This is a genomic window from Streptomyces sp. NPDC002935, assembly GCF_040611295.1.
GTDB lineage: Bacteria > Actinomycetota > Actinomycetes > Streptomycetales > Streptomycetaceae > Streptomyces.
Genome location: NZ_JBEXNW010000034.1, coordinates 1 through 102596 on the forward strand (window position 1 = coordinate 1; position 102596 = coordinate 102596).

Consider the following 102596-nt stretch of genomic DNA (forward strand, 5'->3'; position numbering starts at 1 on the left):
TCGGACGGCAACCCCTCCGGATAGGCCCCAGCGGCGATCCGCTCGCGTAACAGTGCGACGCCGATTCGTCGCAGGCGTGGACGGGCGTCATGTGACGCGGGCTCATAAAGTGCACCCGCCCATCTCTGCGCACGCATTGGACCCATCATCCCTTGCCTTCGCGGGGCACTCGGAGCAGGGCGGCAGGGAAGCAGCCGACGGAGCGCCGACGCGTCAGCCCCCTTTGAGCCCTGGCGTGCCCGTCCGGTTATGTCAGCGACTTGTTTTTCTGGCCGCTGGAGCGGGACCTCTCGACTGATGAGGTAGTCGATCAGGCTCTGTCGTATCAACCGATTGCTTTGTGAAGTCGGGTCTCAGCTCCGAAGCCAGATGAGCAGTCCCGAACGGTTGCCACGCGGTACGACAAACGCGGTTACGTCTTCCTCGGCACCGCCACCGCGGCGTCGCTTGCAATATGGCTCCGTTCCTGACGAACACGAGGCAGGCCAGAAGCCGATCGACGGTCTGTGAGTGCTGCCTTACGGTTCCGGGATGAGCAACTCTGCTGCGGCTGCTGTCCTCACAACCGCCCACCTGCCTGATGCGATACGTGCGGTGCGTACTTTGCTGGGCATCGCAGACACCGGTCAGGCAGAGGTCGACTTCGAAGCCGTGATCAGGTCGCCGGAAGTCCTGACGCAAGTACAGCATGTACTGCCCGACCTCAAATGGTCGGCGGCGGCCGGCAAGGAGCACGGTTCGTCGGAGGCCGGTGACAACCCGGCGGGCTGTTTGCCGATCCAAATTTTCGACTGGTGTCGTCCGCTGGACCGCGCCGAGCCCTTCATCGCCGCTCTGGGGTCCGATCCCGCGGCTGTTCGGTGGGATCTGGACGCATGGCCTGCGGTTCCCGAACCGGGACTGGAAGCGATCTCGCAGAAGTACGCGTACCTCACGCTCACTGTGAATTCCCGGGACCTCTACCCGGAACGGCGACCAGACCGCCCGCGTCCATTGGCTCGCCGATCAAGTGGGCGGCCGGTTCACAGGCAGGGTGGAGTTGGCACCTCTGTAACCCTCAGCAGACAAAACAGGACCGCCGTCTCCATCTGCCTCTGCCACTTGAACGGCCGGACAAGTCCTATGCCCCGTCGCCCTCCTCTCTCGGGGCCGTCGGCCTGGTGTCTCTTGCTTCGGTGGGTCCTGCTTGTGCCCGGAACTGTGGCTTCCATCATGGCGAATGTGATCTTGTCCTGGTGAGATCGTCGGATGCTCGGTTTCCTCCTCCGTCTCCTGCCGTTCTGGGTCCGCGAGCCCCTGCTCATCGCGGTCGGGTCTGTTTTCGGCGTACGCATCATGTATCTCGCCGTCCGTGATCACGATCGGGTCGCGGCCGGTCTCGGCGTGGTGTTCCTCGTGTTCACCGCAATACGCGTCCACGTGGTGATCCGGGCCCTGCGCGCACGCCGGAACCCGAGTCCTGCAGCCTCCGCGGACGGGGCGACAGTCGGTGCTGCCGCCCAGCCCCAGCCCCAGGCCGGAACCGGGCCGCGTCCCCGCCCGGGCACTCCGGAGAAGGAGCACAACGCGTGGAGCCAGGCCGTCGCTGCCGTGGCCGTGTTCGGGGCGCTCGCGGCCGCGCTGTGGCTGGCCCCACGCTTCATGCCGTCCGAAGTCAACGCCCCGCAGCCCGCATCGTGTTCGGGCGGGGCACACGAGGAGCTTCCGAAGGCCTACAAGGGAACGCCCCGGCCTGTGACCGGTGAAGAGCTGTGCAAGGCGCTCAACCGGCCCGACCTGGCCAAGCTCCTTGGAACGCCTGGAGAGACCGCGACCACTGTTTCCAGCTCCAACAACACCGCTCCTCTGACTGCTGGGAAGGTCGCCCAACCGGAGGCCGAGGTCACGTTCGACACGTACACCGTGAATGTCTCGGCCACTTACAACCATCTGTCGACCGACCAGAACGTGAAGCTGATGAAGTTCGGGGATGAGACGGACATCAAGACGCTCAAGGTTCTCGGTCGGCCCGCGGTCCTCTCCTCGGATCACACCATGAAGATCGAGATCAATCTCGGGAGTGGCGGATCCGGCGGACCGGTCGAACAAGGTCCCCTGGCCAGGACGCTGTCCGTGGCCCTGGATCGTAATGACCGAGGCGGCTCCTGCGACATCACCGTGTGGAGCACGTCCGGAGCTCTCCCGAACGACAGCGTTCTCCTCGACATCGCCGAGAGGGTTCTTCCGAGGATTCCCGAACGACCTGTCCGATGAGACGCCGAAAACATCTCGGCGAAAAGATCGGTCCCGGCACGAGACTGATGCCGCCGCTGGCGACGCCATCAGCCTTGTGACAGGCGGCTCTATGGATCACCGATCATCGCTCATCGAGTGCCGCCGCCTTCGATGTGCCCCGCTCCGCGGTCAGAACGTACAGCCGGGGACCGAGCCGACAGGCCGGCAGTTGTTGGGGGTGTTGTCGACGATCCGGCTGTTGACGAGGTTCAGGACGCTGGGGGACGGCGCCTGCCAGATGCCGCCGCCGTTGAGCGCGCTGTTGTGCTGCACCACTGTTTTCGTCAGCGTGCTGGTGCCGTAGTTGGCGATACCGCCGCCCATCTGGCCCGCGCGATTGTCGGCGATGGTCGTCGAGGAGATGTCCATCGGGGCGCGGTCGTTGTAGATTCCGCCGCCCTGCTCGAAGGCGCGATTGCCGCCGATGTACGACTTCTTGATGGTCAGAGAGACCCCGGCGGTGAAGATGCCACCCCCGAATTGCGTAGCCTGGCTCCGCTCCACTTTGGTGTTGTCGAGCAGGGTGGTGCTGCGCGGTCCGTTGTAGATGGCGCCTCCCTGCTGTGCCGCGCTGTCCCGCAGGGCGCTGTCATGGACTTCGAGGGTGCTGCCCTGGTTGACGTAAATGGCGCCCCCCAGGTTCGCCGTACTGTTGGTCACCGTGCTGTGCCGGAGGATGAGCGTCGCTCCGTCGGTGGGCAGGTAGGTGCCGGCGTAGTCGAGGTAGCCGCCACCGGTCGCTGTGACACCGTCGACGGTCAGGCGCCCATTGGGACCGTCGATCTCCGCGATGCGGAAGCCATCGGCCGCGTCGGGGTCCCGTCGGATGGTGGTGTTGTGACCCAGCAGAGTGACGGTGCCCGTGATCTGCGGCAGAGCGTTGGCGCCGAGCCCGCCGGTCGACGCCGGAGTCGTGACGTTGTAGACGCATTTGGGCGCGAGCCGGATGGTGTGCGGTCCGGTGTTGTTGTTCGCGGCGACGATCGCATTGTTGAGCGCGGTCACATCACAGGTGATGGATACCTCGGGTTCCGCGCTTGCCACGCTTCCCGTGCCGAGCACAGCCACAATCGGCACAGCCAAGGCCACGGCGCTGAGTTGACGTCTGAGCATCTCTTCTCCAGATCGCATTGAGTAATCTTTTGATCACTTTCAGCGACCATGACCAGTTTTCCGCAGGCCCGCAACCTGTCATTCGCGGCAAAAGGCACGACCGGCAGCCGGGTATCGACGCGACAGCCATGGCTGCCAACGCGTCCCCGCGGGCATGCGTGGTCGGCACGCCGGCGGGCGCAGCAACGGCGGTGGCGCAGGCCGAAGGCGGAGGGGAGGCCGGTGAGTACGGAAATGGTGACGGCAGGATCGTGCCCTCAGTCGCTCGCACTCGCGAAGCAGGTCCTCGATACGCCGGTTGGCTACGTCCTGCCGTCCGTCGAGACACTTCGCGCAGCGGGTCAGCAGGACCTCGACGCTGTCGCCGGCACGCTCGGCCAGTTCGGTGGGATCGACACCCGCGCCGAGCCACGTGGACAGCGCCGAGTGCCGCAGGTCGTACGGGCGGCTGCGAGCGGCGGCGTCGCGACGGCCGGTGGAAAGGCCAGGAGCGAGGAGCCGGACCGGCTGACCAGCGGCCCCAATGTGTTGGCTGGTGCCAGGCGTTGGCTGGTGTCAGGCGTTGGCGGCCAAGGCGCCTCGTGGTTCTCTCTCCTCGCGGTCGACCTGCGCCGTTCCTCCCAGTTGGATTCGCGGCCCCTGGCTGCCGGGGTGAGCCTTCGCGGTGATCGTGGCGGGGCTGCCGAGTGCGTCGCCCATGTCGATGGTGAGTTCTGCGGTGCCGCTTCCGGCCAGGTGCGCGGCGAGGCAGGCACTGCTGTTGGCGTTGGCGATGTCCTCCGGGACGCCGATCGACGGTGCGAACATGCGGGCCGCCAGCGAGCCGGAGGGCGACGGCGGGGAGTAGACGTACGCACCCAGCAGGCCGAAGCGGTCGCAGGCGTCGCGGAGTCGGTCGAGGTCCGGGGTCAGTGCGGCGAGGGACTCGCGGTGGGGAACGGGCACCAGAAGCCGCTCCCTCCCCATCGCGGCCACACGCATGTCCGACCCGGACTCGCCCGGCTCCATGCCCAGGGCGGACAGGGCGAGGGCGCGTTCGGCCCCGGTCGGCTCGCGCAGCTCTACGGGGCCGGGATCGAAGGCTGCGGCGAGGTGGGCCCCATGTGGTTCGGACCAGCCGTCGAAGACGCGCCTCGCCGTCCGGAGGGTGGCTCGGTAGGGCCCCGGGGCGCCGTTCCGTGACGCGAGGTACGCGAGCGCGGCGACCGTCCCGTGGCCGCAGGCCGGCAACTCCCCCTCGACGGTGAAGAAGCGCAGGTCCACCACCGGCGGTTCGTGGGTCCCGCCGGGGCGCACACGGACGTAGACGGCGTGTGAGGTGCCCGCCTCCACCGGCACCCGGCGCCGTTCCGCATCGCTCAGGTTCAGCGGCGCCTCCTCCAGCACCACCGCGGTGGGGCTGCCGCACGCGCCGTCGCGCAGGCAGGCACGGACGAGCGTCACGGGCGGCGCGCTCATCGGCCGCGTCCTTGCGAGTCAACCCACTCGCAACGGTTCGACGGCCCGGGCATCGAGTCGCATGGCCCAGGCACCAGCGCCTCGCATCGCTCCGACCGACCGGGCAGCGTCCCGCGTGCCCTGGGCGGCCTCCCGCAACCCTGCGACCGCCCAGGCAGCGTCCCGCGTTGCCCGGCCCCCCAACTTCCGTCCGCCTCGGTCACCTTGGTCCCTCCCGTGTGGTCCCGCGTGGCGTGAGTTGCCCGTTTTTCGCGGTCTGCTCCGCCGTTCCCCCACCCCCCCGCTGTGGTGTCTTCCCCGACCGAGACGGGGTGCCGAAGGTGCTCCCTCCCTGGGGCGGCGGGAGGCGCGGGCTCCGCGCTGTGTTCATGCCGTGTCGGCACGTTACCGCGCGCCAGTCTCACCTCGGGCGCGCTGGCGCTCGCGTGCGGGCCGGAGGCTGTGGGCATAGGTCATCGGCCGTCCGGCGGCCCGGCATCGGCCGTCCGGGGCGCGGACACGCGAACCCTCGCTCACCCGGGTTACCCAGCCCGCGAACCCTCGCTCGCCCGGTTACCCAGCCCTCGAACCCCCGTCACGCGGAGGCCCGTTTGCGGGGTGTCGTCTTCTTCGCGGGCGTCTTTTCGGCGGCAGTCTTCTTGGCCGTCGTCCGGGAGCCCGCCGTGCTGCTGCCGGACGACTTCTCGGCGGTCTTGCCAGCCGTCTTGCCAGCCGTCTTGCTGGCCGTCTTGGCGGTCGACTTCCTCGCTGTCGACTTCTTCGCCGCGGTTTTTTTGGCCGCCGCCTTCTTCGCCGTGGACGTCGACTTCTTCCCGCCGACCTCCTTGGGCGCCGTACGGGCCGACCCCCGGGCGGCGGTCTTGCGGGCCGGCAGCGGGGTGACCTCGGCGTCCTCGCCGGTCGTCCCGGTGGCCTCCTCGGTCTCCTCGCCTCTAGACTCCTTGGCCGCACGCACGCTCTTCTCCAGGGCGGCCATCAGGTCCAGCACCTTGCCACCGGTCTTCTCCCCGGAGGCCGCGGCGGGAGCCTCGTGGCCCTCGGCCTTGGCGGTGACGAGTTCCTCGACGGCCTCGCGGTAGTCGTCGTGCAGGTCGTCGAGGTCGACCTCGCCGAGGGTGTCCATCAGGGCGTCGGCCAGGTCGAGTTCCTTGTCGCGAACCGTGATGGCGGCGTCCGGGGCGACCTCGTCGGTGGCGCGGATCTCGTCCGGCCAGAGCAGGCCGTGCATGGCGATGACGTCGCCGACGACGCGCAGCATGCCGAGCCGCTCCCGCCCGCGCAGCGCGAACTTCGCGACGGCCACCTTCTGGCTGCGCTTGAGGGCCTCGCGCAGCAGGACGTACGGCTTGGCGGCCGGGACGCCGTTCGCGGACAGGTAGTACGCCGTGTCCATCTGGAGCGGGTCGATCCGGTCCGCCGGGACGAAGGCCACGATCTCGATGGTCCGGGCGGTCGTGATGGGCAGCGAGGCGAGATCCTCGTCCGTGATCGGGATCAGTGTGCCGTCCGCGTCCTCGTAGGCCTTGCCGATCTCCGCGGTGGAGACCTCGCTGTCCTCCAGCTCACAGACCTTGCGGTAGCGGATGCGGCCGCCGTCGTCGAGGTGGATCTGGCGGAAGGAGATCGAGTGGCTCTCCGTGGCGTTCACGACCTTGATGGGGATGCTGACCAGGCCGAAGGAGATGGCGCCGTTCCAGATGGATCGCACGTGCAGCACCCTTCCGATCACTTTGAGCAGTTTTTGTGCCTTTTACGTGGGATTCTCATCGTATGACGCCGATCACGGAGGTGGAGGGCAGAAGGCTCGCGCTCACCAATCTGGAGAAGGTCCTCCATCCGGCCACCGGTTTCACCAAGGGTGAGCTGCTGCACTACTACGCCACGGTGGCGGACGTGCTGCTCCCGCATCTGCGGGACCGGCCGGTCTCCTTCCTCCGCTACCCGGACGGGCCGGACGGGCAGGTCTTCTTCACCAAGAACGTGCCGCCCGGTACGCCCGCCTGGGTCAGGACCGCCGAGGTTCCGCGCACCGAGGGGCCCGCTCGCATGGTCCTCGTCCAGGACCTGGCCTCGCTCATGTGGGCGGCGAACCTCGTGACCGAGTTCCACACGCCGCAGTGGACGATCGGCACGCCCGGGATCGCCGACCGGATCGTCTTCGACCTCGATCCGGGACCGCCGGCGACGGTCGTGGAGTGCTGCGAGGTGGCGGTCTGGCTGCGCGAGCGGCTGGCCGGGGACGGGATCGACGCGTACGCGAAGTCGTCCGGGTCGAAGGGGCTGCATCTGCTGGCCGCCGTCGCGCCGACGCCGTCCGCCGAGGTCAGCGCGTACGCGAAGGAACTGGCCGTGGAGGCGGAGAAGGCACTGCCCCGGCTGGTCGTGCACCGGATGACGCGGAGTCTGCGCCCCGGGAAGGTGTTCGTCGACTGGAGCCAGAACGCCGGGCGGAAGACGACGGCCACCCCCTACACGCTCCGGGCGCGGGCGGAGCCGACGGTGTCGGCGCCCGTGACGTGGGACGAGGTCGAGGCGTGCGGGGCGCCGGACCGGCTGGCCTTCCGGGCGCCGGACATCGCGCCCCGCGTGCGGGAGTTCGGCGATCTGCTGGCCCCGCTGTTCGACCCGGACCACGCGAGCCCGCTGCCCTGAACGCCCCGGCGGAGGCCGCACGGGGGTACGCGCGGCCGCGCGGCCCGGCACCGGAGTGCGCCGGGGTTCCCCAAGCACGACCAGCAGGAGCACGACCGAGACGAACACGACCGGCGCAAGCACGACCAGCACGAGCTCGACCGAGACAAACACGACCGGCACAAGCACCACCGTGCGGCGCTCATCCTCCCCGTGGTGCGCTCACACCCGTAGCCATGTGTGCCGGTCGCGGGCGATGGCGTGCAGGGCCTCGACGTCCGCGGGCTTGAGCACGCCGCCGAGCCGGGCGAGGCCCGCGAGGTCGGTGTCCCGCAGGACGCGGACCTCACGCGGTGACGTCGGCACGTCGAGGCCGCCGGGGCCGACCACGGCGAGAACGGCGTGGACCTCGGCCGTCAGGGCATGGGACGCGCGATCGGCGTCGGCGCGGACCCGGCGGAGCAGCGGACGCGGTTCGCGGCGCCCGACGGCGACCATCGGGTCGGTGACCAGGACGCGCTGCTTGCGGGCGTACAAACTGTGTACGCAGAAGAGGCCGGCGGGACCGATCGCCAGATGGTGAACACGGTCGCCGCCCGGGAGCGGCACCGAGTGCAGGGTGTGCCAGCCGCCTCCCTCCAGTCGGTCGAGGGCCGTGCCGACGGCCTGCTCGGCGGCGAGTGCGCGGCGGCGCGGGTCGGGGCGCAGCCGGTGCGCCGGGCCCGGGTCGCGGTCGAGGGCGATCACCAGGGCTTCTCCGGGCCGGTTCGGCGCGAGGTCGTCGTCCGGGTGGAGCGCCAGCCGGGCCAGCTCGGCCGGGGTCGGGACGGGTGGCGGCCCGACCGTCACCGGGCCGGTCAGGAACGGGCCCAGCGCGTCGAGCACGTCCTCGCGCCGGTCCTCGCTGAGCAGGTTGACCCGGGCGGTCTCACGGTCGTACCAGGCGACGTTCCTCCCGTCGGTCAGGCACACGTACAGGCGCTCCTGTCCGTGGCGCCAGGCCGGTATGACGCGCAGTCGGTTCATGCACCATCACCCCACGACCATGGGAACAGGCAGGGTGCTCCAGGGGCAAGAACCCGGTTACCTTTGGCAGGAGTTGGGGGAGTTGGGTGGGAGGCGCCCTTGCGGACTCGCAGAAAGTATCCGGATGTTCCGGCTCCGGACAGCCCGTGGAGTGAGATCGTGCCCGGCCTGTGGATGGGCGGCCATGAGTTCGCGGGGCGTTCCGGGCAGCCCGAATCCGCCGTCGTACACGATGAGTTCGACCTGGTCCTGACGCTGCTGCGGCTGCCGGGGCACGGGCCCGACCCGGGGGTCGAGCACTATGTGTGGCCGATACCGGACGGGCCTTTGGACGGTACGCAGCTCACGGGCGTCATGCGGCTCGCGCGGGCCGCAGACGAGGCGCTGGAGGACGGGCGCCGGGTGCTCGTCCGCTGCTATCACGGATACAACCGTTCGGGGCTGGTCGTCGCGCACGCACTCGCCCTCGCGGGGCACACCGCCGACGACGCGATACGGCTGATCAGGGCCCGGCGCTCGCCCTGGGCGCTGCACAACGAGCTCTTCGTGGAATACCTGAGGGCCGGGCTCGCCACGGCACGCCTCCTCGAAGAACTCGCCGAGTAGGAGCCCGCGCGTGACCGGGCGTCGAACCAGCGGACAGCGTGGCGAGCCTGACACAGCGACGACCCGTGCGAACAAAAAGGACTTCTATATGAATAAGGTGTACGGGGTGGTCGGCCGCCCCGCACCGTGCCCGATCGTCCGGGGCGGGCCCGTCGTGGACGGTCACCGCGCCGACGGCATCATTTCCTTCGCCGATCTCGTGCGGTAGCGGCGCGGCAGCGCCTGCGGACGGGGCGGCCCGGACCCAGGAGCGCAGTGATCTACACCAGCCTCGCGCGCGGGCCCGGCAAGCCCCGGCGTGCCGTCCTCGTCGCCGCCGGCGCCGCCTTCGGCGCCGTACTGGCGGCGGGCCTGGCGGGCTGCGGTGATTCCGGCGATCTGCACGGGGCGGGCGCGACCCCCACCGCCGTCGGCCCGACCAGACTGTGGCCGCAGCTGCCGCCCGCCTCGACGCCCGCGATCGACTACGGCGAGGCGGACACCGAGACCGTCCGAGGCATCACGGCGCCCGGCGACGACATCCACGACGTAGACCCGGTCGCCGTGGTGCGCGCCGAGATCGCCGCCCATCCGGACGAGTACAGCGGGCCGCACGCGATGTACGCGGAGACGGTCCGGCAGCTCCAGGACTGCGGGAAGCGGGGCGCGCGGGCCGGGAAGTGCCCGATCCTCCAGGCGTACTACCGCGACCTCACCGGCGACGGGAAGGACGACATGGTGCTCGGCATCCGCTTCCCCGCCCACCAGTTGGCGGTACGCGTGTACGCGTTCCTGCACCACCGGCTGGTGCAGGTCATGGGCACCTCGGACAGTGTGGTCAGTGTGGAGCTGGCGGGCCGAGACGTGATCATCCGCTCGCCCTCGACCCTGCCGGGATACGAGTTCCGTACGGTCTGGTCCTGGGACCCGCACCAGAACGCGATGCTGGCGGCCCGCGACGAGATCCTGCGGGTCGGACCGCCGACGCCGCCGGGCTCACCCACGCCGACACCGTCGGTCTCCCCGTCCCGCACCTCACCCCCGTCCCGCACCTCATCCTCATCCTCATCCCTGTCCCTGCCCCTGCCCCAGCCCCCGTCCCTCACGCTCTCCCGCTCCCCCACGCTCTCCCCGTCCGCGAGCGGCTCATGAGGCAGCCCCTGCACCTGCCGCACTGGACCGCCACCCTGACCTGGAAGGCGGCCGCGTTCATCGCGGTCATGTGCTGCGGTCTCGCCGCCCTCCTGGGTGTCCTCGTCCATGTCTCGGTGACCGACCAGACCGTCGGCGAGGCACGCGGGCGCGCGCTCGACCGGCTCACCGACGTCACGGCGGCCTACGAGGCGGGAGACCGGCTGCCGCCGGGCGCGGGCGTGGACCCTCCCGGGCTGCCCGCGCGGCTGCGGGAGCTGGCGATGGACGGGAAGCGCGGCTCGATGGTCGGCGAGCACGACACGCACCCCACGATGTGGGCGGCCGGGCCCGCCGCCGACGGACGCGCGCTGGCCGTCCGGTACGACTACGCCCAGGGCGCGCACACCATCGACGCCCTGGACCGGGCGATCGTGTGGTCGTCGGCGCTGGCGATCGGCGTGACGCTGCTGGTCGGGGTGTTCGCGGTGACCCGGGTGACCCGTCGGCTGCACACGACGGCGCGGGTGGCACGGCGGATCAGCGCGGGCGACCTGGACGCGCGCGTCAACGACCCGCGCGCCCAGGATCCGACGCGTCCGCAGGACGAGGTGGCCGCGGTCGCCGGCGCCCTCGACACGATGGCGTCGTCGTTGCAGGGCAAGCTGCTGAGCGAGCAGCGGTTCACCGCCGACGTGGCGCACGAGCTGCGCACTCCGCTGACCGGGCTGCACGCGGCCGCCGAACTGCTCCCGCCGGGGCGGCCGACGGAGCTGGTGCGCGACCGGGTGGCCGCGTTGCGCACCCTCACCGAGGACCTGCTGGAGATCTCCCGTCTGGACGCCCGCAGCGAACGTCTGGAGCTGGACTCGGAGCCGTTGGTGCCGCTGGCCGAGCGGGTGGTGCGTGCGTCGGGGACCGACACCGTGGTCCGGGTGGTACGGGGCGCGCGGGTCGAGACCGACCGGCGCCGGCTGGAGCGTGTGCTCGGGAATCTGGTGGCGAACGCCCACAACCACGGCAGGGGGCCGGTGGTACTGACGCTGGACGGCCCTGTGGTCACCGTCCGGGACCACGGGGACGGCTACCCGGACTACCTCGTGGAGCACGGGCCGCAGCGTTTCCGCACCGAGGGCGGTTCGAAGGGGCACGGGCTGGGCCTGACCATCGCACTCGGCCAGGCGGAGGTCCTGGGGGCGCGCCTGGCGTTCGCCAATGCCCCCGACGGCGGAGCGGTGGCGACGCTGACGCTCCCTCAGGGTGGACGGGAGGAGCCGGGAATCTCCGATGGCGGAGTGTGAACTGCGCTCCCCGGCTCGCGATCCTAATGTGGCGGTAAGTCAGCTTCGCCCCCTTTCTGGAGGAGCCCCCCATGCCCCTGCGATCCAGGTACACCCGAATCGGTATAGCGCTCGCCGCCGGCAGCCTCGTCGCCCTCGCCGCGGCCACCCCCGCCCTCGCCGACGGCGAGGGGGGCTCCGGAAACGGTGACACCCACGAGTGGAGCGACGGCGGCGGAGGCGGCGGCGGCCAGACGTGGACCGACGGCGGCACCGGCGGCGACGGCAGCGCGCAGGGCACCGGTGGCGGCGGTGACGGCGGTGACGGTCAGACATGGACCAACGGCGGCGGCGGTACCAGCCAGACGTGGACCAACGGCGGCGGCGATGGCGGCCAGACGTGGACCAACGGCGGTGACGGCAACAGCCAGAACAACGGCCAGAACAACGGCGGTGGCAACGGCCAGACATGGACCAACGGCGGCGGCGACGGCCGCGACCCCGCGAACAGCAACGGCAACGGCAACGGCAACGGCAACGGCCAAAACAACAGCCAGAGCAACAGCCAGAACAACCCCCGCCTCTACAAGGGCAGGATCACCGCCCCCGACGGGCTGGCCCTGCGCAGTGCCCCGACCCGCGGCAGCCAGCTGATCCGGGTCGCCCGCCGTGGCGAGATCGTCTCCATCTTCTGCAAGACCCCGGGGCAGAACGTCCAGGGCAACCCCCTCTGGTACCTCCTCACGGACGGCACCTGGGCCTGGGGCGCCGCTCGCTACATCGACAACATCGGCCCCGCCCCCCGCTGGTGCTGACACCCCCGAAGACGAACCGGAACGGCCAGTTCGTCATCAGATAACGGGACATCGGGTCGCCCGCTTGCTACGTTCCGGACATGATCCAGCCCGGAATGTCCGGAACGGCCGTGGCGGCGGACCCGGCCCGTCCCGCTGAACGCCTGCCCAGGCGCCGTGGCATCGAGCTCACCCTCATCGTCGTCGCCGTCCTGCTCTGCGTGTACGGCTACTGCGCTGTCGGTCTCGCCAAGAACGGCACCGTCCCGCCCGGCGCCGCCGGCTACGGCGCCGGGCTCGGCGTGCTCGCGCTCCTCGCCCACATCGCCGTACGCCTCCGGGCCCCGTACGCCGATCCGCTGCTGCTCCCCATCGCCGTCCTCCTCAACGGCCTCGGCCTGGTGCTGATCTACCGGCTCGATCTGGAGACGCCGACCGACCAGGCGGCGCCCATCCAGCTCATCTGGTCGACACTCGGCGTCGCGTTCTTCATCGTGGCCGTGCTCTTCCTGCGCGACCACCGCGTCCTCCAGCGCTACACCTACGTCTCGGTGGTCAGCGCGCTCGCCCTGCTCGTCCTGCCGATCTTCTTCCCGGCGGTGAACGGCGCCCGCATCTGGATCCGGATCGCCGGATTCTCCATCCAGCCGGGCGAGTTCGCAAAGGTACTGCTAGCGGTCTTCTTCGCCGGCTACCTCGCGGCCAACCGCAACGCGCTCGCCTACAGCGGCCGCCAGATCTGGCGGTTCCGGCGGCTCCAGCTGCCCACCGGCCGCGTACTCGGACCGATCGTGGCGATCTGGCTGCTCAGTGTGCTGGTCCTGGTCCTGGAGCGGGACCTCGGGACCTCACTGCTGTTCTTCGGCCTGTTCGTGATCCTGTTGTACGTCGCCACGGGCCGCACCGGATGGATCGCGGTCGGGCTACTGCTGGCCTCTGTCGGCGCGATCGCCGTCGGCCGGCTGGAGCCGCATGTGCACAGCCGGGTGCAGGACTGGCTGGACCCCTTCGCGTCGATCGCCGCGGGCCGGGGCCCCAACCAACTCGCCCAGTCCCTCTTCGCGTTCGCCGCCGGCGGGATGCTCGGCACCGGTCTCGGGCGCGGCCACTCGGTCCTCATCGGCTTCGCCGCCAAGTCCGACTTCATCCTGGCGACCGCGGGCGAGGAGCTCGGGCTGATCGGCCTGTCCGCGATCTTCCTCCTCTACGGCCTCCTCGTGGAGCGCGGCTACCGCGCGGGTCTGGCGCTGCGCGACCCGTTCGGCCGGCTCCTCGCGATCGGCCTCGCCTCGATCGTGGCTCTCCAGGTCTTCGTCATCGCGGGCGGCGTGACGGGCCTGATCCCGCTGACCGGCATGGCCATGCCGTTCCTCGCGCAGGGCGGCTCCTCGGTCGTCACCAACTGGATCATCGTGGCCCTGCTGATCCGGATCAGCGACTGCGCCCGCGGTCAGTACGACGGGACACCGGCGCCATGACCAAGTACATCCGCCGGGCCATCGGACTGTGCGCCCTGCTGCTGGTGGCCCTCCTGGTCAACGCCGCCCGCGTCCAGGTCGTCCAGGCCCCGTCGTACGACCACAATCCCGCCAACCGCCGTCAGGCGATCGCACGTTACGGCCAGCCCCGCGGCGACATCGTGGTCGACGGCCGCACGGTCACCGGCTCCAAGGACACCGGCGAGCAGCTCCGCTACGAACGGACGTACAGGGACGGCCCGTTGTACGCGCCCGTCACCGGCTTCGCCTCGCAGGTGTACGGGACGACGCTGCTGGAGAGCACCGAGGACGGCATCCTCTCCGGCGCCGACCCGATGCTCGACCCGTTCCCCCTGCTGAACGACGTCACGCCGGCCCGGAACCCCGGCGGCAGGGTCGTCACGACACTCGACGCGGCGGCTCAGCGCGCGGCCTTCGAGGGGCTAGGCCCCCGCCGGGGAGCGGTCGCCGCGATCGAGCCGTCCACCGGTCGGATCCTGGCGCTGGTCTCCACGCCGTCGTACGACCCCGCGGTGCTGTCCGGGACGGGGCCGGACGTGTCCGAGGCATGGGAGCGGCTGAACGGGGAGGCCGACAAGCCGATGCTCAACCGGGCGATCCGGCAGACGTATCCACCGGGGTCGACGTTCAAGGTGGTGACCGCCGCGGCGGCGCTGGACGCGGGGGTGGTGGACGATGTGGACGCGCCGAGCACGTCGCCGAACCCCTACCGGCTCCCCGGCACCACGACGCGGCTCACGAACGAGATCGAGGGCTGCGAGGACGCCTCCCTGCGGTACGCCTTCAAGTGGTCCTGCAACACGGTCTTCGCGAAACTGGGCGTGGACGTGGGCCTCGACGCCATGACGAGGACGGCGGCGGACTTCGGCTTCAACGACCGCAAGCTGCGCATCCCCTTCTCGGTGGCGCCCAGCAACTTCGATCTGCGGCTCGACAAGGCGCAGTTGGCGCTCTCCTCCATCGGCCAGTTCGACACCCGCGCGACTCCGCTGCAGATGGCGATGATCTCGGCGGCCGTCGCGGGTGACGGTTCGGTGAGGACGCCGTACCTGGTGGAGAGGACGACCACACGGCGTGGTGGGACGCTGGCCACGACCGGCCCGCGCACCCTCCACCAGGCGATGAGCCCGTCGACGGCCCAGCGCATGCGCGAGCTGATGACGGACGTGGTGGAGGACGGCACGGGGACCGTGGCCGCCATCCCCGGGGCCACCGTCGGCGGAAAGACCGGCACCGCCCAGCACGGCATCGGCAACTCCGGTACTCCGTACGCCTGGTTCATCTCCTGGGCCCGGGCCGACGACTCCATGGAACCCGCGGTGGCCGTCGCGGTCGTCGTCGAGGACGCGGCGGCGGACCGGGGGGACATCACCGGGGGCGGGTTCGCGGGGCCGATCGCACGAGCCGTGATGGAGGCGGTGCTGGGGTCGTGAGGGGTGGCGCCGAGGGGGTGGGGCAGCGGGTCGGTGAAGGGGGTGGGTGACGGGGGTGGGTGAGGGGCGGTCTCTCACTGCGTGAGACGGGGGGTGTGACCATCGCCCCGGCCGACCTAGCGTTCGGTCATGACTCTGTCGACAGCCTCGTACGAGCTCGCCCAGGTCAACATCGGCCGCCTCAAAGCACCTTTGGACTCACCCCAGTTGAAGGACTTCGTCGAAGCCCTCGACCCCGTGAACGCCGTCGCGGACGCGGCAGACGGATTCGTCTGGCGTCTGCAGAGCGACTCCGGCAACGCCACGGACGTTCCCGTACTCGGCGACGACTGGCTGATCGTCAACATGTCCACCTGGCGCGACACGAACGCGCTGACGGCATTCATGTACCAGGGCCAGCACCGTGAACTGATGGCGCGGCGCCGTGACTTCTTCGAGCGGCTGGAGGAGGCGGTGACCGCGCTGTGGTGGGTTCCGGCCGGCCATCGCCCGACGGTCGCGGAGGCCGAGTCCCGGCTGCTGCACCTGCGTGAACACGGGCCCACCCAGCACGCGTTCACCTTGCGGACGTCCTTCCCACCGGTCTCGGCGTAGGGGTCCTGGGCGTTCCGGGCCGCGGAGGATCCTAGGCGCTCCCGGGCACCGCTTCCCTGCGGCGCAGCCAGTCGGCGGCGACCGCGTCGACGCCGGTGCGGGCGGCCACGATTCCGCCGGTGATCGCGCAGGTCGTGTCGACGTCGCCGAAGCCCTCGGCGGTGCTCCAGAGGGCCGCGGTCAGGTCGTCGGGGTGACGGGCGGCGCACCAGACGGCGAAGGGGACGGTGTCGTCGGCCCGGATGCGCTGACCGCTGCCCAGGAGGTCCGAGGCCTTCCACGGAGCGGTCGAGAAGGGGAGGTCGGCCGCCTTTTCGAGGCCGTCCCGGACGGCGCTGCGCGGGGTCGCCGACGCGATGGCGGCGAGGTCCTGCCCGCCCCGCGCGGACAGCGCGGCGGCCGTCGCCACCGCGACGGCGCCCGCGATGCCCTCCGGGTGGGCGTGCGTCACCTCGGCCGACAGCGCGGCCTGCTCGGCGACGGCCGGCAGGCTCGCGTGGAACCACGCCCCGAGCGGGGCGACCCGCATCGCCGCGCCGTTGCCGAGGCTGCCTTCGCCGTCGAACAGTCCGCGCGCCAACTCCGGCCAGCGGTGCGGTTCCTGGACCAGCCGGGGGAGGAGTTCGTGCATGCCGTAGCCGTATCCGCGGGCCGGGTCCGCGTCGTAGCCGAGCCCGAAGGTCTGGGCCAGCTCGGCCTGCCGGATCTCGCCGTGCTCGTCGAGGACCCGGATGATGCCGAGCGCCATCGCCGTGTCGTCGGTCCAGTGCCAGGCGGGCTCCTGCGGGGTGCGCCGGGCGCGGATCTCCTCGTAGGCCTGGAGCCGGTCCCTGAAGAGCGGGAACCAGCGCTCCCCGAAGGCGTCGCCGAGGGCCAGGCCTTCGAGGCTGCGTCGGGCGGCCGTGCGGTTCGGGGTGATCGACGGGGTCATGGGGTGATGATGCCGGGCGGGTGCGGTACGGGCGAGGCGTTTTCGGACGCGTTTCCGCGCGCGGCCGGGGTGCCTTCGGACCCTGCCGTCATGGAGCCAAGGCCCACGGCGGCCGGGGCGCGTTCGGACGCCGCCGTCATGGAGCCCAGGGCCCACAGACCCTCGCGCCTACGGGGCCGTACCCTCCTCGATCATCTCCTCGACCTCCGCCACGCGTTCCCGTTCCTCCGTCGCGAACCGTTCCGCGTCCAGTTGTTCGGCGATCTCCTCGTCCTGGGCCATCAGGAGGTCCAGGTTGGAGTTGCCCATGTCGAAGACGCCCATGTCGACGTAGGCCTGCTGGAGGCGTTTGCCCCACAGGCCGATGTCCTTGACGCAGGGGACGATGCGGCTGAAGAGCAACTGGCGGAAGAGGTGCAGGAATTCGGACTGCTCGCTGTACTGCTCGGCCTCCGCCTTCGGGATGCCGAAGTTCTCCAGGACCTCGACGCCGCGCAGCCGGTCCCGCATCAAGTAGCAGCCCTCGATGACGAATTCCTCGCGTTCGCGCAGTTCGGCGTCGGAGAGCTGCTTGTAGTAGTCGCGCAGGGCCATGCGGCCGAAGGCGACATGGCGTGCCTCGTCCTGCATCACATAGGCCAGGATCTGTTTCGGCAGCGGCTTGTCGGTGGTGTCCCTGATCATCCCGAAGGCGGCCAGGGCCAGGCCTTCGATCAGGACCTGCATGCCCAGGTAGGGCATGTCCCAGCGGGAGTCGCGGAGGGTGTCGCCGAGGAGGGACTGGAGGTTGTCGTTGATCGGGTAGAGCATGCCGATCTTCTCGTGCAGGAAGCGGGCGTAGACCTCCGCGTGCCGGGCCTCGTCCATGGTCTGGGTGGCCGAGTAGAACTTGGCGTCCAGGTCGGGGACGGATTCGACGATCCGCGCCGCGCAGATCATGGCTCCCTGTTCGCCGTGCAGGAACTGGCTGAACTGCCAGGAGGCGTAGTGCTTGCGCAGTTCGCCCTTGTCCCGGTCGGTCATCTTCGTCCAGTACGGGGTGCCGTACAGGGTCATCGCCTCGTCAGGGGTGCCGAGCGGATCGAGGGGGTCGACCTCCAGGCCCCAGTCGATGCGTTTCTGGCCGTCCCACTGCTTGTCCTTGCCCTTCTGGTAGAGGGCGAGCAGCCGGTCACGACCGTCGTCGTACTCCCAGTTGAAGCGGGCCGCCCCCGAGGCCGGTATCTGCCAGAGGGGATCTCCCGAGTCCGCGGCGTACAGCTCATGCGTCGGCATACCTCGCAGGCTCACACGCGGTAGACGCGTCGTCAACAAGTCCGGCACAGGGGATTGACGAGCTTGCTGACAAGCAGTCTCATAATTGGTGACCGCCGGTAACCCCTGAAGTGATCCCGTACGACGAGGTGGGAACAGCCATGACGACGGTGCCCGAAGCCGAGGTGCTCCGTGACGCGCTCGGTCTGCTCAAGGACCGGGAGCAGGTGGCCGAGCGCCTCCTCGACTCGTCCGCCAAGCACTCCTTCGACCCCGACAGGGAACTCGACTGGGACGCGCCCTTCGAGGAGGGCAAGTGGTTCTGGCCGCCCGAGCTGGTCTCGCTGTACGGCACCCCGCTGTGGCGGCGGATGAGCGAGGAGCAGCGGATCGCCCTGTCCCAGCACGAGGCCGCCGCGCTGGCGTCGCTGGGCATCTGGTTCGAGATCATCCTGATGCAGCTGCTGGTGCGGCACATCTACGACAAGGCGGCGACGAGCGCCCATGTGCGGTACGCGCTGACCGAGATCGAGGACGAGTGCCGGCACTCGAAGATGTTCGCCCGGCTGATCACCCGCGGGGGCACCCCGTACTACCCGGTGAGCCGGGCGCATCTCAACCTGGGCCGGCTCTTCAAGACCATCTCGACCACGCCGGGTTCCTTCACGGCCACGCTGCTCGGTGAGGAGATCCTCGACTGGATGCAGCGGCTCACGTTCCCGGACGAGCGGGTGCAGACCCTCGTCCGGGGTGTCACGCGCATCCATGTGGTGGAGGAGGCGCGGCACGTCCGCTACGCCCGGGAGGAGCTGCGGCGGCAGATGGTCACGGCGCCGCGGTGGTCGCAGGAGTTCACCCGGATCACGTCGGGCGAGTTCGCCCGGGTCTTCTCGGTGGCCTTCGTCAACCCCGAGGTCTACGCGAACGTCGGACTCGACAAGCGCGAGGCCCTGGCCCAGGTCAAGGCCAGTGGACACCGCCGGGAGGTGATGCAGACCGGGGCCAAGCGGCTGACGGACTTCCTGGACGACATCGGGGTGCTGCGGGGAGCGGGTCGGCAGTTGTGGAAGTCGTCGGGGCTGCTGGCCTGAGCCACACCGCGGGGTCGGCGCCGGGCTGCCCCGGGCGGCGGGCGGTTACGCTGCCCGACATGACCTCGCAGGCTCCCACCCCCGCCTACCGTCGGCTCAGCGTCGAGGAGCGGCGCAGTCAGCTGCTCGAAGCCGCGCTGTCCCTGTTCGCCCAGCGGGTGCCCGAGGAGGTCTCACTGGACGACGTGGCGGAGGCGGCCGGGGTGTCGCGGCCGCTCGTGTACCGGTACTTCCCGGGCGGCAAGCAGCAGTTGTACGAGGCTGCCCTGCGGTCCGCCGCGCAGGAGCTGGAGCACTGCTTCGCGGAGCCTCCGGAGGGGCCGCTCACCCAGCGGCTCGCCCGGGCGCTCGACCGGTACCTCGCGTTCGTCGATCAGCACGACGCCGGGTTCAGCGCGCTGCTGCAGGGCGGGAGCGTCATCGAGACCTCGCGCACCACGGCCATAGTCGACGGGGTCCGCAGGGCGGCGGCGGAGCACATTCTCGATCATCTGGCGGTGAAGGATCCCGGGCCCCGGCTGCGGATGACCGTACGGATGTGGATCACGGCCGTGGAGGCCGCCTCGCTGATCTGGCTCGACGAGGACAAAGAACCGCCGCTGGACGAGCTGCGGGACTGGCTCGTCGAGCAGTTCGTGGCGGCGCTCGCGGCGAGCGCCGGGCGCGATCCGCAGACCGCGGCGGTGGTCCGGGCCGCGCTGGCGCTGGAGCGCCCGGACGGCATCGTGGGGGCGCTGGTCCGCCGGGTGCTGCCCGTTGTCGGGGACGCGGCCCGCCTGCTGTGACACTGGTCCCGTGAAGAACGAAGACACCCCCTTTGTCGGTGGCCCGCTGGACGGGCGCGTCCTGCCCGTCCTGCTCGGGATCACCGGTCACCCGCCGAAGACGTACCGGATTCCGGTGCCCGACGCGGACGGCGGCAAGCCCACCGTGCTGGTCTACCGGCGCGTCCAGGCGGCCACGAGCAAGCGGCTCGGGCTGCATCAGGGGTGGAAGTACGAGTACGACCCCGAGGGCGACACGTCGGGGCGCCGGTTCAAGCTGCCCTGGTCCCCGCGCACGCACAAGCGCGGAGCCGGCGGCGGCGCCACGCCGGGCGGCAACGCCGACGAGTGACCTTCTTGGGCCGAAGCGGTCACCCGGCGCGCGCCCGGGACGCGATCGCCCGATCCTTCCGGTGCGAGACGGGTGGTGGACGGACCACCCCGGCACCGGAGGTGATGACGTGTCAGGAAGGCTTCTGCGTCTGGTCTGTACGGCGGTGGTGACGGCCGGGGCGCTGCTCTCGCCGACGCCCGCGGTGGCCGTCCCGGAGCCCGCTGCGGGTTCGGGGACCGATGCCCAGCGGTCCGTCGCCTCGCTGCTGACGGATCTTCAGCGGCTGTACCAGGACGCCGAACGCGCCACCGAGACGTACAACGGGACCGCCGAGAAACTGAAGAAGCAGCGCGCGGAGGTCGGCAGGCTCGACGCCGGACTCGCCAGGGCCCGCCTCTCGCTGCACGACAGCCGCGGCGCCGCGGGGCGGCTGGCCCGGCAGCAGTACCAGAGCAGCGGCGAGATCTCCTCGTACGTACGGCTGCTGCTCGCCCGGGATCCGCAGCACGCCCTCGACCAGGGGCATCTGATCGGACAGTTGTCGCTGGAGCGGGCCGAGACCGTGCAGCGGGTGACGGGCAACGAGAAGAGGATCGACGACCTCGCGCGTGCGGCCCGCAAGGCCCTGGACGGCCAGCTCTCCCTCGCCGAACGACAGCGGAAGGAGCGGGACAGGGTGCGCGAGCGGCTCGACGACGTCCAGAAGCTGCTCGCCTCGCTCACCGCGGAGCAACTCGTCGAGCTGGACAGGTTCGAGAAGTCGGGGACGGCCGCGGCACAGAAGAAGTTCATGGCGTCCGGCGCGCTCAGCAGCGTGCGGCCGCCGTCGCGGGAGGGCGGGGAGGCACTGCGCTACGCCGTCGAGCAGGTCGGGAAGCCGTACGAGTGGGGCGCGGAGGGCCCGGCCGCCTACGACTGCTCGGGGCTGACGTCACAGGCCTGGGAGCGGGCCGGCCGACCCATCCCCCGCACCAGCCAGGAACAGTGGGCGCACCTCCCGAAGATCCCACTGAGCGAGCTGCGTCCCGGTGATCTGGTGATCTACTTCCCCGAGGCCACACACGTCGCCATCTACCTGGGCGACGGGATGGTGGTGCAGGCACCGCGGCCCGGGTCGAAGATCAAGGTGTCACCCATCGCGGCGAACCCGCTGCTGGGCGCGGTGCGTCCGGATCCGGACGGGGAGCCCATGGGGCACTACACGCCACCGAAGCTCCCCGAGGGCGCCACGGACGGAACCGACGAGGGCTACGCCTCCGCCGCACCGGCCACCGGGACGAGCTAGCGCCCGCCCCCGGGACCGGCGCGGCCGGAGGACCGCCGGGATCGAACGGAAGCCGAACCCCGGGCGTCCTGGGACCATGAAGACATCGCGCCGAGCCGCCACCCTGCTCCTGAGCGCCGGGCTGTTGCTCACCGGCTGCTCGTCCCTGACCGACACCCCGACCGCCGAGGGCTACCACGGCCCCACCCTGCCCGCCCGCACCCCCGAGGCGGGCCACTGGAGGAAAGGGCCGGCCGAGCCCGTGCAGCACAAGCCGTACCCGTACGACATCTATACGCACTGCGGAATCAAGTGGGTCAAGTTCGGGGGCCGTTGGTGGACGCTCGACACGGTCTTCCCCGGCGTCGAGCAGGTCAAGGGGAAACGTGCTCCGCGGTACAGCCAGACGCTCTCCGGCTACATGACCCTGATCGGCCCGGACACCGCGAACTTCGACGCGGCGGGCATGCCCACCCTCCAGTTCGTGCCGGCCGAGAAGAACCCGCCCGGCTGCGACTAGGGGCTGTCGCTCCGCCGGGCGGGCCTCGTCGACCGGGACCTCAGCCCTTCTGCTCCGGGGTCTGCTTCATGCCGTCGACGATCGCGCGCTTGGTGATGGCGCTGATGCCGCGGACGGTGCCGGGCTTGATGACGACCCCGTCCTGGGAGACCGACTTGACCTGCACGGTCCGCTCGCCGAGGAAGACGTGGGTCTTCTTGTCGAAGATCCATTCCTCGCGTTCGCCGCCGGTCTCGTCCAGCCGCGCCACCGCGACGCCCGAGCGGCCGAGCGCGTCCTTGGCGTCGTTCACCACGACCACTCCCGGGATCTTCGCGGCGGCCTTGAACAGGGCCGGGTAGAGCTCCGCGGGCGGGTAGCTCTCGGAGAGCAGGTCACCGATCGTGGTGAACGCCTGCTGATCGGGGGTGTTGCCCTGCCCCGCGGTCTCCTCGTAGATCCGCTTCAGCAGTTTGTCGGGGTCGGTGGTCAGCCGGGCCAGGAAGTCGTACGACGGGTGGTTCAGGCCGGCCTCGGGGGTGTTGCCCTGCTCGTCGGGCAGGCTCAGCGTCTCGCCCTCGGAGCTGTCGTTGACGGCCGCGTCGATCAGCCAGCCCTTGGTGCCGTCGGCGGACTGCCAGATCTGTCGCTTGTGCAGCGCGTAGCTGACGAGGCTGCCCTCGTCGCCGACCGTCTTCACGAAGGTGCCGGAATCCTGGGACTCGATGTAGACGTACTGACCGGGCTTGACCGTGGGGTGGGTCTCCTCGGCCGCCGCCAGTGAGACCTGGTCGATCAGCTGCGACAGGCCCTTGGTCGTCGTGGCGCCGACCGGGACGGTCGCTGCGGGTCCGGTCGCGAGACCACCGCTGTGCACGCCGCTGTCGATCAGCAGCGTCCCGGCGACGACCGCGCCGGCCAGCGCCATCGCGGGCAGCACGAACGCCGGGCGCAGCAGGCGGAGCCCTCGGGGCTTCGGCAGGGTGGGGGCGGCCTTCGTGGTGTTCGCGTCCCGCTGGGTGTCCTGCTGGATGTGGGCCATCAAACGCTCCTTGTGGAACTGGTGACGGCCCGCCGGGAGATCGCGCGCAGTCTGTGGGAGGAGAGGCGCGCTCTCCTCCCACTCGGCCGGACTCTGCCGGGACTGGCTCGCTTTCATCGATTTCCTTCCGATACGGGCCGGATCGAGTGGATGTGTTCTCCTCTTGTCTGTCGATCCGGCCGGCCGAGTTCCCGATTTCCCCGTACGAGTTTTCCCGCGCGTTCTTCGGCGCGGTGGTCCGTGTACGGGACCGGCGCCGCCAGGGCGGCAGGGTGGCCGCCGAGTTCGGCCTCGGTGAGTTTGCGCAGTTTGGCGCGTGCGCGGGAGAGGCGTGAGCGCACCGTTCCGACGGCGATGCCGAGCGCCTCGGCCGCGGCCGTGTACTCCAGCCCCTCCCAGAGGCACAGCGTCAGAACCTCGCGCTCGGGTCTGCGCAGTGCGGCAAGCGCGCGCAGGGCGGCGGCGATACGCCGTCGGTCGTCGAGCCGGCCCGCCACCTCGTCGGCGTGGTCGGGCAGCGCCGTCTCGACCTCCGCGGCGGCGTTCGCCGCGGCCCGGTAGCGCCGGTTGCTGCGATGGTGGCCACGGGCGACATTGATCGCCACGCCCAGCAGCCACGGCCGCAGGCTGCCGCCCTCGGCGCAGACCCGGTCACGCAGCCGCCACGCCTCCATGAAGGTCTCGGCCATCACGTCCTCCGCCGCGGACCAGTCGGCGGTGAGGCGGAAGGCGTGGTTGTAGACGGCGCGGGCGTAGCTGTCGTACAGCTCGGCGAACGCGCTCGGATCCCCGGCACGTATCCGGGTACGCATGTCAGTGCTCACCTTCATTAACTGTCGATCCACGCACACCGGGTTCCCGTGATCCGCGTCACACGGGACGGCGGAGGTGCCGTCCAGCCGCCGGACACCGGGCTGAAGCCTGACACGAGCGGCCGTCGCACTTCGTCCCGGCCGGCGGACGGTGTACGAGTGCGCCGGCCCACAGCAAAGAGGCCCGGACGCTGTGTCCGGGCCTCTGATCTCGCGTGGTGCGGGTGGGTCGGACGACCGTCAGGCCCCGGTGACCGACGCCAGGTAGGCGGCTGTCTTCTCCGGCTCGAAGAAGAAGTTCTCGAAGTCGGCCGGGTCGTTGAAGCCGTTGGCGAACCGGTCGGCGACGGGCGGGAGTTGGCCCGCTGCGCCGATCAGGTTGAGCACGTGCTCCGGCGGGACGCCCAGCATCGCGTTGGTCCACTTGGTGACGTGCTGCGCGGTGTCCCAGTAGCGGTCGAACGTCGCCTGCATCCACTCCTCGTCGAAGGGCTTGTCGCCCTGCTCGACGATCGAGGCGAGGTAGGCGGCGGCGCACTTGGAGGCCGAGTTGGAGCCCTGGCCGGTGATCGGGTCGTTGGCCACGACGACATCCGCGACGCCGAGGACCAGTCCGCCGCCGGGGAGGCGGCCGATCGGGTTGCGCACGGTGGGGGCGTACCGCCCGGACAACGTGCCGCCCGCGTCGGTCAGTTCGACGTTGGTGGCCCGCGCGTACTCCCAGGGCGTGAAACGCTCCATGAGTTCCAGGGTCAGGGAGAGGTGCTCGGCGGGGTCCTTGACGCCGTTGAAGACGTCGAGCGGGCCGCCGGGTATGCCCTCCCAGAAGAGGATGTCGGCGCGGCCCGAAGTGGTGAGGGTCGGCATGATGAACAGCTCGCCGACGCCGGGGACCAGGTTGCAGCGGACCGCGTCGTAGTCCGGGTGCTCCGGACGCGGGCCGAGCCCGTGGACGTAGGCCACCGCGAGGGCGCGCTGCGGCTCGGTGTACGGGGAGCGGGCGGCGTCGCGGCCGAACATCGAGACGAGTTCGCCCTTGCCCGCCGAGACGAGGACCAGGTCGTACGCGCGGGAGAAGTAGTCGAGGTCGGAGACCGCCGCGCCGTGGATGACCAGCTGGCCGCCGCGCTGCGCGAACGTCTCCATCCAGCCGGCCATCTTGACCCGCTGGTCGACCGACTGCGCGTACCCGTCGAGCTTGCCGACCCAGTCGATGGCCCGCTGCGAGGGGCCCGGGTCGAAGGAGCCGGGGGCCGCGACCGAAACGCCGAGCCCTTCGATCTTCGGGGCCTGGGACTCCCAGAAGTTCAGCTGGAGATCGCGCTCGTACTGGAGTGCCCTGTCGAACATGCACTGCGTCGACATGACCCGTCCGGTCCGGATCTCGTCCGCCGTCCGGTTCGACATCAGGGTGACCTCGTACCCCTGCGACTGGAGGCCGAGGGCGAGCTGGAGTCCGGACTGGCCGGCTCCGACGACGAGTATCTTCCGCATGCGGGTTGCTTCTCCTAGGACCTAGGCGTCCCTATTCGGGGCTGACTTCGAGCGCGTGACCGACCAGAGCGAGCAGGGTCTCGACGACCGAGATCCGGCGGCGCGCGTCCATGATCATGACAGGTATGTGCGGAGGAACCGTGAGGGCTTCGCGCACGTCGTCCGGCTCGAACACGTCGCTGCCGTCGAAGTGGTTGACGGCGACGACGTACGGCAGTCCGCAGCTCTCGAAGTAGTCGAGCGCCGGGAAGCAGTCCGAGAGGCGGCGGGTGTCGGCGAGGACCACCGCGCCGATCGCGCCGCGCACCAGGTCGTCCCACATGAACCAGAAACGCTGCTGGCCCGGCGTACCGAAGAGGTAGAGCACCAGGTCGTCGTCGAGCGTGATGCGGCCGAAGTCCATGGCCACGGTGGTGGTCAGCTTCTCCGGCGTACCCGTGAGGTCGTCGGTGTCCTCACTGGCCCGGGTCATCAGCGCCTCCGTCTGAAGAGGCGTGATCTCCGAGACGGCGGTGACGAGCGTGGTCTTGCCGACGCCGAAGCCGCCCGCCACCACGATCTTGGTGGCGATCGGCGCACGCGTGCGGTCCGTCTGCCAGGCCTGCAGATTCTCCTCTTCGTCGAGGAGGGGGGCGACGCCAGGTTCGGCGTCAGAGACGACGGAGTCCACTCAGCACCCTTTCCAGCAGAGCGCGGTCCGGCTGTCCCGGGCCGTGACCTGTTCCGTACACACGGATCTTTCCCTGGTCCGCCAGGTCGCTCAGCAGCACTCGGACCACTCCGAGCGGCATCCTGAGGAGGGCGGCGATCTCGGCCACCGTGCGCATCCGGCGGCAGAGTTCGACGATGGCCCGCATCTCGGGCATCACCCGGTGCGTGAGCGACCCTCCCCCATAGCTCAACGCATGGGAGGTGCCCCCAGTCAGCTCGTTGCGCGTCTCCGGGGCCTCCAGCGCGGCCACGAAGGTCTCCACCAGCAGGACGTGGCCGAAGCGCGTGCGTCCGCCGGTGAGCGAGTAGGGGCGCACGCGGGCGGGCTTGCGGCCGCCGCCGCGGACGGGGAGCTTCTGGACGCCGTTCGAAGCGGTCATCAGGCACTTCCGAGAGCGTCGGCCTCAAGGGACTTCCGGAGCTCGATGCGCAGCTCGGGGGTCAGGACGTGTCCTGCCCGGCCGACGAAGAGCGCCATGTGGTACGCCACCACGCTCATGTCGCAGTCCGGGGAGCCGTGTACTCCGAGCAGCGAGCCGTCGCTGATCGCCATGACGAACAGGCTGCCGTCGTCCATCGCGACCATGGTCTGTTTGACGCCGCCGCCGTCCATCAGCTTGGCGGCGCCGATGGTGAGGCTGCCGATGCCGGAGACGATGGTGGCGAGGTCGGCGGCGGAGCCCTTGGGGCCGGTGGGCCGGGTGCTGTCGGCCGTCCTCGCCTCGGCGTTGCGGCCGGGGTCGGAGGAGAGCAACAGCAGGCCGTCGGAGGAGACGACCGCGACCGACAGGAGGCCCGGCACCTCCTCGACGAGATTGGTCAGCAGCCAGTGCAGGTTACGTGCTTCGCTGCTCAGGCCGAAGGTACTGGTCGCGGTCAACTGCTTGCCTCCTCGACTGTGCCCCCCGATGCTTCTACGTCCTGTGCGTTGAGCTGGTGCGCGGTGGGCGCGTGTCCTGCGGCGGCGTGTGCGGTGGGCACGGGTGCCGACGGTGTCTGTCCGGCGGGCGTGGGGGTTTCCGCCGTCCGGTCGGCGATTTCCGCCTCCACGTCGCGACGGCCCTCGACCGCGCCCCGGTGGAACCCGCCCAGCCTGCGGCGCAGGGCATCGGCGTCCACACCGCCCACGCGTGGCCGAGGGGCCGCGGCGGGGGCGGAGATCTTCGGCGTGCGCTTGGGCAGGCCCTTGTCGGTGAGCCGCGCGTCCTCGTCGGAGGCACGCTCGTGGCTGTCGGGGCCGATGGCGTACGGGTCCGTGGTGGTCCCGTCGGGCAGCTCCGCCGCCCGGGCCGACTCGGCGGCCGGCGCGCCGGAGCGGGAGGCGGCCTCGGTGACACCGGGGACCGTCCCGTCCGCGCCGGGGACCGTCTCGTCCGTGCCGGGCATCGGTGCCGCGTCGAAGCCGGGAGCCGGCTCGGCGAGGTCTCCGGCCGCCTCGGGGGAAGCCGGTGCGGGTGCGGCGGGGCCGGGGGCCGACTCGGTTGCGCCGTAGGCGGGATCGGAGGCCGGCCCGGATGCCGTCCCCGTGCCGCCGGACGCCGCCTCGGCGGTGGCCGGTGCGGGGGTGGCCGGTGCGGCGGAAGCCGGTGCGGCGGAAGCCGGTGCGGCGGAGGCCCGTGCGGGGGTGACCGGAGCCGGGGCTTCGGATGCCGGGGCTTCCGGTGCGGACGCTTCCGGCGCGGAGGCTTCCCGTGCGGGAGATCCAGGTCCGGAGGCGTCCGACGCGACCGCTTCCGGTGCGAGTTCCGGGAGCAGCAGCTCCATCGTGGTCTCGGCCGCGAGTTCGGGGTGCGGCTCGGCGGACGGCTGGGGCTCGCGGGGTGCCGGGATGAGCGGGGTCTGCGCGGCCGGTTCGGGCGCGGGGACCGGTGCCTGCTCGGACTTCGTGTCCGCCTCGGGACCGGCGTCCCGTACGGCCGCCTGGGCCGCCGCGATCAGCGGGTCCTCGCCGGGGACCGGGGCCGCCGCCCTGCGGACCGAACGGCCGCGCAGGACATTGGAGTTGGCCTCGGCGTCGGCGCCGGGCAGAGCCACCTGGGGTGCGCCGCCGACCAGCCGGGTGGACGCGGGGACGGTCGCCGACGGCGCGGCGGCCAGCAGTGCCTTGGGCAGGACGACCACGGCGGCCACCCCGCCCTGCTTCTGCTCACGGAGCTGTGCCCGTACGCCGTGCCGGTGGGCGAGCCGGGCCACCACGTACAGGCCGAGCCCGAGTCCCTCGCCGCTCTCCTGGTCGTACGTGTCCGCCGGGTCGAACTCGGCGAGGCGGGCGTTGAGGTGGCTCATCCGCTCGTCGGTCATGCCGATGCCCTCGTCCTGCACGGAGAGCATCACCTCGCCGCTCTCCAGGAGCCAGCCGGAGACCTCGACGGGCAGGTCGGGCGGCGAGAACGAGGAGGCGTTCTCCAGGAGTTCGGCCACCAGGTGACTGAGGTCGTCGGCGGCGAACCCGGCGATGTGCGCGTGCGGCGGCAGCGCGGCGATCCGCACCCGCTCGTACCGCTCGATCTCGCTGACCGCGGCCCGTACGACGTCGACGAGCGGGACCGGGCCCGCGTGGTGCTGGACGTGCTCGGCGCCCGCGAGGACGAGGAGGTTCTCGCTGTGCCGCCGCATGACGGTGGCGAAGTGGTCGAGCTTGAACAGGGTGGAGAGGCGGTCCGGGTCCTGCTCGCGCTCCTCCAGGCCCTCGATGACGCCGAGCTGGCGCTCGACGAGGCCGAGGGTGCGCAGCGCGAGGTTGACGAAGGTGCTGTGGATGGTGCCGCGCACCTGCTGCAAGTGGGCTGCCGCCTCGGCGAGTTCGCCGCGCAGCTTGTCGCGCTCGTCGGCCATGAGCTGGCGCTGGCCGATGAGGTGCTTGCGGTCGCCTTCGAGGGTGGCGATCCGCTCGTGCAGCGTCGCGGCGTGCGTGTGCAGCGCGTTGACGGAGCGGACGACCTGGGCGAACTCGTCGTTGCGGCCGGTGAACTTGACCGGTTCCCGGGAGCTCGGGTCGGCGGCGAGCCGGGCCGAGCCGAGGCGCAGGACGGCGAGCGGCCGGGTGAGGGTGCGGGCCATGGCCATCGTGACGCCGGCGGCGACGAGCAGCAGGACACCGAGGAGGGTGATGCGGATCTCCAGCGCGGTGACGTCGTCGTCCCGCAGCTGTTCGAGGTCCTTGGTGCGGTGGTCGTTGAGGGAGGCCTCGGCGCCGCGCATCAGCTCGATCCGGGCGGACAGGGTGGCGTCCAGTTTCTTGGTGCCGGTGTCGAGCGCGGAGTCGGAGAGTTTCGGCTGGCCGGTGAGGCTCGCCAGGTACTTGTCGGCCGAGCCGACGTCGGGGCCGGTGACCGTGGAGTCGTAGGACGCCACGGCCTTCTTCGGCGCGGTCTCGCGGAAGTCGGCGAGGGCCGCGTCGGAGCGCAGGCGGGCCTGCTGGGCGGCGGCGCTCAGGGCGTCGCGCTGCTTGGTGTCGGCATCCGACGAGGTGTTCGTGGTGGTCGCCAGACCCGTGATGGGGTCGATGACGGTCTGGGTGGTGCGCGGGATGCCGAGGGCCGCCAGGAGCAGTCCGCGGGCGGCGGCGGACTGCTGGACGGCGGTGTCCAGCTCGGCGAGGGAGTGCGCGCCGGAGCCCGCGCGCAGCGGCATCCGGTCGGCCAGGTCCTCGGCGAGGGCGTGGAGTTCGGCGATGGCCTCGGAGTACGCCTGGTGCGTGTCGAGGGCCGTGCTCTTCCCGGTGAGCGCCGCTCGCCTGAGGGCCGCGATGCCGTCGAGGTCCTTGATCAGCGTAGCGGGGGCGTCGTCGTCCGCCCGCAGCTCGTCGACCTGACGGTCGACGCGCGCGCTGCGCTGCTCGGAGGGCGCCTTGACCTTGGGCCGGCCCGCGGCGACGTACGTGGTGACGTCGTCGCGCTCGTCGGCCAGCGAGTGCGCGAGGGTCAGCGCCTGCTGGGTGCGCTGGGCGAGCGTCACCAGGTTCTGGGAGTCGTTCAGTTGTTGCGAGGCGGACAGCACTGTGGGCGCGCCTGCCGCGGCGATGGCGGCCGCGACGACCGCCACGGCCACGATCAGCCGGTTGCGCACGTGGGCGGTCCTGCCCCGGCCCGTGGAGTCGGTGGCGTCACTCACGGCGCCCCCCTCTGTGGAGTTGGAGGCCGTCTTCTTGCCTGTGCGCCTCGGCCGCGTCTTCTGCACCGGTGCTCGCATTCCTGACTCGTGTACCCATCTGGGGCCCGGGTGACGTCCCGTCAATCGCGGCGTCCGCCCGGTACGGCTCCCGACCCTCCCAGTGCCGGTGGGCAGTGGTCCCGCATCATCTGACCCGCCACCCGAAGGAGTGAACATCGGAGGGGAGTTGGCGGGCAAGTTCCCGGGGCGCGCGCGAGGGGCCCGCGCGGTGGGCCGGTTGGACGTCGGGGACGCGCTTTGGCAGTATTCGCCGCCACGTGTTGCCGGAGTCGATCATTCCATGCCAAACCTGGCGTCTGAGCTGCCGGTCCGCACGTCGGGCGGTCCTCGCCGGTGTTTCACGGACCGTGTGAAGGGCTCGTGCAGACTGGCGGTATGCGTACTGAACTCGTCTCGGAGCCCGGCGACCCGGACCGCCCCAATGAGGACTTCGCATCGGTCGGACTTCCCGCTTCAGGACAGGGCGGTTCACTGGTCGTACTCGACGGGGTGACACCCCCTCGGGGCGACTACGGCTGTGTTCACCCGGTCGCCTGGTTCTGCGCGCGGCTCGGTGGAGCACTGACCGAACTGTCCGTTTCGCAGGGGGATTTGCCCCTGTCGGAGGTGCTGTCCCGGGCGATTCGCCGGGTGGCCGACGCACACGCCGACGCCTGTGACCTTTCTCACCCGCGCACACCCCAGGCAACCGTCGTCCTCGCGCGGTGGTCCGCTTCCGAGGTCGAGTACCTGGTCCTCTCCGACTCGGCCCTGCTGGTGGAGTCCCCCACCGGTGAGGTGACCGCCCTGCTGGACGACCGCCTCTCCCGCCTCCCCCGCGCCGCGCTCACCACGGACGCCGTCGCGGACTCCACCGTCCGCAACAAGGAGGGCGGCTTCTTCACGGCGGCCGCGGATCCGGCGGTGGCCGCTCGCGCGGTGACGGGCACGCTCCCCCGCGCCTCCGTGCGCGCCCTGACGGCCCTCACGGACGGTGCCACCCGCTGGGTGGAGAAGTTCCAGGAGGGCGACTGGGCCGACCTGTTCGCCCTCGTACGCAAGGAGGGCCCCCCGTCCCTCGTCGAGCGCGTGCGGGCGCTGGAACGCGCGGACGCGAAGGAACGGCTGCGGCTGCGGCGCAGCAAGACGCACGACGACGCGACGGTGGTGTTCGTGGAGATGTGAGGGGATGCGAGGGGCACGGGGGGCGGGAGGGGTTACGAGGAGGTACGAGGGGATGTGAACGGCGGCCGGGCGGGGCTACTTCTCCATGCCGCGGTTGAGCTGATGCAGCAGCCGGGCGAGTTCCGCGACCTCGTTGTGGTCCCAGTGGGCGAGTTGGCTCACATAGCGGGCCCGGCGGGCCTCGCGGACGCTGGTGACGCGGCCGCGGCCCTCGTCGGTGAGGTGGACGAGCCAGGCGCGTCCGTCGGCGGGGTCGGGTTCGCGTGCCACCAGGCCCAGCTCCTCCAGGGCGCGCAGTTGCCGGGACATGGTGGCCTTGCCGACGCCGATGTAGGCGGCGAGTTCCGTGGCGCGCTGGCGGCCGCACTCCTCGAGACGGACGAGGAGTCCGTACGCGGCGGACTCCAGGTCCGGATGGACCTCGCGGGCCATCTCCCCCTGACTGGCGCGGGCGCGGCGCAGGAACACGGTCAACTCGCGCTCCAGGGAAAGGAACTCGCGCTCCGCGCCGCCGGGCGTCGCGGACCGGTCCACACCATTTCCCGACACGTCGGATTCGACCGGTCGACCGCCGTCGTTTCCGTCCTCGTGCACGTCAGCACCCCTGACCCGGTTTCCCGATCCTGAAAGTTTCTGCCAGAACTCGCCGTTGCCGCAGCTCCGCCAGTATTTCGCAGGCGTAGACCAACGGCAGCCTCCGGCCCCTCTTCCCACGCCGTCGTCTACGTGCGTAGCTTCTTTATCAGACACTTATTTGCTGGCATGCGCACGCCACCCAGGTCAAGGACGACCTGATCCCCCCTACGGCACGCGTGCCCGCGCTTTCCCCCCACCGAGCTCCGGCGAGCTCCACCGAGCCCCTCCGGAGTTCCATCGCCCTTCGGAGGCACGCACATGCCCGTGCACAGATCCGGAACGGCCCACCGCCTGCGCGCGCTCGCGGTAGGAACCCTGCTCGCCGCCTTCTCCCTCCTGTACTCCCTCCCCTCCTCCGCCGCCGACACCCCCGCCCGGGGCTCCGCCCGGATGGGCATGGGGGTCATCGCCCACGACGGCCAGGACGGCACGCCGTCCACCGGTGACGCCACCCAGACGGAAGGCGTGGACGTCTCCGGCTACCAGGGCAACGTCGCCTGGTCGACGCTGTGGAGCAGCGGGGTCAGGTGGGCCTACACCAAGGCGAGCGAGGGGACGTACTACACGAACCCGTACTTCGCCCAGCAGTACAACGGCGCGTACAACGTCGGCATGATCCGCGGTTCGTACCATTTCGCGACCCCGGACACCACGACCGGCGCCACCCAGGCCAACTACTTCGTCGACCACGGCGGCGGCTGGTCCCGGGACGGCAAGACGCTGCCCGGAGCCCTCGACATCGAGTGGAACCCGTACGGGGCCGCCTGCTACGGCAAGACGCAGAGCGCGATGGTCAGCTGGATCAGCAGCTTCCTCACCCAGTACAAGGCCCGTACCGGGCGCGACGCGGTGATCTACACGGCCGCCAGCTGGTGGACCCAGTGCACCGGCAACTACAGCGGCTTCGCCTCCGCCAACCCGCTGTGGATCGCGCGCTACGCCTCCGATCCCGGGACCCTTCCGGCGGGCTGGGGGTACTACACGATGTGGCAGTACACGTCGTCCGGCCCGACGGTCGGGGACCACGACAAGTTCAACGGCGCCCTGGACCGCGTACAGGCGCTCGCGACCGGCTGACGCACGGCGCGGCGCGGCCGTGCGGCGATGACGTACGTCCCGGACGTGCGCGACCGCCGTACGGCGACGCTCCAGTAATGCCGTACGGCCATGACGTACTGCCATGACGTACGGCGAAGGCCCGGGCCTCCCTCACGGGACCCGGGCCTTCCCTTCCGGCAACGTCTGTCACGCCGCTACCGGAACCCCCGGCACCGCGCCGTTCGTCGCCGGCGCGAGTGCCAGCTCCAGGACCTGGCGGACGTCCGTGACGGCGTGGACGTCGAGCTTCTCCAGGACCTCGGCCGGGACGTCGTCCAGATCGGCCTCGTTGCGCTTCGGGATGATCACGGTCGTGACACCCGCCCGGTGCGCGGCGAGCAGCTTCTGCTTCACGCCGCCGATCGGCAGGACACGGCCGGTCAGCGAGACCTCGCCGGTCATGGCCACATCGGTGCGGACCAGCCGGCCGGACAGGAGCGACGCCAGTGCGGTCGTCATCGTGACGCCCGCGCTCGGACCGTCCTTGGGGACGGCGCCCGCCGGGAAGTGGATGTGCGCACCCCGGTCCTTCAGGTCGCCGACGGGCAGTTCGAGCTCCGCTCCGTGCGAGCGCAGGAAGGAGAGCGCGATCTGGGCCGACTCCTTCATCACGTCGCCCAGCTGACCGGTGAGGGTCAGACCGGCCGCGCCCGTCTCCGGGTCTGCCAGCGACGCCTCCACGTAGAGGACGTCACCGCCCGCGCCCGTGACGGCCAGACCGGTGGCGACACCGGGCACAGCCGTGCGGCGCTCGGCCGGGTCCTGAGCGGCCTCGGGCACGTGGTGCGGGCGCCCGATGAGCCCGCGCAGGTCGGCGTCGGTCACCGTGAACGGCAGCTCCCGGGCCCCCAGTTCGTGCTGGGCCGCGACCTTGCGCAGGAGCCGGGCGATGCCCCGCTCCAGGTTCCGCACGCCCGCTTCGCGGGTGTACTCCCCGGCGAGCTTGCGCAGCGCGCTCTCGTCGAGGACGACCTCGTCCTTCTCCAGACCGGCCCGCTCCAGCTGGCGCGGCAGCAGGTGGTCCCGGGCGATGACGACCTTCTCGTCCTCGGTGTAGCCGTCGAGGCGGACCAGCTCCATACGGTCGAGCAGGGCCTCCGGGATGGCTTCGAGCACATTGGCCGTGGCCAGGAACACGACGTCGGAGAGATCGAGTTCGACCTCCAGGTAGTGGTCGCGGAAGGTGTGGTTCTGCGCCGGGTCGAGGACTTCGAGCAGCGCCGCGGCCGGGTCTCCCCGGTAGTCGGAGCCGACCTTGTCGATCTCGTCGAGCAGGACCACCGGGTTCATCGACCCGGCCTCCTTGATGGCGCGGACGATCCGGCCGGGCAGCGCGCCGACGTACGTACGGCGGTGTCCGCGGATCTCGGCCTCGTCCCGTACACCGCCGAGGGCGACGCGGACGAACTTGCGGCCCATGGCGTGCGCGACGGACTCGCCGAGCGAGGTCTTGCCGACGCCGGGCGGGCCGACGAGCGCGAGCACGGCACCGCCGCGCCGGCCGCCGACGACTCCGAGACCGCGCTCGGAGCGCCGCTTGCGCACGGCGAGGTACTCGGTGATGCGCTCCTTCACGTCCTCCAGACCGGCGTGCTCGGCGTCGAGCACGGACTGGGCGCCCCTGATGTCGTACTCGTCCTCGGTCCGCTCGTTCCACGGCAGTTCCAGGACGGTGTCGAGCCAGGTCCGGATCCAGCTGCCCTCGGGCGACTGGTCACTGGACCTCTCCAGCTTCTCGACCTCCTTGAGGGCGGCTTCGCGGACGTTCTCCGGAAGGTCCGCGGCCTCGACGCGGGCACGGTAGTCGTCGGACTCGTCCTCGCCGTCCTCGCCCTTGAGGTCGCGCAGTTCCTTGCGTACGGCCTCCAGCTGGCGCCGCAGCAGGAACTCGCGCTGCTGCTTGTCGACGCCCTCCTGGACGTCCTTGGCGATGGACTCGGCGACATCCTGCTCGGCGAGGTGCTCGCGGAGCTGCTCGGTGGCGAGCTTCAGCCGGGCCACCGGGTCGGCGGTCTCCAGCAGCTCGACCTTCTGCTCGATGGACAGGAACGGTGAGTAACCGGAATTGTCGGCAAGGGCGGAAACATCGTCGATCTGCTGCACCCGGTCCACCACCTGCCAGGCGGCGCGCTTGCGCAGCCAGCTGGTGGCCAGGGCCTTGTATTCCTTGACCAGGTCGGCGACCCGGCCGGGCAGCGGGTCGGGCACGGTCTCCTCGACCCGGGTGCCCTCGACCCACAGTGCGGCACCGGGACCGGTGGTCCCCGCGCCCACCTTCACGCGCCCACGCCCTCGGATCAGGGCGCCCGGGTCGCCGTCGGCCAGCCGGCCGACCTGCTCGACGGTGCCGAGCACTCCGGTGCTCGCGTAGGTCCCGTCAATGCGTGGCACCAGGAGTACCTGAGGCTTGCCGGGCGTTGAACGGGCGGCGGCCTGAGCAGCCTCCACCGCGGCGCGCACATCGGTGTCGTTCAGATCCAGCGGAACCACCATCCCGGGCAGCACGACCTCGTCGTCGAGCGGCAGCACGGGCAGGGTGAGTGATGCGGACGTCGAAGCCATGATCTCCCCTTCGGCAGTCAAGTTGAGCTATGCCGACTCAATGCATGGGAGCCCCCCATTGTTCCCCGAGGGCTGTTCGCTGTGAGCGATCACTTCCGACGGCCGGTGTTCCCTGCACATCGCCGCTGGTCATCAGCCGCCCGCGGGGCCGGGAGCCGGTCGAGCGAGAAGCCGCCGCCGGAACGCCCTTCAAGGGGTGGCGCGACGCCGGGCCGCCCTGGCATCATCACCGGGTAGGTAATGGCTCACATCGAAGAGTGACCCTTACACGGACTGCATCGACCAGCTACATGGACCAGATGCGAGCGCAGGGGGCAGCGGTGGACAGGATCGTGCGGGCCTGGGTGGACGGATGGGTCGTCTCGCGCGGGGCGGCGCCGCCCGTCGTCGAGGGATGGGGGTACACGATCGACGTGGGACAGAAGGGGCACGTGACGCGCCATGTCCTCGGGGCGACGAACGACGATGTCGAGGAGGCCTCGGTCCGCAAGGTCGCGGACGCGGTGACCGCGGCCGGAGTGTGGCTCAAGGTCTTCGCCGAACCCTCGGCCGTCCGGGCCTGGCTCGGCGCGGGCTGGTGGATCGACCCCGAGCCCGGCTACCTGATGTCCGTGCCCCTGACCGACACGCGGAGCGCCACCCCCGACAGTGCCCTGCCCGACGGCTACCGGCTGCGCACGTGGACCCGAGGTGGCGTCACACGCGCCCTGGTCACGGCATCGGACGGCTCCTGGGCGGCTCGCGGCCAGATCGCTCCCACGGGTGGGACGGCGGTCGTCGACCAGTTGGAGACGTCGGTGGAGCACCGGCGGCGGGGGCTCGGCCGCTTCGTCATGCGGACCCTCACCCGGGCCGCGGCGGACCAGGGCGCCGAGACCGGAGTCCTGGCGGGGACACCGGAGGGGCGGGCGCTGTACGAGTCACTGGGGTGGCGGGTGGAGGCGCCCCTGCTGAGCGGGCACTTCGTGGGGAACCGGCGCGAGGAGCCGTAGTCCGCCCGCTCCCGACAGGGTCACGAGGCACCTCCGATCCGGCGGGTCCACCCCGGGCCAGGTCCAACCTCAGCCCGGTCCACTCCTCAGGCCGGGGTCCCCAGGCCCGTCCGGCGCCTCAGTGCGGCGTGCCCGGCCCGGGGGGCTCGCGCCATGCCCCTCCCGCGCCCGCTTCCGCTCCCGTACCAACGGCCAGGTCGCGACGCCGATCGCCAGTGCTATCAGGTGTCCCCAGTTCGCCATGGGGTCGTCGAAGGCGATCAGGTCCGCCGCGAGGACCGAGCCGAGGCCGGTCAGGAGCGGCAGGCGCAGCCACGGCGAAAGGAGCCCCGCGAGCGAGCCGACGCTCGCGGCGACGCCGTAGCTGATGCCGTAGTCGAGCCGGTGCAGCGAGCCGGCGGGCAGTCGACCCGCAAGCACCGCCAGCCCGACGGGCACCTCGGTGACCAGCGTGGCCACCGCATGCCCGAGCAGGAAGACGCCGGCCGCGCGCGCCGTGCCGGTACGGCGCTCCAGCGCGGTCAGTATCAGCAGACAGCCGACCGCGTACGGCGAGGCGACCCCGCCGACGATCCACAGCGCGCTCGCGATCAGGACGAACACCGGATGCCGCACGAGGTGCGCGACGTCCGTACTGGACGCCTGGTGCAGGGCGTGCACCGACGCGGGGTCCATGTGTTCGGCGAGGTACGAGGTGACGGCGAGGACGGCCGCGTACCCGAAGGTGAACGGAGTCCCGAGCGGCGAGGGCAGAAGCCGCCCGGCACGGAGGCCACCGAACCGCCGGGCGAGGGTGCCGCTGCCGCCGAGCCGTGCGGGGAGAACGCGTCGGGCGCCATCGGTCACGGGGGCCGGAGGGGCCGACGGGGCGGGCGAGGCCGGTCGCGGTGCGGAGCAGGTGCGCTGCCGGGGCATCCCGGCGAGAAGGTTCAGGAGAGGCTCACCCGGCTCCGGCCCGCCGGACGCACCGTCTCGACCGATGGAGGCACCGTCTCGGCCGGCGGAGGCACCGTCTCGGCCGATGGAGGCACCGTCTCGGCCGATGGAGGCATCGGGTCGGCCATGGGACACGTCAGCGCGGCCGGTGGGCGCGTCGGCTCGCTCGGTGGTGCTCCCGTCCACGGTGCGGCGCTCCTTCCGTCACGCCCCACCCTTCGCGCCTCCCCTGTCACTGTCTATGACCGGCGCCACGTCCGGGCCGATTCACAGCAACTCCTCAAGCAAGGGCCAAGGCGTCGGACCACCGCACGCCTCAAGAGCGGCCGACGCATCACGCCTCCGCCCTGTCCGCACGGCCCAGGAAGGGGACGGCTGCCCTTCGAACCGCCGCGCTCGATGGCGGGGGTTCGGGCGGTAATTCCTGCCACTCGTCCTGGTGAAAATGCCAGGATGGCGGCCATGACTGCCTCGTACGACACTCCTGTGGTCATCGACCGCCGCCAGGGCCCGTACGGCGAGGTCGTGTTGCGGCGCCACGGCGCGCTGCTGCAGATCATCGCCAACGGGTGCTTCCTGATGGACACGTCCGACGGGCGTTCCGAGCGGCGGCTCATGGACGCGGCGTACGACGCACTGGACGGGCGCCCGGAGCCCCGTGTCCTGATCGGCGGGCTCGGTGTCGGGTTCTCGCTCGCACACGCCGCCGCGGACCGCCGCTGGGGGCGCATCACGGTGGTCGAGCGTGAGCGGGCCATCATCGACTGGCACCGCGGCGGCCCCCTCGCCGGGCTCTCGGCCCGGGCGCTCACCGATCCCCGTGCCGACATCGTCGAGGCCGATCTCGTCGACTACGTCAATGAGATTTCCGACACGTTCGACGCGCTGTGCCTCGACATCGACAACGGACCCGGCTGGACGGTCACCGAGGGCAACGCGGGACTGTACGGGAAGCCCGGACTGGCAAGCTGCGCAAGGGCGTTGAAGCCGGGCGGCGTGCTCGCCGTGTGGTCGGCCCAGCCCTCTCCGGAATTTGAAGAAACCTTGCGGAATGCCGGATTCCAGCGGGTCCGTACCGAAGAGATCCCCGTTGCCCGGGGCGTGCCCGACGTCGTGCACCTCGCGGTAAGGCCTGGATAGCCGCGGCACGGCGACTGCCCGTACCCTGCTTCACTGACGCGGATCATTCAAGCGTCAAGCGCAGTCATGGAATCACCCCACGGATTCCGGAACGCACACTTCAGGGGCGGGCGATGGAGCAGACACACACCTCCCAGAACGGCACGGCGGCGACTCCGGGCGCTCAGCGCCGGGTCCTGGTCGTCGAGGACGACCCGACGATCGTCGACGCCATCGCGGCCCGCCTGCGAGCCGAGGGATTCCTCGTGCAAACCGCGGGCGACGGTCCGGCCGCAGTCGACACCGCCGAGGCCTGGCAGCCCGATCTGCTGATCCTCGACATCATGCTGCCCGGCTTCGACGGCTTGGAGGTCTGCCGCCGTGTGCAGGCCGCCCGCCCGGTGCCGGTGCTGATGCTCACCGCGCGCGACGACGAGACCGACATGCTGGTCGGGCTCGGCGTCGGCGCCGACGACTACATGACCAAGCCGTTCTCGATGCGCGAGCTGGCCGCTCGCGTGCACGTCCTGCTCCGCAGGGTCGAGCGCGCCGTGGTCGCGGCCTCCACACCGCGCAGCGGCATCCTGCGCCTCGGCGAGCTGGAGATCGACCACGCGCAGCGCCGGGTGCGAGTGCGCAGCGAGGACGTACATCTGACTCCCACCGAGTTCGATCTCCTCGTCTGCCTCGCGAACACGCCGCGTGCCGTACTCTCGCGCGAGCAGCTGCTCGCCGAGGTGTGGGACTGGGCGGACGCCTCCGGTACCCGGACCGTCGACAGCCACATCAAGGCGCTGCGTCGCAAGATCGGTGCCGATCGGATCCGTACGGTGCATGGCGTGGGCTACGCACTGGAGAGCCCGACTCCCTGAGCCGGGCCTCCGTCGGAACGTCGGGACCTTCATGATCGGGACCTGCGTGAGGGGCTGATGTGATGAGCGGACTCGGAGAGCGAGGACGCGTGCTCGGCGAGCGCGCGTCCGGGGAGCGCAGAAGCGCGGGCCCCTGGGGCGGCGTGCGGCCCTTCTCCATCAAGACCAAGCTGGGCGCCCTGGTCGTCATCTCCGTGCTCATCACGACGGGTCTGTCGATGATCGCGGTGCACACCAAGACGGAGCTCCGCTTCATCACGGTCTTCTCGATGATCGCCACGCTGCTGATCACGCAGTTCGTGGCGCATTCGCTCACCGCGCCGCTCGACGAGATGAACGCGGTGGCCCGCTCCATCTCGCACGGCGACTACACCCGCCGGGTGCGGGACGACCGGCGGGACGAGCTGGGCGACCTGGCCCAGACGATCAACCTCATGGCCGACGAGCTGGAGGCCCAGGACCGCCAGCGCAAGGAACTCGTCGCGAATGTCTCGCACGAGCTGCGCACCCCGATCGCGGGTCTGCGCGCGGTCCTGGAGAACGTCGTGGACGGTGTCTCGGCCGCCGACCCCGAGACGATGCGCACGGCGCTGAAGCAGACGGAGCGGCTCGGGCGGCTCGTGGAGACGCTCCTCGACCTGTCCCGGCTGGACAACGGCGTCGTACCGCTGCGCCGGCGGCGTTTCGAGGTGTGGCCTTATCTTTCCGGCGTGCTGAAGGAGGCCAACATGGTCGCCTCCGCGCGCGCGGACATCGCCTCGGGCTCGGGCAGCCACACCCGCACGGACGTCCATCTGCACCTCGACGTGTCCCCGCCGGAGCTGACCGCGCACGCGGACCCGGAGCGGATCCACCAGGTCGTGGCGAACCTCATCGACAACGCGGTCAAGCACAGCCCGCCGCACGGCCGGGTGACGGTGAAGGCGCGACGGGGCAACTACCCCGAGTCGCTGGCCCTGGAGGTCCTGGACGAGGGGCCCGGCATCCCGAAGTCGGAATGGCACCGCGTCTTCGAGCGGTTCAACCGGGGCGGGGTGCCCGCGCCGCACGGTCCGGGCAGCGACGGCGGTACGGGTCTGGGCCTGGCCATCGCCCGCTGGGCGGTCGATCTGCACGGCGGACGGATCGGAGTGGCCGAATCCCAGCGGGGCTGCCGGATCCAGGTCATCCTTCCGGGACTCCCTTCTCTGCCAAGTTGACGTAAAGTTCGAACCGGAGCCGCAAGATCCATCGTTGTCGCCGCCGGCGTACACGTGTGATCAGGCACAGGGCCGCGTGAAGGATGCCGCGACCCCTGGTCGACGTACCCATTCCAAGGCGGAACCCCGCTTGTTTCCCGCCATTTCCACAGCCGAAACACGGATTCCGATGTGACTTGCGCGACGTTGGACGGGCCCGGCCTGACCTTCTCGGCCAGGGAGGCGTAGCCTTTATTCCCGCTGTCCATCACCTTGTGAAGCGGAAGAGGGCGGTTGCCGCCGTGTCGCCACAGTCCCCCAGTAACTCGAGCATCTCGACCGATGACCAAGCCGCCGGGAAGAACCCCGCGGCCGCCTTCGGTGCGAACGAATGGCTCGTCGACGAGATCTATCAGCAGTACCTCCAGGACCCGAATTCGGTAGACCGAGCCTGGTGGGACTTCTTCGCCGACTACAAGTCCGGGGCGGCCGCCGCCCCGGCTCCGGCGGGTGCTGCGGCCGCGGGGGCCGCAGGGACCACCACGTCCGCGCCTGCCGCGCCGGCCGCCCCTGTGGCGCCCGCGGCTCGCCAGGCTCCTCCTCAGGCTGTGCCCGCGCCCGCTCCGGCCGCCGCTCCGGCGGCTCCGAAGCCCGCTGCCGCCGCCCCGGCGCCCGTGAAGGCCGCACCGGCCGCCGCGCAGCCGAAGGCCGCTCCGGCGGCCGAGGCGCCCGAGGGCCCCGAGTACGTCACCCTGCGTGGTCCGGCCGGTGCCGTCGCGAAGAACATGAACGCCTCGCTGGAGGTGCCCACGGCCACGTCCGTGCGCGCGGTCCCGGTGAAGCTGCTCTTCGACAACCGCATCGTCATCAACAACCACCTGAAGCGGGCCCGGGGCGGGAAGATCTCCTTCACCCACCTCATCGGGTACGCGATGGTGCAGGCCATCAAGGCCATGCCGTCGATGAACTGGCACTTCGCGGAGAAGGACGGGAAGCCCACCCTCGTCAAGCCGCCGCACGTCAACTTCGGCCTCGCCATCGACCTGGTGAAGCCCAACGGTGACCGCCAGCTGGTCGTCGCGGGCATCAAGAAGGCCGAGACGCTGAACTTCTTCGAGTTCTGGCAGGCCTACGAGGACATCGTCCGCCGCGCCCGTGACGGCAAGCTGACGATGGACGACTTCACCGGTGTCACGGTCTCCCTGACCAACCCCGGCGGCCTCGGCACCGTCCACTCGGTCCCGCGTCTGATGCCCGGACAGTCGGTCATCATGGGCGTCGGCTCCATGGACTACCCGGCGGAGTTCCAGGGCACCTCCCAGGACACCCTGAACAAGCTCGGCATCGCGAAGGTCATGACGCTCACGTCGACCTACGACCACCGGGTCATCCAGGGCGCGGCCTCCGGCGAGTTCCTGCGCGTCGTGGCGAACTCCCTGCTCGGCGAGACCGGCTTCTACGACGAGGTCTTCGAGTCGCTGCGGATTCCCTACGAGCCGGTCCGCTGGCTCAAGGACATCGACGCCAGCCACGACGACGACGTCACCAAGGCCGCCCGTGTCTTCGAGCTGATCCACTCCTACCGGGTCCGCGGCCACGTCATGGCCGACACCGACCCGCTGGAGTACCGCCAGCGCAAGCACCCCGACCTGGACATCACCGAGCACGGCCTCACGCTCTGGGACCTGGAGCGCGAGTTCGCCGTCGGCGGCTTCGCGGGCAAGTCCCTGATGAAGCTGCGCGACATCCTCGGTGTGCTGCGCGACTCGTACTGCCGCACCACCGGCATCGAGTTCATGCACATCCAGGACCCGAAGCAGCGCAAGTGGATCCAGGACCGCATCGAGCGCCCGCACACCAAGCCGGAGCGCGAGGAGCAGCTGCGCATCCTGCGCCGCCTGAACGCGGCGGAGGCCTTCGAGACCTTCCTGCAGACGAAGTACGTCGGCCAGAAGCGCTTCTCCCTGGAGGGCGGCGAGTCCGTCATCCCGCTCCTCGACGCCGTCATCGACAGCGCCGCGGAGTCCCGCCTGGACGAGGTCGTCATCGGCATGGCCCACCGCGGCCGGCTGAACGTCCTCGCGAACATCGTCGGCAAGTCGTACGCGCAGATCTTCCGCGAGTTCGAGGGCAACCTCGACCCGAAGTCGATGCACGGCTCCGGCGACGTGAAGTACCACCTGGGCGCCCAGGGCACCTTCACCGGCCTGGACGGCGAGCAGATCAAGGTCGCGCTGGCCGCGAACCCGTCCCACCTGGAGACGGTCGACCCGATCATCGAGGGCATCGTCCGCGCCCGCCAGGACATCATCAACAAGGGCGGCACCGACTTCACGGTCCTGCCGGTCGCCCTGCACGGTGACGCGGCCTTCGCCGGCCAGGGTGTGGTCGCCGAGACGCTCAACATGTCGCAGCTGCGCGGCTACCGCACGGGCGGCACGGTCCACATCGTCATCAACAACCAGGTCGGCTTCACCGCCGCCCCGGAGTCGTCGCGCTCCTCCATGTACGCCACCGACGTGGCCCGCATGATCGAGGCGCCGATCTTCCACGTGAACGGCGACGACCCCGAGGCCGTCGTCCGCGTCGCGCGGCTGGCGTTCGAGTTCCGCCAGGCGTTCAACAAGGACGTCGTGATCGACCTCATCTGCTACCGCCGCCGCGGACACAACGAGTCCGACAACCCGGCGTTCACGCAGCCGCTGATGTACGACCTGATCGACAAGAAGCGCTCGGTGCGCAAGCTCTACACCGAGTCCCTGATCGGTCGCGGCGACATCACCCTCGAAGAGGCCGAGCAGGCTCTGCAGGACTTCCAGGGCCAGCTGGAGAAGGTCTTCACCGAGGTCCGCGAAGCCGTCGCGCAGGCGCCCGAGGCTCACGTCCCGGACGTCCAGGCCGAGTTCCCGGTCGCCGTGTCCACCGCGGTCTCCCAGGAGATCGTGAAGCGGATCGCCGAGTCCCAGGTCAACATCCCCGACAACGTCACCGTGCACCCGCGGCTGCTCCCGCAGCTCCAGCGCCGTGCGGCGATGATCGAGGACGGCACGATCGACTGGGGCATGGGCGAGACCCTCGCCATCGGTTCGCTGCTCCTGGAGGGCACGCCGGTCCGGCTGTCCGGCCAGGACTCGCGCCGCGGCACCTTCGGCCAGCGTCACGCGGTACTGATCGACCGGGTCACGGGCGAGGACTACACCCCGCTCCAGTACCTCTCGGACGACCAGGCCCGCTACAACGTCTACGACTCGCTGCTCTCCGAGTACGCGGTCATGGGCTTCGAGTACGGCTACTCGCTGGCCCGCCCGGACGCGCTGGTCATGTGGGAGGCGCAGTTCGGTGACTTCGTCAACGGCGCGCAGACGGTCGTCGACGAGTACATCTCGGCCGCCGAGCAGAAGTGGGGCCAGACGTCCGGCGTCACCCTGCTGCTCCCGCACGGCTACGAGGGCCAGGGCCCGGACCACTCCTCGGCCCGTATCGAGCGCTTCCTCCAGCTGTGCGCGCAGAACAACATGACGGTCGCCCAGCCGACGCTCCCGTCGAACTACTTCCACCTCCTGCGGTGGCAGGTGCACAACCCGCACCACAAGCCGCTGGTGGTCTTCACCCCGAAGTCGATGCTGCGCCTCAAGGCCGCCGCGTCGAAGGCGGAAGAGTTCACGACGGGTCAGTTCCGCCCGGTCATCGGTGACGACTCGGTCGAGGCGGCCGCCGTGCGCAAGGTCGTGTTCTGCGCCGGCAAGCTGTACTACGACCTGGAGGCCGAGCGGAAGAAGCGCGGCAGCACGGACACGGCGATCATCCGTATCGAGCGCCTGTACCCGCTGCCGGGTGCCGAGCTCCAGGCGGAGATCGCCAAGTACCCGAACGCCGAGAAGTACCTGTGGGCCCAGGAGGAGCCGGCGAACCAGGGTGCCTGGCCGTTCATCGCGCTCAACCTGATCGACCACCTCGACCTGGCGGTCGGCGCCGACGTCCCGCACGGCGAGCGCCTGCGCCGCATCTCGCGCCCGCACTCCTCCTCCCCCGCCGTCGGTTCCGCGAAGCGGCACCAGGCGGAGCAGGAGCAGCTGGTGCGTGAGGTGTTCGAGGCCTAGGCCTCCGGCACGGCAGTACGAAGGGCCCGGCCCCGAGTTCATCCGAACTCGGGGCCGGGCCCTTCGGCGTTACGGGGCGGTGGCGGGGCCGACGGCCCCGGCCGGGTCTCACGTCTCCTGCGGTTCGAAGTCCCAGTAGGGGCGGTTCCGGGAGCGGGCGGAGATGGTGTGGACGTGCCGGGGGCCCAGCGTGGCGTCCAGGTCGGAGAGGGCTTCCTGTTCCGTCTTCTCGGCCTGGCGGCCGTCCCGCAGGGCCCGTAGGTCCGCGGCGAGGGCGATACGGGCGGAGAGCGTCAGCGGGTGGGTGCGGCCGAGGGTCTCGGTGGCCCGGGTCACCGTCTCCCGGCTGAGCGAGGCGGCCCGCTCCGGGTCGCCGACCAGGTTGCGCAGGGCGGAGGCGTTGATGGCGCAGCCCAGCGTCCAGGGGTGGCCCTCCCCCACCGCCGCGGTCATGTCGGCCAGCGCCTGCTCGATGACGACATGGGCCTGTTCCCGTTCGCCGACATTGCGCAGGACCAGGGCGTGGTTGGCGCGGACACCGGCGATGAAGGGGTGTCCCTCGGCGAGCATCACCTCGTACCGGGCGACGACGGACTCGCCGAGCTCCCGGGCCTGGTCGATGTCGCCGTGCTCGCGGGTGAAACAGCTGGTGGAGGCGGCGAATCTGAGCGTCTGCGGATCGGTCTCGCCGAGGGCGCGCTCGCAGCGCTCCAGTACCCGGGTGAGCAGCGTGCCCGCCGCGGCGCGGTCCCCGGTGCGGTACTGGCACAGGGCGAGGTTGTGTTCGGCTTCAAGGGTCTGCGGCGCGTCGGCCCCCATGACGAGACGGTACTCCCGCACGTTCTTGGCCTGGATCGACTCGGCCTCGGTGTAGCGACCGAGCAGACGCAGGTCGACGGCGTAGTGGAGTTCGGAGGACAGCGCCCACGGATGGCGGGCCCGCAGCAGCAGTCGGCGGGATTCCAGTGTCCGCCGGTCGATGTCCAGTGCCTCCTCGTAGTGGCCGAGCAGTCGCAGGGACACCGCCAGGTTGTTCTGGGCGCCGAGGGTCCGTGAATCCTGTTCGCCCAGGAGGTCGCGGTACGTCAGCACGAGTCGCTGGGAGAGCTGCAGCGACTCGTCGTAGCGGGCGAGGCCGCGCAGGTCCGCGCCGAGGCCGCTGACCGCGCGCAGATGGTCGAGGTCCTGCTCGCCGCGCTGCTCGCGCAGATGGTCGACGGCGGCGCGCTCGATCGTCTCCGTGCGCTCGTAGTCGCCGACCGCCCGCAGCAGGTTGGCGTAGTGGTGGGTCAGCTCCCAGATCCTCGGGTGGTTCTCCCCGAGCAGCGTCCGCCAGGCGTCGAGGGCGCGTTCGCCGAGCTTGATGCCCGACCGGTACTCGCCCGAAATGTACATGTAGCGAAGGCAGTTGAAGACCAGTGTCTGGACCGCCGAGTCCTTGCTCTTCAGTACGTCCGCGTACTTCAGATGCGGGACGAGCTCCGCGTAGCCGCTCCACAGCCGGGTGTCCGTGGGCCGCCGGGGGTCCGCGGCGGCCAGCGCGCGCCGGACCACGTCGATGAACTCGCGGCGGTCCGCGTCGGGCATGTCCTTGTGGACGATCTGATGGACCATGCGGTGGAGATACAGCGACTCGCCGGAGGACGCCGCCTCGTCGCCGGCCGCCTCGTGGGACTCCAGGCGGACCACCGAGTACTGGCGGAGCTGGTTGATCGCCCTGTTCCACAGCAGCGGGTCGTTGAGCAGGCCGGCGATCTGTTCGGGCAGTTGGTCGTGCGGCATCTCCTTCAGGAGGCGTACGGGGATGAAGCCCGGCGCGAAGAAGGTGCACAGGCGGAGCAGATCGACGGACTCCGGGACGGTGTCGCGGAGCTTGTTCAGCAGTATCGACCAGGCGGTCTGGAAGGCGACCGGGAAGTCGGCGGAGATCTTGACGACGTCCTGGTCGATGCCGCCGTCCAGGAGGGCGATGTACTCCTGGACGGACAGGTCCGAGTCGTTGAGCCAGCCGGCCGTCTGGTCCAGCAGGAGGGGCAGGTCCTCCAGGGCTTCGGCGAGTTGGTCGGCCTCGGGTTCGGTGAGGCGGGGTGCGCGGCGGCGGATGAAGGCGACGGACTCGTCGCGGCCGTAGACCGGCACTTCCAGCAGCTTGCTGTTGTGCTCGCTCCACTCGGGGTTGCGCGAGGTGATGAGCACGTGGCCGGGCCCGGTGGGGACGAGGTCGTAGATCTGGTCCGGCTCGTCCGCGCCGTCCAGGATCAGCAGCCAGCGGGAGTACGGGTCGCCGCGGCGCAGCGAGTCGCGTACGGCCCGCAGCCGTTCGCCGTACTCCGCGCCGGTGGAGAGTCCCAACTGCGGTGCCAGCTCGGCCAGTCGGCGCCGGTAGGTGACCCGCTTCTCGGCGTTGACCCACCACACCACGTCGTACTCGGAGCCGAACCGGTAGACGTACTCGGCAGCGAGCTGGGTCTTGCCGACGCCGGACATGCCGTGCAGGGTGACGACGCCCGCGCCCGCCTCGGCGCCCTGGAGGAGGTGGTAGGCGTCGTTCAGGAGCGGCTCACGGCCGGTGAAGCGCGTGTTGCGGCGCGGTACGCCGCCCCAGACCTCGGGCATGGCTGCCGGGAAGCGGGGGCCGCGCCGGGTGCCCTCGACGGATTCCGGGAGCGGTTCGGAGGGCAGGTCGAGGCGGTCGAGGACGCGGCGCTCGGCCTCGTCGGCGCCCATGTTGCTGAGGTCGACCGCGCCGAGCACGGTGGTGGCCGTCGGCAGCGGGCTGTTGGTGACGGAGACGGCCGCGAAACGGGACGGGTCGGGCGCGACGACCTCGCGCAGCGCGGCGTTCCACTCCTCGTAGGTGCGCGGGCCGAGCTGGAAGTACCACTCGCTGACGACGATCAGGATCCGGCCCCGGGCCAGTGTCAGGTCGCGCAGCAGGTCGGCGAGGGGCACCTCGGCCGGAGCGTCCCAGCGCTGGTACACCACACGATGGCCACGCCGCTCCAGACGGTCCCCGATCCAGGCCGCCCAGGCCCGGTTGAAACCGGCGAAGCTGATGGTGACGGTCTGCTTCACGGACCCCCTCTCGGCTGGCCCGACCGGCGTACGAGCTCCAGACATGCAGCGGCCTCCCCGCGCGTGATTTTAGAACCGCTGCGGTGGTCCGCGATAGGGCGCCGACGGACGCCAGTCGCTTGCTCCACGGTCCTTTTTCCGACGTGTTCAGCGACGATCTTTACTCACCCGCCGCCCCGCGTCCGGGAACCCACGATCTTCGGACGCGGCTGGCTCAAAACAGGGCCATGGCGTGGCTCGTTCGGCGGGCGCACGGGGCGTGTTCGCCGGGCGTGGGTCGCCTCACCCGACCCGGGCCGCGCCCCCCGGGCGACGATGGGCGGTTCACTCGCCCAGTGCGTGGCGCTGGGTCCACAGCGTGCGGGCGGCCCGGACGTACGCCGTCGCGCGCGCCGCCGGTCCGCGCGGCGGCGGCTGCTCGGCGAGCCGTTCGTACACCTCGACCATGCGGTCGACGAACTGGCGTCCCGGCACGGTGAGATCGCCCGATCCGACGAGCGCCGGCAGGACGGCCCCGACCTGTTCCTGGTAGCGCGCGTGCTGCTCCCAGGCGGCGTCCCGGCGGGCGGGGAGCGTGGTGGCGAGCGCGGTGCGCTGGAAGAAGTCCGCCAGCGCCAGGTGGGAGTAGGCGCCCTGCAACAGGCCGTCGTACGGGCGTGGATCGGTGCGCCAGGGTGCGAAGTGGCGTGCTTGCTGGGTTGCGTGATGGAGCGTCACCATCTCGCTCAGTGCGGCGAGTTTGGTGTGCTGGATCTCGTGGACGAGGGTGGCCGCGAACATGGTCGCCGTCGCCGGCACGCTGCTGAGGACCGCGCCGAAGGCCTCGCGCCGGGTGCCGCTGCAACTGCCGCCGGGCCGGCCGGGCACCGAGCCGGGCGGCTCGGACAGCGGAACCAGACAGGTCAGCAGGGCCACCGCCTCCGCGAGCCGCAGCTCGCCGCCGAGCCCGAGCACGGCCGCGGTGCCCGACCAGGCGTGCAGCCAGTGCTTGTGGTCGGCGTCCGCGAGGGTGACCGGGCCGCTCAGCGTGTCCGGGCGGGGTCCTCCGCGTGCGGTCCGGTAGGGGTCGAGGTCGTCCAGCGGTACGGCGGCGGAGCCGGGCAGCAGCCCGGGCAGCGCGAAGGCCGGTGTCCAGGCGGGGGCGTCCGACCATGCGCCGGCACAGCTCTCCAGCCGGACGACCACGTCCGTCTCGCCGGGCCGCCGGAGCGTCAGCCGCCCCCGGCGGTGCACGACGCCCACCACCGTGTCCCCGGAATCGCCGGTCCGCAGCGCCCCGAGCGACGGCAGCGTCAGTACGCCGTCGCGGGCGGTCAGCCGCACCGTGTAGGACACCCCGGCACGGGCGGCGGCCACGGCGGCGAGCGATCCGAAGTGGGCGAGCGCGCGGGCCGGTTCGCGGGTGTCCCGCTCGGTGCGCGGGCCCGTTCCGGCCTCGAGCGCACGCAGGGCGTCCCGGGCCCAGGGACCGATGAAGGGGTGGAGGAGGAGGGCACGGACGGGGGAAGGCGAAGGCCTGTTCCCGGACGCCGCACCCCCCTCGGACGGCTGCGGGACAGCGGCCGTCCGCCCTGTTCCCGGAGCCGGCCCCGCACTCCCCTCGGGCGGCGGCGGGGCATCAGCCGTCCGCCCTGTTCCCGGACCAGGCCCGTAGGGCCGCCCTGTGCGGTGGGCGGGCGGCTCCAGCCGTTCGGCCTCCTCCAGCAGGGCCCAGTCCTCGCGCAGCCGGGTCAGGACGGCGGCGGGGCAGATACTCCGGTCGGCCGACTCGGCCGCGTCGAGGACCGCGCGGAGCAGGAGCAGCCGTCGGGTGTGCTGGTCGCGGACCAGGAGCCCGAGGGTCTCCGGGCCGCCTTCGGTGCGGCCGAGTTCGGTCAGGGCCCGTTCCGGGACCGCCGGCAGGATCACGGGACGCCTCCTTCGGAGGAGGCGGGGAGGGCGGCGGCCCCGGCCAGCCTCCCCGCGACATGGCGGATGAAGCGCTGGAGGTCGGCGCAGTACACGGACGGGTTGGCGAAGCCGTGTCCGGCCCGGTATCGATGCGCGTAGTGTCCGCCGCCGCAGACGGAGAGCAGCGGGCAGGCACGGCAGTGCGCGGACAGCGAGGCGGCGCCCGCCTGCCGGGCCGCGATGCCGGGGTGGCGCAGGGCGTCGTCGAAGCGGTTGCGGAAGACGTCGAGGCCGGTCTCGGCCGCCCCCTCGTAGCAGGACTTGAGGGAGTCGACCTGCTCGATCGAGCCGTCCGTCTCCACGACGACGGCGTCGAAGGGCGCGAGGCCGAGCGACTCGGTGGCGGCGGGCAGCCCGAGGAGCAGCGCGAGGCACTCCTCGAAGAGCCGCACCCGCGTCTCGCGCCGCCCGGCCTCCCACCAGCGGTCGAAGACGGCACACAGCCAGTCGCCGTAGGGAGTCCCCGAGCTGCCCCGATGCGGTGGCCGCGCGGACCAGTTGCCGTGCGGGAGCAGCAGGTCGAGGGCCGGCGCTCGCAACGCGAGCAGCGACTCGTACAGCTCGACCGGGTCCGTCGTGGGGTCCACGACGATGAGGATCCCGGCGTACGCCTCCGGGCAGCGTTCGGCGATCAGGCGGGCGCCGCGTGCGGCGGCGGGCCAGGACGGGCGGCCGGCGTGGTCGGTGCGCTGCGTGTTGTGCTCGGGCAGGCCGCCGTCCAGGCTGATGCCGACGCGGATGGAGTGCCGGGCCAGGACGGCGAGCCGCCGCTCGGTGAGCAGGGTGGCGTTGGTCTGGACGGTGGCGTGCACGGTGCAGCCGTCCGGGACGCGGTCGCGTACGAGGCCGGTGAACCGGGCGAGGGTGCCCACACCCGCCAGCAGCGGTTCGCCGCCGTGCAGGACGAGGGAGAGGTCCGTCAGGCCATGGGCGCGGGCGTGTTCACCGATCCGTAGCGCGGTCCGCGCCAGGACGCCGGGCGGGGCGGCGGCGGGGCGGGTGCGCCAGGTGCGGTCGGGGCCCTCGTAGAGGTAGCAGTAGCGGCAGGCGAGGTTGCAGCGGCCGTGCGTCTTGACGATGAACTGCCGGAAGGGGAACGGCGGTTCGGACCGCGGTGGTTCGTACGGCGGCGGCGCGGACAACGACGGTTCGGAGTACGGCACGGAGGTCATGGAGATCGGGGAGGTCACCTCTCCAGACACTCCGGCACCCCCATGATGTACGGCCACGCGATCCCACACCGCGAACCGCGCCTCGGCCCCCTGCCCGTACGGGGCGACATTCCCGGACACGGGCCGGACACAAACGCCGCCCGTTCGAAGTTGTCCGGTTCAATCACAGGAGAGGACTTGAAGTGACCGCTCGTTAACGGCAGTTGACCGCCTCTGGCTCACTTTGCCGTTCAGAAAGCGTTGTTGAACCCCCACAGCATCTCGCTCGGCTCTCCGGCCCGCTTCCGCAGATCGGCCAGCACCTCTGCCAGTACCGGGTGTTGAACGGTCCGCAGCTCCGCCAGATCGAGGTCCAGCAGATCGGGGAGCTCCGGCAGCCCCGCCACCTCCGTCAGTCCGTCCGGCGGCCGCTCCGCCGCGACATCGCGGTCCCGTGCGTCGTCCCGTGCGTCCATGGTTCCCCCTCGCCTTCCCTGACTCCGCCCCGGCCGTCGCCGGCAGGCGCTGCTCACTCCAGCTCGGCCAGCCGCTGCGCCGTCTGCCGGGCCGTCGGCTCGCCCGTGCTCACGACACCGTCCGGCAGCCTCGACCACTCGGTCCGGGCGGCCCGGTAGGCCTCGCGCGCGGCACGCGGGCGCGCCGCCGCCTCGTAGGACATACCCCGCCAGTGCTGCGCCCGAGCACCCAGTTCCACGGCTTCCTGACGCCCGCGCTCCGTCTCCGCCTCCTCCTCGGCCTCGCGCGCCGCCTCGGCCGCGGCCCGGAAGGCGTCGATGGCCTCGTCGAGCCGCGCCTTGCGGCCGAGGCTCTGGTACGCCTCGAACTGGGCCTGTCCGAGCTCGAGCCAGCAGCGGGCGGTGGTCAGCGGCGCGCCCTCCTCCAGCGCGGCGAGCCCGAAGAGGTGCTCTGCCTCCCGCAGGTCCACCCGGTCACCGCGGGCGCGGTAGCGCAGCATCAGCGCACGGCCGAGCAGCAGCAGACGGTGGGCCAGTTCGCCGCTGCCCGCCGGGGTCTCGGTGCGGCAGTCCCGCAGCACCCGGATGGCCCGGGACAGCGACTCGCGCGGGGCGGGTCCGTTCTCCAGCACGGCGCGGCGCAGCAGGGCTTCGCCCCATTCGGCGAGGACGTCCGCGTGCGCGGGAGCGTCCCGGGGCACGCCGCGGGACGCCTGCTCGAACCGCTCGGCGGCGTCCTGGAGTTCACGCGGGTCGCCCGAGTCGGCGTACCGGGCGAGGTGGATGCGTCCGGCGCGCACCAGCAGGGCGGAGCGCAACCCCTGTTCACGGGTCAGACCCAGCGCCTCGTCGACATGGGCCTGGGCGTCGTCCAGCGCGCCCCCCGACCTCAGGAGCGCGTCGACGAGGTCGAGGAGGATGCGGACGCGTGAGGGCTCACCGGCGACGGTGAGCGCACCCTCCGGGCCGGGTTCCAGGGCGGCGCGCAGGGAGTGCGCGCCCTGTTCCGCGTAGAGCCTGGCCTGTTCGTGGTCGGCCGTGGCGCCCGACAGGCGCAGCAGGATACGGCCGTGGGCGAGCGGGAGTTCGGGGGGCCGGTGGCGTCGGTCGGGCCAGGCGTCGGCGAACGCCTCCAGCATGCCGACCGCGCCCTGGAGGAGCGCGCTGTCGCCGCCCAGGCGCCACTGGGCCTCCAGCGCCCGCACCCGCTCCAGGGTGAGCCGCAGGGCCTCGGTGGCGTCCAGTTCGGGCGCGGCGCAGGCCACCGCGTACTCGCGGTCGGCGCGTTGCAGCAGGTCGAGCGCGCCGCGCCGGTCGCCGCGCCGCCTGCGGTCGGTGGCGGCGGCGTGCAGCACCCGGGCCAGGACGGCCCGTTCGCGCAGGGCCCGGGGATGCGCGACGGCGCGTTCGGCGGCCGTCTCCGCCTCGCGCAGCAGCTCCGCGCCGCCCTGCACCTCCCACAGCAGCAGCACGCAGTTGGCGTACTCGGCCCAGAGTTCCGGGTCGGCGCCGGCGGGCAGTTCGTGTTCGGTGGCGCCGCGCAGCAGTTGTACGGCGTCGATGAGGTCCTGCACCATGCCGTCGCTGCCGAACTGGCGGGCCAGGGAGCGGGCCCGGATCACGGCGGTGTGGGTCGGCCGCTCGTCGGGCAGGTCGTCGCGGCCGCGGCCTCCGTAGAGCGCGAACTGCTCCGGCAGCGGCATGAAGCGCTCCAGTACTCGCGCGGCGACCTCGGCGAAGGGCTGGGGGACGAGGGTGGCGCCGCCGTTGTCGCCATTCTCGCCCGGGTATCCGGAACCGGGCGCGTACGGTCGTCCGGCGCCGCTCTCGCCGAGCTGGGCGAGCGCCAGGGCGGGGAAGTTGGGGCCGCCCTTGCCGAAGCGGTACTCGATGTACTCGGAGCAGTGCTTGAGCACCAGCATGGCCTCGTCGCGGCCCAGCGGTGACAGCAGGGCTTCCTGCACGCCGGGCGCGAACTCGTACCACTGGGTGCCGTCCGCGCCGTAGTCCTCGGCCTTGGCGCGCGAGACCAGGCCGCTGAGCAGGACCTCGGCCAGTTCGGAGGGCCCGGAGTCGGGGAGCATCGTGCGCTGGACGAGCTGCATCACCGGGAGGCTGAGGGGGGCCGCCGCCAGATAGCCGGCGAGCCGCCCGGCGGTCTTGGAGGCGTTGGCGCGGAACCGGCTGACCAGTTCGAGCCCGGACATCCGGCGTCCGGGGCGGGCACTCGGGGCGGCCGGATGGTGGTGGCGCACCCAGCCGACGGCACCGGCCACGGGTCCCGCCCCGGCCCCGGACAGCAGCCGTGCCCAGGCGCCGAGCGCGGCGGGCTCGGGCGGCAGGACGGGCACCGGAAGTGCCCCGCCGCGTGCCTCGGGCGGGGTTCCGGCGGGCAGCCGGACCTTCAGTGTGGCGGCGCCCGCGAGGGCCTCGCCGCGGGTCAGTTCGCCGTACGACACCGGAAGCCGGGTGCGGTTCCACAGGCGCTGCGGCAGCGGTTGGAGTACGGCGGCGGGGCCGAGCCGGGACAGGTGGTGCAGCAGCCGGTGGGCGTGGCCGCTGTGCCACAGGGGGCCCGCGCAGTCGCTGACGAGAAGGGTGATGCGGCGGCCCGTGGGGTCGCTGAGCCGGTCGGCGGAGTGCAGGGGGGCCGCGCCGGGCTCGGGGCTGCGGCTGACGGCGGGCTCTCCGTCCGGGCCCTGGTGCAGATGGCTGACCTCGATGTCCCAGAAGGCGCCCAGCCGGCCGAAGACCTGCTCCAGTTCGGCGAACATCCGGTCCCACACGCGCATCGACGAGGAGGCGTCCATCACCAGTTGGAGTGCGGCGTCGGCCCGGGTCACCCCACGGAACACCGGCAGGACCAACCCGCCCGCCCGGGCGCTCAGTTCGGCGGTGGCGGTCTCGTCGAGGACGGTGCGCAGGGGCGGCGCTCCGGTCCGGTACCCCTGCAACGGGCGTAAGGCGCGCTGGAGTTCGAGCGGGGCGGGGAACGCGGGCGCGGCCGGCACACCGACCGGCAGCACCGCCGAACGGCCCTGCCCGTATCCGCGGGGCGCGCCGTCCCGCGGCTCCGGATACAGCGCGACCCGCCGGTCCGCCTCCGGGTCCCGCCGCGGCGGCTCGGGCCGGTCGCCGGGCGGCGGCCGTTCGGCGCCCTGCGGCTCCGGACGCCCGGGAACGGGGCTGTCGCCCACCGCCCCCCGGCCGGACGGCGGCACGCTGCCCAGCTCGCTCCCGACGGCGTCCGTCGGACGCGACCAGCGCGCCAGCCACAGCGCGTCGGCCAGCTGCCGGGCATCGGGATCCAGCCCGATCTGCCGCATCCGGGCGATGAGTTCGGCGATCGGGTCGCCGCCGGGCATCAGCGCGTCACCTCGGGCGGTCGAGTCGCTGGATGAGCAGGTCCGCGAGCCGGTCGCGGCTGGGCGGGGCGGCCGCGTCGGTGAGGTAGATGGCGTTCAACAGCTGGTCGGCGGCGACGAGTTCGCTGCGCGAGCGCTCCAGGAAGTGGGTGATCAGATCGTCCCCGGCCCGCGCCGCCTCGTCGCCCAGATGGGCGCGTACGAAGGTGGCGAGCCGCTTGTGGTCCGGGCGGCCCAGTTCCAGGTGGATGCAGCGGCGCATCAGCGGGGCGGGGAAGTCGCGCTCGCCGTTGCTGGTGAGCACCACGAAGGGGAAGGCGCGGCAGCGCACCCGGCCGTCGCGCACCCGCGCCTTGGTGCCGTCGGCGGTGAGCACCTCGGCCTCGCCGCCGGGCAGCCGGTCGGCGACGCGCTCCAGCTCGGGAATCGCGAACTCGCCCTCCTCCAGGACGTTCAGGAGGTCGTTGGGCAGGTCGATGTCGCTCTTGTCCAGCTCGTCGATGAGCAGCACGCGCGGGGTGTCCGAGGGGAGCAGCGCGGTGCCGAGCGGGCCGAGCCGGATATAGCTGCCGATGCCCTCGACGGAGCCGGGGGCGCCGGGAGCGGCCGGGTCGGCGCCCTGCGGCGCGGCGATCTGCACGTCCTGGAGCCGGGCGATCGCGTCGTAGTGGTAGAGCCCGTCCTGGAGCGTGGACCGGCTGACGATCGGCCAGCGCAGGACGTTGCCCAGACCGAGTTCGTACGCCACCGAATGCGCGAGCGTGCTCTTGCCCGCGCCGGGGCTGCCGGTGACCAGCAGCGGGCGGCGCAGGTAGAGCGCCGCGTTGATCATTTCGAGTTCCTCGGCGCCGGGCCGGTGCAGTTCGGCCAGATGCCGGTGCGCGCCCAGCCTGCGGTCCTCGGAGCCGTCGCCGTCGGTCCCGGCCGTGTCCCGGCTCGCGAAATCGCGCCACGGCGGCGGGGCCGGGAGGCGGTCCAGGCCGTCGTGGGGTTCGCCGGCACCTCGGTAGATGAGCCACTCGCTGGATTCGGTCATTGCCCAGTCCTCGTCGTCACTCGTCCACCACGGCAGCCGTCGATCGTTGCCTCACCGTATCGACCCTCGAAGGGCCCCGTAAGGTCCCAAGAGGGGCTCATAGCGGCCCAGTTCGGCCTGATTCGAGCATCGGGCGACCGCGGGTCGAGGATGCGGTCATGGCGCCTCCAGCAGGTCCCCGGTCCCGGGCAGGGGCCGGCGCGGATCGTCGTAGAACAGGGCGATCCCGTCGGCCCAGTAGGTCTCCGGTTTGCCCGCGCGCAGCCCGGCCCGCAGGGCGTGCACCAGCTCGGGGAGCCGGTCCGCGCCGCCCGCGCCCGCCACCGTGTCGCCCGCTCTCCGATGGAACTCGCCGCAGACCGCGTCGGACTGCCCGCGCCAGCGCCGCCACAGCGCGACGCCGTACCCGCCGTGCACGATCCGTACGAGCGCCACCGGGTCGTCCTCGAAGCGGTGGTCGCCGTAGCGGCAGAGCACCGGGACGGTCTTGTGCGGCAGCCCGCGCAGCGACTCCGCCACCGGTACGGGTACCCGCAACCCGTCCTCGCAGTCGAGGACTTCGGCCTGTGCGCCGTGCGCGTGGATCCACCGCCAGCGGGCCTCGCGCTCGTGCTGCTCCTCGTCGGCGAGGAGCGGCTTTCCGCCCGGGGCGACCGCGTCGGCCGGGTCGGCCGGGTCGGGCAGCTGCTCCCGGTCGGCGCAGCGCACCACGACCGGCCGGTGCGCGCCGAGCGGCGGCTCGTCGGGCCCGAACTGCCAGGCGTCGACGTCGAGTCCGAGCAGCAGATGGGGCAGCGCGACCTGGAGGACGGCGGGGTGCCCGGGTTCGTCGCACTGGCGGAAGGCCTCCGCGAGGGGCGGCGCGAGAACGTCCGGCAGCTCCTCCAGCGGGGTGCGCTCGCCGTCGCGCAGCCGCACCACCTCCCCGGTCGGCCGGCCCACCGAGACGTGCCAGTCGCAGCGGCCCGGCTCCCAGCCCAGCTGCTCCAGTTCGAGCAGCACGAAAAGACGGGGCGCACGGTCGGCGCTGTGCGCCGTGGCATGCGCTGCCTGTGCTTCCGCCGCCGACGGGCCGCGGGGAGCCAACTGGAGCCGCTCGATCCACTGTTGGCCAAGACGGCGCCGGTACGCCGGACCGGGGCGGCCCTCCGCGGTCTGCCGCACCCACTCCCACAGGGCCCGCTCGGCGGCCTGCGTGCCGGGCGTGACGAAGGGGCGTTCGGCGGACATGGCCCGCATGGCGTAGTCGAGGACGAGGTCCAGTGCGGCGTCATGGCGTGAGCTCTCGTACAGCGCCCCGAGCCCGTCGCGCCAGCCGCGCGGCGCCGGATGCGGGATCGCGGTCTGGTCGCCGATCAGGGATTCGAGCAGGCCGAGCAGGGCGCGGGTGCTGACCGGCGGCGGCAGATCGGCGAGCCTGCCGAGCAGTTGGGTCCGCTCCTCGGGGCTGAGAGCGCGGCCCGGCCGGGCGCCGAGCTGGTTCTGGACGTCGGCCCAGGTGCTGCGGTCGGTGTCCGGATGGCGTTGCCGGTCCCGGTGGTAGCGGTCGTGGGCGTGGAAGACGGCCTGGTAGCTGTCGTCGTGCTCGGCCCGGATCTCCTCGGTCGGCACCGGCAGGGACCGTAACTGCTCCACCCCCGTGCAGGTGCCGCCGAGCCCCCGGTCCGCGCGCGATTTCAGGATGCCGACGACCTCACCGCGTACGGGGTCGACGACCGGCCCCCCCGAGACACCGGGCGGCAGCACGTCGCCGCCCAGCCGGATCTGCTCGTCGTCGGACCAGCCGCCGAGCGTGCCCTGCACCGTGCAGGTGCCGCTCAGCCGGCGCAGCTCCCCGCCGACCACGGACCAGCCGGAGTAGAAGACGACCGCCTCCTCGTAGTAGGCGGCCGGGCGTTCGGTGACGTAGGCGCAGTCGTGGTCCACCGGCTCGCGCAGTCGCACCAGGGCGAGATCGGGGGACGGCCATGTGCCGCGGACGGGGAGATCGACACGGTCCGGAAGGGCCGTCGCCACTTCGCCCGCGACGGCGGAGGTTCCGCGGCCCGGCCCTGTCTCGTACACCACCGTCACCTCGTTCCCCTCCCCGCTCCGGACCACATGCGCGCAGGTCAGAACCCAGTTCGGAGCGATGAAGAAACCGCTCCCGAGGAACGTGCCGGGTTCGTCCAGGGCATACCCGGAGCCCGCGCGATGGATGCGTACGGTGGCGGCCATGACGAGATCACGGAGCGCACGGTGAGCGTTCCCGGGGCCGCCCGGTGCGCCCGGGGCGTGCCCGTCCGTCATGCTCCGCCCCCGCCGGAGGCGTCGGTGGTGCCGCCGTGCGCGGGGGCGCCGGGAGACGCGCCCGCGTGCGCTTCGCCCCCGGTGTCCTCCAGGTCCGGCGGGCCGCCGTTCCAGGTGAGCGTCACCGTGATGCCCGCCTTGGCCTCGCCGTCCGCGAGCAGGCCGACCACCTTGCCGGCCTTCGCCGTCAGCTCGATGCCGAACTCGACGCTGACCTCGTCGGGCCGTACCGCGCGCAGCGGCGCGGCGAGCGAGCGCGCGACGCTGGTGATCACCGACTGCAGGCTCTCGACCTGCGCCTCGACGCGATCCCCGAACCCGACGTCCGTCAGCGACAGCTCGCCGCCCTGCTCCTCCAGCTCATCGGCCCCCGAAATCCGGGCCCACACCGGTGTTCCGTCCGGCATCTCGATCCGTGCGATCCGGGTCACTGCGTCACTCATGGCATCCCCCGTTCCCCCACGCCCCCGTGGTACCGCCGACCTTGCAGGCTAGCCGCACGGGGTCGCCCACGACAGAGGCCCTCCGCCGGCCCGACGCCCCGCCTATCCTTTTCCCAGCGTTCCACTTCCCTTTCACCGACGGAGCACCATCCATGTACTTCACCGACCGCGGCATCGAGGAACTTGAGAAGCGGCGCGGCGAGGAAGAGGTCACCTTCGAGTGGCTCGCCGAGCAGTTGCGCACGTTCGTCGACCTCAACCCGGACTTCGAGGTACCGGTGGAGCGGCTGGCGACCTGGCTGGCCCGACTGAACGACGAGGACGACGAGGACGAGTAGCCCCTCGGGCACTCCTCTTCTCCGGGTGGGCCGAAGCTTCTTCTCCGGGTGGACCGAAGCTCTCCGGGCGGCCTGGCGGGCCCTCCCCCGAGCGGGAACGCGGGCCCCCTCCAGAGGGACGGCGGTCGTGTCAGTCGTAGGCGCGCAGGTGGTCGTACGCCAGGCCGAGGGCGCCGCGGAGCATCAGGACCGCGCCGACGACGATCCAGCCTCCGCTGTGGCGCCGCACCCCCCAGACGGTGAGCGGGAGGCCGACGGTCAGCTGGGCCGCGGCGAGGGTGCGCGCCCTCGGGCCGCGCAGCCAGGGCCCGAGACCGCCGCTCTCCACGGCACCGAGTTCCGCGTCGACCGCGGCCCGCCAGCCGGTCCACTCGATCTGTTCGGCGTCCGGCCTGATCCGGACCGCGTCGCGGAGCCGGTCCGACGACTCCCCGGGATCGAGTCCGGCCGGAAGCAGCACCCCCGCGCGCGTGAGGACGGCGAGCAGCCCCCGCACGCGCGCGTGGGCGTCGGCCACCGGATCGGGCTGCGTCAACGGTTCCAGGGACTGCATGTCGAGCACCGGGTCGAGGCCGAGGCGTGCGGCGAAGGTCCGCATCGCCTCGTCCTCACCGACCGGGGTGCCGTTCGCCAGCCATTCGTAACCCACCGTGCGACGGAAACCGGAGGCCAGGGTGAAGCCGCTGCGGTCGGTGTCCCACCACAGGGCGAGGACGGGCCAGGGGGCGCCGACGGCGAGCGCGGTGGCCCAGCCGGTGAGCACCCGGTCGACGGGTTCCGCGCCGTCCTGCCAGGGCCGGCCCTCGGGAACCAGCACGCTCCACTCGGGTCCCGCCCCGGCGAGCAGCATTCGCTCGCGCAGCAACTGGGCGGCGGGACCGACCGACTCGGGACGGGCCCGGCACAACAGCAGGGCGCCGGGGGCCTGGACCGGGTGGTCGTCCCGGGACTCGCCGGAGGCAGTCGACATAGCCCCACTTTAGGGCGGTTTGCCCACTTCAACGCACCATTGATCCCCAGAACGGGTGTCTTGACTTTCCATATCCGCGATATATCGTGAATAGCGGAAGACGCGATATGGCGCGTCGAGTTCGGATTCGTGTGCGGGTCCGGTCCGGTCGAGGAGGTCTGCACCATGTCCGAGTGGTCCGTGGCAGAGCCGAAGAAGCTCTCCTTCGACGACCCCGTGACGACGCTGCACGTACGCATCGTCAACGGAACAGTGAACGTCGTGGGGACCGACGAGGGTTCCGCCCGGCTGGAGGTGTCCGAGCTGGAGGGCCCCCCGCTCCAGGTGACCCAGGAGAACGGCACGCTCACGGTCGCCTACGAGGACCTTCCCTGGAAGGGCTTCCTCAAGTGGCTCGACCGCAAGGGCTGGCGCCGTGCGGTGGTGGTGTCGCTGGCCGTCCCGACCGGCACACGCGTCGAGGTGGGCGTGGTCGGTGCGGCCGCCGTGGTCTCCGGGGTGGACGGCCGGGTCGAGGTGAAGGGCGTCACGGGCGACACGACCCTCGTCCGCGTCGCCGGCCCCGTACGCGTGGACACCGTCTCCGGGAATCTGGAGGCCCAGGCCGTCACCGGCGACCTCCGCTTCAACTCCGTCTCCGGCGACCTGACCGTCGTCGAGGGCTCCGGCTCCTCCGTGCGGGCCGAATCGGTGAGCGGCTCGATGATCGTGGACCTCGACGCCACGGGCGCGCCCACCGACGTCCAGTTGTCGAACGTGTCCGGCGAGATCGCCATCCGGCTCCCCCACCCGGCCGACGCCGAGGTGGAGGCCAACACCGCGAGCGGCACCGTCTCCAACGCCTTCGAGGACCTGCGGGTCAACGGCCAGTGGGGCGCCAAGAAGATCACCGGCCGCCTCGGCGCGGGCAACGGCAGGCTGAAGGCGATGACCGTCTCCGGCTCCATCGCCCTGCTGCGCAGGCCCCTGGCGGAGGACGAGCCATACGACGAGGCTCCGGAACCCCGCGACGTGGCCCCACCGACCGGCCCGGACGACACCACGAGCGACACCACGGACGACACCGCGAACGACGGTGCGAGCGACACCGCGAGCGGCGGTGCCGCCGGAGGCCGGCCGGCCGGCACCGCGACCGACAAGAAGGTGCTCTGACATGGCTCCCGTCTTCGCCCACGGCCGACTGCGCCTGTACCTGCTCAAGCTGCTGGACGAGGCGCCGCGCCACGGGTACGAGGTGATCCGCCTCCTGGAGGAGCGCTTCCAGGGCCTGTACGCGCCCTCGGCGGGCACCGTCTACCCCCGGCTGGCGAAGCTGGAGGCCGAGGGACTCGTCACGCACACCTCCGAGGGCGGCCGCAAGGTGTACGCGATCACCGACGCGGGCCGTGCCGAACTGGCCGACCGCAGCGGCGAGCTGGCCGACCTGGAGCTGGAGATCCGCGAGTCGGTCGCGGAGCTCGCGGCGGAGATCCGCGCGGATGTGCGCGGCGCGGCCGGTGACCTGCGTCGCGAGATGCGGGCGGCGGCCACGGAAGCCCGACGCGGCTCCAAGGGCGGCGCCGGGACGAAGCAGCACGACGCCACGCCGGGCGAGCCCGGCGGCCCCGACGACTACCTGGACAAGGAGTCGTGGCGCGCGGCAAAGGAGGAGATGCGGCGCGTCCGGCAGGAGTGGAAGGAGCAGGCCCGCCGCGCGAAGGACGAGAGCCGCCGCGCCCGTGACGAGGCCCAGCGTGCCCGCCGCCAGGCCAAGGAGGCGCAGGAGAGGGCCCGCGCCCAGGCCCAGGAGGAGATGCAGCGGATGGCCAAGCGCGTCCAGGACCAGGTCCAGGACCACTTCGCGCGAGGCGACTGGCCGACGGGAGTCCGCGAGGGACTGACCGAACTGGCCAAGGAGTTCGGCGATTTCGGAAAGAACTTCGGCAAGGACCTGGGGAAGGACTTCGGCAAGGAGTTCGGCTTCGGCCGCACACCCTCGGGAGCGTCCGCGGAGCCGGACTGCACAACTACGCCCGAGGACTTCCCCGCCGCGTACGAACCCGCCTGGGCTCACGAGGACTCCACCGGCAACCCCGGCCGCGATCTGGAGCGGATACTGGACCGCTTCCGCGACGACATCCGCGACGCGTCCCGCGACCACGGCGTCACGGAGGATCAACTCCGCGACATCCGGAGCCGCTTGTCGACCGCGGCGGCCCACATCGGATCGACGCTGCGGAGCAGGCGGCCGTAGGCCCTCCGGTGCTCCTCACCCGGGGGCCGCACGAGCCGGCGGGGACTGTGTGCACAGCCCCCGCCGGCCCCCATCGGCGCTCACCGGCCCCACCACCCCCGGCCGGCCTTGATCGGACTCGGCTGACCTTGATCGGACGCGGTCGGACTTGATCTGCCGGCTCCACCGCACCTCACCCGGCCTCTGCCACGCCACCCTCCCCGTACAGCACCCGTGTCACCGACTGGTACGTGATCCCGTGATCGGCCAGTACCTCACCGGCGACCCCGCCCCGCAGGATGATCGCCAGCAGCAGGTGCTCGTCCCCGATGTGCCGCTCGCGGCGGGCGAGAGCGACCCGCAGGGACCGCGTCAGCGTGTCCTTCGCGCTCTGCCCGAAGGGCCGACGCCAGGTCCGCCTACCGTTCCCGCCCCGCTTGCCCGACTCCAACGCCCCTTCCCCGTGCGCCTCCTCGATCCGGGAGACGATCTCGGACAGGTCGATACCGAGCCCGGAGAGGGCGTCCGCGTCGGCGCGCGACAGCCCGCCCCGGCGGCGCGCCTCGGCGAGATCCCGCTCCAGCGCCTCCCGGAACCCGGTCGCCCCGAGCGACGCCAGGACGAAGGAGCCCCGGCTGCCCTCCCGGTCGAGCAGGGCGAGCAGCATGTGCTCCTCCTCGACGGTCTCGGCCCCAACCCGCTCCGAGTGCGACACCGCCCCCTCGACGACGGCACGCGCGTCCTTCGTGAAGCGTTCGAACATCACTGCCTCCCGTACTTCTTGTGCACGGCCTGCCTGCTCACTCCGAGTTCCGCGGCGATCTCCTGCCACGACCAGCCCTGATTGCGCGCACTGCGCACCTGTACCGCTTCCAACTGCTCCAGCAGCCTCCGCAGCGCGGAGACCGCCCGCAGTCCGACCCGCGGATCGCGATCACCCGCGCGCTCGGCAAGATCCGTTGCTTCGGTCATGATGTCAACTTACGTTGACACCCCTTTCCTGTCAACCAGAATTGACACCGATGGCCGCCCGGAGATACGAAACGGCGAGCCCGGGAACCCCGGACCCGCCGCATCACGACACTTCTCCGACACCGACCCCGACGCCGACGGCCGCCCGCGCGGCCCGGCACGGGCCTCAGCCGGCGGTCAGCACGATCTTGCCGAACTGGTCGCCGGACTCCAGCCGCTCGAACCCCTCACGGGCCCGGTCGAGCGGAAGCACCTCGTCGACGACGGGCCGCACACCGGTGGCCGCGCAGAAGGCCAGCAGGTCCTCCAACTCGTCCTTCGTCCCCATGGTGGAGCCGACCACCTTGAGTTCGAGGAAGAAGATCCGGGTCAGCTCGGCGTGCGAGGGCCGGTCGCCGCTGGTGGCGCCCGAGATGACGACGGTGCCGCCGGGACGCAGTGACTTGACCGAGTGCGACCAGGTGGCGGCGCCGACCGTCTCGATGACGGCGTCCACCCGCTGCGGCAGCCGCGCCCCGGATTCGAGCGCCTCGACGGCGCCGAGTTCGAGCGCCCGCTTCCGCTTGGCCTCGTCCCGGCTGGTGGCGAAGACCCGCAGCCCGGCGGCCCTGCCGAGCACGATCGCGGCGGTGGCCACACCCCCGCCCGCCCCCTGCACGAGCACGGAGTCGCCGGGACGTACCCCGGCATTGGTGAACAGCATGCGGTACGCCGTCAGCCAGGCCGTCGGCAGACAGGCGGCCTCCTCGAAGGACAGCTCCTTGGGCTTCGGCAGCACGTTCCACGTCGGTACGGAGACCTGCTCGGCGAAGGTGCCCTGGTAGCGCTCGGTGAGGATGGACCGGGGCTCCTCGGGGCCGACCCCGTGCCCGGTCTGGCCGATGACGGAGTGCAGGACGACCTCGTTGCCGTCCTCGTCGATCCCGGCGGCGTCGCAGCCGAGGATCATCGGCAGCTTGTCCTCGGCGAGACCGACCCCGCGAAGCGACCACAGGTCGTGGTGATTGAGGGAGGCGGCCCGTACGTTCACGGTCGTCCAGCCCGGCCTCTGTTCGGGGGCCGGGCGCTCCCCCAACTCCAGGCCGTTCAGCGGCTGGTCACGGTCGATTCGGGCGGCATAGGCAGCGAACATGACCTTGACGATAGGCTCCGCCCCCGGCCGGGGGAACCGCCCCTCCGTGTGACACGCGTCCCGCGGCCCGTACCTAGGGGCTGCCGCCTTTCCAGCGCCGGGGGCGAAAGGTTCAGCCCCTCCGGCGATCGAGGAGCGGGGTCCGGGGCGGAGCCCCAGGGACGATGGGGGTCCCCCCTGGTCGAGCGAAGCCGAGACCTTGGGGGAGGGCAGGGGCGGAGGGGGCGAAAAACCACCCGCCCGGCCGCTCCCGCGGGTAAAAAAACCGGCCCCGCCGGAGAAAACCGGCGGGGCCGAGCAAGACACACCACGTCAGCGGCGGGCGACGCCCTCCGCACGGGCGGCCGCTGCGACCGCCGCGGTCACCGCCGGAGCCACCCGCTCGTCGAACGGCGAGGGAATGACGTAGTCCGCGGCGAGGTCGTCCCCGACGACCGCGGCCAGCGCCTCGGCGGCGGCGATCTTCATGCCCTCGGTGATCCGGGAGGCCCGGACCTGGAGCGCACCGGCGAAGATCCCCGGGAAGGCCAGCACGTTGTTGATCTGGTTCGGGAAGTCCGACCGCCCGGTCGCGACGACGGCCGCGTACTTGTGGGCGATCTCGGGGTGCACCTCGGGGTTCGGGTTGGCCATCGCGAAGACGAAGGCGCCCTCCGCCATCGAGGCGACCGCCGGCTCCGGCACCGTACCGCCGGAGACCCCGATGAAGACGTCGGCACCCGCGAGCGCCGACTCCAGCGAACCGGAGATCCCCGCCTTGTTGGTGATCTCCGCCAGCTCCCGCTTGACGTCCGTCAGATCGTCCCGGTCGCGGGACACCACGCCCTTGCGGTCGGCGACCGCGACATCGCCGAGGCCGGCCTCCAGCAGGAACTTGGCGATGGCGACTCCGGCCGCGCCCGCGCCGGAGATCACCGCGCGCAGATCACCGAGCGAGCGCCCGGTCAGCCTGGCGGCGTTCCGCAGGGCCGCGAGGGTGACGACCGCTGTCCCGTGCTGGTCGTCGTGGAAGACGGGAATGTCCAGTCGCTCCTGGAGCTTCCGCTCGATCTCGAAGCACCGGGGCGCCGAGATGTCCTCCAGATTGACGCCGCCGAAGGAGGGAGCGAGCCGGACCACCGTCTCGACGATCTCGTCGACGCCCGTGCAGGCGAGCGCGATCGGCACCGCGTCCACACCGCCGAACTGCTTGAACAGGATGGCCTTGCCCTCCATGACGGGGAGCGAGGCCTCCGGGCCGATGTCACCGAGCCCGAGCACTGCCGTGCCGTCGGTCACCACAGCGACCACGGACGACTTCCACGTGTAGTCGTGGACGAGTTCCGGCTGCTCGGCGATCGCGGTGCACACCTTCGCGACGCCGGGCGTGTACGCCAGGGACAGGTCGTCCTTGTTGCGGACGGGCACCGTGGCTTGCACAGCCATCTTGCCGCCGCGGTGCAGCGCGAAAGCCGGGTCGAAGGAATCGAGGGGCTCGGCCCCGCCTTCGTGATCCGTACTGCTGTCGCTGCGAGGATTGACGATCTCCGCTGCCACTTTGTTTTACCCCTTAAGTCTTCATTGTTTGAGGGTGACCACTCCTGGTTGAGGGGTGGGCGGGCACCGCGCAGGCCCTGCCGCCGTGGTTGCGTGTGGGCCAGTGCGCGACGGGCGCGCCGCACACGCGCCCTGAGCCCCGGATGAGGGGTGTAAAGAACCTTCTTACCGGACTGATGGTGTCGAGGACGAGTCCATAACGCCAAGATCACACGTCGGTGACATGACTCATGCCTGTATCCATTGACACGTCCGGACATGCCCGCGTTCGGCCGTGAGTGCGCCGTAGCGGCCGCTCGCATCGCGTGATGCGCCGAAGATCTTCCGGCCGGAAGGAAAGATTCCCGCACAAGATCCGGTCACACTGGAGGGGCACCGAGTGGTTCAGGGGTCACCCGTTATCCGATTTTGACATAGCGGGCACCCTGAATGCCGCAGTCCGAATGGCAAGATGCCGTCATTACACGAGGTCGCGACACTCGAAGGTGTGTGTTCTCGTCGACCTATCGGCTACTCCCTCATCCGCCGGAGGAACCCTCATGACCGCGCACACCACCCGTCGTACCACCGCTCAGGCCCGGATAGCAGCGGTCGGTGCGATCGCGGTCGCCGGCGCCCTGGTCCTCACCGGCTGCGGTGACCAGACGAGCGGCGGCGGCAGCTCCACGGAGTCCGCCAAGTCCAACAGCGCCCCGCTGTTCTCCAAGCTGCCCAAGAAGATCCAGGACGCGGGCGTCATCAAGGTCGGCACGAACGCCGAGTACGCCCCCATGGAGTCGATCGACGGCGGCAAGATCGTCGGCGTCGACCCCGACCTGGCGGACGCTCTGGGCAAGCAGCTCGGCGTGAAGTTCACGTTCACCTCGGGCTCCTTCGACGGCCTGATCACGGCCGTCAACTCCGGCCGCTACGACATCGCCATGTCGTCCATCACGGACAACAAGCAGCGCCAGGAAGGCCTGGACGACAAGGGCAAGAAGCTCGGCGCGGGCGTCGACTTCGTCGACTACTTCACCGCCGGTACGGCCATCTACGTGAAGAAGGGCAACCCCGAGGGCATCAAGGGCCTCGAGGACCTCTGCGGCAGGACCGTCGCGGTGCAGCGTGGCACGACGTATGAGGTTGCCCTCAAGGACCAGTCCAAGAAGTGCACGGACGGCGGCAAGAAGGCCCTCAACATCGAGTCGTTCGACAACGACACCGAGGCCCAGACCCGTGTGAAGTCCGGCGGCGCGGTGGCCGGCATCAACGACTACCCGGTGGCGGTCGACCTGGCCAACAAGGCCGACGGCGGCAAGGCCTTCGAGGTCATCAACAAGCAGTACGACGCCGGCCCGTTCGGCATCGTCCTGAACAAGAACAACACCGAGCTCCGTGACGCGCTGAAGGAAGCCGTCGACGCGATCATCAAGGACGGCTCGTACCAGAAGGTGCTGGAGAAGTGGGGCGCCCAGTCCGGGGCGATCGAGCAGTCCGCGATCAACGGCGGCAAGTAAGCCGAGCACCACTGAAGGGCAGTCACGTGACTGACAAACTCGACAAGTCCCCCTCGGACACGCCGCCCCCGGGCGACACGGTGTCCAAGAGCGGGGCATCCGGGCCGTCCCCGGAAGCCATCAAGGCGATCCCCGTCCGGCACTGGGGCCGGTGGGTCAGCGGCGTCATCGTCCTGGCGCTGCTGGTGGCGCTGATCTTCGCGTTCGCGCAGGGCAACATCCAGTGGAGCACGGTCGCCGACCAGCTCTTCGTGTCCAGTGTCGTCCAGGGCGCCGGCCGCACTCTGCTGATCAGCGTGCTCGCCATGATCGTGGGTGTGGTGCTGGGCGTCGTCCTCGCGGTGATGCGGCTCTCGAAGAACCCGGTGACCAGTACGGTCGCCTGGCTGTACATCTGGTTCTTCCGCGGCACGCCGGTCTATGTCCAGCTGCTGCTCTGGTTCAACCTGGCGCTGATCTTCCCCGTTCTGAATCTCGGTCCGATCTACAAGAACGAGATGACGGACGTCATGACTCCGTTCATGTGCGCCCTGCTGGGTCTCGGTCTGAACGAGGCCGCGTACATGGCCGAGATCTGCCGCGCCGGCCTGCTGGCCGTCGACGAGGGTCAGACGGAGGCCGCGCAGGCCCTGGGCATGAGCCACACCAAGACGCTGCGCCGGATCGTGATCCCGCAGGCGATGCGCGTGATCGTGCCGCCGACCGGCAACGAGTTCATCAACATGCTGAAGACCTCGTCGCTGGTGTACGCGGTCACGTACAACGAGCTGCTGCGCTCCACCTCGGCGATCGGCTCCACGTCGTACGCCGTGATGGAGATGCTGTTCGTGGCCTCCATCTGGTACCTGGCCATGACCAGCGTGTTCAGCGTCTTCCAGTACTACCTGGAGCGCTACTACGCACGTGGTTCCAGCCGCAGCCTGCCGCCGACCGTCTTCCACAAGATCAAGACGAACATGCTTGGGCTCGGCAGTGAGAGGGGCAAGGCATGACCGCGATGGTGAAGTCGGAGGGCGTCCACAAGTCCTTCGGTCCGCTGGAGGTCCTCAAGGGCATCAACCTGGAGGTGAACACCGGTGAGGTGTTCTGCCTGATCGGCCCGTCCGGCTCCGGCAAGTCGACCTTCCTCCGGTGCATCAACCACCTGGAGAAGATCAGCGCCGGCCGGCTGTACGTCGACGGCGACCTGGTCGGCTACCGCCAGAAGGGCGACAAGCTCTACGAGCTCAAGGACAGCGAAGTCGCTCTGAAGCGCCGGGACATCGGCATGGTCTTCCAGCGCTTCAACCTGTTCCCGCACATGACGGCCGTCGAGAACGTCATGGAAGCACCGATCCAGGTGAAGGGCACGAAGAAGTCGGACGCCCGGGACCGCGCGATGGAGCTGATGGAGCGCGTCGGCCTGGGCGACAAGGCGAAGAACTACCCCTCGCAGCTGTCCGGCGGCCAGCAGCAGCGGGTGGCGATCGCCCGCGCGCTGGCGATGGACCCGAAGCTGATGCTCTTCGACGAGCCGACCTCGGCCCTGGACCCGGAGCTGGTCGGTGACGTCCTCGACGTCATGCGCGACCTCGCCGAGTCCGGCATGACGATGGTCGTCGTCACGCACGAGATGGGCTTCGCCCGCGAGGTCGGCGACAGCCTGGTCTTCATGGACGGCGGTGTGGTGGTCGAGTCCGGCAACCCGCGCGACGTCCTGACGGACCCGCAGCACGAGCGCACGAAGTCGTTCCTGTCGAAGGTCCTCTGACCGGGACATCGACACTCCTGAGCGCGGGGAACAAGGGGCGGTACGGGTCTCCCGTACCGCCCCTTCCTCATGCCCCGCCCCACGCCTCCCCCGCTACGAGAGCGTGCGAGCGGGCTACTTGACCGCGAGGACCAGCGCGTCCGAGGGGGAACGCCAGACCGGCCGGGCCTCCCCGAAGCCCTTCTCGCGCAGTACGCGCGCGTGCCAGTCGGCGGACGGTGTGTCGCCGTCGGCGTGCTCGCCGTAGATCTCGAAGCGGCGGGCGGTGGGCTCGGCGAGGACGGGGTCCTGGGCGGCCACTTCCCACCATTCGGCCCAGTCGAGGGCGCCGTCCTTCTTGACCTGGTCCATGCGGGCGTGTCGCTGGGCGCGATCGGCCGCGTTGATCCGGGGCGTCGTCTCGTCGATCATGTGGTCGGCGTTCATGAACACACCGCCGTCGCGGACGAGTTCGGCGATCCGGCCGTAGAGAACCGCGAGGGGTTCGCTGTGCAGCCAGTGCAGGGCCGTGGCGGTCAGCACCGCGTCGTACGTGTCGTACGGCAGCCGCGTGGACCACTCGGGGTCCTTCAGGTCGGCCGTGACGAAGGCGACCCGGTCGTCGCCGGCGAAAGTGCCCTCGGCGATGGTGAGGAGGGCTGGGTCGAGGTCGACGCCGGTGCTGGTGGCTCCGGGGAGGCGGGCGAGCAGCCGGGCGGTGATGGTGCCGGTGCCGCAGGCGAGGTCGAGGACGCGGGGCGCTGGTCCGACGAGGGCCTCGACCATGTCGAGCATCACCCGGAAGCGGTCCTCGCGGTCCGGCATGTACCACTCCTGCTGCCGGTCCCAGCTCCGCTGCCAGGCATGCCAGTCGGTTCCGGTGCCGATGGCCATGAAAGCCCCTCCTCCAGTCGACTACGTAATACCCTGTAACCACGATCATCTGTTACCCGACCGCCGTCACGACGATAGAGCGGCTCCGTAAGGACTACAAGTGGAACTGGCCTATTACTCGGACTACGCCGTCCGCCTCGTCAACAGCGAGGAACCGGCCCGGGGCAAGGACGCGCTGACCTCGGTCGAGGCCGTCCGTGATCTGTTCGCCGGCAACTCCTCGGCGGCCCGCCGCGCGGCGGAGGCGGACGTCACCCGTTTCCGCTCCGTACGGGCGCGGCTGCGTGCGGTCTTCGAGGCGGCGGACACCGGCGAGGAGACCCTCGCGGTGGACCTGCTGAACTCCCTGCTCCTCGAGTTCCCGGTGAGCCCGCAGATCTCGGGGCACGACCACCGTGACGACGACGACCGCCCCCTGTGGCACATGCATCTGGCGGACCACCCCTCGAACGCGACCGCGGGCTATGCGGCGATCGCGGCGATGGGCCTGGCCTTCCATCTGACCGAGTACGGCGTGGACCGCCTCGGCCTGTGCGAGGCCGCCCCGTGCCGCAACGCCTACCTGGACACCTCGACCAACCGCTCCCGGCGGTACTGCTCGGACCGCTGCGCGACCCGCGCCAACGTCGCGGCCTACCGGGCCCGCAAGCGCCTGGAGGCGGACCGGACCGGGAGCACCGGCCTGGCGGCGACGAGCACCCAGCGGACGACGGCGAACGGCGAACGCTGACCCGCCTTCGGCGGACGGAAGCGGAACCGCACCTTCCCGAGGACGAGTTCCTCGGGGACGGTTCCGTAGTCGGTGCTGTCCCCGCCCGCGTACGGGTTGTCCCCGAGCACCCACCAGCCGCCCTCACGCCGCTCCGCGATCCGCTTCACGACGAGCAGGTCCTGCTGGAACGGATGCCGCAGGACGACGACGTCACCCGGCCCCACCCGCGCCCCCCACTGCACGACGAGCCGATCCCCGTGCTGGAGTGTGGGCACCATGGAGGGGCCCGTCACCTCCGCCGCCCCGAAGGGCAGCAGGGCCCTCCCCCGCTCGGTCTCCTGCGACAGCTCCGGCATCACCGGCACCTCCCCGGTCCTATCCTCCACCAGTCCCAGTTTCACCCTGGACTTTTGTCCTAAGCCCATGGGGGCACTCGCGAAAACCCGTCTCCCACGGAGTAATGTCCCACCTGAGAAGACGATCACGAGGAAGGACAGCTCAATGCTCTCCCGCCTGTTTGCCCCCAAGGTCAAGGTCAGCGCGCACTGCGACCTGCCCTGCGGTGTGTACGACCCGGCCCAGGCCCGCATCGAGGCGGAGTCGGTGAAGGCCGTCCAGGAAAAGATGGCCGGCAACGACGACCCGCACTTCCAGGCTCGCGCCACCGTCATCAAGGAGCAGCGCGCCGAGCTCGCCAAGCACCACGTGTCGGTGCTCTGGAGCGACTACTTCAAGCCCCCGCACTTCGAGAAGTACCCGGAGCTGCACCAGCTGGTCAACGACACTCTCAAGGCCCTGTCGGCCGCGAAGGCGTCCACCGACCCGGCGACGGGCCAGAAGGCGCTGGACTACATCGCCCAGATCGACAAGATCTTCTGGGAGACCAAGAAGGCCTGATCTCTGCCCGGGCCGTCCGACCCGCATTTTCCGGGGTCGCATCGCCTGCTTGTCCGCACCCGGTCCGCGGGCCGCCGAGAACGGCGTCCCGACGGTCCGGGTGCGTACTGCTTTCCTAGGGCAGTCGGCGCATCTCGATCACACGGGCAGTTGGCGCATCTCGATCACACGCAGACCCAGTGCCTGGAACCGGGTGAGCAGTCCATACAGATGGGCGTCGTCGATCACGGTGCCGAAGAACAGGGTCTGTTCCTTCGTACGAACCCTGTCGAGTTCGGAAAAGGCCGAGGCGAGCGTGTCCGAAACAAGGCCGGCGATGCGGAATTCGTAGCGCATACGAGCACTTCCCTCGGGGCCGGGGCACGGGGTCCGCTGCGATCCCCTGCCATCGTCGGTCCCGCGCCTCGATGTGGCATCCCCCGGTGCGGGCGACATCCCCCACCTCGGGACGCTTCCGCTCACCACCCTCGCACCTCCGCCTTCGCCCCTCCACCTTCGACCCTCGCCGCTTCGTCCTCCGCTCCGCCCTCCGCCCGAGCCGCTCCGCCCTCCGCCCATGCCCCGGCGTCGCCCTGCGGGCGCCGGAAAAGGGTGAGCGGGCAGCGCGCCCGGGACCGGGCGCTCACCTTCGACGGGTGATGCGGGTGGTGACGCGGGCGGCGAGCCTTGAGGGGCGGGTCCGCGTTCCGCCGGCCCCGGGACCGCCTCGGAGGATGTCCGATGAACGCTCTCGCGGCAGCCGGCCGGGGCGCCTCCGTCCACACCGGCCGCGCCGCGTTCCGCCGAAGACGGCGGTTGCGCGCGGGCCTCCTGCAGCTCGTGTTCATCGCCGTCGGACTGGGCCTCGGCCTCGTCGTCCCCGAGTTCACCCGGGGACCCGTGCTCCCGTCCCGCCCGGTCGCCGAGATGCTGCTCGCGACCGGATTCGGGGTGCTGGGCGCGGCCACCGTCATCTTCTCCGTGCTGTTCCTGGTGGTGCAGTGGGCGGCCACCACCTTCACGCCACGCCTCACCCTGTTCCGCGACGCCCCGATCGTGTGGCGGACGTTCGCCTTCGCCGTCGGGCTGACCGTCTTCTGCGCCACCGCGGCCCTGACCATCGCCAACCGGGACGAGGTCTCGGTGGTCGTGCCGATCAGCGCGGGCGTTCTGCTGCTCCTGCTGCTGACGCTGCTGCGCAACCTGCTGCTGCGGGCCGTGGCGGCGATCCAGCTGGCCCCGGTACTCGGCTCCATCACCGAACGGGGGCGGCACAACCTCGACGTCCTCTACTCGCGAGAGGACGTACGAGATCCGCGCGCGCCGAACGGACCGGCGGCCCGTACCGACAGGCCGCGGTCCACGGTCGGCTGGCCGAAGGCCGCCGCGGTGCTGCAACGCGTGGACGAGGGCCTGTTGGCGGGCGCGGCACGCACGGCGAACGCGGTCGTCGTGCTGCGGGTGAGCCCCGGCACCACCGTGCAGCACGGCACCACCGTCGCCGAGGTGTACGACGGTGAACTGCCCGCCTCCGCCGTCCTGCGCGGCCTGGAGACCGGCGCCGAACGGGTCTTCGACCAGGACGCCGGGCTCGCCTTCCGGCTGCTCGCCGACATCGCGCTCAGGGCGCTCTCCCCGGCGGTCAACGACCCCGCCACGGCGGTGCAGGCGCTGGACGCCATGGAGGATCTGCTGCGTCGGCCGGTCCCGGCGCGGGCCCGGCCGCGTGAGGTCGCCGACCGTGCGGGCACCCTGCGCGTCGTCGTCCCGCTGCCGGGGTGGGAGGACTTCCTGCGGACCGCTCTCGACGACGTGATCCCGGCCGCCCGGAACGCCCCGATGGTCCTCATCCGCCTCCGGACACTCCTGGAGGACCTGCGCGGGACGGGCCGCGGCGGCGCGCTGCTCACCGTGCGGCTGGCCTGGGTCGACGAGGAACTCGGCGCCCGCTTCTCCCGGCTGCGGGACGCCCTCGCGCAGGAGAGCCGGGAGAGCCGGGAGAGCCAGGGGAGCCAGGGGAGATGGGAGAGCCGGGAAGGCCGGGACGACGGATGAGCCGGTCGCCGATCAGTGCGGGGCGGGACCCGTTCGGTGACCGGGCGGTTCAGCAGGGCGAAAGCGACCACGCCGGGCCAGTGGTCACGCTCACGGCCCTTCGCCGAGAAGCCCGTGGCGCCGGATCCGCGAGCTCACCCGCGGAGGGTGAGGCGGCGGGGCGGGCGGTGACCTCACTCTGGAGCCGAAGCAAGACGTCACGCGTCAGAGAGGGCACCGCTCATGGCCTGCATCCAGCGGCAGATCCGGCCCGTGCCGGGCGTGCCGCGCCCCGGGCCGGTCCGTGGTGGCCCGAAGGACACCGAACCGTGCTTCGCGGTCCCGCGGCCCGCAGGGCCCGTGCGGCCCGCGCCGTCGATGCAGCCGCTGCCGCCCCCGGACGACGCGCCGGACGTCGCAGCGAACGTCGCACCGAACACGCCGATCACACCGGACGACGTCGTCACGACGCGCCCCGTGTGTTCGGGCGGCCCCGCTCGCCCCCCACCTTCGAACGTCTGTCCGCTGGCGGACTCTCCCACACCGTCCGCCCCACCACCGCGCTCTGCGCACCGACCCGCCAGGCCCTGCTGACCGGCCGCAACCCCCCGCTGGACGGGCCTGGGCGGAATCCCCGAGATCGCGACCCGGCGCCCGGCGACAGTTCGATCCGCCCCGACACCAAGGCAACGCTCGCGGAGATGTCGCCCAACCGACAGGAGTTCGACCATGAACGGCTCGACGCTCAATCTGGCATCTGACTACCCCCTGCTGCAGGTCTTCTGGAGCATGATGTGGTTCTTCCTCTGGATCCTCTGGTTCATGCTGCTCTTCCGCGTCATCGGGGACCTCTTCCGCGACGACGAGCTGAGCGGCTGGGGCAAGGCGGGCTGGTGCGTCTTCGTCGTCATCGTGCCCTTCCTGGGCGTCTTCGTGTACCTGATCGCACGGGGCCGCGGCATGGGTGAGCGCGAGATGAAGCGCATCCAGCAGAGCCAGGAGGACATGAACTCCTACATCCGTGAGACCGCCGGGACCAGCGGCAAGGCCGACGAACTGGCGAAGCTCGCGGACCTCAAGGACCACGGCCACATCACGGCCGAGGAGTTCGAACAGGCCAAGGCCAAGGTCCTCGCCGCCTGACGGTACGCACACCCTCGCGCACGAAGGACCGCCGCCGTCCTCCGGGTCAGTGATCCCCGGAGGACGGCGCGCCCTGCCCCCCGCCCCCGCCTCACGCGGGCCGACGGACCCGCCCCTCCCCCGCGCCGGGCCGGGGGCGTTCCGGGCCCTGTTGTCGGTGGGGCGTGCCATTCTGGTGGCGTGGGCAATCCCAGACTCCTCGAAGACCTGGTCCGGCTGCGCCAGGCTCGCGACCGGATGAACCGTGACTACGCGGAGCCGTTGGACATGGCCACGCTCGCGCGCACCGCGCTGATGTCGCCCGGGCACTTCCAGCGGAGTTTCAGGGAGGCCTTCGGCGAGACGCCGTACACCTATCTGATGACCCGCCGGATCGAGCGCGCCAAGGCTCTGCTGCGGCGCGGCGACATGACGGTGACCGAGGTGTGCTTCGCGGTGGGCTGTACATCGCTCGGGTCGTTCAGCTCGCGCTTCACGGAGCTGGTGGGCGAGACCCCGAGCGCCTACCGGGCCCGCCCGCACGACCACGGCGCCCCCATTCCGTCCTGCGTGGCCCGCCGCATGACCCGCCCGGCCCGCCACCGCAACCCCGAGGCGGAACCGGGCACGCGCCTCTAGTACCCGGCCTGTTCAGCGCCCCCGCGGCGGATCCGGCCGCGGGAAAGCAGCGATCGCCGGCCCCCGAGTCCGAGGCGCGAGCCGGCGGACAAGCCATAGGTTGGACGCATGGATCTGAAACTCTCCCAGTGCTTCATCTCCGTCGACGACCACGACAAGGCGCTCGCCTTCTACCGTGACGTGCTGGGCCTGGAGGTCCGGGGTGACGTCGGGTTCGAGGGAATGCGGTGGGTCACGGTCGGCTCGCCGCTCCAGCCGGATGTGGAGATCGTCCTGGAGCCCCCGGCGGCGGACCCGGACGCCTCGCCCGCGGACAAGCAGGCCATGGCCGAGCTGTTGGCCAAGGGGATGCTGCGCGGTGTGATCTTCTCGACCACCGACTGCGACGAGCTCTTCGAGCGCGTCCGCTCCTCGGGCGCCGAGGTGCTCCAGGAACCCGTGGACCAGCCCTACGGCCTGCGGGACTGCGCCTTCCGCGACCCGGCGGGCAACCTCCTGCGCTTCGCGGAGAAGCGCAGCACCGGCTGACCCGGGCAGCGCCCGGCCGGTTCGCCGCTCCGACGGGGGCGGGGGCCGTCCGTCGTTCCGGGGTGCCCGCGGGCGCCGTCCGGGGGCACCCGGCGGCCAGGAACAGCCGGGAGGGACACTACGTCCGTGTGGTCCGCGGGCGTGATCCGCCCGCGGAGTGAACCGTCCGAGCGCTTTCGAGGAGTCACCCGTGCCGTCCGCCCGCTCCCGCGTCCTGTACGTCAGCGACCTGGCCTATCCGGCCAAGGGGCGGCGGTACTGCGACGAGGACATCGCCCTGACCTCGCGGCTGCGCGAGGAGTTCGACATCGCCGTGTGCCACCCGCTGGACGCGGCCGCACTGATGGCCGGCTTCGACGCCGTTGTCGTACGCAACAGCGGGCCGGTCCTGCACTACCAGGCCGCCTACGACGCGTTCCGGGAGCGGGCGCTCGCGGAAGGCGTCCGCGTCTACAACGAGCTGTCGGGCAAGGGGGACATGGCCGGCAAGGGGTACCTGCTGGACCTGACCGCCGCCGGGTTCCCGGTCATCCCCACCGTCGACCGCGCGGCGGACCTGGACCGGCTGCCCGAGGCCGACACGTATGTGGTGAAGCCCAAGCAGGGCGCGGACTCCATCGGCCTGGAGTTCGTGCCGCGCGAGAGGCTCGCCGGGCTGCCGTACGGCGACCTCCTCGTCCAGCCGCGCATCGACTTCCGGTACGAGGTGTCGTTCTACTTCGTCGACCGCGCCTTCCAGTACGCGCTGTACGCGCCCGACCCGGAGCGGCGCTGGGCCCTGGAGCCGTACGAACCGACCGACGAGGACCAGGAGTTCGCGCAGCGCTTCGTCGACTGGAACGACATCGCGTACGGCATCCAGCGCGTGGACGCCTGCCGGGCCCCCGGCGGTGAGCTGCTTCTCGTCGAGCTGGAGGACCTCAACCCGTATCTGTCCCTGGACGTTCTCTCCCCGGAGGCCCGGGACGCCTTCGTCGCCCGGATGAAGGCGTCGTTGCGCGCGCTGATCGGGCAGGAGACGGTACGAGCCGTACCGCCGGTCGGAAAGGGAGATGCCCGGTGACCACCCGACCCGTCCGCTGGACCTACGCCTTCGTCGACCGGCCCGGCCGGCACTTCGGTCCGGCTCTCGACTTCTGGACCTCGGTCACCGGGACGAAGCCGTCCGCGCCGCGCGGTGACCAGGGCGAGTTCGTGACGCTGCTGCCCGACGATTCCGACGCGTGCGTGAAGGCGCAGGGTGTCGCGGACGGTGCCGGGGGCGCGCATCTCGACCTCGCCGTCGAGGACGTACCGGCGCTGGTGGCGTCGGCCCGGCTGCTCGGCGCCGAGCTCGTCTCCGGCCATGAGGGATGGGCCGTACTGCGGTCGCCCGGCGGGCAGTTGTTCTGCGCGGTGCCCTGGAACGGGGAGACCGCGCGGCCGCCGGTGGTCGAGGGACCGGGCGGCGCGACGAGCCGGCTCGACCAGGTGAGCATCGACCTGGCGCCGGGCGTGTACGACGCCGAGATCACCTTCTGGAGCGAGCTCACCGGGTGGGAGTCCCACCCCGGCGCGTTCCCGGATTTCCACCTGCTCAGGCCGCCCGCCGGGCTGCCGCTGCGCATCCTGCTGCAACGTCTCGGCACCGACCGTCCCACCTCCGCGCACCTCGATCTCGCCTGCTCGGACGTCGAGGCGGTCCGGGCCCACCACGAGGACCTCGGGGCGAACCCGGTCGGCCGGGGTGCGCGGTGGACGGTGATGCGGGACCCGGTCGGCGGCGTCTACTGCCTGACCGGCCGCGACCCCGGGACGGGCAGCCTGCCCTAGGGCGGACACCCTTGGGGCCTACACCCGTGGGGCCGGGCGTCGTCCCCCCGCCGCGGTCACACCGGAGTCACCCCGCCCTGGTCCCAGACCTCCACGTCCACGACGGCCTCCACCGGGATCGGCCCGTAGATGTGCGGGAACTCCTCGCCGCCGGGCTCCATGGCCTCGAACCGGACCGGCACGTCGAGGCGTTCGGCGTCGACGACGAGGACCACGAGCTCGTCGGGGCCGGTGTAGGAGCCGTACACCATGGCGGCGACGGCCGGGAGTTGGTGGCGCAGCGAGCAGTGGATGAAGCCCTCCTCCTGGAGGGTCCGGCCGCGGGTGGACATCTCGAAGGCGCCGGACGCGCGGGCCGCGTCCCACAGGGAGCGCTCGGTCAGGTGCAAAAGGGGTTCGGGCATACGGCCAACGCTAGGGCCTCAGCCGGGCCGCCCGCGCCTCCAAATAGCGCCGTTCGGGGAGGCTCAGGGTCTGGCCGGCCGCCGATGCGTAGGCGGCGCGGGCCCCGGCCTTGTCCCCGGCGCGCTCCAGCAGATGGCCGCGGACCGCGTCCAGCCGGTGTCCGGCGGCCGACGCGCCCTCCAGCAGGTCGAGTTCGGCGAGGGCGGCGCGCGGTCCGTGCACCATGGCCACGGCGACCGTGCGGTTGAGGCGTTCGACCGGACCGGGGACCTGGCGGACGAGGACGTCGTACAGGCCGAGGATCTCGGTCCAGTCCGTCGCCTCCGGCGAGGGCGCCTCGTCGTGGACCGCGGCGATCGCGGCCCGGAGCCGGTAGGGGCCCGCCGGGCCCCGGGCCAGCGCCTCCGTAACGAGGGCCACCCCTTCCGCGATCGCCGCCTTGTCCCAGCGGTCGCGGTCCTGCTCGTCGAGGGGGACGAGTTCCCCGTACGACCCGGTCCGCGCGGCGCGCCGGGCGTCGGTCAGCAGCATCAGCGCGAGCAGGCCGGTCACCTCGCCGTCCTCGGGCAGCAGCCGGTGGACCGTGCGGGTCAACCGGATGGCCTCACAGGCGAGTTCGGCCCGTTGCAGGGCCGTGCCGGAGGTCGCCGTATAGCCCTCGTTGAAGATCAGGTAGAGGGTGTGGAGGACGGCCGGGAGCCGTTCCTCCCAGTGGTCGGGGCTGCCGAAGCCGACGCCCCGCACCCGCTGCTTGGCCCGGCTGATCCGTTGCGCCATGGTCGCCTCGGGCACGAAGTACGCCCGCGCGATCTCCGCCGTGGTCAGACCGCCCACCGCCCGCAGGGTGAGCGCGATCTGCGCGGCCGGGGTCAGATCGGGGTGGCAGCACAGGAAGAGGAGGGAGAGCGTGTCGTCCTCCGACGGGGCGCGGTCCGCGCCCGGCGGCGGCGCCGTGAACGCGTCCCGCGGCGTCAGCGTCGCCATCCTCTCCTCCCGCAGCCGCCGCGCCTCCTCCGCGCGCAGGGCGTCGACGAGCCGCCGCGAGGCGACCTTGATCAGCCAGCCGCGCGGGTTGTCCGGCACGCCCTTCGCGGGCCACTGTCCGGCGGCCGCGAGGAGCGCCTCCTGCACGGCGTCCTCGGCGGCGTCGAAGTGCCCGTAGCGGCGGACGAGCGCGCCGAGGACCTGCGGCGCGTGGCGGCGCAGCAGGTCCTCGACCTCGGTCGTGCCTCTCATCCCGCTCAGATGTCCCCGGCACCGTCCTGGATGCGCCGGATGACCACCGGGTATTCGGTGAGGCCCTCGGGGCCCGGGCATTGGGTGACGCGTTCGGCGATCTCGGTGACCCGCTCCAGGCTCGCGCAGTCGACCACCCAGTAGCCGGCCATCAGTTCCTTGGTCTCGCTGTACGGGCCGTCGGTGATCACGGCCTTGCCGTCCGGCCCCCGGGCCACCAGGCGGGTCTGCGCAGGTTCGACCAGACCCTGCGCGTCGACCAGCTCTCCCGATTCGGAGAGGTCGTCGCTGATCGCGCCCATGTAGGCGTACATGGCCTGCAGTTCCTGCTCGCTCCAGGACGGCGACTGCGCGGACGGCGTGCCCCGCATGGCCTCGTAATCGGCCTGTGTGCCCTGCACCATCACCAGGTACTTCATGAGTCCGCTCCTTCGGCTTCCTCGGCTCGGACCGCCCGTGCCGGGCGGCTCTCACAGGAGACGTCGGAGCCGGCCCGCGTTTCTCTACACGGCGGCGTCCGGTGCGTCAGGATTTCTCCGAGGCGGGCTCTTCCGGCAGATCGTGCCCCGGCCCGGGCTCCTCCGGCGGCTGGTGTCCGTGCCCCGGCTCGTCCGGTAGATCGTGCCTGTGCCCCGGCTCTTCGGCGAACGCCTCGCACTTCGGGTTCCGGCAGGGGCCGGGGCCCCACTTGGGGACCCAGGCGCCCAGGGTCTTGTACCGGTGCACCACCGTGGCGACCGGTTGCCCGCAGACGGGACATGCATGCTCATCGGTGCCCATGCCCTCAGGGTAGGGCGGCGGCGGACTCGGCGCTTCCCGCCGGTACGTCCGCCCGCCAATTCCGGGGACGGCGCCCTGCGGGATGTGACCGAAGTAATCCAGAGTGGTCAGTTTTCAAGTGCGACCCTGTTGTGTCCAAAACTTCTTCATCCAAACAAATTCGATGGTACGGACCGCCCGCACCCCTAGCTGACGCCGAAATTCCGCCCTAAGGTTTGCAGCGGATGACATCCCATCAAGTCTGGGAGGGGAATTGATCGACATCAGGAACATCGTCATTCTCGGCGACAGCCTGTCCGACATCGGAAACAAGTGGACCTGGCCGTCGGGAGAGCTGGGCCGACTGTTCGGTGCAATGCGCGTGAACGAAACGGGCCGCTTCAGCGACGGAAAGAACTGGACCGATCATCTCGTGGAGTGGGCGACCGGCGAGTCGCTCATGTGGGGAAACTGCGACCTGAGCATCCGCAAGTCCACGGACTATCGCACCCTGTCGAGGTCTTCGACACTGGGGATCAGCCCCTGGGACGGTCCGGCCGAGATGAAGGCGTGGAGGAATTTCGACGACTACATCGCGGCCTGGAAGAATCCGAAGAGCGAGCCCGATCCGCTTCCCGAAATCAAGTACGTCAACTACGCCACGGGCGGGTGCATCGTCACCAGGGACTGGACGCTGGCACCCAAGTTCGGCGCCCTCACCTACCTCAGGGGCCAGGTGGAGGACTACGTCGCCCAGCGCGCCGGCGGGACGTTCGACGGCCCCACGCTGCACGTCGTCTGGATCGGCCTCAACGACTTCGTCACCGTGGAACGCCCCGACTACACCCCCGAGAAACTCAGGAACCTGCCGCCCGCGGACAACTACGAGGCCTGGCTGGACTGGAGCGAGAAGCGTCCGTCGGAGCTCACCAACGGCGTGGGAGTCTTCCCGGCCGTGGCGGAGGTACAGGCGCTGGTCGAAATGGTCAACGCGACTTTCCCCGACGAGAAAGCCGACAACCACTTCATGGTGATCGACCTCCCCAGCGTGTACCACGCCATCCGGTTCATGAAAGGAATCGGGGAACCGGCAAAGGTCGAACAGGCAGAGGCGATCGACCCCGTCGTCCGGCGCTACAACACCATGCTCGAAAGCCTCGTACGGAATTGGCCGAAGGGAGACGACGCGCCTGGTCCGGACAATGTCCATCTCGTACAGATGAGCAAGTGGATGGACTACGTCAGCGGAAATCCGACGGACTGGGACCTGAACGTGGTGGCCCAGGCGAAGGGAGTTCCGGTCTTCTACAATCCCGGCGTTCCACCGCAACCGACGAAGGATCCGGTGGCCCGGGAAATACGCAGGGCCATTACCACCAGCGACCTGGCGCATCCGACCGAAGCGGTCTACGAAATCATGGCGCGTTATTTCGTGGCCGAACTGCTCGACAACGGATACACCCTGGGCCGGCTCGATCAGAACACCTGGGCCGCCAACACACCCTTCAAGAACCTGCCCCAGAAGCCTCTGAGGAGGTAGGAGCCATGGGAGCGATTCGCTCCGTCGTCCAGCAACTGGACCCCAGCAAGCCGAGTCTCGACGAGCAGAAGCAGTTGATCGAGACCCTCGCGAAGCTGGCGGAGTCGAAGGCACAGTTCTTCGAACTCCAGATCAGCACGTCCCTGCGCACCGCCGGGAGTCCGGACAATCAGACGATCCCGGTCGAAGCCGTGCTGGGCAGTGTCACCGAAACACACGCCTATGCGAGCAAGAGCTCCGCGGCGATCGGGGACACCGTCAGCAAAGCGCTGAAGAGCTTCTGCAGCGGCAGCAAGGAGGACATCCTCACCGGCGTCGGAGCACTCATCTCCGACAGCTTGGCGACCTTCCTCGGGGACTCCAGCGCGAGTGACACGACGCTGCAGCGGTACTACATCGTGCCCGAGGGTTTCTCGATCGTCCGCGTCGACGTCTGCGCCTGGCAGCTCAGCATCGAGTCCAAGGGCATCCAGGACCTCGCGGAGAAGGTCAGCGCGTATGTCGCGGTCAAGTCCGCCGTCGACCTCACCAAGATCAAGTTCAATACGTTCCTGAGTGTCTACTCCCTCCAGCTGGAGAAGATGCAGCTGGAGCGCGAGGCCCTGGAGGCGGCCCTGGAGGAGGCCAAGAAGATCTACCGGGAGTTCAACTCCGGCGCCCTCACCGTCGGCTAGGACAACCCGTCCTGGCTGGCCCGGGACTGTTCCCCGGGACGTGGGTCGCGCCACATCGGCCACATCCGCGGACCGTCCGGCAGGTCGAGGGGACGACCCGTGAGCACGAAGCCGAGCCGCTCGTACAGAGCGCGGCTGCGGGCGTTGCTCGCCTCCAGATAGGCGGCCAGGCCCTCGCGGTCGCAGCGGTCGAGGACCGACTCGATCAGCGCGCGGCCGAGCCCCTCGCCCTGGCGCTCCGGCTCCACCGCGATCATCCACAGATAGGCGTGGGCCCGTCCCTCGGGGTGGATGTCCGCCGTCAGCCGGCCGATCAGCTCCACCCGCTCGTTGTCCGGGTCGACAGCCGCGCGCAGCTGCGCGGGGCCGTCCTCGTCCTCACCGTCGCCCTCGCCGGAGCCCTCGTGGTCCTCGGCGGGGACGGACAGCCACAGGGCGCACGCGGAACCGTCCTCGGCCAGGTCGACCCTTCCCTCGGCGAGCACGGCGTCGGTGAACGCCGCCATCAGCCTGTGGTGCGTCGCGCGGCGGTGCTCCGGGTCCGGGAAGACCCAGCCGCTCACCGGATCGTCCTGGAACGCCTCGTCCAGCAGCCGGACGACCAGCTCCCGGTCCCCTTCGCCCGCCACCCGTATCGCCACACCCATGACCCGCCCCTGCCCTTCGCCTCAACCGGCCCCGACCGTACGGCGGTTGAGCCTATTACGCGCAGGAGTCGCCGGACCGCCCCCGGGGCGGTCCGGCGTACGCGATGGTGCGGGCCCCGCACGCCGTGGGGATGTGCGGGGCCCGCCCTCCGGAGCCCGGCACCGTACGGATGTCAGGTGCCGTACGGTGCCCAGGGCTCCGAGGTCTTCGACGGGCCGGCCGGCCCGGTCAGCTGCTGCGCCGGGTGACGAACTCGGCGAGTGCGAGAAGACCGCCCGCCGCCTCGGGGTCGGGGACCACCCGGGACAGTTCGTGCATCGCCCGGGACATCCGGTCGGCCGCCTGGACCTGCGCCCAGTCGCGCCCGCCCGCCCGCTCGACGGCCATCGCCGTACGCTCCAACTCCCCTTCCCGGTACGGCGCCGCGTACAACTCGGCCAGCTCTTCGGCCGCCGGGGTGCCCGAAGTGAGCGCGGCGACCACGGGCAGCGACTTCTTGCGGACGGCGAGGTCCGCCCCGGCCGGTTTGCCGGTACGGCTCGGGTCCCCCCAGATCCCGATCACATCGTCGATCAGCTGGAAGGCGAGCCCCGCCTCCCGGCCGAACGCGTCGAGCGCCTCGACGTCCTCGGGGCCCGCCCCCGCGTACAGCCCCCCGATGGCGCAGGCACTGCCGAGCAGGGCGCCCGTCTTCGCCTCGGCCATGGCGAGGCACTCCTCGAGGGTGACCTCACCCGGGCCGAGCCGCTCCATGGCCGTGTCCGTGTGCTGTCCGGCGCACAGTTCGACGACGCAGCCCGCGAGCCGCGCGGCGGCCGCCGAGGACGCGGGGTGCGGGTCCTCGGCGAGCAGTCGCTGGGCCAGTGCCTGCAGGGCGTCCCCGGCGAGGATCGCGTCGGCGTCGCCGAACACGGTCCACGCGGTGGGGCGGTGTCTGCGGGTGGTGTCCCGGTCCATCACGTCGTCGTGCAGCAGGGTGAAGTTGTGGATCAACTCCACCGCGGCGGCCGCCTGTACGGCCGTCCCGTGCCGGCCGCCGAGGGCCCGGACCGCGGTCAGCACGAGCGCGGGCCGGATGGCCTTGCCGGCGTTCCCCACCGCCGGGGTGCCGTCCGCCTGCTCCCAGCCGAAGTGGTAGAGCGCGATCCGGCGCATCGAGCCCGGCAGCGAGTCGATGGCCTTGCGCAACTCGGGGTCGACGGACGCCCGGGCGCGCTCCAGGATGCCCGCGGCCTCCTGCCCGTCGAGCGGGTCCGGCGTGCCCTGCTTCTCCATGGGCCTCCCGCCGGGGCTCCGCCGCTCCGGAGTCCCGGCCGGGCGCCGTCGGTTCGGAATTCCGGCCGGTCCCTGCTGCGTCTCCGTCGTCATTCGGTCACCCGCGCGATCGCACCGGAGAGCCGGCCGACGGTGGCGCCTGAACGGCCGCCGGGCGTGCGCCGCCCCCGTCGTGCTCCCACCCAGAAGGGCGGGAACACGACGGGCTCCGCTTCGCGGAACATCACCGCCAGCGGCCGATCTCGACGTTCTCCAGGATGCCGAGGGCGTCCGGCACGAGCACCGCGGCCGAGTAGTACGCCGTCACCAGGTAGGAGATGATCGCCTGTTCGTTGATGCCCATGAAGCGCACCGACAGGCTCGGCTCGATCTCGTCCGGGAGGCCCGCCTGCTGGAGCCCGACCACTCCCTGCTCGGCCTCGCCGGTGCGCATGGCGATGATCGAGGTCGTACGGGCGTCACTGACCGGGATCTTGTTGCACGGGAAGATCGGCACCCCGCGCCAGGTCGGGATGCGGTTGCCGCCCATCTCGATGGTCTCGGGGACGAGTCCGCGCTTGTTCAGTTCGCGGCCGAACGCGGAGATCGCGCGCGGGTGGGCGAGGAACAGCTTGGTGCCGCGCCGGCGGCTGAGCAGCTCGTCCATGTCGTCGGGGCTCGGCACGCCGTCGTGCGGCTGGAGCCGCTGGTCGTACTCGCAGTTGTTGAGCATGCCGAACTCGCGGTTGTTGATGAGCTCGTGCTCCTGGCGCTCCTTCAACGCCTCCACGGTGAGCCGCAACTGCTGCTCGGTCTGGTTCATCGGCTGGTTGTAGAGGTCGGCCACGCGTGTGTGCAGGCGCAGGACGGTCTGGGCGATGCTCAGTTCGTACTCGCGCGGGGCGGCCTCGTAGTCCACGAAGGTGCCGGGGATGTCCTGCTCCCCGGTGTGGCCGGCCGCGAGGTCGATCTCCTTCTCGCCGTATTTGTTGGTGCGCTGCGACGGGATCGCGCGCAGCTCCTGGAGATGCTCCCTGAGCGACTCGGAGCGCTCCGCCACCTGTTCGAGGTCCTGGCGGGGCAGCGCGAGCACGGTGACCGCCGTCACCGCGCGGGCCGTGTACTCCCAGATGGCCTCCGGGTCGATGAGCGCCTGCTCCCCGAAGTACGCGCCGTCCGCGAGGACACCGAGCACCGCGTCGTCCCCGTAGGGACCGGTGCCGATCTTCTCGACCTTGCCGTGCGCCAGGAGGAACACCTCTTCGGCCTGGCTGCCGAACGAGGCCAGCACATCCCCCGGGACGAACTCCCGCTGCTGGCACCGCTGGGCGAGCTCGCCCAGCACCTCCTCATCCTCGTACGACCGCAGTACGGACAGTTCGCCGAGCTCCGCCGGAATGACCTGGACCCGGTCGCCGGTCTTGACGAACGTGACACGGCCGTCGCCCACGGAGTAGCTGAGCCGCCGGTTCACGCGGTACGTGCCACCCTGCACGTTCACCCACGGAAGCATGCGCAGCAGCCAGCGCGAGCTGATCTCCTGCATCTGTGGCGCGGACTTGGTGGTGGTGGCCAGGTTCCGCGCGGCTGATGTGCCGAGACTCTGCTGCGGACGGTTCTGCTCCGCGCGGACCTCTTCGCCTACCGACATGAAAATTGCCCTCCCGGTCGTGCACTGATCTTGCGGAGCAAGCCTTCCATCACGGAGTGTGCTGGTGCTATTACACGAATGAGGGGGAATGGATCACCCGAGACCTGGGCAGAGAGGGTGATTCTGTCGAGTGACCCCCGTCCGTCGGCCGGAAGAACTCCACGATCCGGCCACCCCGGCGAGCCTTCGGGCGCCGGTGAACCACATCGCCTCCCGCCGAGGCGCTTTCCTCCGGTCCCGACCGGTTCCTCCACAGCTGACCGGATCGGCTCGCACGCCGTGCGAACGAGTGGGTCCGGCGTCCCGGTTGCCGATACAAGCTGCGGTACGAGACGGCCACGACAGGTGGCCGACGTGCAGCGCGAAGGAGGCGGCCATGGCCTCGCCCATGTCCGCGGGCAGTTTCCTGGACCGGATCAGGGAGGAAGGCGTCCACGTCGTCGAGGTCGGCGACTGGGAGCATCACAACCGCAATCACAAGGGCCCGTGGGGCCCGGTGCACGGGGTGATGATCCACCACACGGTGACCTCGGGCACCGAGCGCACGGTCGGGCTCTGCCGCGAGGGCCACGGGGATCTGCCCGGGCCGCTGTGCCACGGCGTCATCACCAAGGACGGCGTCCTCCACCTGGTCGGCTACGGCCGGGCCAACCACGCGGGCCTCGGCGACGACGACGTGCTGCGCGCGGTGATCGCCGAGAAGGCGCTCCCGCACGACAACGAGGCGAACACCGACGGCAACCGCCATTTCTACGGCTTCGAGTGCGAGAACCTCGGCAACGGCAAGGACCCGTGGCCCGAGGTCCAGCTGGACGCCATCGCCAAGGTCTCCGCCGCCATCTGCCGGCACCATGGCTGGACGGAACGCTCGGTCATCGGCCACCTGGAATGGCAGCCGGGCAAGGTGGACCCGAGAGGATTCACGATGGGTTTCCTGCGGGGGCGCGTCCGCGAGCTGCTGAAGTGAGCGGATGAATCCAGGAGCCGAACCACGCGACTGAACCGCCAGGCCGAACCACGGGACCGGAACCGCGGGGCCGACTCGCAGGACTGAGTCGCGGGACCGGAACCGCGGGGCCGACTCGCAGGACTGAGTCGCGGGACCGGAACCGCGGGGCCGACTCGCAGGACTGAACCGCGGGGCTGAACCGCGGGGCCGACTCGCAGGACTGAACCGCGGGGCTGAACCGCAGGGCCGACTCGCAGGACTGAACCGCGGGGCTGAACCGCAGGGCCGACTCGCAGGACTGAACCGCGGGGCTGAACCGCAGGGCTGAGTCGAGCGGGCGACGTGGGCGCCCGGACCCCGGGTCGGCCCGCGGTGTCGGACCCGGGTTCGGCCGCCCCCGGACAGGTGTCCGACAATGAGAAGGTGACCAGCCCCGACGCCCCGGACCCCGGCGCCCCCGGCGCCCCCGGCGCCCCCGGCGCGCTCGGCCCGCTCGGCCCGCTCGGCTCCCGCCCGCGGCTTCCGTCCCCGCTGCGGGAGGCCCCGGACGGGCGGTTCGCCCGCCACGGCGTCCGCCTGCTGCTGAAGCGGGACGATCTGATCCACCCGGAGCTGATCGGCAACAAGTGGCGCAAGCTGACGCCGAACCTCGAGGCGGCGGGGGGCCGCACCCTGGTCACCTTCGGCGGGGCGTACTCGAACCATCTGCGGGCCACCGCCGCCGCCGGCCGGCTTCTGGGCCTGCCCACCCTCGGCGTGGTCCGCGGCCAAGAGCTGGCCGACCGCCCCCTCAACCCATCGCTCGCCCGCTGCGCGGCCGACGGCATGCGCCTGCACTTCATCGACAGATCGACCTATCGATGCAAGACGGAGCCGCGGACGCTGGCCGGAATCCTGCGCGCGACCGGCGCCGAGAACGCGTACGTGGTGCCCGAGGGCGGCAGCAACGCCCTAGCCGTACGCGGCTGCCGGGCGCTCGGCGAGGAGCTGCGCGGCCACGACGGCATCGACGTGGCGGCCGTCGCCTGCGGCACCGGCGGCACCCTCGCGGGCCTGGCCGCGGGCCTCGCCCCCGACCAGCGGGCCCTCGGCGTCCCGGTTCTCAGAGGCGGCTTCCTCGACGCCGACACGACGGCCCTCCAGACGGCCGCCTTCGGCGCCCGGCGCGGCACCTGGTCCCTCGACGAACGCTTCCACTTCGGCGGCTACGCCCGCACCACGCCCGAACTCGACGCCTTCGCGGAGGACTTCGAGCAGCGCCACGGGCTGCCCGTCGAACGTCTCTATGTCGCCAAGATGCTGTACGGACTTGTCGCCCTCGCCGAGGAGGGCGCGTTCCCGCGCGGCACGACGGTGGCGGCGGTGATCACCGGAGCGCCGTTCCCCGCCGAGGGGGCGGGCCCTCAGGCCGCCTCCCGGTAGGCCGCCGCCTCCTCCAGGTCCAGTCGGCGCAGCAGCGTGCGCAGCATCTCGTCGTCGATGTAGCGGTGGTCGCGCAGCTTGACGAAGACCTCGCGCTCGGCGCCGATCATCTCGCGGGAGAGGCGGCGGTAGGTGTCGTCGGCGGTCTCGCCGGTGACCGGGTTGACCGCGCCGAGCCGCTCCCAGACGGCGTTGCGGCGCCGCTCCAGCACCGAGCGCAGGCGTTCGGCGAGCGGCGGGGGCAGGGCGTTGCGCTCGTCGGCGAGGAGTTCGTCGAGGCGCTGCTCGGCGGCGCGGGAGGCCTGTGCCTGGGCGTTGGCCTCGGCGAGCGTCTCGGCCTGCGTGTCGCGTCCCGGCAGCTTCAGCATCCGGATCAACGGGGGCAGCGTCAGGCCCTGCACGACCAGGGTGCCGATGACGGTGGTGAAGGTCAGGAACAGGATCAGGTTGCGATCGGGGAAGGCGCCGCCGCCGTGCACGGTGAGCGGGATGGAGAAGGCGATGGCGAGCGAGACGACGCCGCGCATGCCGGCCCAGCCGATGACGAACGGCGCCTTCCAGGTGGGGTTCGCCTCGCGTTCGCGGATGCGCGACGACAGGATGCGGGGCAAGAAGGTGGCGGGGTACACCCACACGAAGCGGGTCGCGACGACGACGAGGAAGAGGGCGATCGCGTACCAGGCGGCGCTCGCGCCCTCGTCGGCGCCGAGGCCCTTCAGGACGACCGGCAGTTGCAGTCCGATCAGAGCGAACACCGCGGACTCCAGGAGGAACGCGACCATCTTCCACACCGCCTCCTCCTGGAGCCGGGTCGCGAAGTCCACCTCCCAGGAGCGGTGTCCGAGGTACAGCGCGACGACGACCACCGCGAGCACACCGGAGGCGTTCAGCTGCTCGGCGACGCCGTAGGCGACGAAGGGGATCAGCAGGGAGAGGGTGTTCTGCAGGAGCGCCTCGTTCAGATGGGTGCGCAGCCAGTGGATGGGGATCATCAGAGCGAGCCCGACGACCACCCCGCCGCCCGCCGCGAGCAGGAACTCGCGGACGCCGCCGGCCCAGGTCGCGCCCTCGCCGACGGCGGCGGCGAGCGCCACCTTGTAGGCGGTGATCGCGGTCGCGTCGTTCACCAGGGACTCGCCCTGCAGGATCGTGGTGATCCGTGAGGGCAGCCCCACCCGGCGCGCGACCGCCGTCGCGGCCACCGCGTCCGGCGGCGCCACCACGGCGCCGAGCACCAGCGCCGCGGGCAGCGGCAGTCCCGGTACGAGCAGATAGGCGGCCCAGCCGACCACGAGGGTCGCGAAGAGGACGTACCCGATCGACAGCAGCGCGACGGGCCTCAGATGGGCCCTCAGGTCGAGGTAGGAGCTGTCGGTGGCCGCCGTGTACAGCAGCGGGGGCAGCACGAGCGGGAGCACGACGTCGGGGTCGAGTTCGTACGCGGGCACCCCGGGGACGTACGAGACCATCAGGCCCACGGCGACGATCAGCAGGGGTGCCGGGACCGGAGTACGGCGAGCCGCCCCGGCGACCGCCGCGCTCCCCGCGACCAGCAACAGCAGTGGCAACACGTCCATCGTCTTCCGCCCGCCCTCTTTTTTCGCGCGTCATCCCGCACACCCGACGTAACCTGGCCATCATGAAACAGTGCACGCACGCCGACGCGCTGCCGCAGCCCGAACCCGAGCCCGGGAGCGAGACCTGCCTGGAGTGCGTGGCGGCCGGCACCCACCCGGTGCAGCTTCGGCTGTGTCTGGAGTGCGGGCATCTCGCCTGTTGCGACTCCTCACCGCTGCGGCACGCGACGGAGCACCACAAGGACACCGGACATCCGATCATGCGCACGTTCGAGCCGGGGGAGAACTGGCGTTGGTGTTTCGTGGACCACGTACTCGTCTGAGCCGTGGATCACGTACGCGCGTGACTCAAGATCCGGACGGTTCGACCGTCTGACGTCTGGGTACGTCAACCCGGCGCGCGTTCTTCCTATTTGGGGCCGCAGACCCCTAGCCACTGTCCGTGCACATGGGCTTACTATGAGTGACAGCAAGGGGCGGGGTCCCCAGGACAGGAAAGTCTGGAGCGCGGTAGCGTCACCGCTGAACGACGTAGCGCGTTACCCCGGGGGGCGACCCTCGGCCCCCGAGAGAGCTCGAAAGAGCTTGTACCACCATGGAGGTGAGGGTGTCCCAGATCGCAGGCGAGCCCGCGACGAAGGACTTCGTGGAAGTCCGGCTGCCGGCCGCGGGTGCCTACCTGTCGGTACTGCGCACGGCCACGGCCGGGCTGGCGGCCCGTTTGGACTTCACCCTCGACGAGATCGAGGACCTGCGCATCGCGGTGGACGAGGCCTGCGCGATCCTGCTGCAACAGGCCGTCCCCGGTTCGGTGCTCAGCTGTGTCTTCCGGCTCATCGACGACTCACTGGAGGTCACGGTCTCCGCTCCGACCACCGATGGTCACGCTCCGTCACGTGACACGTTCGCGTGGACCGTCCTGTCGGCCCTCGCGGGCAAGGTCGAGTCCACCGTCGCCGAGGACAAGACCGTGACGATCAGCCTCTACAAACAGCGCGGCGCGGGACCCGGGCCGGCGTGAGGAACGGGGACGGGCCGGTGCGGGACGAAGAGCGCGGCACACGGGAGCCTCCCGCGGAGCGCGCCGACGGCCTCGGCGGGCCGCGGCACACGGCGGACGGCGTCGACGGCATCCCCGAACAGGCCCGGCCGCATCCGGAGAACGGCATCTCCTCGGCAGTCGCAGCGCAGCCGGGGGTCTCCCCCGTCCGGGGAGGTCCCCCCGGTTCCGGCGCAGCCGAGGACATGGGGGAAGAGCCGCGAGCTCGGGGAATGGTGACGGGCGGGACTATGAGCGAGCACGAGCGAAACGCGGAGCAGAACGTGCAGGGCGCGCAGCACGGGCCGAGCGCCCAGCACATCCAGCACGGGCCGAGCGCCCAGCACATCCGGCACGACCCCCAGGACCGCAGTGGGGCCCGGGCGATGTTCATCGAGCTGCGCAAGCTGCAGGACGGCAGCGCCGAGTACGCGGAGCTGCGCAACCAGCTGGTCCGCATGCATCTGCCGCTCGTCGAGCACCTGGCGCGCCGCTTCCGCAACCGCGGTGAGCCGCTGGACGACCTGACCCAGGTCGCGACGATCGGGCTGATCAAGTCGGTCGACCGGTTCGATCCGGAGCGCGGCGTCGAGTTCTCGACGTACGCGACCCCGACGGTGGTCGGCGAGATCAAGCGGCACTTCCGCGACAAGGGCTGGGCGGTCCGCGTCCCGCGCCGTCTCCAGGAGCTGCGGCTGGCGCTGACCACGGCGACCGCTGAGCTCTCCCAGCTGCACGGCCGCTCCCCGACGGTCCACGAGCTGGCCGAGAAGCTGGCCATCTCGGAGGAGGAGGTCCTGGAGGGCCTGGAGTCCGCCAACGCGTACTCCACGCTGTCCCTGGACGTCCCCGACACGGACGACGAGTCCCCGGCCGTCGCGGACACCCTGGGCGCCGAGGACGAGGCGCTGGAGGGGGTCGAGTACCGGGAGTCGCTGAAGCCGCTGCTGGAAGACCTGCCGCCGCGGGAGAAGCGGATCCTGCTCCTTCGCTTCTTCGGCAACATGACGCAGTCGCAGATCGCACAGGAGGTCGGCATCTCGCAGATGCACGTCTCGCGGCTGCTGGCCCGCACCCTGGCCCAGCTCCGGGAGAAACTCCTCGTCGAGGAGTGAGACCCGCCTACTTCTGGTCTTGTACGTCCCCGCCGGGCCCTCGGATTCCGAGGGCCCGTGTCGTTGCCGGGTTCACCAGCAGCACCAGGGCCACCACCGCGACGACCGCGAGGGCGATGCCGGCGGGGATCGCGACGCTGTCGGCCTGGAGCAGGGTGTAGGCGACGGGCAGCGCCAGGATCTGGGTGACGAGGGCCGGGCCCCGGCTCCAGCCGCGGCGCAGCAGGAGTCCGCGCGCGGCGAGGAGCGGCAGCAGCGCGAGCACGATCAGCGTGACTCCGCCGGTGACGGCCTGCTGCCGGTGGTCGGGGTCGCCCGTGAGTCCGAGGACGAGGACGCAGACGCCGCCGGCGAGGACGGCGGTCCCCTCCAGTGCGGCCAGCGCCGCCGCGGCGGTCAGCCGTCCGGGACGGGGTTCGGCGAGAGGGGCGTCGGGGGTGGGATTCTGCTCACGGCTCACTCCTGAAGAGTAGCCGTCGGCCTCGGGCCGGAGAGGGCCCCGGGCCCGGTCACCGCCCGGTCCGGGGGCTCGCACCGATCCGTCGCCGGGCCCCGGATCGCCCTCGGAGCTCTTACTGGATCCCTACCTCGGTCTGGGCCGAGTACCACCCAGTAGGTACGCTGCATCGCATGCGTGCACTTCTCGTGGTCAATCCGGCAGCAACCACCACAAGTGCGCGGACGCGTGACGTCTTGATCCACGCCTTGGCCAGCGAGATGAAGCTGGAGGCGGTGACAACCGAGTACCGCGGACACGCCCGGGACCTCGGACGGCAGGCCGCGGACAGCGACGACATAGACCTGGTCGTGGCCCTCGGCGGGGACGGCACGGTCAACGAGGTCGTGAACGGTCTTCTCCACCGGGGCCCCGACCCGGAAAGCCTCCCCCGCCTCGCCGTGGTCCCCGGCGGCTCCACCAATGTCTTCGCCCGCGCCCTCGGCCTGCCGAACGACGCCGTGGAGGCGACCGGCGCCCTGCTGGACGCACTGCGCGAGGAGCGCGAGCGCACGGTCGGCCTCGGCCTGGCCGCGGGGACTCCCGGCACTGAGGACGAGGCCGTCCCCTCCCGCTGGTTCACCTTCTGCGCCGGCCTCGGCTTCGACGCGGGAGTGGTGGGCCGGGTCGAGCAGCAGCGCGAGCAGGGCCGGCGCTCCACCCATGCGCTCTATCTCCGCCAAGTGGTACGCCAGTTTTTGGACGAACCTCACCGTCGGCACGGAATGATCACACTGGAGCGTCCCGGCGCGGAGCCGGTCACCGATCTGGTGCTGTCGATCATCTGCAACACCTCGCCGTGGACGTTTCTCGGCAATCGTCCGGTATACGCGGCGCCTAAGGCCTCGTTCGATACCGGACTCGACGTACTCGCCCTCAGCCGCATGTCGACGGCCTCGGTTGCCCGGTATGCCACCCAGTTGCTCACTTCGTCCCCCGAGCGCGGACCCCAGGGCAAGCACGCCGTCACTCTGCATGACCTGACGGACTTCACCTTGCATTCGAAGGTTCCACTGCCCCTTCAGATGGACGGCGACCATCTGGGACTGCGTACAAGCGTGACGTTCACAGGCGTACGCCGTGCACTGCGTGTGATTGTGTGAGCGGAAGGGGCCAAAATCCTTTCACTCGAACGTTTAGACCAGGGTCCACCCCATGGAAGTACGGCTGTGACTCAGCCGACACCGAGGAATCAAAAAAAACTTTCCTGAAGGGGTTGTATCCGCCGCTGAGGTTTGCGAGTCTCTACGTGGCGCTCGGGACGGCCCGCAACATCGGCCCCACAGAGCACCGGAACCCCTCCTCAAAACACAGGACCACACCAGTCCGTCTGGTTGTCGGCCCTTCACTTGTTGAGGGATTCGTGAAAGCGTTCACATTCACAAGCAACGTGCATGTAATACCAAGGAGAGGTAGCAGCCATGGACTGGCGTCACAACGCCGTTTGCCGCGAGGAAGACCCCGAGCTCTTCTTCCCCATCGGCAACACCGGTCCTGCGCTGCTGCAGATCGAGGAAGCCAAGGCCGTCTGCCGCCGTTGCCCCGTCATGGAGCAGTGTCTGCAGTGGGCGCTCGAGTCCGGCCAGGACTCCGGCGTCTGGGGTGGCCTCAGCGAGGACGAGCGTCGCGCAATGAAGCGCCGTGCCGCCCGCAACCGAGCTCGTCAGGCCACCGCCTGACGTTCCACCCCGCACGAGCCTGAGCTTGGCGGCGCGTACAGCGAGTACGCAACTCCCGCCCCCGAGCCGCAGCGCGCAGTACCCCGATGCGCTTGATTGCAACGAGCTTTCAGCCCCGGACCACCTGGTGGTCCGGGGCTCATTGCTGTTCGCGTCCGGGGACCGTCGCCCTTCACGTCCAGCGACCGTCACGGTGAGTGACGAGCCCCGCAGGCATCGACTGCCCCTGCCTGTAGGCCACTTGTGCGAGTCGTCCGCCCATCGTGTCCGGGCGGGCTACTTGGGCACGATGACCGGAATATCGAGGATGACCTGGGTCCCGCGCTCCGGGGCGGCCACCATGTCGAAGGTGCCGCCCAACTCGCCCTCCACCAGCGTCCGTACGATCTGCAGGCCGAGGTTGCCCGAGCGGTGCGGGTCGAAGCCCTCGGGCAGTCCGACCCCGTCGTCCTGGACAGTGACCAGCAGCCGGGCGTCCTTGGAGGTGCCGCCGCGCACCGCGGAGACCTCTACGGTGCCCCGGTCCCCCTCGCGGAAGCCGTGCTCCAGCGCGTTCTGGAGGATCTCGGTGAGGACCATGGAGAGCGGGGTCGCGACCTCGGCGTCCAGGATGCCGAAGCGTCCGGTGCGCCGGCCGGTGACCTTGCCGGGTGAGATCTCGGCGACCATGGCGAGCACCCGGTCGGCGATCTCGTCGAACTCCACCCGCTCGTCCAGGTTCTGGGAGAGCGTCTCGTGGACGATGGCGATCGAACCGACCCGGCGCACGGCCTCCTCCAGGGCTTCCCGGCCGCGGTCCGATTCGATGCGGCGGGCCTGGAGGCGCAGAAGGGCCGCCACCGTCTGGAGGTTGTTCTTCACCCGGTGATGGATCTCCCGGATGGTGGCGTCCTTGGTGATCAACTCGCGCTCGCGGCGGCGCAGTTCGGTGACGTCGCGGAGCAGGACCAGGGATCCGACGCGGGTGCCCTTGGGCTTGAGCGGGATCGCCCGCAGCTGGATCACCCCCTCGGCGCTCTCGATCTCGAACTCGCGGGGCGCCCAGCCGCTGGCGACCTTGGACAGCGCCTCGTCCACCGGGCCCCGGGACGGGGCGAGTTCGGCGGTCGTGGAACCGAGGTTGTGGCCGACCAGGTCGGAGGCCAGGCCCAGGCGGTGGTACGCGGACAGCGCGTTCGGGGAGGCGTACTGGACGACGCCTTCCGCGTCGAGGCGGATCAGTCCGTCGCCGACCCTCGGCGAGGCGTCCATGTCGACCTGCTGGTCGGGGAAGGGGAAGGTGCCCGCCGCGATCATCTGCGCGAGGTCGGAGGCGCTCTGCAGATACGTCAGTTCGAGACGGCTCGGGGTGCGCACGGTGAGCAGGTTCGTGTTGCGGGCGATGACACCGAGGACGCGGCCCTCACGTCGTACGGGAATGGACTCGACCCGGACCGGGACCTCCTCGCGCCACTCGGGATCGCCCTCGCGCACGATCCGGCCCTCGTCGAGCGCCGCGTCCAGCAGGGGGCGGCGGCCGCGCGGGACCAGGTGGCCGACCATGTCGTCCTGGTACGAGGTGGGTCCCGTGTTGGGGCGCATCTGGGCGACCGAGACATAGCGGGTGCCGTCGCGCGTGGGAACCCACAGGACGAGGTCGGCGAAGGAGAGGTCGGAGAGCAACTGCCACTCCGAGACCAGCAGATGCAGCCACTCGAGATCGGAATCACCGAGAGCGGTGTGCTGGCGTACGAGGTCGTTCATGGAGGGCACGTGTGCGAGCGTACCCGGCGGATCGGACAGGTCCCGAAATCAGCCACCCGGGCGAGGCCCCGGCAGGCGTCGTACGGCCCCCGGAAACACCCGCGGGCCGCGGCGCCTGGGAGGGACCCTCAACCCTCCCGGCACCGCAGCCCGGAGCAACAACGGCCGTGGGGTGTGCGGTCCCGGTCGGCCGAAGAGAGGAGCCGGAGCAGTCAGGGCAGAGAGCGCCGGTTCCTCGGTCCGTCTTCCTGTGCGGGGAAGACGGAGGCTTTGTTCAGTTTCTCAAAGCATTGTGGACTAGACCATGGTCCTGCGTCCATGTGTCCGCAGCCCATGCGCCTGCGAATGTTCGTCGTTGTCCGCTTATCCAACGCCAGGAGCACCGATCAGACTATCCCGCTTCGGTTCGTGAACGGGCGGAGTTACCGGATGAACGCGGCCGGACCGGCGCGGACGCGCGGTCCCCCGCGCGGAGCGGTGCAACGGACGCGCGCCCTGGCCCGTCGGGGCGACGGGAGAGTGACGCTCTGCTAGATTGGTCTATACCACATGTGTCCCCCTTCGGGTTCCAGTTGAGTCCCCTGAGTCCCCTCTCCAGATCGGCAGGCCCAGCGTGGAAGTTGTCATCGTCCCGGACGCCAAGGCGGGCGGCGAGCTGATCGCCGAGGCCATGGCGGAACTGCTCAGGCACAAGCCCGAAGCCCTGCTCGGCGTGGCCACCGGCTCGACGCCGCTGCCCATCTACGCGGCGCTCGCTGCCCGAGTGGCCTCCGGTGCCGTGGACGCCTCGGGTGCGCGCATCGCGCAGCTCGACGAGTACGTGGGGCTGCCGGCCGAGCACCCCGAGTCCTACCGTTCCGTCCTGCGCCGTGAGGTGCTGGAACCGCTCGGCCTCGGCATGGACGCGTTCATGGGTCCCGACGGCACCGCGGAGGACGTACAGGCCGCGTGCGAGGCGTACGACCGGGCGCTGGCGGCTGCCGGCGGGGTCGACCTCCAGCTGCTGGGGATCGGGACGGACGGGCACATCGGGTTCAACGAGCCGTGCTCCTCGCTCGCCTCGCGGACCCGGATCAAGACGCTGACCGAGCAGACCCGGGTGGACAACGCGCGGTTCTTCGACGGCGACATCGAGCAGGTGCCGCACCACGTCATCACCCAGGGCATCGGCACGATCCTGGAAGCGCGGCACCTGGTGCTGCTCGCGACCGGCGAGGGCAAGGCGGACGCCGTGGCGGCGACGGTCGAGGGGCCGGTCGCGGCGGTCTGCCCGGCGTCGGCTCTGCAGCTGCACCCGCACGCGACCGTGGTCGTCGACGACGCCGCCGCCTCCAAGCTGAAGCTCGCGGACTACTTCCGGCACACGTTCGCCGCCAAGCCGGACTGGCAGGGGATCTAGGGACGAGGGGTCGGCCGCCGCGGCCGCCCGGAGACGCGCCGATGCCGGGCCTCCCGAGGGAGGGCCCGGCATCGGCGCGTTCGGCCCGGGGGCCGGTCCGCTACTCCCCTACTCCCCCGCGATGACCTCCGCCGCCGCCTGGCCGCACACCCGTGCCGCGCCGTGGGTGGCGATGTGCAGGGCACCCCGGGGCGCCGACTGGGGTACGCCCATCTCGACCACGACGGTGTCGGGGCGGGAGGCGAGAAGGGTGTCGAGGGCGGCCGCCATCCAGGGGTGGCGGTGTTCATCGCGGACGACCGCGACGAGGGGCCGCGCGCCCGCTGCGGCGAGGGCCGAGGAGCCCGCGTCCTCGCCGGTGAAACTGCCGGTCTCGGTGCCGGGAAGCAGCCGGGCCAGCTCCGCGGCCACACCCCAGGGGGTCTCGTCACCGACGGCGATGTTCGCCACCGGGGTGAGGGCGGCGACGTAGGGGGCCTCGGTGAGCGGGGTGTACGACGTGGAGCGGGTCACGGTGAGCGCGCGCCGGGCGGCGACCAGGCCGACGTCGACGGCTCCGCCCGTACGGTTCGAGCCGCTCGTACGACCCGTACCGTTGGCGCCACGCGCACCACCCGCAGCGCCTGTACCGCCGGCACTGCCCGCACCATCCGTACCGCCGGCACCCCCCGTACCGCCTGCACCGTTCGGGGTGTTCGAAGCGTTCGAGCCGTTCAAGCCATTCGTGTGGTTCGCGCCCCCGGCCGCCGTGGAGGCGGTGGAGGTCCGGGAGATCGCGGAGGCCCCGGCCGTCCACTGGGCCAGCGCCCGCACCCGGTTCGCCGCGTCCGCGAGGCGTTCCTCGGGGAGTTCGCCGGCGCGGACGGCGGAGACCAGGGCGTCCCGGAGGCGGCGTACGGTGTCGTCGTCCGCCAGTCCGCCGCCGACGCAGATGGCGTCCGCGCCGGCCGCGATGGCCAGCACGCTGCCCCGCTCGATGCCGTAGGTCGCCGAGATGGCCTGCATCTCCATGCCGTCGGTGACGATGAGGCCGTCGTAGCCGAGTTCCTCGCGCAGCAGGCCCGTGAGGATGCGGCGGGAGAGGGTGGCCGGGCGGTCCGGGTCCAGCGCCGGGACGAGGATGTGCGCGCTCATCACGGCACGGCTGCCCGCGGCGATCGCGGCCCGGAACGGGACGAGTTCGCGCGACTGCAGGACGGACAGGTCCGCGTCGATCCGGGGCAGGGCGTGGTGGGAGTCCACCGCGGTGTCCCCGTGGCCCGGGAAGTGCTTGGTGCAGGCGGCCACGCCGGCGGCCTGGAGTCCGGTGACGTAGGCGGCCGTGTGCCGGGCCACCAGGCCGGTGTCGGCGCCGAAGGACCGTACGCCGATGACCGGGTTGGAGGGGTTGGAGTTCACGTCGGCGGACGGCGCCCAGTTGAGGTTCACTCCGCACGCGGCCAGTCGGCGGCCGAGCTCGAAGGCCACGTCCTCGGTGAGCGTCACGTCATCGACGGCGCCCAGCGCGTGGTTGCCCGGGAAGGACGACCCGGTGCGCACCTCCAGGCGGGTGACGTCGCCGCCCTCCTCGTCGATGGCGACGAGGACGTCGTCGCGTTCGACGCGCAACTGGGCTGTCAGGGCGGCCAGTTGATCGGGCGAGGCGATGTTGCGGCCGAACAGGCCGACGGAGGCGAGGCCTTCACCGAGGCGGCGGAGCAGCCAGTCCGGCGCCGTGGTCCCGGTGAATCCGGGCTGGAGCACGGTCAGGGCGTCGCGCGTCAGGGTGTCCGTACCACTGGCGAATGTCGTCATCGGGAGGCGTTATCCCTTCACGGCGCCCGCGGTCAGACCCGCGGCCATCTTGCGCTGGACAAGGAGGAACAGGACGACGATCGGCACGGCCATCATGGTGGATCCGGCCATCATCGGGGCGTACTCGGTGCCGTGCTTGGTGGTGAAATTGCCGAGCCAGACGGTGGCGGTCTGGTTCTTCTGGCTGAGCAGCATGAGGGCGTACAGGTATTCGTTCCAGGCCTGGATGAAGGCGTAGACGGATGTCGCGACCATGCCGGGAGCCAGCAGCGGGAAGACCACGCGGATGAAGGCGCCGGTGCGGCTGCACCCGTCGACCATCGCCGCCTCCTCCAGCTCCTTCGGGATGTTGACGATGAAGCCGCGCAGCGTCCACACCGTGAAGGGGAGGATGAAGGTCAGATACGTGATGATCAGACCGGAGAGCTTGTCGTACTGGTCGAGGTCGTTCAGCAGCAGGAAGACCGGGATGATCATGGCGACCAGCGGGACCATCTGGACCGCGAGGATGCCGACGATCACGACCTTGCGGCCGCGGAAGGCGAAGCGGGAGATGGCCAGCGCGGCCAGCATCCCCACCACGATGCCGATCAGGACCACGGCGAGCGACACGACAAGGCTGCGGCCCACCGGGCCCCAGAAATCGGCGATGTCCAGCGCGCGGCGGAAGTTGTCGAGCGTCAGCCCCGTGGGGAACAGGCTCGGGTCGGAGTCGATGGCGTCCTTGGCCGGCTTGAATGCCGTGTTGAACATCCAGTAGACGGGGAAGCCCGCGACGACGAAGACGAGCAGGCCGACCAGGTTCCAGCCGAGCTTGGACTTGCGGGGTCCGGAGGACTTCCGCCCCGCGGCGGACGTACGCCCGGGCGTGGCGACGGCACTCATTCGACCTCTCCGATCTTCAGCATCTGACGCATGTACACAGCGACCACGCCCAGGAGCAGCAGCACGGTCAGCAGGGCGATCGCCGACCCCTGCGCGTAGTCGTTGACGACGAAGGCACGGTCGTACGAGTACGTGGTGAGCAACTGGAACTCCGCCTCGGGGTGGCCGCCCCGCATCACGAAGACCTGTGGGAAGACACCCATGTCCCAGATGACGGAGAGGGTCGTCAGCATCACGATGATCGGCTTGAGGATCGGCAGCGTGACATAGCGGAAGACGCCCCACGCGCCCGCTCCGTCGAGCCGTGCGGCCTCCTCCAGCTCCGCGGGCACCTGGGTGAGTCCCGCGCTGAGGGTGATGACGACGAACGGCACCGCGCCCCAGACGACGAGGAGCATGATCACGGCCAGGCCCTGCGGTCCGCTCGCGAACCAGTTGTGGCCGATCATGTCCACGCCGGGGAGCTTGCTGAGCAGCGCGTTGAAGACGCCGTAGTCGGAGTCGAAGAGCCACTTGAAGACCGTGGTGGCCACGATGATGGGCATGCCCCAGCTGGCCACCAGCACGATGTTGATCAGCGTCTTCACCCAGCCCGAGACGCGCTGGAGGAGCAGCGCGATGAGCATGCCGATGACCATCGTGAAGACGACGGCCCCGCCGGCGAAGACGATCGTCCGGACGACCACCGCCCAGAACTCGCTGTCCTTGAGCACCTTGGAGAAGTTGTCGAAGCCGACCGACTCGGCCGGCTGGAAGCCCCAGAGCTGGGACTGTCCGAACTTCTGGAAGGAGAGCGTGACCAGGCGGAAGAGCGGGTAGCCGAGGACCAGCGCGAGGATGGCCAGGCAGGGGGCGAGCAGGGCCCAGGGGGCCGCCGCCGTGCCCGAGGTCCGCTTGACGCGTGGCGCCTTGCGGACGGCCGGTGGCGGTGCCTGCCGCGGTGGCGGCACCTTGGCGGGGGTGGTCGTGTCTGCGGCACTCATCGCGCGCTCCTCAGCGGTCCCTCAGGTCGTACGAAAGCGAAGGCCCGCACGGCCGGGCGCCGCGGGGGGCGAGCCCCGGGCCGGGCCGTACGGGAGGCAGGGCCCCGTCCCTCCGCGAAGGAGGACCGACGGGGCCCCGCACTCAGGTCACTTGGTGTTGATGACCTTGTCGATCGCGGCGTCCGCGTCCTTCGCGGCGTCCTCGACCGACTTCTTGCCGGTGCCGATGCTCTGCAGCATGGTCTGCAGGACCTGGGCCTTCTCGACCTGGCCCCAGCCCGGTGCCATCGGGACGAACCAGTTGGACTCGGCCGCGGTGGCCGGGACGACCGTCGCCGGGTCGTTCTTGAGGGTGGCGAGGTCGGTCTTGTTGTTGGGCAGGTTGCCCTTGCCCATCAGACCCTTCTGGCCCTTGGCGCCGGTGAACGCGTTGATCCACTCGGCGGCGACGGCCTGCGCCTTCGACTTCACCGGGACGGCGAGGTCGGAGCCGCCCAGGAAGACCGGGAGGTTCTTGCCGGACGGGCCGGGCATCACGAAGTTCTCGAGGTTGCCCTTGAGCTTGCCGGTCTTGTCGCTCTTCGGGTCCTCGGCGGTGGCGCCCTCCCAGGCGGCACCGAAGATCATGCCGGACTTGCCCTGGCCGTAGACGATGTAGCGGTCGGCCTCGTCCTTGGTCTTGTCGCCGTGCATGTAGGTGTCGACGACGTTCTTGAACTCGGTGAGGCCCTTGACCGACTCGGGCGAGGAGAGGTTCGCCTTCCACTGGCCGCCCTCGTCCTTGGCGATGGAGCCGCCGGCGTCGTAGACGAAGGACATCGCCGCGTACCAGTCACGGGTGGGCTGGTACCAGGCGCTGAACTTGCTGCCCTCCTTCTTCTGGATCTTGTCCAGGGCGGAGGTGAGCTCCTTGTACGTCTTCGGCGGGGTCTTCACGCCGACGGAGGCGGCGACGTCCTTGCGCCAGTTGCCGACGCGGCCACCGGCGTAGTACGGCACGCCGTAGGTCTTGCCGTCGTAGGTCACGGAGGCCTTGAGGCCGTCCAGCCAGGCGTCCGAGTTCTCGAACTTGGCCGTGTCCAGGGGAGCGAAGGCGCCCTTGACCATGTAGCCGAGCATCTCGGTGTTGCCCATCTCGACCACGTCGGGCGCCTTGTCGGTGGCGAGGACGGCATCGAGCTTGGTGTTCTTGTCCGGCCAGCCGTAGTACTCGTGGTTGATCTTGATGCCGGGGTGCTTCGCCTTGATCGCCGCGTCGGCCGCCTTGACCAGCTCGGGCCAGTTGTTCTGCGCGTCGACCGTGAGCCAGACCGTCAGCTCCTTGGCGTCCGCACCCTTGTCCGACCCCCCGGACTTGTCGTCGTTCCCGCACGCCGCGATGGAGAACATCATGCCCGCGATACCGATCGCGGCTACCAGCTTGCGCTTCACGCCACCCTCCTCAGGGATGCCACAAACCCCCCTGCTCCCCGCGGTGACATAACGCCGTGTACCGCCCGTGGGGCCGGGACTGGACCAATGGTGTAGACCAGTACGGGGAGCTTGGCCTAGACCTAGGGGGGTGTCAAGGGTGCGTAAGCCCGTCCAGTCGTCCGTTATGGGACCTACATATGCAAGGACCTTTAAGACGGTGTCCTACATGGTGAGTTTGAGGAGTCGTTTGTAGCAGCAGAGGGCTGCGGCGAGGCCGAGAAATGCCAGGTAGTTGCGTGGGTGA

General features: G+C 70.9%; 93 protein-coding genes and 2 pseudogenes. 47 read left to right on the forward strand and 48 right to left on the reverse strand.

Going from position 1 to position 102596, the window contains the following annotated elements; translation table 11 throughout:
* Nucleotides 1-227 precede the first annotated feature (227 nt).
* The 3 genes and pseudogenes from ABZX90_RS33985 to ABZX90_RS33995 form a co-directional block, all read left to right on the forward strand.
* Nucleotides 228-344 (forward strand): annotated as a pseudogene (locus tag ABZX90_RS33985) (e9imm peptide); the annotation flags it as partial.
* A gap of 187 nt (nucleotides 345-531) precedes the next feature.
* Complete coding sequence (locus tag ABZX90_RS33990) at nucleotides 532-1239, forward strand: hypothetical protein (RefSeq protein WP_355211395.1); 708 nt, start codon at nucleotides 532-534, stop codon at nucleotides 1237-1239.
* Nucleotides 1240-1248: 9 nt separating this feature from the next.
* Nucleotides 1249-2253: a DUF6215 domain-containing protein gene (locus ABZX90_RS33995; RefSeq protein WP_351125040.1), complete on the forward strand. Its 1005-nt coding sequence runs from the start codon at nucleotides 1249-1251 to the stop codon at nucleotides 2251-2253.
* A gap of 150 nt (nucleotides 2254-2403) precedes the next feature.
* Here ABZX90_RS33995 and ABZX90_RS34000 read toward each other — a convergent pair whose 3' ends face one another.
* The 4 genes and pseudogenes from ABZX90_RS34000 to ABZX90_RS34015 form a co-directional block, all read right to left on the reverse strand.
* Complete coding sequence (locus ABZX90_RS34000; RefSeq protein ID WP_355211398.1) at nucleotides 2404-3279, reverse strand: hypothetical protein; 876 nt, start codon at nucleotides 3277-3279, stop codon at nucleotides 2404-2406.
* Between the two features lie 372 nt (nucleotides 3280-3651).
* Nucleotides 3652-3875: pseudogene (locus ABZX90_RS34005) on the reverse strand (site-specific integrase); the annotation flags it as partial.
* Between the two features lie 67 nt (nucleotides 3876-3942).
* Complete coding sequence (locus ABZX90_RS34010; protein ID WP_355211401.1) at nucleotides 3943-4845, reverse strand: PhzF family phenazine biosynthesis protein; 903 nt, start codon at nucleotides 4843-4845, stop codon at nucleotides 3943-3945.
* Nucleotides 4846-5419: 574 nt separating this feature from the next.
* A complete protein-coding gene (locus ABZX90_RS34015; RefSeq protein WP_355211404.1) occupies nucleotides 5420-6562 on the reverse strand; it encodes a Ku protein in 1143 nt (380 codons plus the stop codon).
* 53 nt (nucleotides 6563-6615) lie between these two features.
* On the opposite strand from ABZX90_RS34015, the gene ligD reads away from it, so the two are divergent.
* Nucleotides 6616-7497, forward strand: coding sequence for a non-homologous end-joining DNA ligase (gene ligD, locus ABZX90_RS34020; protein WP_351125032.1), 882 nt, complete (start codon nucleotides 6616-6618; stop codon nucleotides 7495-7497).
* A 201-nt stretch (nucleotides 7498-7698) separates the two neighbouring features.
* Here the strand turns inward: ligD and ABZX90_RS34025 are convergent, their stop codons facing one another.
* Nucleotides 7699-8502, reverse strand: a complete 804-nt coding sequence (locus ABZX90_RS34025; RefSeq protein ID WP_355211407.1) for a nuclease-related domain-containing protein — start codon at nucleotides 8500-8502, stop codon at nucleotides 7699-7701.
* Between the two features lie 99 nt (nucleotides 8503-8601).
* Between ABZX90_RS34025 and ABZX90_RS34030 the strand changes: the two genes are divergently transcribed.
* The 7 genes from ABZX90_RS34030 (at nucleotide 8602) to ABZX90_RS34060 (ending at nucleotide 15818) form a co-directional block, all read left to right on the forward strand.
* Nucleotides 8602-9108: a dual specificity protein phosphatase family protein gene (locus tag ABZX90_RS34030; protein WP_351125026.1), complete on the forward strand. Its 507-nt coding sequence runs from the start codon at nucleotides 8602-8604 to the stop codon at nucleotides 9106-9108.
* A 255-nt stretch (nucleotides 9109-9363) separates the two neighbouring features.
* Entirely contained in the window at nucleotides 9364-10239 is an 876-nt protein-coding gene (locus ABZX90_RS34035) for a hypothetical protein (protein WP_355211411.1), read from the forward strand.
* Nucleotides 10236-11519, forward strand: a complete 1284-nt coding sequence (locus ABZX90_RS34040) for an ATP-binding protein (RefSeq protein ID WP_355211414.1) — start codon at nucleotides 10236-10238, stop codon at nucleotides 11517-11519. Before ABZX90_RS34035 ends, ABZX90_RS34040 begins: the two co-directional genes overlap by 4 nt.
* Before the next feature lie 71 nt (nucleotides 11520-11590).
* Nucleotides 11591-12313, forward strand: a complete 723-nt coding sequence (locus tag ABZX90_RS34045; protein WP_355211417.1) for an SH3 domain-containing protein — start codon at nucleotides 11591-11593, stop codon at nucleotides 12311-12313.
* An 80-nt stretch (nucleotides 12314-12393) separates the two neighbouring features.
* Nucleotides 12394-13770: an FtsW/RodA/SpoVE family cell cycle protein gene (locus ABZX90_RS34050; protein WP_351125014.1), complete on the forward strand. Its 1377-nt coding sequence runs from the start codon at nucleotides 12394-12396 to the stop codon at nucleotides 13768-13770.
* On the forward strand, nucleotides 13767-15224 hold the full coding sequence (locus ABZX90_RS34055) for a penicillin-binding transpeptidase domain-containing protein (protein ID WP_355211420.1): 1458 nt from the start codon (nucleotides 13767-13769) through the stop codon (nucleotides 15222-15224). Before ABZX90_RS34050 ends, ABZX90_RS34055 begins: the two co-directional genes overlap by 4 nt.
* A 129-nt stretch (nucleotides 15225-15353) precedes the next feature.
* On the forward strand, nucleotides 15354-15818 hold the full coding sequence (locus tag ABZX90_RS34060; RefSeq protein ID WP_355211423.1) for a DUF3291 domain-containing protein: 465 nt from the start codon (nucleotides 15354-15356) through the stop codon (nucleotides 15816-15818).
* A gap of 31 nt (nucleotides 15819-15849) precedes the next feature.
* Here ABZX90_RS34060 and ABZX90_RS34065 read toward each other — a convergent pair whose 3' ends face one another.
* Both ABZX90_RS34065 and ABZX90_RS34070 read right to left on the reverse strand, forming a co-directional pair.
* Nucleotides 15850-16749: an ADP-ribosylglycohydrolase family protein gene (locus ABZX90_RS34065; protein ID WP_355211426.1), complete on the reverse strand. Its 900-nt coding sequence runs from the start codon at nucleotides 16747-16749 to the stop codon at nucleotides 15850-15852.
* A gap of 168 nt (nucleotides 16750-16917) precedes the next feature.
* The gene (locus tag ABZX90_RS34070; protein ID WP_355211429.1) at nucleotides 16918-18024 is read right to left on the reverse strand and encodes a ferritin-like domain-containing protein; all 1107 of its coding nucleotides are present in this window, start codon (nucleotides 18022-18024) and stop codon (nucleotides 16918-16920) included.
* A 140-nt stretch (nucleotides 18025-18164) separates the two neighbouring features.
* Between ABZX90_RS34070 and ABZX90_RS34075 the strand changes: the two genes are divergently transcribed.
* From ABZX90_RS34075 to ABZX90_RS34095, 5 genes are all read left to right on the forward strand, one after another.
* The gene (locus tag ABZX90_RS34075) at nucleotides 18165-19094 is read left to right on the forward strand and encodes a diiron oxygenase (RefSeq protein WP_355211432.1); all 930 of its coding nucleotides are present in this window, start codon (nucleotides 18165-18167) and stop codon (nucleotides 19092-19094) included.
* Between the two features lie 59 nt (nucleotides 19095-19153).
* A complete protein-coding gene (locus ABZX90_RS34080; protein ID WP_355211435.1) occupies nucleotides 19154-19879 on the forward strand; it encodes a TetR/AcrR family transcriptional regulator in 726 nt (241 codons plus the stop codon).
* Nucleotides 19880-19889: 10 nt separating this feature from the next.
* Nucleotides 19890-20210, forward strand: a complete 321-nt coding sequence (locus ABZX90_RS34085) for a hypothetical protein (RefSeq protein WP_351124993.1) — start codon at nucleotides 19890-19892, stop codon at nucleotides 20208-20210.
* Between the two features lie 109 nt (nucleotides 20211-20319).
* Nucleotides 20320-21477: an NlpC/P60 family protein gene (locus tag ABZX90_RS34090; RefSeq protein WP_355211439.1), complete on the forward strand. Its 1158-nt coding sequence runs from the start codon at nucleotides 20320-20322 to the stop codon at nucleotides 21475-21477.
* Nucleotides 21478-21553: 76 nt separating this feature from the next.
* Complete coding sequence (locus ABZX90_RS34095; protein WP_355211442.1) at nucleotides 21554-21976, forward strand: hypothetical protein; 423 nt, start codon at nucleotides 21554-21556, stop codon at nucleotides 21974-21976.
* Between the two features lie 40 nt (nucleotides 21977-22016).
* Here the strand turns inward: ABZX90_RS34095 and ABZX90_RS34100 are convergent, their stop codons facing one another.
* From ABZX90_RS34100 to ABZX90_RS34130, 7 genes are all read right to left on the reverse strand, one after another.
* Nucleotides 22017-23114, reverse strand: a complete 1098-nt coding sequence (locus ABZX90_RS34100) for a CU044_5270 family protein (protein WP_355211445.1) — start codon at nucleotides 23112-23114, stop codon at nucleotides 22017-22019.
* Nucleotides 23111-23809 carry an RNA polymerase sigma factor gene (locus tag ABZX90_RS34105; RefSeq protein WP_351124983.1) on the reverse strand — a complete coding sequence of 233 codons (699 nt, stop codon included), beginning with the start codon at nucleotides 23807-23809 and terminating at the stop codon, nucleotides 23111-23113. The genes ABZX90_RS34100 and ABZX90_RS34105 overlap by 4 nt, the downstream gene beginning before the upstream one ends.
* Nucleotides 23810-24049: 240 nt before the next feature.
* Entirely contained in the window at nucleotides 24050-25303 is a 1254-nt protein-coding gene (locus tag ABZX90_RS34110; protein ID WP_355211448.1) for a styrene monooxygenase/indole monooxygenase family protein, read from the reverse strand.
* A gap of 31 nt (nucleotides 25304-25334) precedes the next feature.
* A complete protein-coding gene (locus tag ABZX90_RS34115) occupies nucleotides 25335-25973 on the reverse strand; it encodes an ATP/GTP-binding protein (RefSeq protein WP_351124977.1) in 639 nt (212 codons plus the stop codon).
* Entirely contained in the window at nucleotides 25954-26394 is a 441-nt protein-coding gene (locus ABZX90_RS34120) for a DUF742 domain-containing protein (RefSeq protein WP_355211452.1), read from the reverse strand. The genes ABZX90_RS34115 and ABZX90_RS34120 overlap by 20 nt, the downstream gene beginning before the upstream one ends.
* Nucleotides 26394-26894, reverse strand: a complete 501-nt coding sequence (locus ABZX90_RS34125; protein WP_351124971.1) for a roadblock/LC7 domain-containing protein — start codon at nucleotides 26892-26894, stop codon at nucleotides 26394-26396. Before ABZX90_RS34125 ends, ABZX90_RS34120 begins: the two co-directional genes overlap by 1 nt.
* Nucleotides 26891-30205 (reverse strand): nitrate- and nitrite sensing domain-containing protein, encoded by a 3315-nt coding sequence (locus tag ABZX90_RS34130; protein ID WP_355211455.1) that lies wholly within the window; start codon nucleotides 30203-30205, stop codon nucleotides 26891-26893. The genes ABZX90_RS34125 and ABZX90_RS34130 overlap by 4 nt, the downstream gene beginning before the upstream one ends.
* 357 nt (nucleotides 30206-30562) lie before the next feature.
* Between ABZX90_RS34130 and ABZX90_RS34135 the strand changes: the two genes are divergently transcribed.
* Nucleotides 30563-31351: a protein phosphatase 2C domain-containing protein gene (locus tag ABZX90_RS34135; RefSeq protein WP_355211458.1), complete on the forward strand. Its 789-nt coding sequence runs from the start codon at nucleotides 30563-30565 to the stop codon at nucleotides 31349-31351.
* A 75-nt stretch (nucleotides 31352-31426) separates the two neighbouring features.
* Here ABZX90_RS34135 and ABZX90_RS34140 read toward each other — a convergent pair whose 3' ends face one another.
* On the reverse strand, nucleotides 31427-31945 hold the full coding sequence (locus ABZX90_RS34140) for a MarR family transcriptional regulator (protein ID WP_355211461.1): 519 nt from the start codon (nucleotides 31943-31945) through the stop codon (nucleotides 31427-31429).
* Nucleotides 31946-32245: 300 nt separating this feature from the next.
* Between ABZX90_RS34140 and ABZX90_RS34145 the strand changes: the two genes are divergently transcribed.
* Nucleotides 32246-33064, forward strand: a complete 819-nt coding sequence (locus ABZX90_RS34145) for a lysozyme (RefSeq protein WP_355211464.1) — start codon at nucleotides 32246-32248, stop codon at nucleotides 33062-33064.
* Between the two features lie 168 nt (nucleotides 33065-33232).
* Here the strand turns inward: ABZX90_RS34145 and lon are convergent, their stop codons facing one another.
* A complete protein-coding gene (gene lon, locus ABZX90_RS34150; RefSeq protein ID WP_351124958.1) occupies nucleotides 33233-35647 on the reverse strand; it encodes an endopeptidase La in 2415 nt (804 codons plus the stop codon).
* A 290-nt stretch (nucleotides 35648-35937) separates the two neighbouring features.
* Between lon and ABZX90_RS34155 the strand changes: the two genes are divergently transcribed.
* On the forward strand, nucleotides 35938-36639 hold the full coding sequence (locus ABZX90_RS34155) for a GNAT family N-acetyltransferase (protein WP_355211467.1): 702 nt from the start codon (nucleotides 35938-35940) through the stop codon (nucleotides 36637-36639).
* A 69-nt stretch (nucleotides 36640-36708) separates the two neighbouring features.
* On the opposite strand, the gene ABZX90_RS34160 is transcribed toward ABZX90_RS34155, so the two are convergent.
* Complete coding sequence (locus ABZX90_RS34160) at nucleotides 36709-37554, reverse strand: rhomboid-like protein (RefSeq protein ID WP_355211470.1); 846 nt, start codon at nucleotides 37552-37554, stop codon at nucleotides 36709-36711.
* Between the two features lie 483 nt (nucleotides 37555-38037).
* Here ABZX90_RS34160 and ABZX90_RS34165 point away from each other — a divergent pair, with 483 nt between their 5' ends.
* The 4 genes from ABZX90_RS34165 to ABZX90_RS34180 all read left to right on the forward strand — a co-directional run bounded on the left by ABZX90_RS34165 (nucleotide 38038) and on the right by ABZX90_RS34180 (nucleotide 44844).
* Entirely contained in the window at nucleotides 38038-38715 is a 678-nt protein-coding gene (locus ABZX90_RS34165) for a spermidine synthase (protein ID WP_351125187.1), read from the forward strand.
* Nucleotides 38716-38828: 113 nt separating this feature from the next.
* Nucleotides 38829-39566 carry a response regulator transcription factor gene (locus tag ABZX90_RS34170; protein WP_351124953.1) on the forward strand — a complete coding sequence of 246 codons (738 nt, stop codon included), beginning with the start codon at nucleotides 38829-38831 and terminating at the stop codon, nucleotides 39564-39566.
* Between the two features lie 62 nt (nucleotides 39567-39628).
* Entirely contained in the window at nucleotides 39629-40765 is a 1137-nt protein-coding gene (locus tag ABZX90_RS34175; RefSeq protein ID WP_351124950.1) for a HAMP domain-containing sensor histidine kinase, read from the forward strand.
* A 281-nt stretch (nucleotides 40766-41046) separates the two neighbouring features.
* Entirely contained in the window at nucleotides 41047-44844 is a 3798-nt protein-coding gene (locus ABZX90_RS34180) for a multifunctional oxoglutarate decarboxylase/oxoglutarate dehydrogenase thiamine pyrophosphate-binding subunit/dihydrolipoyllysine-residue succinyltransferase subunit (protein ID WP_351124948.1), read from the forward strand.
* Between the two features lie 108 nt (nucleotides 44845-44952).
* Here the strand turns inward: ABZX90_RS34180 and fxsT are convergent, their stop codons facing one another.
* The 8 genes from fxsT to ABZX90_RS34220 form a co-directional block, all read right to left on the reverse strand.
* On the reverse strand, nucleotides 44953-47964 hold the full coding sequence (gene fxsT / locus ABZX90_RS34185; protein WP_355211474.1) for an FxSxx-COOH system tetratricopeptide repeat protein: 3012 nt from the start codon (nucleotides 47962-47964) through the stop codon (nucleotides 44953-44955).
* 279 nt (nucleotides 47965-48243) lie between these two features.
* Complete coding sequence (locus tag ABZX90_RS34190; RefSeq protein WP_355211477.1) at nucleotides 48244-49827, reverse strand: HEXXH motif-containing putative peptide modification protein; 1584 nt, start codon at nucleotides 49825-49827, stop codon at nucleotides 48244-48246.
* The gene (locus ABZX90_RS34195; protein ID WP_355211480.1) at nucleotides 49824-51059 is read right to left on the reverse strand and encodes an FxsB family cyclophane-forming radical SAM/SPASM peptide maturase; all 1236 of its coding nucleotides are present in this window, start codon (nucleotides 51057-51059) and stop codon (nucleotides 49824-49826) included. Before ABZX90_RS34195 ends, ABZX90_RS34190 begins: the two co-directional genes overlap by 4 nt.
* 212 nt (nucleotides 51060-51271) lie before the next feature.
* Entirely contained in the window at nucleotides 51272-51496 is a 225-nt protein-coding gene (gene fxsA / locus ABZX90_RS34200) for an FxSxx-COOH cyclophane-containing RiPP peptide (RefSeq protein ID WP_355211483.1), read from the reverse strand.
* A 53-nt stretch (nucleotides 51497-51549) separates the two neighbouring features.
* Complete coding sequence (locus tag ABZX90_RS34205) at nucleotides 51550-54861, reverse strand: SAV_2336 N-terminal domain-related protein (protein WP_355211486.1); 3312 nt, start codon at nucleotides 54859-54861, stop codon at nucleotides 51550-51552.
* A gap of 7 nt (nucleotides 54862-54868) precedes the next feature.
* Nucleotides 54869-55897 carry a MoxR family ATPase gene (locus ABZX90_RS34210; protein WP_351124936.1) on the reverse strand — a complete coding sequence of 343 codons (1029 nt, stop codon included), beginning with the start codon at nucleotides 55895-55897 and terminating at the stop codon, nucleotides 54869-54871.
* 156 nt (nucleotides 55898-56053) lie between these two features.
* On the reverse strand, nucleotides 56054-58114 hold the full coding sequence (locus ABZX90_RS34215) for a trypsin-like peptidase domain-containing protein (protein ID WP_355211489.1): 2061 nt from the start codon (nucleotides 58112-58114) through the stop codon (nucleotides 56054-56056).
* Between the two features lie 68 nt (nucleotides 58115-58182).
* Entirely contained in the window at nucleotides 58183-58629 is a 447-nt protein-coding gene (locus tag ABZX90_RS34220) for a CU044_2847 family protein (protein WP_351124930.1), read from the reverse strand.
* A gap of 152 nt (nucleotides 58630-58781) precedes the next feature.
* Here ABZX90_RS34220 and ABZX90_RS34225 point away from each other — a divergent pair, with 152 nt between their 5' ends.
* Nucleotides 58782-58967 carry a DUF6104 family protein gene (locus ABZX90_RS34225; protein ID WP_355211492.1) on the forward strand — a complete coding sequence of 62 codons (186 nt, stop codon included), beginning with the start codon at nucleotides 58782-58784 and terminating at the stop codon, nucleotides 58965-58967.
* A gap of 130 nt (nucleotides 58968-59097) precedes the next feature.
* Here the strand turns inward: ABZX90_RS34225 and ABZX90_RS34230 are convergent, their stop codons facing one another.
* The gene (locus ABZX90_RS34230) at nucleotides 59098-59937 is read right to left on the reverse strand and encodes a hypothetical protein (RefSeq protein WP_351124927.1); all 840 of its coding nucleotides are present in this window, start codon (nucleotides 59935-59937) and stop codon (nucleotides 59098-59100) included.
* Between the two features lie 165 nt (nucleotides 59938-60102).
* On the opposite strand from ABZX90_RS34230, the gene ABZX90_RS34235 reads away from it, so the two are divergent.
* Together ABZX90_RS34235 and ABZX90_RS34240 are read left to right on the forward strand one after the other, a co-directional pair.
* Nucleotides 60103-61089: a DUF4097 family beta strand repeat-containing protein gene (locus ABZX90_RS34235; RefSeq protein WP_355211495.1), complete on the forward strand. Its 987-nt coding sequence runs from the start codon at nucleotides 60103-60105 to the stop codon at nucleotides 61087-61089.
* A 1-nt stretch (nucleotide 61090) separates the two neighbouring features.
* Nucleotides 61091-62170 (forward strand): helix-turn-helix transcriptional regulator, encoded by a 1080-nt coding sequence (locus tag ABZX90_RS34240; RefSeq protein WP_355211498.1) that lies wholly within the window; start codon nucleotides 61091-61093, stop codon nucleotides 62168-62170.
* 172 nt (nucleotides 62171-62342) lie between these two features.
* Here ABZX90_RS34240 and ABZX90_RS34245 read toward each other — a convergent pair whose 3' ends face one another.
* From ABZX90_RS34245 to ABZX90_RS34260, 4 genes are all read right to left on the reverse strand, one after another.
* Complete coding sequence (locus tag ABZX90_RS34245) at nucleotides 62343-62912, reverse strand: Clp protease N-terminal domain-containing protein (protein WP_355211501.1); 570 nt, start codon at nucleotides 62910-62912, stop codon at nucleotides 62343-62345.
* Nucleotides 62912-63121 (reverse strand): helix-turn-helix domain-containing protein, encoded by a 210-nt coding sequence (locus tag ABZX90_RS34250; protein ID WP_121405930.1) that lies wholly within the window; start codon nucleotides 63119-63121, stop codon nucleotides 62912-62914. Before ABZX90_RS34250 ends, ABZX90_RS34245 begins: the two co-directional genes overlap by 1 nt.
* A 166-nt stretch (nucleotides 63122-63287) precedes the next feature.
* A complete protein-coding gene (locus ABZX90_RS34255) occupies nucleotides 63288-64253 on the reverse strand; it encodes a zinc-binding dehydrogenase (RefSeq protein ID WP_351124916.1) in 966 nt (321 codons plus the stop codon).
* Nucleotides 64254-64565: 312 nt separating this feature from the next.
* Nucleotides 64566-65789: an NADP-dependent malic enzyme gene (locus ABZX90_RS34260; protein ID WP_351124913.1), complete on the reverse strand. Its 1224-nt coding sequence runs from the start codon at nucleotides 65787-65789 to the stop codon at nucleotides 64566-64568.
* Nucleotides 65790-66328: 539 nt separating this feature from the next.
* Here ABZX90_RS34260 and ABZX90_RS34265 point away from each other — a divergent pair.
* From ABZX90_RS34265 to ABZX90_RS34275, 3 genes are read left to right on the forward strand one after another with little or no spacing between them, the layout of a single operon-like run.
* Nucleotides 66329-67285: an ABC transporter substrate-binding protein gene (locus tag ABZX90_RS34265; protein WP_351124911.1), complete on the forward strand. Its 957-nt coding sequence runs from the start codon at nucleotides 66329-66331 to the stop codon at nucleotides 67283-67285.
* A 26-nt stretch (nucleotides 67286-67311) separates the two neighbouring features.
* Nucleotides 67312-68277: an amino acid ABC transporter permease gene (locus ABZX90_RS34270; protein ID WP_351124908.1), complete on the forward strand. Its 966-nt coding sequence runs from the start codon at nucleotides 67312-67314 to the stop codon at nucleotides 68275-68277.
* Complete coding sequence (locus ABZX90_RS34275; protein WP_351124905.1) at nucleotides 68274-69035, forward strand: amino acid ABC transporter ATP-binding protein; 762 nt, start codon at nucleotides 68274-68276, stop codon at nucleotides 69033-69035. The genes ABZX90_RS34270 and ABZX90_RS34275 overlap by 4 nt, the downstream gene beginning before the upstream one ends.
* Before the next feature lie 114 nt (nucleotides 69036-69149).
* On the opposite strand, the gene ABZX90_RS34280 is transcribed toward ABZX90_RS34275, so the two are convergent.
* On the reverse strand, nucleotides 69150-69908 hold the full coding sequence (locus ABZX90_RS34280) for a class I SAM-dependent methyltransferase (RefSeq protein ID WP_355211508.1): 759 nt from the start codon (nucleotides 69906-69908) through the stop codon (nucleotides 69150-69152).
* 100 nt (nucleotides 69909-70008) lie between these two features.
* On the opposite strand from ABZX90_RS34280, the gene ABZX90_RS34285 reads away from it, so the two are divergent.
* Nucleotides 70009-70638 carry a CGNR zinc finger domain-containing protein gene (locus tag ABZX90_RS34285; RefSeq protein ID WP_351124899.1) on the forward strand — a complete coding sequence of 210 codons (630 nt, stop codon included), beginning with the start codon at nucleotides 70009-70011 and terminating at the stop codon, nucleotides 70636-70638.
* On the opposite strand, the gene sodX is transcribed toward ABZX90_RS34285, so the two are convergent.
* Nucleotides 70542-70976 carry a nickel-type superoxide dismutase maturation protease gene (sodX, locus tag ABZX90_RS34290; protein ID WP_351124896.1) on the reverse strand — a complete coding sequence of 145 codons (435 nt, stop codon included), beginning with the start codon at nucleotides 70974-70976 and terminating at the stop codon, nucleotides 70542-70544. The two genes, ABZX90_RS34285 and sodX, sit on opposite strands and share 97 nt — an antisense overlap.
* Nucleotides 70977-71121: 145 nt before the next feature.
* On the opposite strand from sodX, the gene sodN reads away from it, so the two are divergent.
* Nucleotides 71122-71517, forward strand: a complete 396-nt coding sequence (gene sodN / locus ABZX90_RS34295; RefSeq protein ID WP_004983535.1) for a superoxide dismutase, Ni — start codon at nucleotides 71122-71124, stop codon at nucleotides 71515-71517.
* A 138-nt stretch (nucleotides 71518-71655) separates the two neighbouring features.
* Here sodN and ABZX90_RS34300 read toward each other — a convergent pair whose 3' ends face one another.
* The gene (locus ABZX90_RS34300; protein ID WP_339131415.1) at nucleotides 71656-71853 is read right to left on the reverse strand and encodes a hypothetical protein; all 198 of its coding nucleotides are present in this window, start codon (nucleotides 71851-71853) and stop codon (nucleotides 71656-71658) included.
* A gap of 384 nt (nucleotides 71854-72237) precedes the next feature.
* Between ABZX90_RS34300 and ABZX90_RS34305 the strand changes: the two genes are divergently transcribed.
* On the forward strand, nucleotides 72238-73551 hold the full coding sequence (locus tag ABZX90_RS34305; protein ID WP_355211513.1) for a DUF2254 family protein: 1314 nt from the start codon (nucleotides 72238-72240) through the stop codon (nucleotides 73549-73551).
* A gap of 197 nt (nucleotides 73552-73748) precedes the next feature.
* Here ABZX90_RS34305 and ABZX90_RS34310 read toward each other — a convergent pair whose 3' ends face one another.
* Nucleotides 73749-73997 carry a hypothetical protein gene (locus ABZX90_RS34310; RefSeq protein WP_355211516.1) on the reverse strand — a complete coding sequence of 83 codons (249 nt, stop codon included), beginning with the start codon at nucleotides 73995-73997 and terminating at the stop codon, nucleotides 73749-73751.
* A 262-nt stretch (nucleotides 73998-74259) separates the two neighbouring features.
* Between ABZX90_RS34310 and ABZX90_RS34315 the strand changes: the two genes are divergently transcribed.
* The 5 genes from ABZX90_RS34315 (at nucleotide 74260) to ABZX90_RS34335 (ending at nucleotide 77631) form a co-directional block, all read left to right on the forward strand.
* Nucleotides 74260-74673, forward strand: coding sequence for an SHOCT domain-containing protein (locus ABZX90_RS34315; protein ID WP_355211519.1), 414 nt, complete (start codon nucleotides 74260-74262; stop codon nucleotides 74671-74673).
* A 237-nt stretch (nucleotides 74674-74910) separates the two neighbouring features.
* Entirely contained in the window at nucleotides 74911-75291 is a 381-nt protein-coding gene (locus tag ABZX90_RS34320) for a helix-turn-helix transcriptional regulator (RefSeq protein ID WP_266765847.1), read from the forward strand.
* A gap of 108 nt (nucleotides 75292-75399) precedes the next feature.
* On the forward strand, nucleotides 75400-75819 hold the full coding sequence (locus tag ABZX90_RS34325) for a VOC family protein (RefSeq protein WP_351124885.1): 420 nt from the start codon (nucleotides 75400-75402) through the stop codon (nucleotides 75817-75819).
* Between the two features lie 190 nt (nucleotides 75820-76009).
* Nucleotides 76010-76882: a hypothetical protein gene (locus ABZX90_RS34330; protein ID WP_351124882.1), complete on the forward strand. Its 873-nt coding sequence runs from the start codon at nucleotides 76010-76012 to the stop codon at nucleotides 76880-76882.
* Nucleotides 76879-77631 carry a VOC family protein gene (locus tag ABZX90_RS34335; RefSeq protein ID WP_351124879.1) on the forward strand — a complete coding sequence of 251 codons (753 nt, stop codon included), beginning with the start codon at nucleotides 76879-76881 and terminating at the stop codon, nucleotides 77629-77631. The genes ABZX90_RS34330 and ABZX90_RS34335 overlap by 4 nt, the downstream gene beginning before the upstream one ends.
* A 56-nt stretch (nucleotides 77632-77687) precedes the next feature.
* On the opposite strand, the gene ABZX90_RS34340 is transcribed toward ABZX90_RS34335, so the two are convergent.
* From ABZX90_RS34340 to ABZX90_RS34355, 4 genes are all read right to left on the reverse strand, one after another.
* A complete protein-coding gene (locus ABZX90_RS34340) occupies nucleotides 77688-78035 on the reverse strand; it encodes a DUF952 domain-containing protein (protein ID WP_355211524.1) in 348 nt (115 codons plus the stop codon).
* Nucleotides 78036-78045: 10 nt separating this feature from the next.
* A complete protein-coding gene (locus ABZX90_RS34345; RefSeq protein WP_355211527.1) occupies nucleotides 78046-79272 on the reverse strand; it encodes a sigma-70 family RNA polymerase sigma factor in 1227 nt (408 codons plus the stop codon).
* Between the two features lie 5 nt (nucleotides 79273-79277).
* A complete protein-coding gene (locus tag ABZX90_RS34350; RefSeq protein WP_351124870.1) occupies nucleotides 79278-79691 on the reverse strand; it encodes a YciI family protein in 414 nt (137 codons plus the stop codon).
* Between the two features lie 106 nt (nucleotides 79692-79797).
* Nucleotides 79798-80052 carry a hypothetical protein gene (locus ABZX90_RS34355; protein ID WP_351124867.1) on the reverse strand — a complete coding sequence of 85 codons (255 nt, stop codon included), beginning with the start codon at nucleotides 80050-80052 and terminating at the stop codon, nucleotides 79798-79800.
* A 253-nt stretch (nucleotides 80053-80305) separates the two neighbouring features.
* Here ABZX90_RS34355 and ABZX90_RS34360 point away from each other — a divergent pair, with 253 nt between their 5' ends.
* Both ABZX90_RS34360 and ABZX90_RS34365 read left to right on the forward strand, forming a co-directional pair.
* Nucleotides 80306-81571, forward strand: a complete 1266-nt coding sequence (locus ABZX90_RS34360; RefSeq protein ID WP_355211530.1) for a hypothetical protein — start codon at nucleotides 80306-80308, stop codon at nucleotides 81569-81571.
* A 5-nt stretch (nucleotides 81572-81576) separates the two neighbouring features.
* Nucleotides 81577-82245 carry a hypothetical protein gene (locus ABZX90_RS34365; RefSeq protein WP_351124863.1) on the forward strand — a complete coding sequence of 223 codons (669 nt, stop codon included), beginning with the start codon at nucleotides 81577-81579 and terminating at the stop codon, nucleotides 82243-82245.
* On the opposite strand, the gene ABZX90_RS34370 is transcribed toward ABZX90_RS34365, so the two are convergent.
* The 3 genes from ABZX90_RS34370 to ABZX90_RS34380 all read right to left on the reverse strand — a co-directional run bounded on the left by ABZX90_RS34370 (nucleotide 82242) and on the right by ABZX90_RS34380 (nucleotide 85798).
* Entirely contained in the window at nucleotides 82242-82892 is a 651-nt protein-coding gene (locus tag ABZX90_RS34370; protein WP_355211533.1) for a GNAT family N-acetyltransferase, read from the reverse strand. The two genes, ABZX90_RS34365 and ABZX90_RS34370, sit on opposite strands and share 4 nt — an antisense overlap.
* A 229-nt stretch (nucleotides 82893-83121) precedes the next feature.
* Nucleotides 83122-84168, reverse strand: coding sequence for a family 2 encapsulin nanocompartment cargo protein polyprenyl transferase (locus ABZX90_RS34375; protein ID WP_355211536.1), 1047 nt, complete (start codon nucleotides 84166-84168; stop codon nucleotides 83122-83124).
* Between the two features lie 223 nt (nucleotides 84169-84391).
* Nucleotides 84392-85798, reverse strand: a complete 1407-nt coding sequence (locus ABZX90_RS34380; RefSeq protein ID WP_351124855.1) for a family 2B encapsulin nanocompartment shell protein — start codon at nucleotides 85796-85798, stop codon at nucleotides 84392-84394.
* Between the two features lie 376 nt (nucleotides 85799-86174).
* Between ABZX90_RS34380 and ABZX90_RS34385 the strand changes: the two genes are divergently transcribed.
* Nucleotides 86175-86765 (forward strand): N-acetylmuramoyl-L-alanine amidase, encoded by a 591-nt coding sequence (locus tag ABZX90_RS34385; protein WP_355211540.1) that lies wholly within the window; start codon nucleotides 86175-86177, stop codon nucleotides 86763-86765.
* 513 nt (nucleotides 86766-87278) lie between these two features.
* Nucleotides 87279-88169, forward strand: coding sequence for a pyridoxal-phosphate dependent enzyme (locus ABZX90_RS34390; protein WP_355211559.1), 891 nt, complete (start codon nucleotides 87279-87281; stop codon nucleotides 88167-88169).
* On the opposite strand, the gene ABZX90_RS34395 is transcribed toward ABZX90_RS34390, so the two are convergent.
* Nucleotides 88151-89746, reverse strand: coding sequence for a Na+/H+ antiporter (locus tag ABZX90_RS34395; protein WP_355211543.1), 1596 nt, complete (start codon nucleotides 89744-89746; stop codon nucleotides 88151-88153). The two genes, ABZX90_RS34390 and ABZX90_RS34395, sit on opposite strands and share 19 nt — an antisense overlap.
* Nucleotides 89747-89808: 62 nt before the next feature.
* Here ABZX90_RS34395 and ABZX90_RS34400 point away from each other — a divergent pair, with 62 nt between their 5' ends.
* The 3 genes from ABZX90_RS34400 to ABZX90_RS34410 all read left to right on the forward strand — a co-directional run bounded on the left by ABZX90_RS34400 (nucleotide 89809) and on the right by ABZX90_RS34410 (nucleotide 91900).
* Nucleotides 89809-90069 carry a UBP-type zinc finger domain-containing protein gene (locus ABZX90_RS34400; RefSeq protein WP_351124846.1) on the forward strand — a complete coding sequence of 87 codons (261 nt, stop codon included), beginning with the start codon at nucleotides 89809-89811 and terminating at the stop codon, nucleotides 90067-90069.
* Between the two features lie 284 nt (nucleotides 90070-90353).
* Entirely contained in the window at nucleotides 90354-90767 is a 414-nt protein-coding gene (locus tag ABZX90_RS34405; protein WP_261707968.1) for an anti-sigma regulatory factor, read from the forward strand.
* Nucleotides 90764-91900, forward strand: a complete 1137-nt coding sequence (locus ABZX90_RS34410) for an RNA polymerase sigma factor SigF (RefSeq protein WP_355211547.1) — start codon at nucleotides 90764-90766, stop codon at nucleotides 91898-91900. Before ABZX90_RS34405 ends, ABZX90_RS34410 begins: the two co-directional genes overlap by 4 nt.
* Nucleotides 91901-91907: 7 nt before the next feature.
* Here the strand turns inward: ABZX90_RS34410 and ABZX90_RS34415 are convergent, their stop codons facing one another.
* The gene (locus ABZX90_RS34415) at nucleotides 91908-92360 is read right to left on the reverse strand and encodes a hypothetical protein (RefSeq protein ID WP_351124842.1); all 453 of its coding nucleotides are present in this window, start codon (nucleotides 92358-92360) and stop codon (nucleotides 91908-91910) included.
* A 170-nt stretch (nucleotides 92361-92530) separates the two neighbouring features.
* Between ABZX90_RS34415 and ABZX90_RS34420 the strand changes: the two genes are divergently transcribed.
* Together ABZX90_RS34420 and ABZX90_RS34425 are read left to right on the forward strand one after the other, a co-directional pair.
* Nucleotides 92531-93499 (forward strand): diacylglycerol kinase family protein, encoded by a 969-nt coding sequence (locus tag ABZX90_RS34420; RefSeq protein ID WP_351124840.1) that lies wholly within the window; start codon nucleotides 92531-92533, stop codon nucleotides 93497-93499.
* Nucleotides 93500-93817: 318 nt separating this feature from the next.
* On the forward strand, nucleotides 93818-94075 hold the full coding sequence (locus tag ABZX90_RS34425) for a WhiB family transcriptional regulator (protein WP_006380970.1): 258 nt from the start codon (nucleotides 93818-93820) through the stop codon (nucleotides 94073-94075).
* A gap of 276 nt (nucleotides 94076-94351) precedes the next feature.
* On the opposite strand, the gene ABZX90_RS34430 is transcribed toward ABZX90_RS34425, so the two are convergent.
* Nucleotides 94352-95818 (reverse strand): PAS domain-containing sensor histidine kinase, encoded by a 1467-nt coding sequence (locus ABZX90_RS34430; RefSeq protein WP_351125174.1) that lies wholly within the window; start codon nucleotides 95816-95818, stop codon nucleotides 94352-94354.
* Between the two features lie 613 nt (nucleotides 95819-96431).
* Here ABZX90_RS34430 and nagB point away from each other — a divergent pair.
* Nucleotides 96432-97217, forward strand: coding sequence for a glucosamine-6-phosphate deaminase (gene nagB, locus ABZX90_RS34435; protein ID WP_355211552.1), 786 nt, complete (start codon nucleotides 96432-96434; stop codon nucleotides 97215-97217).
* Between the two features lie 108 nt (nucleotides 97218-97325).
* On the opposite strand, the gene ABZX90_RS34440 is transcribed toward nagB, so the two are convergent.
* The 4 genes from ABZX90_RS34440 to ABZX90_RS34455 form a co-directional block, all read right to left on the reverse strand.
* Complete coding sequence (locus tag ABZX90_RS34440) at nucleotides 97326-99011, reverse strand: glycoside hydrolase family 3 protein (RefSeq protein WP_351124834.1); 1686 nt, start codon at nucleotides 99009-99011, stop codon at nucleotides 97326-97328.
* Between the two features lie 9 nt (nucleotides 99012-99020).
* Entirely contained in the window at nucleotides 99021-99896 is an 876-nt protein-coding gene (locus ABZX90_RS34445) for a carbohydrate ABC transporter permease (protein WP_351124832.1), read from the reverse strand.
* Nucleotides 99893-100879 (reverse strand): sugar ABC transporter permease, encoded by a 987-nt coding sequence (locus tag ABZX90_RS34450; protein WP_351124829.1) that lies wholly within the window; start codon nucleotides 100877-100879, stop codon nucleotides 99893-99895. The genes ABZX90_RS34445 and ABZX90_RS34450 overlap by 4 nt, the downstream gene beginning before the upstream one ends.
* Before the next feature lie 147 nt (nucleotides 100880-101026).
* On the reverse strand, nucleotides 101027-102310 hold the full coding sequence (locus ABZX90_RS34455) for an extracellular solute-binding protein (RefSeq protein WP_351124827.1): 1284 nt from the start codon (nucleotides 102308-102310) through the stop codon (nucleotides 101027-101029).
* Between the last annotated feature and the right edge of the window lie 286 nt (nucleotides 102311-102596).

Excerpts from the sequence above, each read along its gene's own strand:
- ABZX90_RS33990 (WP_355211395.1), top strand. The coding sequence starts at position 532 with ATGAGCAACTCTGCTGCGGCTGCTGTCCTCACAACCGCCCACCTGCCT.
- ABZX90_RS33995 (WP_351125040.1), top strand. The coding sequence starts at position 1,249 with ATGCTCGGTTTCCTCCTCCGTCTCCTGCCGTTCTGGGTCCGCGAGCCC.
- ABZX90_RS34010 (WP_355211401.1), bottom strand. The coding sequence starts at position 4,845 with ATGAGCGCGCCGCCCGTGACGCTCGTCCGTGCCTGCCTGCGCGACGGC.
- ligD (WP_351125032.1), top strand. The coding sequence starts at position 6,616 with ATGACGCCGATCACGGAGGTGGAGGGCAGAAGGCTCGCGCTCACCAAT.
- ABZX90_RS34025 (WP_355211407.1), bottom strand. The coding sequence starts at position 8,502 with ATGAACCGACTGCGCGTCATACCGGCCTGGCGCCACGGACAGGAGCGC.
- ABZX90_RS34040 (WP_355211414.1), top strand. The coding sequence starts at position 10,236 with ATGAGGCAGCCCCTGCACCTGCCGCACTGGACCGCCACCCTGACCTGG.
- ABZX90_RS34045 (WP_355211417.1), top strand. The coding sequence starts at position 11,591 with ATGCCCCTGCGATCCAGGTACACCCGAATCGGTATAGCGCTCGCCGCC.
- ABZX90_RS34050 (WP_351125014.1), top strand. The coding sequence starts at position 12,394 with ATGATCCAGCCCGGAATGTCCGGAACGGCCGTGGCGGCGGACCCGGCC.
- ABZX90_RS34055 (WP_355211420.1), top strand. The coding sequence starts at position 13,767 with ATGACCAAGTACATCCGCCGGGCCATCGGACTGTGCGCCCTGCTGCTG.
- ABZX90_RS34060 (WP_355211423.1), top strand. The coding sequence starts at position 15,354 with ATGACTCTGTCGACAGCCTCGTACGAGCTCGCCCAGGTCAACATCGGC.
- ABZX90_RS34065 (WP_355211426.1), bottom strand. The coding sequence starts at position 16,749 with ATGACCCCGTCGATCACCCCGAACCGCACGGCCGCCCGACGCAGCCTC.
- ABZX90_RS34070 (WP_355211429.1), bottom strand. The coding sequence starts at position 18,024 with ATGCCGACGCATGAGCTGTACGCCGCGGACTCGGGAGATCCCCTCTGG.
- ABZX90_RS34075 (WP_355211432.1), top strand. The coding sequence starts at position 18,165 with ATGACGACGGTGCCCGAAGCCGAGGTGCTCCGTGACGCGCTCGGTCTG.
- ABZX90_RS34080 (WP_355211435.1), top strand. The coding sequence starts at position 19,154 with ATGACCTCGCAGGCTCCCACCCCCGCCTACCGTCGGCTCAGCGTCGAG.
- ABZX90_RS34095 (WP_355211442.1), top strand. The coding sequence starts at position 21,554 with ATGAAGACATCGCGCCGAGCCGCCACCCTGCTCCTGAGCGCCGGGCTG.
- ABZX90_RS34100 (WP_355211445.1), bottom strand. The coding sequence starts at position 23,114 with ATGAAAGCGAGCCAGTCCCGGCAGAGTCCGGCCGAGTGGGAGGAGAGC.
- ABZX90_RS34105 (WP_351124983.1), bottom strand. The coding sequence starts at position 23,809 with ATGCGTACCCGGATACGTGCCGGGGATCCGAGCGCGTTCGCCGAGCTG.
- ABZX90_RS34110 (WP_355211448.1), bottom strand. The coding sequence starts at position 25,303 with ATGCGGAAGATACTCGTCGTCGGAGCCGGCCAGTCCGGACTCCAGCTC.
- ABZX90_RS34120 (WP_355211452.1), bottom strand. The coding sequence starts at position 26,394 with ATGACCGCTTCGAACGGCGTCCAGAAGCTCCCCGTCCGCGGCGGCGGC.
- ABZX90_RS34130 (WP_355211455.1), bottom strand. The coding sequence starts at position 30,205 with ATGCGAGCACCGGTGCAGAAGACGCGGCCGAGGCGCACAGGCAAGAAG.
- ABZX90_RS34135 (WP_355211458.1), top strand. The coding sequence starts at position 30,563 with ATGCGTACTGAACTCGTCTCGGAGCCCGGCGACCCGGACCGCCCCAAT.
- ABZX90_RS34145 (WP_355211464.1), top strand. The coding sequence starts at position 32,246 with ATGCCCGTGCACAGATCCGGAACGGCCCACCGCCTGCGCGCGCTCGCG.
- lon (WP_351124958.1), bottom strand. The coding sequence starts at position 35,647 with ATGGCTTCGACGTCCGCATCACTCACCCTGCCCGTGCTGCCGCTCGAC.
- ABZX90_RS34155 (WP_355211467.1), top strand. The coding sequence starts at position 35,938 with ATGGACCAGATGCGAGCGCAGGGGGCAGCGGTGGACAGGATCGTGCGG.
- ABZX90_RS34160 (WP_355211470.1), bottom strand. The coding sequence starts at position 37,554 with ATGCCCCGGCAGCGCACCTGCTCCGCACCGCGACCGGCCTCGCCCGCC.
- ABZX90_RS34165 (WP_351125187.1), top strand. The coding sequence starts at position 38,038 with ATGACTGCCTCGTACGACACTCCTGTGGTCATCGACCGCCGCCAGGGC.
- ABZX90_RS34170 (WP_351124953.1), top strand. The coding sequence starts at position 38,829 with ATGGAGCAGACACACACCTCCCAGAACGGCACGGCGGCGACTCCGGGC.
- ABZX90_RS34175 (WP_351124950.1), top strand. The coding sequence starts at position 39,629 with ATGAGCGGACTCGGAGAGCGAGGACGCGTGCTCGGCGAGCGCGCGTCC.
- fxsT (WP_355211474.1), bottom strand. The coding sequence starts at position 47,964 with ATGTCTGGAGCTCGTACGCCGGTCGGGCCAGCCGAGAGGGGGTCCGTG.
- fxsA (WP_355211483.1), bottom strand. The coding sequence starts at position 51,496 with ATGGACGCACGGGACGACGCACGGGACCGCGATGTCGCGGCGGAGCGG.
- ABZX90_RS34205 (WP_355211486.1), bottom strand. The coding sequence starts at position 54,861 with ATGCCCGGCGGCGACCCGATCGCCGAACTCATCGCCCGGATGCGGCAG.
- ABZX90_RS34210 (WP_351124936.1), bottom strand. The coding sequence starts at position 55,897 with ATGACCGAATCCAGCGAGTGGCTCATCTACCGAGGTGCCGGCGAACCC.
- ABZX90_RS34215 (WP_355211489.1), bottom strand. The coding sequence starts at position 58,114 with ATGGCCGCCACCGTACGCATCCATCGCGCGGGCTCCGGGTATGCCCTG.
- ABZX90_RS34220 (WP_351124930.1), bottom strand. The coding sequence starts at position 58,629 with ATGAGTGACGCAGTGACCCGGATCGCACGGATCGAGATGCCGGACGGA.
- ABZX90_RS34225 (WP_355211492.1), top strand. The coding sequence starts at position 58,782 with ATGTACTTCACCGACCGCGGCATCGAGGAACTTGAGAAGCGGCGCGGC.
- ABZX90_RS34230 (WP_351124927.1), bottom strand. The coding sequence starts at position 59,937 with ATGTCGACTGCCTCCGGCGAGTCCCGGGACGACCACCCGGTCCAGGCC.
- ABZX90_RS34235 (WP_355211495.1), top strand. The coding sequence starts at position 60,103 with ATGTCCGAGTGGTCCGTGGCAGAGCCGAAGAAGCTCTCCTTCGACGAC.
- ABZX90_RS34240 (WP_355211498.1), top strand. The coding sequence starts at position 61,091 with ATGGCTCCCGTCTTCGCCCACGGCCGACTGCGCCTGTACCTGCTCAAG.
- ABZX90_RS34245 (WP_355211501.1), bottom strand. The coding sequence starts at position 62,912 with ATGTTCGAACGCTTCACGAAGGACGCGCGTGCCGTCGTCGAGGGGGCG.
- ABZX90_RS34250 (WP_121405930.1), bottom strand. The coding sequence starts at position 63,121 with ATGACCGAAGCAACGGATCTTGCCGAGCGCGCGGGTGATCGCGATCCG.
- ABZX90_RS34255 (WP_351124916.1), bottom strand. The coding sequence starts at position 64,253 with ATGTTCGCTGCCTATGCCGCCCGAATCGACCGTGACCAGCCGCTGAAC.
- ABZX90_RS34265 (WP_351124911.1), top strand. The coding sequence starts at position 66,329 with ATGACCGCGCACACCACCCGTCGTACCACCGCTCAGGCCCGGATAGCA.
- ABZX90_RS34275 (WP_351124905.1), top strand. The coding sequence starts at position 68,274 with ATGACCGCGATGGTGAAGTCGGAGGGCGTCCACAAGTCCTTCGGTCCG.
- ABZX90_RS34280 (WP_355211508.1), bottom strand. The coding sequence starts at position 69,908 with ATGGCCATCGGCACCGGAACCGACTGGCATGCCTGGCAGCGGAGCTGG.
- sodX (WP_351124896.1), bottom strand. The coding sequence starts at position 70,976 with ATGCCGGAGCTGTCGCAGGAGACCGAGCGGGGGAGGGCCCTGCTGCCC.
- sodN (WP_004983535.1), top strand. The coding sequence starts at position 71,122 with ATGCTCTCCCGCCTGTTTGCCCCCAAGGTCAAGGTCAGCGCGCACTGC.
- ABZX90_RS34300 (WP_339131415.1), bottom strand. The coding sequence starts at position 71,853 with ATGCGCTACGAATTCCGCATCGCCGGCCTTGTTTCGGACACGCTCGCC.
- ABZX90_RS34305 (WP_355211513.1), top strand. The coding sequence starts at position 72,238 with ATGAACGCTCTCGCGGCAGCCGGCCGGGGCGCCTCCGTCCACACCGGC.
- ABZX90_RS34315 (WP_355211519.1), top strand. The coding sequence starts at position 74,260 with ATGAACGGCTCGACGCTCAATCTGGCATCTGACTACCCCCTGCTGCAG.
- ABZX90_RS34320 (WP_266765847.1), top strand. The coding sequence starts at position 74,911 with ATGAACCGTGACTACGCGGAGCCGTTGGACATGGCCACGCTCGCGCGC.
- ABZX90_RS34325 (WP_351124885.1), top strand. The coding sequence starts at position 75,400 with ATGGATCTGAAACTCTCCCAGTGCTTCATCTCCGTCGACGACCACGAC.
- ABZX90_RS34340 (WP_355211524.1), bottom strand. The coding sequence starts at position 78,035 with ATGCCCGAACCCCTTTTGCACCTGACCGAGCGCTCCCTGTGGGACGCG.
- ABZX90_RS34345 (WP_355211527.1), bottom strand. The coding sequence starts at position 79,272 with ATGAGAGGCACGACCGAGGTCGAGGACCTGCTGCGCCGCCACGCGCCG.
- ABZX90_RS34350 (WP_351124870.1), bottom strand. The coding sequence starts at position 79,691 with ATGAAGTACCTGGTGATGGTGCAGGGCACACAGGCCGATTACGAGGCC.
- ABZX90_RS34355 (WP_351124867.1), bottom strand. The coding sequence starts at position 80,052 with ATGGGCACCGATGAGCATGCATGTCCCGTCTGCGGGCAACCGGTCGCC.
- ABZX90_RS34365 (WP_351124863.1), top strand. The coding sequence starts at position 81,577 with ATGGGAGCGATTCGCTCCGTCGTCCAGCAACTGGACCCCAGCAAGCCG.
- ABZX90_RS34370 (WP_355211533.1), bottom strand. The coding sequence starts at position 82,892 with ATGGGTGTGGCGATACGGGTGGCGGGCGAAGGGGACCGGGAGCTGGTC.
- ABZX90_RS34375 (WP_355211536.1), bottom strand. The coding sequence starts at position 84,168 with ATGGAGAAGCAGGGCACGCCGGACCCGCTCGACGGGCAGGAGGCCGCG.
- ABZX90_RS34380 (WP_351124855.1), bottom strand. The coding sequence starts at position 85,798 with ATGTCGGTAGGCGAAGAGGTCCGCGCGGAGCAGAACCGTCCGCAGCAG.
- ABZX90_RS34385 (WP_355211540.1), top strand. The coding sequence starts at position 86,175 with ATGGCCTCGCCCATGTCCGCGGGCAGTTTCCTGGACCGGATCAGGGAG.
- ABZX90_RS34395 (WP_355211543.1), bottom strand. The coding sequence starts at position 89,746 with ATGGACGTGTTGCCACTGCTGTTGCTGGTCGCGGGGAGCGCGGCGGTC.
- ABZX90_RS34400 (WP_351124846.1), top strand. The coding sequence starts at position 89,809 with ATGAAACAGTGCACGCACGCCGACGCGCTGCCGCAGCCCGAACCCGAG.
- ABZX90_RS34420 (WP_351124840.1), top strand. The coding sequence starts at position 92,531 with ATGCGTGCACTTCTCGTGGTCAATCCGGCAGCAACCACCACAAGTGCG.
- ABZX90_RS34425 (WP_006380970.1), top strand. The coding sequence starts at position 93,818 with ATGGACTGGCGTCACAACGCCGTTTGCCGCGAGGAAGACCCCGAGCTC.
- ABZX90_RS34430 (WP_351125174.1), bottom strand. The coding sequence starts at position 95,818 with ATGAACGACCTCGTACGCCAGCACACCGCTCTCGGTGATTCCGATCTC.
- ABZX90_RS34440 (WP_351124834.1), bottom strand. The coding sequence starts at position 99,011 with ATGACGACATTCGCCAGTGGTACGGACACCCTGACGCGCGACGCCCTG.
- ABZX90_RS34445 (WP_351124832.1), bottom strand. The coding sequence starts at position 99,896 with ATGAGTGCCGTCGCCACGCCCGGGCGTACGTCCGCCGCGGGGCGGAAG.
- ABZX90_RS34450 (WP_351124829.1), bottom strand. The coding sequence starts at position 100,879 with ATGAGTGCCGCAGACACGACCACCCCCGCCAAGGTGCCGCCACCGCGG.